This window comes from Patiriisocius sp. 208BN25-11, from assembly GCF_058147145.1.
In genome coordinates this window covers 115344-230686 of sequence record NZ_JBYVJY010000004.1, presented here as the reverse complement: position 1 = coordinate 230686, position 115343 = coordinate 115344, and the positions used below count along the sequence as shown (strand labels likewise).

Below are 115343 nucleotides of genomic sequence, written 5' to 3'. Positions count from 1 at the left end.
GAAGATTTAAAACCCTACTTGTCTGAAAAAGATATGACTTATGCCATGAGTAAAAATAATAAACAAACAGCCTTACTCTATGTACAGTCACATCACCTAAATGAATTAAAAGAAAAAGGAGCTATTTGGGAGTTTTCTTTTCTACAATTAGAAGGTGTTTTAGAAGAATTTTTTACGCTTCAAGGAAAGAGTGAACGTATTAAAAATTTTCCATATCCGAGACATTTTGCAACATTGAATCATTTCTTTATGTGGATGTTTGTTTTATTGTTGCCCCTGGCTTTAGTCCCTCAATTCGCTGAAATTGGATTAGAAATTGAAAAGACTCATTCATTTATTGGATCTATTTTTGTTTGGTTTTCAATCCCATTTTATGTGATTGTTGCTTGGATATTTCATACGATGGAGCGTATTGGAAGAACGGGTGAAAACCCTTTTGAAGGTACTGCCAATGATGTACCTATCTCTACCATAGCAAGAGGTATTGAAATTGATTTAAGACAAAATTTAGGAGAATCCTTAGAAGATATTCCAGAGCAATTCCCAATTAGACATCATACCCAATTTTAAGTAACTATGCCTAAACCACCTTATTATGCTGTGATTTTTACTTCCACACTTTCAGAACATCAAGAGGGCTACCTGGACATGGCCCTTAAAATGGAAGCCCTTGCAAAAAAACAAAAAGGTTTTCTTGGCATAACAAGCGCACGTCAAGAAATTGGTATTACAGTAAGTTATTGGGAGTCTGAGCAAGCAATTTTAGAATGGAAAGCAAATGTAGATCATCAAGGAGCCCAAAAACTAGGGCGCGAACAATGGTATGACAGCTATACTATTGAGATTGCCAAAGTCGAGCGGAGGTATGATTTTGTTTAAAAAAAGTAATTATCATACAATAAAAAGAAGTTAATTCGTTGTAATACAACTAACTAAACTATTATGAAACAGCTATTCTCACTTTTTTTTATCGTTCAATTCTTCATCCCAGCTAGTGGTCAAATTCAAAACAAACAAAATCGAGAACATACTATTAAATCAGTTCCTTTTAATAGCGATAGAAAAGTAAATGTGTTTCTCCCAGAACGGTATTTTCGTGATTCAACCAGTACTTTTATAGTTACATATGTGTTAGATGCTCATGACGAACAGGTTTGGAACATGGCAAAATCTAATGTAGATTATATGGTGAGTCGGTATACTATAATACCTACCATTGTAGTAGGTATTGTTTCTGAAGATAGAGGTAGTGAGTTTAGCCCGAAGAATACAACATTACAGGAACATATAGCACAAGAAGTTTTTCCCCTTATTGAAAAAAACTATAGAGTAAAACCCTTTAACGTAATTATAGGTCATTCTTGGGGTGGTGCATTTGTAGGAAACACTCTTTTTAGTGAAAAAAAGAATATGTTCGATGCTTACATAGGAATAAGCCCATCACTTGATGCCATAGATGGAAGAATTTTTGACAATGCGGTTAAAACCATGCAAGAGAACAGACCTTTAAAAAAGTATTTTTATTTTTCTTCTGGCGACGTAGGTTTTGAAAAAGGATACGTTCAGGAAGTATCCAAAATGGATTCGATATTATTAAAATATCCAAAAGATGATTTTAAATGGAAAAATAGGCGTTTCGAAGGGAAAGACCACTTTTCTGCACTCATTCCTGCAATAAATGATGGCTTAACTTCAATGAGTAGAAATTACTTCACAGATCAGCATACCCTAGAAAGGTTTGCACTAAATAAAAACAAGAGCATCCAAGAGCAAATGGATTTGTTCTATCAAGAACAGCAAGATAAGTTTGGGTTTACATTTAAACCAACAGTAAAGTATTTAAAATTTGTTGCCGATGACTTTAGAGAGAATAAGAATTTAGACGCCGCAATAGAGACGTATTTAATTGGACTTAAACAGGATAAAAACAGTCATGAACTCTTTCTTGGTTTGGCAGATACTTACCATAAAAAAGGTGACCTATTAAAGGCTAAAGAAACCTTTACAACTGCCTTAGAGGTCCTGGAAAAAAACAAAGAAAAAGTAAGTGAGCGATATTACAATAATGTTGTAAAGTGGGCGAATGAGCAACTAGATAGTTATAAAAATTAAAATCTATTTCGTTCCATTAAATTTCAAATAAGGTCACTTTAGATAAAAGATGTATTTTAGTGTGATGCAAAAATTCCTTTTTATCTGGGTTCTTAGTATTTTAATTTCCAGTTGTACTCCTTCTTCAAATACTAATTTATCATTACATGGTACAGATTGGGAGTTTTCTCCAACGTTTGGAGATGCACATAGTTCAGCTTCAGTAGCAGATTGGAAACCCGCAACAGTTCCCGGGGTCGTTCAAACAGATCTATTAAAACTAGGCGAAATTCTAGATCCTTTTAAAGGAACTAATGAAGACAGCATACAATGGGTTTCAGAAAAAAGCTGGATCTATAAAAAGGAGTTTTCTATTTCTTCGGAAATATTAGAAAAAGAGAACCATGTGCTTCGATTTGAAGGATTAGATACCTATACTCAGATTACATTAAACGATTCGATACTTTTAACAACAGACAATGCTTTTAGAAGCTATGAAATAAATGTTTCTGAAATTTTAAAAACCGAAAACACTTTAGAAGTTACATTATTTAGTCCAGACAACAAAGAAGCAGAAGAAGCTTCAAAATTAGGATACAACCTCCCCGAAGCCCCCAGAGTATTTACCCGAAAACCACAGTTTCAATACGGTTGGGATTGGGGCCCAAAAATAAAAACCATGGGTATCTGGCGTGATGTTTTCCTACTGAGTTATAACGCCGTTAGATTAAAAGGAGCCAATTTTCAAACCCATAACATTTCCGAAGGAAAAGCAGTCCTTACAGCACATATTGATCTTGCCACTTCAGACCACGAAAAATGTATGGTAGAAGTGATTAATAATACCACAGGAGAAACCTTCGAAAGGCCTGTTGAAGTTTATGGAGCCAAAGGTACATACGATGTAGACCTGAGCATAAAAAATCCAAAATTGTGGTGGACGCATAATCTTGGAGATCCTTTTTTATATGATATCACTGTCAATGTAAAAATGGGAAATACGGTTGTTGAAACGCTCTCAAAAAAAATAGGACTTCGTACCATAGAACTCATCACCGAAAAAGACAGCGTTGGTGAGCGTTTTGAATTTAAACTAAATGGCAAACCCGTCTACATGAAGGGTGCAAATTACATTCCTCAAAATATTTTTTTAGCTGAGGTACAACCTCAAGACCGCGAAAAATTATTGAACGATGCTGTAGCAGCAAATATGAACATGCTCCGTGTTTGGGGTGGTGGTGTTTATGAAGACGATTTATTTTATGAGCTCTGTGACGAAAAAGGAATCTTAATTTGGCAAGACTTTATGTTTGCCTGCGCCATGTACCCTGGGGATGAACTTTTTCTAAGAAATGTAAAGCGTGAAGCTATTGAAAATGTTAAAAGGCTTAGAGACCATCCAAGTATTGCCTTATGGTGCGGTAACAATGAAAACAGTGAAGGCTGGCATCGTTGGGGTTGGCAAGCAAATAAAACAGAAGCACAAAAAGAAGAAATCTGGAACAACTATCAAGCAGTTTTTAATGACATACTCCCGAAGGTAGTGGATAGTTTACATCCATCTGTTTCGTATTGGGAAAGCTCGCCTAAGTTTGGTCGCGGTGATAAACGCTATCAATTTGAAGGCGATGCACACGATTGGTGGGTATGGCATGATGGCTATCCCTTTGAGCATTTTGAAGAGGAAGTGCCTCGCTTTATGAGTGAATTTGGGTTTCAATCGTTTCCCAGTTATGAAGCGATTCAATATTTTACAGAGCAAGATAAAATTGATTTGAACCACCCTAGTTTTGCATCCCATCAAAAACATTCGCGCGGTTTTGCATTAATTCGAGAATACATGGAACGCGATTTTCCTGTGCCTACAAATGATGCAGATTATGTCTATGTGAGTCAGTTACTACAAGCCCATGGCATCACCAAAGGGATTAGCGCCCACCGAGCTGCAAAGCCTTATAATATGGGGACTTTGTACTGGCAATTCAACGATTGCTGGCCCGTGGTATCCTGGTCAAGTATCGACGGTTTAGGAAACTGGAAAGCACTGCATTATAAAGTAAAAGAAGCATTTGAGAATAGATTGATTATCCCTTTTCAAGAAGACAATACATTAAACATTAAAATAGTGGATGATGGCCCCACACCACTTGCAGCAGAAATATATGTAGTGTTCTATGATTTTAATGGAAATATTATACATGAAACCGAAACCCAACCTGTACAAAGCTTTATAGACAAGAATGACGTTGTGTATGAAGTAGATTTAAAGGCAATCGACTTTGATCCTAAAAGAAGCTATGCAAAGATTGTATTTGGAGAGGAACATGCCATCCACTACTTTGTAAAGCCCAAAGCCCTGCAATTGGCTCCCGAAGAGATACAGATGAAAACTAGAAACGTTTCAGAAGGGTTTGAAATTACTCTCAAAGCAAAAACACTGCAAAAAGATGTATTTTTATATACAGACACTTCTGGGCATTTTACAGATAACTTTTTCGATTTGTTACCGGGAGAAGAAAAGAAAGTCATCTTTTTAATAAAAGACAAGGCGCCCAAAACTATACGATATAAAACACTTAATGGAGTGCAATATCGTATCAATGAAATGTTATAAGGTTTTAAGAAATTAAATAAAAATGTTTTCATGCTGAGCCTGTCGAAGCACACTCCCGAAACTTCGATACAGGTTTACACCTATATAAATTACTATGAAAAAAATATTTATACTACTGCTATCTTTTATTGCATTATCCTGTCAAGAACAGGGCACTACATTTATTGCTAATGAGCAAGGCATTATTCCAGCACCTAGTTCGCTAACAGCAGGAGAAGGATATTTTACGATGCCCCGAGATATACTTCTTGTGAAATCGGTTGATACTTTCGAAAACGCTAGGCAACTATTAAGTAGCTATTTAGGATTTTTTGGATTTCATGATGATGTAGCGAATCATACTCCAAAGTCACCAACTTTCATTTTTGAGGAGGATAAAACAATAGCGCCTGAAGGGTATACGTTGGATATTTCCGAAGAAAACATAACAATTAGTGCGAGTTCAGGTGCGGGGGCTTTTTATGCAGTACAAACCTTTAGACAACTACTTCCGTCAAGTATTGAAGATTCCAAAAATCTAATCATTGAGGAGGTCAAAATTCCTGTTATGAAAATCGAAGATGCTCCGGCATTTACTTATCGTGGGATGCATCTGGATGTTTCAAGACATTTTTATCCTGTTGCCTTTATTAAAGAATATATTAGTCATCTGGCTTCACTAAAAATGAATACCTTTCATTGGCATTTAACAGACGATCAAGGTTGGCGAATCGAAATAAAGCAATATCCCGATCTTACCAATAAAGGAGCCTATCGAGAAGAAACTTTAGTTGGGCATTATAACGACACACCGCAGCAATTTGATGGCAAACGGTATGGTGGATTTTACACCCAAGAAGAGGTAAAAGATATTGTGGCCTTTGCAGAAAAACATCACGTAACCGTCATTCCAGAGATAGAATTACCTGGGCATGCTCAAGCTGCTATTCATGCCTACCCAGAATTAGGATGTACAGGAAAACAAGTACCCGTTGCAACAAAGTGGGGCGTATTTGAAAACATCTATTGTCCGAAACCTGAAACCTTTACATTTCTTAAAAATGTATTGGATGAGGTAATGCCTCTATTTCCAAGTGAATATATTCACATTGGTGGGGATGAAGCTCCAAAGACACAATGGAAAGCTTGTCCTCGTTGCCAAAAACTTATCCAAGAAAAAGGACTCAAAGACGAGCATAGTTTGCAAAGTTATTTTATTACTGAAATAGAGAAGCACCTAAATAGCAAGGGTAAAAAGATCATTGGTTGGGATGAAATTTTAGAGGGTGGTTTAGCACCTAATGCCACAGTAATGTCTTGGCGTGGTACCCAAGGAGCAGTTGATGCTGCCAATCAAGGGCATGATGTTATTTTAACACCAACCTCGCATGCTTATTTCGATTATTACCAAGCCACATATGAAGATGAGCCTACCGCCATTGGAGGGTATTTACCCTTAAAAAAAGTATATGGTTTTAACCCAATTCCTAAAAAATTGCAAGGAACTGACGCAGCAAAGCATGTGCTAGGGGCACAGGGCAATGTTTGGACAGAATACATGTCGACCACGTCCCAAGTAGAATACATGCTATTTCCAAGAATTCTTGCTATGAGTGAGGTGGTTTGGTCTGGTCCTACAGAAAATCTAGAAGCAGATTACTCAAATTTTTTATCACGATTAGAACCTTATTTAGAACGCTTAGATGAAAAACAAATAAATTATGCCAATCATTTATTTGATCTTGAAGGAGGCATTACAAAAACAGAAGGAGCACTTTTTTATAATTTGGAAACGCCAACAAAAGGCAAAGAAATAAAATATAGTCTCAATGCTTCGGAAATGTTAGCCTATACTCAACCCATTAAAATTTCTGAAGATAGCGAGCTAGTAGCACACGTTTATAAGGATGGAGAAAAAATTGGTAGGCCTTTCTCAGAAACTATCAAATACCATAAAGGAATAAATGCTACAGTATCTTTAAACGTTGCACCGCATTCGGCGTATAGTGCTGGAGGTAAAGAAGCCCTTATCAATGGTGTTTCGGGAAGCAATACCCGTTTTGGAGATAAAGAATGGTTAGGTTTCTGGGGAGATGATTTAGAGATTACAATCACATTTGATACGCCTACAAAAATAAACAAAGTAAGTACTCGCTTTTACAATGCCAACGGACAGTGGGTTTATGCACCGAAAGAAATCGAAATCGAAGATGAAACTAGAAATAAAACAGCTATTAATGCTACTGGAGAAGCTATTGTGAATGTGGCTATTCCAATAAATAAAACTACAACTGCTATTAAAATAATAATCCCAAGCTACGGAACTATTCCAGACGGCCTGCAAGGTGCTGGTAATAAAGCGTGGACTTTTATTGATGAGATAGTGGTGGAGTAACACCCCCCGTAGCCCCCCTCAAGGGGGGAGTTTTGTATTGCTTCAATCTAAGATTTTAAATGCATTGTCCCCTTGAGGGGACTTTAGGGGTGTTTAAGCAAAATGTTAATTCCCCTTATTCACAATCGTAGAAGAAGCCTGATCCAAGCACATCACCGTTACATCTGCAATGTTTACATGCGGTGGTCTTGTCACCGCAAAATAGATGATATCTGCAATGTCCTCGGGTTGCAAAGGAGTGAAATTTTGATATACTTTGCGAGCACGATCTGTATCACCTTTAAAACGTACTTCGCTAAATTCTGTTTCTACAAGTCCAGGATTAATGGCGCCTACTTTGATGCCTGTTCCGTTGAGGTCTAAACGCATGCCCTGATTGATGGCATCAACAGCATGTTTACTCGCGCAATAGACATTTCCATTGGGGTAGACTTCTTTCCCAGCGGTGGATCCAATATTGATAATATGCCCAGAAGCACGACCCATCATTTGGGGGATAATGGCCTGACTCACATAGAGCAGTCCTTTTACATTAATATCCAGCATGGCATCCCAATCTTCGTCAGATCCATTTTGTATGGGGTCTAAACCATGTGCGTTTCCAGCGTTGTTAATTAAAATATCAATGGTTTCAAATCCTTCAGGAAGAGAAGTAAGTAAGGTTTTAACAGCTTCTTTATCGCGCACATCAAACGTTAGCGTATGTACTTTGGTATGCTGCGAGAGTTGCGTTGCAATTTCATCTAATCGTTCTTGGCGTCTGCCGCACAATACGAGGTTGATATTGTGTTTCGCAAACAGTGTGGCGGTGGCACGTCCAATTCCAGAGGTTGCCCCAGTAATAAGTGCAGTTTTAGTCATATTTTTTAGCAAAGCTGAAATGTTAGTGGGTCACTAAAATTTCAGATATTAATACACAAATGTACGTTCTAAAAAGGAAAAAAAACAGTCATAAAATTTTATTAAGAGACTTGACATGAAACGCTAGATACCTTACATTTATCCCCGCAGGAAAATGAACGGAAATTAGCGTAACTTCGTCACTAAGATTTCGTCCTTAGTATTGTCGTTAACACTTATTAACGTTTCTTTTGTAATACCGCAAAAAATTACTAGTTATTAGAATATAAATTTAGTTTAGAAAAATAGTACTATGGAACAAATAGCGACGCCTACAGATATTGGCGCATTGAATGAGAAAATTGAAAAAGAAAGTGCATTTGTAGACATTCTCACTATGGAAATGAACAAAGTGATCGTAGGCCAAAAACACATGGTAGAGCGATTGCTTATTGGCTTGTTAGGGCAAGGACACATCTTATTAGAAGGGGTGCCAGGATTAGCAAAAACATTAGCCATTAACACGCTTTCTAAAGCAGTGCATGGTAGTTTTAGCCGTGTGCAATTTACACCAGACTTATTACCAGCCGATGTTGTAGGTACTTTGATTTACAACATGAAAGAAAATGATTTTAGCATAAAAAAGGGGCCTATTTTTGCCAACTTTGTATTGGCGGATGAGATTAACAGGGCACCAGCTAAAGTTCAGTCGGCACTCTTAGAAGCCATGCAGGAAAAGCAGGTTACTATTGGTGACACCACCTTTACATTAGACAAGCCATTTTTAGTAATGGCAACTCAAAATCCAATCGAACAAGAAGGAACCTATCCGTTACCAGAAGCTCAGGTGGATCGTTTTATGCTAAAAACGGTGATCAAATACCCAACCTTAGAAGACGAACAATTAATTATTCGCCAAAATCTTTCGGGAGGATTTGAAAAGATTAACCCAGTAGTTACTATTGACCAAATTTTACGAGCGCAATCTGCAGTGCGTGAAGTATACATGGACGAAAAGATTGAGAAATATATTTTAGATATCATTTTTGCTACTCGTACTCCAGAAAATTATAAGCTTGCAGAATTAGCTCCACTTATCAATAACGGAGCATCTCCACGTGGAAGTATCAACCTTGCTATTGCAGCAAAATGCTACGCCTTCATTAAAAGAAGAGGCTATGTAGTGCCAGAAGATGTTCGTGCCGTTGTACACGATGTGTTACGTCACAGAATTGGTATTACCTACGAAGCTGAAGCTGAAAACGTAACCACCGAAGACATCATTAACAAAATTGTAAATGTTATTGAAGTACCTTAATTCAGTACCCAGTATACAGTAGCAGTTTGCAGTATATACTATTGCCTAGTGAACAAGACTACTGTATATTATTGAGCCCACTGAACACTGAATACTGTTACTGCACACTAGATAATGGATACAAAAGAACTCTTAAAAAAAGTACGAAAAATCGAAATCAAAACACGTCGCTTGAGCGATCATGTTTTTGGTGGCGAGTACCATAGTACGTTTAAGGGTCGCGGTATGACCTTTAGTGAAGTGCGTCAATACCAATATGGAGACGATGTGAGAAACATCGACTGGAATGTAACGGCGCGTTATAATGAGCCTTACATAAAAGTATTTGAAGAAGAACGTGAGCTTACTCTAATGCTCATGGCTGACATCAGCGGATCTGAGTTTTTTGGAACCGATGCGCAATTTAAAAATGAAATCATTACAGAGATTGTAGCCACATTGGCGTTTTCTGCTATGCAAAACAATGATAAAGTCGGCATCATTTTGTTTACAGATCAAATAGAACTGTTTGTGCCTCCTAAAAAAGGGAAATCGCATATTCTTAGAATCATTAGAGAATTACTAGAATTTAAACCTTCTAGTAAGAAAACAGATATTAGTCAGGCCTTAAAATACCTTACCAATGTAATGAAAAAGAAAGCCATTGTATTTGTGCTTTCAGATTTTATGGCAGAGGATTATAAAGACACACTTAAAATTGTAGCCGGCAAACATGATGTTACTGGAATACGTGTTTATGATAGAAGAGAAGAATCCATGCCCAATCTAGGAATGGTGCAAATGGAAGACGAAGAAACAGGAGAATCTATGCTCGTACATACAGGCTCAAAAGCAGTGAGAAATCATTATGCTGCCTACCATAAAGAACGCGTTGCCTACTATCAAGATGCCTTTACCAAAAGTGGCGCAGGTGCCATTGCGTGTAGGGTAGATGAAAGCTATGTAAAAAAATTATTAGGATATTTTAAGAGAAGATAAACAAGTCTATAAAACAATACAGAGCTTCAACACCACCCTTTAGGGTCGGGAATGTGTTGAAGGGAAAACAAGATTACAAATTGAAAACAAATAACAACATAGAAATTTTAAAACAACACTCCAAAATATTAGGAGCGCTGTTGCTATTTCTTTGTTTTTCTGCAACAGCACAAGTCACAACACAAGTAGATACGACTTCCATAAAAATTGGAGAAGAGCTGCGTATTCAATTTGAAATTGAAGCCGATACTACAGATTTAGTAGTGTTTCCAGATCAGCAAACCTTTTTGCCATTAGAGGTAATTGAAAGTTATGCAACAGACACAAGTTATACCAATTCTAAAATAAAATATAGAAAGGAATACGGCCTTACACAGTTTGATTCTGGGAGCTATACCATACCGCGTCAAAAAATCATTTTTAATAACAAGTTTTACTTATCAGATTCTATTCAAGTTGAGGTACGTGATGTAGTGGTAGATACCACAAAACAGAAAATGTTTGATATCAAACCAGTGGTGGCTATTGAGAAGCCTCCATTTGAAATATCCCGCATCTTATATTGGCTCCTTCTAGTACTACTTATTGCTGCTGCTATTTGGTATTTCTTGAGACGCAAAAAGAAAAAGGCTGAAGCCCAAAAGCAATTACCACCCTACGAAGAAGCCTTAGAAGCATTGCAGGCATTAGATAAATCTGAGTATTTATTGCAAAACAAATCAAAAGAATACTATTCGTTACTTACCGAAATTGTAAAAAGATATCTAGACCGAGAAGTAGATGATGCCGCACTAGAAAGCACCACAGAAGAATTGATTGAACGACTTCAGGAATTAAAGAAATCTGGAAATTTCGATTTTGAAGTTGGAGACATTAAACAATTAGACGCTATTTTAAAGCGTGCCGATTTGGTAAAGTTTGCCAAAATGCAGCAGGCCTCTGGACAAGCAGAAGCCGATAGAAATGCTGTAGAGCAAATTATCAATCATACCCACGAAGCAATTCCTGAACCTACCGAGGAAGAGCTGTTACAAGACGCCTTGTATCGAGAAGCTTTGCAAAAGAAGAAGTTGAGAAGAAAGATCGTGTTGGTCGGATCTAGTATTGTTTTATTATTAGTACTAGCTGGAGCTGTGTTTTCAAGTCTCTACGGATTTGGAACCTTAAAAGAAACCGTATTTGGAAATTCATTGAAAGATTCTTTAAACGGTCGCTGGTATAAAAGTGAATACGGTGCACCTGGTCTTGTGATAGAAACTCCAGATATTTTAGTGCGACAAGAGGTAGCTATTCAGCCGGATGCTCAAAGTGCTATTGAAAGTGCAAGTGTTTTTCAGTCGGGTGCTATTGGTGACGAAATGTATGTGGGTCTTTCGGTGACCAAATTGAAAGAACAAGCGCCTCAAGCGCAAGGTGTTCCGCCGCAAGAATCTCAAGAAAAACAAAACATTGATTTAGATGCTGCACTTGAATCTGCATTAGCATTGATTGAAGAAGGTGGTGCATTGAACCTCGTTGTAAAGAGAGAGTCTTTCTCTTCAGAAGAAGGACTAAAAGGATTAAAAGCCTTTGGTGATTTCAACCTAAAGCTATCGAACGGGAACATTTCCGAAGATAAAATGGCCTATGAAATGTTGGTCTTTGATCAAGAAAATGCCGTGCAAATGGTAACGATTGTATTTGAAAGAGATGCCGAGTATGCCAACCAAATAAAAGAACGTATTATCAATTCTATAGAAGTGCCTATAAATAAACAAGCACAAAACAAAACTCCAAAAAATGCTAAGTAATTTCGAATTTGTAAATCCACAGTTATTCTGGTTGTTTGCCATACTTCCAGTGGTAGCGCTATGGTATTTTTTGAAACGAAAAAAGCATACAGCCTCGTTAAAAATGTCGAGTGTTAAGGGATTTAAAACATCAAAAAATTGGTTGGCAAAGCTACGCCCATTAGTGTATTTGCTGCGTTTATTAGCCCTAGCAGCTATTATTGTGGCAATGACGCGCCCTAGGACTGTAGATGAGACCACGCGTACCGTAAGTAACAAAGGGATCGATATTGTCATGGCGATAGATGTTTCGGCGAGTATGTTGGCAAGAGATTTAAAGCCTAACAGACTAAAAGCACTTAAAAGCGTAGCAGCAAGATTTATTCGTGATCGAATTTCAGACCGTATTGGTTTGGTAGAGTATGCAGGAGAAAGCTATACCAAAACACCACTAACAAGTGATAAGAGTATTGTATTAGCGTCTCTAAAAAGCATCGAGTATAATACTATTATCGAAGGAGGAACCGCCATTGGTTCTGGATTAGCGACTTCGGTCAATAGATTGAAAGAAAGTAGAGCAAAAAGTAAAGTTATTATACTGCTAACAGATGGTGTAAACAACACTGGGTTTATAGATCCTAAAATTGCAAGTGAATTAGCGCAGGAGTTTGAAATTAAAGTATATACTATCGGTTTAGGAACCAACGGAATGGCACAAAGTCCCATCGGGATTCGACCCGATGGCGGATTTCAATACGGGATGCAACAAGTAGAGATTGATGAAACCCTCTTAAAAGAAATTGCCAAAACAACAGGAGGAAAGTATTTTAGAGCGACAAATAATACCAGACTAGAACAAATTTATACCGAGATTAACGAATTAGAAAAAACAGATATAGAAGAATTTAAATACACCAATTACACAGAGCTTTACAGACCATGGGCACTGCTGGCATTAAGCTTGTTTTTATTCGAATTGTTATTGCGCTATACTGTGTTTAGAAGTTTTATTTAATAAAAAAGATTAGGTGTTGAAGTGTTTATGAGTTTATAAGTTAAAATGTATAAACGCTTTCGCCAAAGACCAAAGACTAAAAAGAAATGTACCAATTAGAACAACCCATATATTTTTACGTGCTATTCGCTATTCCGGTAGTTATTGTGCTGTACATGTTGGTTTTGGTATGGAAGAAGCGCGCTCAGAAAACTTTTGCAAATAAAAAACTCTTAGAAGTGCTAAGTCCGAGCAAATCAAACTTTAAAGGAGTGCTTAAAGTCTTGGTGGTGTGTTTGGCAATTGCTTGTTTAAGTTTTGGTCTTGTAAATCCTAAAATTGGAACCAAATTAGAAACTGTAAAACGTGAAGGAGTCGATGTGGTTTTTGCATTAGATGTTTCAAAAAGTATGCTAGCAGAAGATATTGCGCCCAACCGTTTAGAGAAATCAAAACAGCTGGTTAATCAAATTATCAATACCCTCGCTGGAGATCGAATTGGGATTATTGGCTATGCAGGAAGTGCTTTTCCGCAGGTGCCCATTACCACAGATTTTTCATCGGCTCGTTTGTTTTTGTCTGGGATGAATACGAGTATGGTAAGTTCTCAAGGAACCGCCATGACCGAAGCTATTCAAATGGCAGAGACCTATTACAATGATATCGAGCAAAAGAACAGGGTCTTGTTTATAATAAGTGATGGCGAAGATCATGAAGGAGATTATGCTGCCATTGCCGAGCAAGCCAACGAAAAAGGAATTAAAATTTACACCATTGGTGTGGGGACCGAAAAGGGAGATAGAATTCCTATCAAACGAAATGGAGTGGTACAATCCTACAAAAGAGATCAAAATAATGAGGTAGTTATTACGCGATTAAATAAGACCTCGCTTGTAGAAATTGCCGAAGCCGCCGAAGGAACCTATATCAATGGTTCAAACACAAAAGAAGTGGTGGAGCAGGTGCAAAATATTTTGGGAGGTATGGACAAGAAAGAGTTTGATGCCAAGCAGTTTTCAGATTTCAAAGACCAGTTTCAGTGGTTTTTGGCAGGCGCTTTACTATTATTATTACTCGACGTGTTTTTACTAGAACGCAAAACCAAATGGATCAATAAACTCAACTTGTTTAATCAGAAAAAAACAATGTAGTGAAGCATATTTCAGCACATATAAAGCATATCTTCGGAAATTTTAGAGCGGCACCTTGTGTTCGCTTAATGGCGCTGTTGTTCTTGTTCGTTGCGCCTCTATCGGCGCAAACCGAAGCTTTAGATCAAGTACAAAAAGACGCTAAAGAAGCAGCGGTGTATTTAAGTGATGGAGCACAAGCCATGCAAAAAGAACAATTTGTGGAGGGAGAAGCTTCGTATAGAAAGGCAATTTCAATAGAAGAAAAAAAGGCAACCGGGAACTATAACTTAGGAAACGCCTATTATCAAAGTAACAAAAATGACGAGGCGCTGTCGCGTTTTGCTAAGGCGGCTACTACAGCGACAACAAAACCAGAACGCCATCAAGCATTCCATAACCTTGGAAATTCTTTAATGAATAAAAAAGACTATGCTGGTGCCGTAGAGGCTTATAAAAATGCATTGCGTAACAATCCAACAGACGATGAAAGCCGCTATAATTTAGCCTTGGCAAAAGACTTGTTAGAAAAGAATCCGCCGCAAGGAGGAGGAGATGACGATAATAAAGACCAAGATAAAGACCAGAAGGACGATCAGGATAAGCAAGATCAAAAAGATCAAGAGAACCAAGATAAGAAGGACGGAGACGATAAAGAGGATCAAGAGAATGAAGACAAAGGCGATCAAGAAGACAAAGACAAAAAAGGAGATCAAGAAGATGATAAAGGCAAGCCTGACGAGCCTAAAGACCCTAAAGATGAGCAAGGAAAAGGCGACCAACAGGAGCAACAGCCTACGCCAGGAAAACTATCCCCTCAAGAAGTGAAGAACTTGTTAGAGTCCATGAACAACGAAGAGAAGAAAGTTCAGGATAAAATAAATGCCAAAAAGCAAAAAGGCGCAAAAGTAAAATCTGAAAAGGATTGGTAACATGAAACAATGGAAACACATATTGTTTGTACTGTCGTTTCTAGCATTTGCTTTTACGGCAAGTGCCCAAGTTACTTTTAAAGCCAAAGTGAGTAAGAAAAAATTAGGCACCAATGAGCGTTTGCGTGTTGATTTCACGATGAATGCCGATGGAGATAATTTTAGTCCACCCAGTTTTGAAGGCTTTAGAGTGGTAGGAGGCCCTAATCAATCCATTAGTAATTCTTACATTAACGGTAAGCGTACCTATTCAAAATCCTATTCCTATTTTTTATCGCCTCTTAAGAGAGGAAAGGCTCGAATTGGGCAAGCTTCTATTGTGATAAAAGGGAAAACATATTCTACTACTCCAGTGGATATTCAAGTTACAGCAGCTGTTAAAACACCATCGAACGGGGAAGGAAACAATCCAGAAATTATTGCCGAAGATAATGTGCATTTGGTTGCAGAGATTTCAAAATCGAACCCCTATCTCAACGAGCGCATTACAGTGACGTATAAATTGTATGTTTCTAAAGATGTAAGTATTACCAGTCAGTGGCGAGAATTAGATGCTCCTCGTTATGCCGATTTTTGGAGCAAGAATATCGACAGTCAGAAATTTGATGTATTTGAAGGGAAATACAAAGGAGAAGACTACCGCTATGTTATTTTAAGAACCACGGTACTCTATCCTCAAAAAACAGGGAAATTTGAAATAGAACCACTCACCTTAGATGTACCTATTGACGTACCAGGTACACGACGTAATATTTTTGGAAGAACACTCTCAACTAGAGTCAATAAAACTATTTCGGCGGGTAGAAGAACGATTACTGTAAAACCATTACCACTAGAAGGGAAACCTGATAATTTTACAGGAGCAGTTGGAGAATTTCAATTTAATGTGAAGGCAAATAAGACAACATTAGACGCCAACGAAGCATTAGAGTTAACAACCACAGTATCTGGATCAGGAAACTTAAACACCCTTACATTACCTAGTTTAAAAGTGCCAAATACCTTAGAGGTTTATGAGCCAGAACGCAACGAGCGCTTACGCACCAGAGCTTCAGGAATTAGCGGATATATTTCTGAAAACTATACAGTAGTGCCACAATACAAAGGGACCTATCCTATTCGTCCTATATCGTTTTCTTATTTTAATCCGAAAACAGAAAGCTATGAACAAATAGCGTCTTCAGAAATTGTAATCAATGTTGAGAATGGTCCCGTTACAGAGCCAGAAACAGCTATTGCAGGAACCACTACCGAAGCCGTTAATATTTCCGAAGAAAACTTTAAGTACATTAAATCTAGTGCAGATTTGCAACCCAAAGAGACTGTTTCTTTCTTTAAATCTGATTTGTTTTGGGGTTTGTTGGGGGGACCCTTACTACTGATTCCAATTTTTATATTAGGAGGTAGAAAACGTACTGCAATGCGCGCAGATATTGCTGGAAATAAAGTACGAAAAGCCAATAAAATGGCGCGTAAATACTTGGCCAATGCTAAGAAGAATATGGGTGACAAAGTTGTGTTTTATGAAGCCCTAGAACGTTCGTTGCACAATTATTTAAAAGCGAAATTGTCTATAGAAACTAGTGAGATGAGTAAAGAACGCATTACAAGTTTACTGACCGAAAAAAGTGTTGCATCAGCACCAGTTGCCGATTTTGAAAGCTTATTAAAAAGTTGCGAGTTTGCGAGATACACGCCTGCAAGTTCGGCGACTATGAAGCAAGACTATGAGAAGGCGGTGACCACCATTTCTGCAATTGACAAACAATTACAACACCATTAAAAGATGAAAAAACTGCTTACATTTTGCATGTTGTGTATCGCTACCTTGGGGAGTGCGCAAGATAGTGCGTTGTTTGATCAAGGGAAAGCAAACTACAAGGCAGAACAGTATGTTCAGGCTATCCAGAATTGGAAAAAAATTCTAGACAATGGCAATCATAGTGCTGCATTATATTTCAATCTTGCCAATGCGCATTATAAGTTGAATGAGGTTGGACCTTCCATTTTTTATTACGAAAAAGCCTTACAGCTAGCTCCAAACGATAGTGAAATTAAGACCAATCTAGCCTTTGCAGAGAATGCAAGAATAGATGCTATAGCACCCCTTCCAAAATCTGTTTTTTCTAAATGGTATACCAGTGTAGCCAGCTTATTTCATTATGATGGATGGGCACTGCTATCTGTTATTTTCTCAAGTGCTTTTGTATTGCTTTTTTTAGTGTATTACTTTGTGAGTCAAGAAAACAGAAAACGACTGTTTTTTACCTTGTCTCTTTTGTGTGTTGTATTTTGTTTGGCAGCATTTACAATGGCGTACATGACCTATAGTGATGTTCAAAAAGACCAACCTGCAATTGTTTTTGCTAAAGAAACTGAGATTAAAGCCGAGCCTAAACTAAATAGCAATACTGCATTTACTTTACACGAAGGGACTAAAGTTCAAATTCTTGAAACCGATGGTAATTGGCTTCGAATTAGTATTGCCAATGGGAAGGATGGTTGGATACCAGCATCAGACCTAAAGAAGTTGTGATATTTATACTTCAAATTCCTTAAGTCGCTCTTTAGGATGGTAATTTTTACTATCTTAGTTGATAAGACCCTTAATAAATCTTTTATATGTTTAAAAATATTTTTACTAACCTTCAAGGAAATCTTTTTGGCGGACTCACTGCAGGAATCGTAGCATTACCTTTAGCATTGGCCTTTGGGGTACAATCTGGACTTGGTCCAAGTGCGGGATTATATGGCGCGATTTTGATTGGGTTTTTTGCTTCTCTTTTTGGAGGAACAAATACACAAATATCTGGACCTACCGCTCCAATGACAGCTGTTTCTATGGTAATCATTGCCGGAATTATAGCCGCCAATGATGGGGATGTAGAAAAGGCGCTTCCGTATATATTGTTAGTGTTTTTATTAGCTGGATTATTTCAGGTAGGCCTTGGGGTGCTTGGGTTAGGGAAGTATATAAAATATATTCCTTATCCAGTGGTTTCAGGATTTATGACAGCTATTGGTGTCATCATATTAGTAACGCAGTTACTTCCAATGGTAGGCTATTACACCACAGATGATACAGAATTTATCACCTCCTTTAAACCACAAGCAGAAGAGGTTCTTTTGGATAAAATATTAAAAGAAGAGGCGGGAGAAGGTATTTTGGTCTTAGAAGATTTTAAAGAAACAGTGTCTCGTGCAGAAAAAATTACCCCTGAAGAAATTAATGCAGAGGCTACTATATTGGCTAAATCTGCTGGATCAGGGGTACTAGGAGCTATAAAGAGATTCCCAAGTGCGTTGCAACAAGTTAATTGGTTAGAGTTTATTCTTGCCATGGCTACTATTATTATCATTTTTGGCTTTAAAAAAATAACGACAAAAGTCCCAAGTACTTTAGTAGCATTGTTAGTAGTAAGTTTAACTGCTTATTTTTTAAAACTAGACTATCGCCCCATACAAGAAATACCTTCTGGGTTTCCAATTCCGCATTTTGAAATGTTTACAAACTTTAAGTTTGGGCAAATTTCACCTTATATATTTACGGCTTTAACCTTGGCATTTTTAGGAGCTATTGATTCGCTACTAACCTCTGTAGTAGCCGATAATATGACCAAAACAAAGCACAATCCGAATCAAGAGTTAATTGGACAAGGAATCGGGAATAGTATTGCTTCTGTATTTGGAGGAATCCCTGGAGCAGGAGCGACCATACGTACAGTAGTGAATATCAATAGTGGAGGAACAACCAAACTATCGGGTATGATTGCTGCCATTGTGTTATTAGTAGTTTTATTAGCATTAGGGCCTATTGCCTCTCAAATTCCAGCGGCTGTATTAGCAGGTATTTTAATTACCGTGGGTATTGGAGTTATGGATTATAAAGGCTTAAAAGCAATCCCTAAAATGCCTAGAAGTGAAGTTGTCATCATGCTTGTTGTTTTGGTGTTGTCTGTATTTTGGGACTTGGTGTACGCCGTGGGTATTGGACTTATTTTAGCTTCAATAATTTTCATGAAGAAGATTGGAGATTCTACCGCGAGTCGCTCTAAGATAATGTCACTAGAAGAAGATGAGGAAATACATGGACCCTGGGCAGATGAATTATCATTTCCGAGGAACTTAAAAGAAGAAGTGTTTGTAAAGCGTATCGCTGGACCTTTGTTTTTTGCGAATACAAGTGATTTTCAAGAATTGGCAAAACAAATTCCCGATACTGCATCCCATCTTATTATAAGAATGGGTCGTGTACCTTATATGGATCAATCTGGATTGTATGCTATGGAAGATTTAGTGTTAAGGCTAAAGCAGAATGATATTCAGGTGTTGCTTGTTAAGCTCATGGACCAACCTAGATTGATGATGGAAAACATCGATATTATCCCAGATTTAATACCAGAACTTAAAATCTTCAAAAATTATAAAGAAGCTATGGTCTACATAGAAGCTAATGTTGAAGATGTCTTTTAGAGATATTGAATAGTAAGACTACTTTTTTTTGGTCTATTTTTTATTCTCCCTCTGTCTCAGGATTTTCATCTTGGTCTTGTAGTTTGTCTACTTCATTTAAGATGTTTGGGAGTACTAAAGGTGCAATAGCAGCGATAGGTTCGTACAATAGTGAAGATTCCTTCTTTTCTTCTGGAATAAGCAATCCGCTAATATTGGTAGAAGCATTTACAAACATAAATAGTACACTTACGATAAAGGCAATTTTTAATGCGTTAAAGAGTCCGCCCAATAGTTTATTGATGAGACCTAATGCGGCAAAATCGGCTATTTTTGTGAGTAATTTTCCTGCCATAGTAATCACTATTAGGATAATTAAAAACGTAACAGCAAAGGCAGCTAGGTTGATGGCTTCTTCTGACCAGTCTAGTGCTCCTGTTAAAAAACTTGCCGCAAAATGCGAAAAGTGAATAGCTCCATAAACCCCAGCAATTAATCCAATTAAAGAAGCAAGCGTTGCAAAAAGACCTTTGCGTAATCCTGTATAAAAAGCAAAAATTAATATAATGCCAAGAATGATGTCTATGATGTTCATGAACCGTTTGTTTTGGATTTAAAGATATAAAAACTAGAAGGAAGTCACTATTCTTGTTTTTCAATTCATGAAATGATTCATTTTAGACAATTTAATTGGAATAGAAAAGTCTTCATTTGAGTAGCGATTAAGAGGCATGTTCTAGTACCTTTGTCACATATTAATGAAATAAGAATTTTGTAGTAAAAGGATATATGGCAAGAGACGAACAACTAAAACAACGATGGGAAGCAGTGGTTTCTTTTTTAAGCAATCGCTTTGCTGATGGAGATTCTTTAGATTTAGATGCCGTTATTTATTTGGTGGGTGTTCAAGAATTAGGACAGTTACATCGAAAATTTAAAAAAGACGAAAAGGTGAACTTAATGCACATTGCCATATGCAGATTGTTGGAGCCTTTTGGATATTATGAGTTTGAATATTTTGACGATGCAGGATGGCCTCATTATAAAATCTTAGAGCAATTACCACCACTAAAAGCTGGGGAGCAAAGTGTTTTAATGAAAGAGGCAGTGGTGCAGTATTTCTTAGAAAAAGAAGTGATAGAATAAGCAAAAAGCCTAAAGGATTAATCAAAATATGGAAGGGTATGTGAAGTACTTTCTGTAATTTTGCAACCTTGAAAGTTATACAATGATAGATAAGATTAAAGGACACATTGCGCAAGTAGAAGCTTTTACTGCAGCCACACAGGCAGAAGTAGAAGATTTTAGAATAAAGTACTTAGGGAGTAAAGGACTTTTAAAAGAGTTTTTTGCAGAGTTTAAGAATGTTGCCAATGATCAAAAAAAGGAATTTGGACAGGTAGTAAACACCTTAAAAAATGCTGCTCAAGAAAAGGTAGCCATTCTTAAAGATAGTTTAGATAATGCTCAGGATTCGGCAGGCGCTTATGGTGATTTATCACGTCCTGGAGCACCCATTGTGTTAGGATCTAGACATCCAATATCTATCGTTAAAAATAAGATTACAAGTATTTTCTCTAACATAGGTTTCAATGTAAGTGAAGGTCCAGAAATTGAAGACGACTGGCATAATTTTACGGCATTGAATTTACCAGAATACCACCCTGCAAGAGACATGCAGGATACCTTCTTTGTACAAACCAATCCAGACGTTTTGTTGCGTACGCATACCAGTTCTGTTCAGGTGCGTTATATGGAAGATAACCAACCACCTATTAGAACCATTTCTCCTGGGCGTGTGTATAGAAATGAAGCCATTTCTGCTCGTTCGCACTGTTTCTTCCACCAGGTAGAAGGATTGTATGTTGATAAAGGAGTTAGTTTTGCAGATTTAAAGCAAACACTTCAATTTTTTACTACAGAAATGTTCGGGAAATCTAAAATTAGGTTACGACCATCGTATTTTCCGTTTACCGAGCCAAGTGCAGAGGTAGATGTGTATTGGGGATTAGAAACCGAAACCGATTACAAAATCACCAAAGGAACCGGATGGTTAGAAATTATGGGCTGTGGTATGGTAGATCCTAACGTACTTAAAAACTGTGGTATCGATCCTGAAATTTATAGTGGTTTTGCCTTTGGTATGGGAATCGATAGAATTGCCATGCTACTGCACCAAATTCCTGACATACGTATGTTAAGTGAAAACGATGCTCGTTTCTTAGAACAATTCAAAAGCGCAGACTAAATAGATTCTTTTTGAGAAAAGATATAGATATACCCGAAGTAAAAGATGTCTACGTTGCTGCTGTGTATGAGTTTAACGAAGACTACAATACCCACGATTGGAACATCTATATAATCAATGATGGACAAACACCCATAGAAACTGTTTTAATCATTGCGCAAGGATATACAGACGACAAAATGACGGCTCCAATGCGTAAAACAGTACAAATGATTCCTTCAAAAGGATACGCTAAAGTAGAGTATATTGATGAGAGTATTTTTGGACTAGATAACTTCTTTACCATCACGTATTTTAGGGATAACAAAATGTATGATAAGCGCTTTGAAATTCCTCGAAATTCGATTCTTCAAGACAATACAGTATCCCTTCCAGTAATGCCACATAAAGGTGTTTTGGCTAGATAATGAATGGGTAAAACCTCGATATTTATAAATCAAGACCACTAGATTTCCTTCTATTTCCTTATGCTACAAGAGGTTGTAGGTATTCTTCTCCTTTTTGGTTTCTGAAATGTAAAAGGCATTCACATTATTGCTATTTTTATGAAACTATTGAAAAAGTCTTTTTTTAAATAGCTTCCTTTCCAAGGGTAAGAATAGAAGGTATTTTTAACCAACCTATATATGAGATCATTTAGCGTCTTGCTGGTATTTTTTTGCACTACTTTTGCTTACGGGCAAGAGTATAGCGATGCGTATCTAGCATCTAAATCGTATGATTACTTATCATTACTTTATAGTTTAAAAATAGAGGATACCCTTACTGCAAAAAGAATTGCAAGAGCAACTATTATAAAAGCAAAAGAAGAGAATAAATATACCTATATGGGTATGGGATATGAGCAGATGGCACGTGTTTCAAAAAAAGAGGAAGCATTGCAATTATTAGATAGCTGTGTTCATTATTCCGTCAATAGCGACCATAGAGATTATCCAGCAATTGGGTACTTATATAAGTCGTATTTACAGTTTTATGACGGTATTTATTTGGGGAGTTTACAAAGTGCAATTCTAGGGTATCAATCTGCTAAAAAGAAAAAGAACAAAGAACAACAAGTTGTTGCCTTAAACACCATCTCGGCAATCAATAGACTTTGGGGAAATTATCAAGAAAGTTTAGAGACAGATTTTCTAACATTTAAGCTTATAAAAGATACCCAAACTGTAGAAGGTCTCGAAAGCTATTTCAATACCTTAAAAAACATTGGTGCAAACTATGTACAACTAAAAAAACCAGACGACGCGTTGCACTACTATTCCATAGGAATAGAAAAAGCTATGGCGGTAAATGATAGTATTGCGTATCATGAATTTGTATCAAAAACAGCAGCGCCACTACTCCTTAAAAATAGGTTGCGCTCTGCTAAAGATAGCCTGTTAAAAGGAGATTCTTTTAGAAGGTATTTTGATTCGAGATATCCTAGATATTTCACCATCAATCTTGGGAAGTATCACATTACTACTGGAGATAAATCTAGAGGTGTCAAATTGTTGAAAGAGATAGATGACACCTATATAAAAGACAGTATTATACAGCCAGAACTTCCTGAAGTATATGAGTTACTGCTTACCTACTACAAAGACAATAACAACACCAAAAAACAGCTAGAATATTTATATAAACTAAATGAAATTAGTACCAGTATTGAACAGCGTAAAGACAAAATTAAAGCTGAGACAAATAATGGATACTTTATTCCAAAGTTAGTAGAAGATAAAGATGAAGAGATTAGTAATTTAAAAATAATCAATAAGGATTGGAGTAAAAAAGTATGGTGGGTAATTGGTTTGTTGGCCATCACTATCATTGGATTGTTATACTACAGAGAACGCCAACAAGCCTATAAGAAAAGGTTTGAAAGATTGCGTTCTATGCAACAAATACCTTTAGCTAAATTAAAATCAGAATCTCAAACAACAGATATTTCTAGCGAAATTATTGATGCGGTATTGGAACAACTAGCATCTTTTGAAGCAAAAGAACATTTCAGAAATAAAGAATTAACACTTAACAAAGTAGCAAAGTCTTTTGATACAAATTCTACCTACTTGTCTAAAATTATAAACTTAAAAAAAGACAAGAACTTTTCGCAATACATTAACGAGTTGCGCGTAGATTTTGCTATTAACGAAATAAATAACAACCCAAAATTTAGAAAATACACAATCAAAGCTATTGCTGAAGAAAGCGGTTTTAAGAGTGGCGAATCCTTTTCTAAAGCTTTTTACAAGAAGTTTAAAATCTATCCTAGTTATTATTTAAAGCAGTTAGATAAGTAACCTTAGGTTAGTTTATCAGCTAATTTTTTAAATACCTTTTTAGGCTCTTTGTTTTCGTATAAGATGCTGTAAATAGCATTTATAATGGGTGTTTTAGCTTTTCGATCTCCCTTCATTTGGTTTAAGGCATAGGCACTTTTTGCAGCGTAGTATCCTTCTGCAACCATGCTCATTTCAAGCTGTGCGCTTTTTACAGTATAGCCTTTACCGATCATATTTCCGAACATTCTATTTCTACTAAACACAGAGTAACCAGTTACTAATAAATCTCCTAAATAAGCAGAATCATTAATGTCACGTTTCATTTTGTGTACCTTTTTTACATAACGTTTCATTTCACGAATGGCATTGCTCATGAGTACACTCTGGAAATTATCACCATAGCCCAATCCGTGGGCAATACCAGCAGCGATGGCATAAATATTTTTTAACATGGCTGCATATTCTGTACCCATTACATCATCGCTAGTGGTACATTTTATATACTTACAGCTAAGACGGTCTGCAACTAGTTTCGCTTTTGTGTCATCTGCGCAAGCAATGGTTAAATAAGAAAGGCGTTCTAGTGCAACTTCTTCGGCATGGCAGGGTCCAGAAATAACACCAATATCTGCAAACGCGACATTGAGGTGGGTGTTAAAATGGTCTCCAACGATTAAACTACTTTCTGGAACAATTCCTTTAATTGCAGAAAATATAATTTTACCCTCAAGTGGTAAGGTAAGTTTTTCTAACTCTTGATGTATAAATGCAGAGGGAATCACAAAAATAAGATAGTCTGCGTATGCAACCATTTCATTAATATCATTACTGAGTTTTAATTTTTTTGTTTTAAACTCTACAGCACTTAAATAATTAGGATTGTGTTGCTCTTTTTTTATATGCTCAATGGCATATACACTGCGCATATACCAACCCACTTCATCCAGATTTTCGCAAAGCATTTTTACAATAGCAGTAGCCCAACTACCGCCTCCAAATACTGCAAATTTTGGTGAATCTTTCATTCTTTTGATTTTTAGTCTTCATGTAAATGTACACAATTCTAGGGTAAAGAGCGTGTACCTTTTTAGTTCCATTGCTGCCGAAATGTAAGTGCCCCAAACTATTTTTTGTTATTTAAAATTTCCGAAGCAAACACTTAAGTATTTGATATTTATACGTTTATAATCTTGGCATAGTTTATGAAAATTCAATAACAGAAACTTTAAAACGCAAGATTATGAAAACGATGAAACACCTTTTAGTATATAGCTTTATAGCTTTGTTCTTTGTTTCTTGTTATACAGAAACAGTGATTGTAGAAGATACAAACACAACACCGCCACCACCATCAATTACCTTGTCACAATTGTTAGGTTCTTATGAGTTGTGGTATGTAGATATTAATCAAACATCAGGAAATGGGTATATTCCATTTTTACAAAAAGCGTTTACAGTTTCATTTGTAAATGGCACCTTGCACGCTAATAATAATTTGGTAGGTATTGGAGATCAAGGATACGGATATGGAATCGATGTAGGATACTACAACACAGGAAATTTTGTATTAGATATTACACATGATCTTGACGGATTTAACAGATTTGAAGTGACCCAATTAAGTGCTAACAGAATAGAATTATACAATACCTCACGAAACCTTTCGTATGTTTTAATTGGATACCAAAGAGATACTTTTGATTACAATGCATTGTTTTATGATAACATTCATTACTTTTTACAAGAGTATGTTACTTGGGAGAAGGTATACACAAGCCAAGAAGGAGCGATCAACGAATTTGATAATGAGAATTTTGTAGCCTTTTTACCAGGCGGGGGTGATGGAAACTTCTTAAGCTCTCAAGATGGATCAGGAACAGACGTTAATAACATCTTCTGGGACTACACAGGAATTTATAATGTGGATGATGTTCCGGGAACTCAATACTTGAAATATTTAACACTAGATTATGATTTCCTAGGCAATGAGTATTTTGAATTGAGCGTTATAAACGACAGTACTATTGAAATGTATCATTCAAGTTCTGGAACCACTTATGAATTTATAGGTAGAGGATACATTCAATACAAAACTGCTGGAGAAGGAAAATTAAGAATTTCAAAAAAGGACATTGCAAAGTCAATGAAAAAGATTAGCAAGTTCTAGACAAATAAAAGACTAAGTTTTTGGTTGGTTAGTAACCGCCTTGTATCCATAAATGGTATGCAGGGCGGTTCTTTTTTAAACTAAAAAATGCTATTTATGCAGGGTGCACAAATAGCATTTTTGTATACTGTTTTTATGTACCTTAGTCTAGGTAATAGATGTACCCAAAATTTAACCAATAGATCCAATCATTTGCCTTGTTTTCAGGAACAGGTGTAATTCCATTCTGTTCTAAGGCAGGATTTAAGCCATCTACCCAATCACTGAAATAAAAATTCCATCTACTATCTAACATAAGATCTGCAGAGTCATTTAACTTGTAACGAACACCAGCACTCCAAACAACAGACCAAGTTGAATCGCCTTCTTGTTGGTATGCATTTATGTATTTTTGCGAAGATGCTAAGGGTGAATCTAAATCACCTAAGGTTGAGCTTGATTCAGGATCAAAATTTACATAGTGCATTCCAAGACTAATAAAAGGAGCAAATCTATATGAGTTTGCAGCAAAATCTCTAATGCTTAAAGGAAAGTATTCAATTTGTGATCCAATTTCAATAACACGTGTACTACCACTAACTGCTCTTAATTGATCTGAAGTAAAGCTAGTTTTGTCTGGAGCAACTAAAGGTCCAAAATGTTGTAATTGTGTTTTATGGTAATCTAATTCATTTCTTATTTTAAAGTGGTCATTAAAATAGGTGTCACGAGTGTAACAATTACAATCTGATCGATATGCGAAGTTTAAATAGTGAATAATACCAAACCCAATAGTAGTATTACCTGTATTGGTTTCAGAATCTCCACGAATTCCATAATCAGAATAAAAAGCTATAGGACCAGTAATAAAACCAATCTCATGAGAAAAGCCGGCTTGGGCGCTCATGTCTTGCTTGCAGAAGGCAAGAAAACACAATACCAATAGCAAAAATCTGGTATTCATTAGTAATATAGGTTTAGTTTGAGACGCAACAAATATATGAAAACATCTTTAACAGGGAAATTTAAACCCCATATTTAAGGGATTATATAAATTTAAAACTCAAAATTATGTGATATCACGTATATTTGTGCCTTTAAAACGCAAACTTTGTTTATATCGTATAAATCAAGTGAGTTACGTTATCAATTCCTTGAAAAAAACTATATGTTTTTAACAAGATTTTTCCCCTCGGAAATGTTAGAAAACCACTACTATTTCCGAAGAAAACAAATTTTAAACAACAACTAAAAGTACTTTTAGAGTACAAAACAATTTAAAAACGCATACTATGAAGCAAAGTATCAAAGACTTTATTGCAAGTGTTGAAAAATCAAACCCAAACGAGCCAGAATTTTTACAAGCAGTAACCGAAGTTGCTGAAGCGGTAATTCCATTTATTGAAAGTAATGAAAGATACCAAGGCCATAAATTATTGGAGCGTATGGTTGAACCAGAACGTACCATCATGTTTCGAGTGCCATGGACAGATGACAGTGGAGAAATTCACGTAAACAAAGGATACCGTGTAGAGTATAATTCGGCTATTGGTCCTTATAAGGGTGGATTACGTTTTCACCCATCTGTAAACTTGAGTATTCTTAAGTTTTTAGGATTCGAACAATTGTTTAAAAACAGCTTAACAACACTGCCTATGGGTGGTGGTAAAGGGGGCTCTAACTTTAACCCAAAAGGAAAAAGTGATGCAGAAGTAATGCGTTTTTGTCAAAGTTTTATGACAGAATTATCTCGTCATATTGGTCCAGATACAGATGTGCCTGCAGGAGATATAGGTGTTGGAGGTCGTGAAATAGGATATATGTACGGTCAATACAAAAGACTGCGTAACGAATTTACTGGAGTATTAACCGGTAAAGGAAGAGAGTATGGCGGATCCTTAATTCGTCCAGAAGCGACAGGATACGGAAATGTATATTTCGCAAAAAACATGCTTGAAACAAAAGGCGAAAGCTTTAAAGGGAAAACAGTAGTGATCTCTGGTTCTGGTAATGTGGCGCAATATGCTGCCGAAAAAGCGATGGAGTTCGGAGGTAAGGTGGTAACCTTATCAGATTCTGGAGGATTTATTTATGATGCAGAAGGAATTAATGAAGAGAAGCTAGCCTATGTAATGGAGCTTAAAAATGTGAAGAGAGGACGTATTAGTGAATACGTAGAAAAATATCCGAGTGCATCTTACACAGCAGGAGAAAGACCTTGGGGTGTAACATGTGATATCGCTTTGCCTTGTGCTACTCAAAATGAGTTGAATGAAGAAGAAGCAAAAACATTAGTAGCAAATGGATGTATGTGTGTAAGTGAAGGTGCTAACATGCCAACCACACCAGATGCCATAGAAGTATTTAGCAAAGCAAAAATATTATTTGCCCCTGGAAAGGCATCTAATGCAGGAGGTGTTGCAACGTCGGGTCTTGAAATGTCTCAAAACTCATTACGCTTAAGCTGGTCAAGAGAAGAAGTAGATGAAAAATTATATAACATCATGAATGATATTCATGCAGCTTGTGTGCAATATGGTAAAGATGGCGACGGTTATGTAGACTATGTAAAAGGAGCAAATATTGCTGGATTTGTAAAAGTTGCAGAAGCAATGATGGCACAAGGAGTTGTATAAGACTCTTTATAATCTATTTATATATAAAGGTTGCTCCTATGGGCAACCTTTTTAGCTAACAATAATTATTGTCTCAAAATGTTATAGTACTACCAACTTCATTTCTTATCATTGTTGGTGCAATAGAAATTAGATTTTATGAAGCGTATTTTTTTCGTTTTTACGGTGCTTGTAGCACCTTTTATGGAAGCTCAAAATTTTGATAATTTATGGGAAGATCATTTTTCTTATGTTTCTGTAAAAGACATTTCTCAGGGAGATGATCGTATTTTTGTTGGGTCAGATAATGCCATTTTTATCTATGATCTTTCTACTGAGGAAATTACAACTTTATCTAGTGTTCAGGGGCTTTCGGGCGAATCTATTACAACAATACACTACAGTAGTGAAACAGACCTTTTATTAATAGGGTATGAGGATGGATTAATTGAAGTGGTAACGATCGATGAGGGTAATGAGGTACTTAAAGTAGTAGATATTCGAGACAAACAAAACATTCCTCCCAACAAAAAAAGAATTAATCATTTTTCAGAGTTTGAAGGTAGAATTTATATTTCAGCTGAGTTTGGAGTTTCTGTCTATGATTTAGAAAGACTCGAATTTAGAGAAAGTTATTTTATTGGAGATTCGGGAACGCAAATAAACATTACCCAAACCACCATACTGTTACCTTATATCTATGCGGCTTCCTCAGAAGGCGGTATTCGTCGTGCCATTTTAAATAGTGACAGTATTATAGATTTTCAAGATTGGGAATTGGTAACTGCAGGAAATTATATTGCAGCACAAACACTAGGTGATAGGGTGTTAATTGCTCGATCAGACAATACCGTTTTTAGAATTAATGCTGGAAACACATTACAACAACTTGCCTCTTTTAGTAGCCCCATTAGAGATTTTAAAGTGAATAATGCCTTATTAACTGTTACAACATCAACAAGTATACATGCCTATGAGCAAGGGTTTATTTTAAGGTCTTCTGTTACAAGCTTGCCAGATTTCAGTTATAGTTTACAAACAGGGTATAGCTTTAATGATTTTTTCTACATGGGAACCACTGTGAATGGTCTTTTAAGAGTGCCTTATGGAACAACTCAAGTAACACAAATTTTACCAGACGGACCTTTGTTAAACACTCCTTTTGCGCTTGACACAACAGCGGGTCAGGTATGGGTAAGTTTTGGTGCTGTAGATGTTTTCTTTAATCCCTTCCCCTTAGATAGAAAAGGAATTAGTAATCTATCAGAGGGCAATTGGACTAATATTTCGCATAGAGAGCTAACAGAAACACTAGGAGTGTCGGCTATTAATGATATTGTAAACATACGCATTGACGATCAAAATCCGAATACAGCTTATTTTTCATCTTTTTATAGCGGCTTGCTAAAAGTGGAAGATAAAATCCCTACGATTTTATATGATGAAACAAACTCATCTCTTGAAAACCCAGTTTTTAATGGTAATAATGCAGGAGTTAGATTGTATGGATCTGATTTTGATCGTGAGGGAAACTTGTGGTTTCTTCAAACCCTAACAGATGATGCCCTTAACAGAATTACACCCAATGGACAAATTCAGTCTTTTGATGTCACTAGTGTGTCTGGTGGTAGAACCGAATTAGCATACAGTGAGTTGGCAATTAGTAGAGAAGGTATCGTGTTTTTTGGTGCTGTTCAAACTGGATTAGCAGCATTTAATCCAGCCAACAATCAACTAAAAGCTATTGGAGACGAAGATACTGGAGGTGGACTTCCCTCTACAGATATTAGAGCTTTGGCCTTCGATAACCAAAATAGATTGTGGATTGGTACTCTAAGAGGCTTACGTGTTTTGTTTAACCCTGGCGGATTCTTTAGCGATTCTGGAGATGTTTCTGCAGATGCCATTATTTTTGAGGATGATGAAGGCGTGGGTCAAGAATTATTATTTGAGCAAACAATAACAGATATTGAAGTAGACGGATCTAATAATAAATGGATTGCTACGGCTAGTTCAGGCGTTTTCTATTTAAGTTCAAACGGACAAGAAACAATCCTTAGGTTTACTTCAGAGAATTCTCCTTTACCCTCTAACAACGTGCAAGATATTGCAATCGACCCATTTACTGGAGAAGTATATTTTGCTACTGTGAATGGTTTGGTGTCTTATAAAGGAACCTCAACGGCTCCTCGAGATAACCTAGAAGAGGTGTTTGTGTTTCCAAATCCAGTGAGACCGCAATACGAAGGTAATGTGACTATAGATGGTCTTACCGCAAATGCCAATGTAAAAATTACAGATCTTGAAGGGAATTTAGTATTTCAAGAAACCAGTCAAGGAGGAAGTGTAATTTGGGACACCAAAGCTTTTGGTAGCTACAAAGTTGCTTCAGGAGTGTACTTTGTTTTAATCACTACAGAAGATGCTACCGAAACAAAAATTAAAAAAGTAATGGTTGTTCGCTAATGATTGAAACTACAAAAGCCATTGTTTTTTCTTCCATAAAATATGCTGAAGCTGACCTCATAGTTACTTGTTTTACCCAAAGTAGCGGACTTAAATCATACTTACTTAGGGGGGTTCTTAAATCTAAAAGAGGGAAACTAAAGACCTCTTATTTTCAACCCCTTACGCAATTAGAAATAGTTGCAAATCATAAAAACAAGGGCACCCTTGAGACCATTAAAGAAGCTAAGGTTATCTATCCTTATACCAGTCTGCATACAGATGTTGTAAAATCTTCTTTGGTGTTGTTTCTTTCTGAAATGTTAAAAAACTCCATTCTTGAAGAAGAACCAAACCTAGCATTATTTGAATACCTAGAGGCATCGTTTCAATGGTTAGATCATCACGATAGCATCGCTAATTTTCATACCTTATTTTTATTAAAACTTACAGCATACTTAGGCTTCTATCCAGACACTACAGAAGCACATCTTCCTTATTTTAATGCTGCAGATGGAACTTTTGAAACAGAAGACATTTCTATCTATTGCGAAACTGGAGAGCGTGTCGCTAGTTTAAGGCAGTTCTTCGGCATAAATTTTGATAAGATTTCTTCGTTAAAACTAACAAAAAACCAAAGAATGGACGTGCTTCATTTGGTATTGGAATATTATCAATTACATTTGCACGGCTATAAAAAACCGAGGTCCCTAGAAGTACTTCAACAACTGTTCAATTAATGAAATATTTATTAGTAATTCTTGCTGTTATCATTACCTCAACAACAGCAGTTGCTCAAAAAATACAAGTACTTTCTCAAGAAACACAGACTCCAATTCCTGGAGTCGCATTGTTTAATAAGGATAAGAGTAAAAGTGGAGTTACAGACTTTGATGGTTTTGTAGACATTACTTCTTTTAAGGATAGTGAAGTCATAACATTTCAACATATATCTCATGCTATTTTAGAACTTAAAAAGTTTCAAGCAGTAGCCACTAATAATCAAGTTTTTTTAACAACAGATGCTAGTAGCTTAGATGAGGTAGTCTTATCGGTATCCAAATTTGGACAAAAGAAAAGAGACATTCCACAACAAATTGTCTCGGTCACAAGTGAAGATGTGCTTTTTGGAAATCCCCAAACGGCAGCAGATTTATTACAAAGTAGTGGGCAAGTATATGTTCAAAAAAGTCAGTTAGGTGGTGGGAGCCCTTTAATTAGAGGTTTTTCAACCAATAGATTGCTCATTGCCGTTGACGGAGTTCGTTTTAATACGGCTATTTTTCGCGGCGGAAATGTTCAAAACGTAATTTCTATAGATCCATTTGCCATTGAGCGCACCGAAGTAATCCTTGGTCCAGGTTCTGTAGTGTATGGTAGTGATGCTGTAGGAGGTGTGATGAACTTCTATACCAAAAAACCAAAATTCTCTTTTGAAGAAGGACTTTCTTTTTCAGGAAATGCAACTGCGCGATATGCAACAGCAAATCAAGAAAAGACGGGACACATAGATTTTAATATAGGCGCTAAAGAATGGGCTTTTTTAACCAGTGTTACCTACAGTGATTTTGATGATTTGCGTATGGGAAGCCACGGTCCAGACGATTATCTGCGTGAAGAATATGTAGAAACGATCAACGGGGTAGATACTGTGGTACAAAACGATGACCCTCAAGTACAACGCCCAACAGCCTATAATCAAATAAATGCCATGCAAAAAGTACGCTACATGCCTAGTGAGCGCTGGAATTTTGATTTGGGGCTTTTCTACACCACCACAAGCGATTACCCAAGATACGACAGATTGATTCGTAGACAAGACGGGAATCTTCGGTCTTCAGAATGGTACTACGGACCCCAAGAATGGTTGTCGGGAAACCTGCAAATCACAAACAAAGCTTCTGGGATCTACGATGAAAGTGTATTGTCATTATCCTATCAACGATTCAAAGAAAGTAGGAATGATAGAAGTTTTGGCGACACTATTTTATTTGAACGTGATGAACAAGTAGATGCCTATACAGCTGGATGGGATTTTAGTAAAAAAATGGGCCTAAAAAGTAACCTAACCTATGGTGTAGAGTATGTGTATAATAAAGTAGGCTCTACCGGAGCACAGACCGATATTACGACAGGAGTTTCTCAAAGAGATGTTTCTAGATATCCAGACGGTGCAACCTGGCAATCTATAGCAGCCTATGTAAGTACCCAACTAAAATTGGCAGAAACCCTATCTTTTCAAGGAGGGTTACGTTATAATCATATTCTTGTAGATGCTACTTTTGATCCCACTTTGTATGACCTTCCTTTTAACGAAAAATCAATAAGCACTGGAGCCTTAACAGGAACTGCTGGGCTCACCTGGAACCCAAACAAAATACTAGGATGGCGCTTTAATTTTGGGACCGCTTTTAGAGCACCTAATATTGACGATGTTGGAAAAGTATTTGATAGCGAACCTGGCAGTGTAGTAGTACCTAATCCAGATCTAGAACCAGAATATGCTTATAATGGAGAAATAGGAGCGACACTCAACTTTGGAAATACAATAAAATTAGATCTAGCTACTTTTTACACAGTATTAGAAGATGCCCTCATACGAAGAGATTTTGAATTGGATGGACAAACCGAAATTCTATACCAAGGAGAATTAAGTAATGTACAAGCCATTCAAAACGCAGCTAGCGCAGAGGTATATGGTTTTGAGGCAGGACTTGAAATTAATTTTTCAAAAGCCCTACAACTTACTTCACATTATAATATCACCAAAGGATTCGCAGAAGATGATCAAGGCAATAAAGAGGTGATACGTCATGCAGCACCACAGTTTGGAAATACCCATCTTATTTACAAAAAGGGAAAATTTAAATTTGATGCTTTTGCTATCTATAATGGTCAGTTTGATTACGAGGACTTAGCCCCTAGTCAGCAAAACAATGCCTTCTTGTATGCATCTGACGAAAATGGGAATCCTTTTGCACCAAAGTGGTATACACTTAATTTTGGTGCACAATACAATCTTACAAAAGCATTACAATTTAATGCAACATTAGAGAACATCACAGATCAACGCTATAGACCTTATAGCAGTGGAATCTCTGCAGCTGGGCGAAACTTAATTTTGGCAGCTACCTATACTTTCTAGTATATCGGGTATAAAGAGTTCATGCTTCACGCTTTTTTGGAACAGGTGTAATTTTAAAAAAATAGGGGGAAAACCCCCTATTTTAGCATCAATATGTATGCTACATTTGTATGAACAAACTAATCAAATTAGTTAGTCAAGTGAGGTAAACGTACGTTTACTTAATATTACAGAGGGAGTTTGAGGAGGCTCCCTTTGTTTTTTCTACATATTTTTTTAGATCGCCATGATGCAAGAGTTTATTTATACCACACTCGATGAGATGCTAACGCTCACTTTTAGTAAGCTTGATAGATTATATCAGGTAGAAAAAATGGAATTGCCTAAGAAAGAGATTCCGTCTATTAATATTTCAGAAAGACCCAAAAGGAGAGCTAGTTAAGCTACCACTTATCTTAACGGTGCATACTGTCTAAGATTTCTATGACTTCCGTTTTTTTGCGCACCGACACAGGAACTGTTTCTTTATTTTTCAATAACAAATACCCGCCATCTGTTTTTATAAAGGCACTAATGCATTGCAGATTCACTAAATGACTTTGATGTACTCTCAAAAATTGGTAGGAGGTAAGCATGTCTGCAAAGTACTTTAAGGTCTTGGTTACAAATATTTTTTTCCCATCCTGTAAATAGAAAATGGTATTGTTACTGTCTGCCTCGCAACGCACAATGTCTTCTAAACTCACAATGCTAATCTTATCGAGTGTATGTAAGGATATTTTATTGGGCTTGGCCTCTGGAGCAGCAATGGTTTCTTTTAAAATACTAAGACGTTCTTGGTTTGGGTGTAATTGAGCTTTTGCTCTGTCAATTGCCTTTTTTAAGTCATCATCGTCATAGGGTTTTAGTACATAATCTATGGCTGCAAACTTGAAGGCTCTAATCGCAAACTCATCACTTGCAGTTACAAAGATGATTTTACTTTCTAAGTCTGGAAAAATTTCTAGAATATCAAAGCCAGTACCATCGCCTAGCATAATATCCAGAAACAAAATATCGGGTGTTTTACTACGCAATAATTTTGCTGCTGCAACCACACTAGAAGCTGTTGCAATGACTTCAATGTCTGGATGGTTTTTTTGCAAGGCTCCTTCTAACAAGGTAAGCGCATCTGGCATGTCTTCTATAATAATTGCTGTAAGCATAACTGGATTTTAAAAGTCTAATTCTAACGGAATGGTAAAGGTTACTTCGGTTCCTAAAACTACATTATTTTCTTTCAATTCTAGTAATTGTAAGGTGTCTTTCTTTGCCAAAGACGCAATACGTTCTTTGGTAACATCTAGCGCAACCGATTGATGACTGGTATTAACCTTTTGCTGTTGCGAAGTAAAGATCCCTTGTCCGTTATCTGTAATTGTACAATGCAAGGAAGTTTCCGAAGTTTTAAAAAGCACCTTTAAAACACCTTCCTTTTCACCTTTTAAAATACCATGTCGAATGGCATTTTCTACAAAAGGCTGGATGAGCATCGGCGGAATGACAATCTCTTCTGGGTCTATATCACTTTCTACGGAAATGTCATAGATGAAAGGAGTGGGAGCCATGAGCAGTTCCACAGCAATATAGTTTGTGAGTGTGTTTATTTCTTCTTGTAAGCTAATGGTATCTTGCCTAGAATTGTTTAAAATACCACGTAATAATTTGGCAAAACTATTAATGGTCGTATTCATTTTGTTGGTATTTGTAGTACCCATTGCTTTGATACCATTGAGCACATTGAAGATAAAATGCGGATTCATTTGTAATCGCAATGCCTTTTGTTCTAAGCCTAGTAAATGATTTTGGAGTGCTAATTGTTTCTGGGCTTCGTGGTTTTTCTTTTTAAGGCGTTTGATGTAGCCAAGCACTAGGAGACTACATAAAATTCCAATGAGACCCGCTAAGAGCCATTGAAACCAAGTTCTTTTTAAAAGAGGGGTTTCTATTTCAAACTGAAATGTGATAGGGTCGCTTTCTTGCCATCTATAATTTCTAGATTGCGCCGTAAATTGATGTTTTCCGTAGGGTACTCCTGCTATGTTCTCTCGAGAGCTAGAGGACCACGGACTCCAATTTTGTTGGTCTAATTTGAAGCGATATTCAATATCGTTTGGATGATTGATATCTACGGTTTTAAAACGAAATGAAAGTTGGTTGTTTGCGGCTGCCAATTGCAATACATCGTCTTTCCAAGTTGTTTCTGGTAAAGAATCTATAGGTGTGTATCCAGCAGTAATTTGCTCAAAAGATAGGGTAGGCTTTTTGGCTTCTTTTTCTTGAGTTTGAGTGTTGTTGTATTTTGTTAAGCCATAAATAGCACCAAACCAAAGGTTGTTTTGGGCGTCCATACTTACTGCATTAAGACACGTTTCGATACCTAAAAACCCATCATTTCTTCCGTAGTGAAATACATCTACGATCTCATTGTTATTGTTGAGAATGATCTTATCTACACCACGCTCACTCCCTGTCCATAGATTGCCTTGCAAATCAAATAAAAGCTGAAAACTATTTTGAGAAGTAGTATTTTTGGCGCCTTTAAGTTTTGAGAAAACTGGTGTAGACGAAAGCGGTGCTACCCATATTCCAGCATCTGAAGTACCTAAAAATACCCTTTTGTCTTTAACTAAAATACTATTGATGGCCGTTGCGATAGGTAATGCCTGGCCCAAATGCTGCACGACATTATCTGAAATAGTCCCTATGTGTCCTTTTTGTGTACCATACCAAAGAGTTCCTTGAGGGTCTTTGTAGAGGTCTTTAACACCCAGATCTAACATACCATCTTCGGCATCAAATGTTTTAAGAGCTTCTATTCTGTTTGTATTATCGTTATATTGAAATGTTACTATACCACTGCCGTAAGTGGCCGCCCAAAGAGTGCCGTTGGTGTATACAAGATCTCTAATCCAATTGCTGGGGAGCCCTTTAGACTCATTAATGATATGATACTTGGTTTTGGTGATGGAAATGGTATCGATGCTAATATTATCAATGTTATTTCCAGACACCGCAAAACTATCGACCTTTTTAGATTGGCGGTAGAGGATACCTTTCCCTTCAGAGCCTGCCCAAATACCACCTGTAGAATCGCTAGTGAGGGTTTTTATTTTTACATCTTCAAAACCTTCTATGGGAGCGATATTTTTGATACCTAGACTGTCGATGTATGAGAGTCCTTTTTCGGCAACCGAAAACCAGAGCGCTTCTTTTGCAGCATGTACCGCGTAAATTCTATTGCCTTTTAAGCCTGTGTCTTTGTCGAAATGGGTAAACTGATTTGGAAAATATTTGTACAAGCCACCACCACTCGTGCCCAGCCAAATATTACCCTGTTTGTCCTGTAGGGTTTGCCTAACATGCGACACTGATAAGCCATTACTTCTATTTATTTTTTTCTGAAATGCTAAAGATTCAAGATCCAGCAGGGTGACTCCATCGGTATCTGTAGCGACCCATAATTGTTCATTTTGAATAGTAAGGTTGGTAATGCGAAGCGGTTTAGGAATAACGAGCGTTCTTTTTTTTGTATCTGAAATATCATACACCAAAATGCCATCTACAAACGAAGCCGCAAAGACCCGATTGTCATGTTGGACTAGTGAATTGAATTCTACTGTTTCTAATTGTGCTATCGGACTCCTCTTCGTGAGGGATTTCGTTTTGTACAATCCTTTTTTGCTTGCAATCCAAAAGTGAGTTCCGTCGTGTATTACATCGGTGAGGATATTATTATTAAGGGTTTGCGATAAGGGTGATGTACTAACATTTCCGAAGGCATCTAAGACATACATTCCTTTGTCTGTTGCTAAGAAGACGTGCTCTTTGTGCGAATAAATTGAATTTACTTTGGGAGTTTCAACACTTTTAAAAGCACCTTTTGAATAGATGGAAAGTCCCTTTTTTGTACCAATTAAAACTCGGTCTTTTTGTGTTACAATGCTTTGTATATAATTGGAAGCAAGACTGTCTTTTTCTGTAAAAATGGCAAAATCATCTCCATCAAAGCGAGCCACTCCGCCACCTTGTGTCCCTATCCATAAATAGCCTATCGTGTCTTGGGCAATGGCATATACTTGAGATTGTGGCAATCCATCGGCTAAGGTGTACCCGCGCAACTCATTGTTTTGTGCTTGGGCATAAGTACCAAAGAGAAACCATAAGAAAACGAGTAGGTGTTTCATGAATAACAAATATATAGAAAGTTCTATCTATTACTATTGTACAATAATTGTGCTAGCATCCCATTTGTTCTTATTTAAACGGATGAATATTTTTAAAGTGTTGTGTATATGTTTGTGTTTGAAATTTCTGGAAATAGATACGCGCCGCTATCTTGTGTATTCATGATGGGTTTTAACACCGATAATACCGTTGTTTTTCCTTTAATTTTTAATGTGCTACCGTCGCTACTAGCCAGCCATCTAAATTTTGAGATAGGAATCCCAGTATCTTGAATTGCTTGCATGAGTGAAGGATCTTCTTTGATAAAAGTGATTAGTTGTGCTTTGTCTTCAAAAGCTGGAATGTCTTCTACAGCTTCAAATTCGAAGGTCCAATCTACGGGCACATTAAAACGATAGGAATACGGTGCGCCTAATGCAGTTTCCTCTCTTGTTTTTAAGGCGGTAAACCAATCGATGTTTGCATTGGGATATAATACTTCCATTTCTTGCGATAACATTAACGGTCCCGGAGAATGTGCTGTAGGGTAAAACACATAATAAGGAGTTGCCAAGTAATGCGAAGCATATTTACCACCAAACACATTAAAATGTGGTGAGGCAATAACTTGTGGTGTTGCATTGTTTGAAAATACTTTTTGTAATTCGGTCATTAACATGGTGTTGGTGCCTAGTCCGCAAGAATGAAATACAATTTTTGTCTTGCTAGAAATGGTCTTCGGTACCGCGGGCAATTGGTTTTCTTTGAGTGCATTGGCAAGGGTTTCCTGTGTAATACGCTCTCCCTCTTTTGTGGTTTTTAAAGCCATGCCACGCCAGGCATTACTGTGGTTTACAATATGGATTTCGGCTACTTTATTTTCATACCCTTGTAACCAATCTAGAATTTCTTCTAAGGAGTACAAACCTTCTATTACTTTGAGGTTTTTATTTTTAAAATAGACTGCTGCTTGACGGTAGTAGTCGGATCCTTCTTCATCATAGCCAGCAATAAAAACAAGGGGTGTTTCTTTGGCAAGCACCTCTTCTTGTGGTGTGACTTTTGGGAGTATATGGCGCATGGCAATGGTCATTTCTTTTTGTGCCGAAGCTGCAATTTTTGAATCATTGCAGCTGCTGCAAAGAATGATTAGTATTAAAATAATGCTATAAATTTTCATGGTAGACAGTTTTAAGATTAAAAGTCTTGGTATAGGTTTCCAGAAGTGCCATAGTTGTCATCATTCCAGATAAAACTATCTTCTAATGAAGCTTCTGTAATGTTACTTTTTGATACAGTTACCTCGCTGGTAAGAATCTGATTTTCTTTCCCAAAAGGTTGTGATGGAAATAAGTACACCAAAGCCTTATCGGTATCTCCGCAGTCTTCATTGGTTAACATGGGTAATGCTATAAAAGCTCCTTTTTCGGTTTCTAATACATAATTAGATACTTTATACGTACAGTATTCTACATAGTTTACATCTACTTTTAACACGCGTTGTACTCCTGTAAGATTTGGTGTTTCTAAAGTGCTAACGGTAATGCTATGAATCATGTCGGTGTTGGTAATAGGGAAGAAGGTAATTTCTTCTGCGCTATTTGCTACAGAGAATACCGAAGCAGAAAGTTGTTCTTCATCGTTTTCTCCAAGACTTCCTTGCAAGGCTACATAATAGTTGTTTGATGAAGTGAACTCTTGTGCTATGGTTGTTTGAAGACCTACAAACAGGATAAGGATGCTAATTAAAGTTTTCATAATGCATGGGTTTAAATGTGAATGATAGTTCAAATGTATGCTGAAACTTTAGTGCCATGATAGCTGTTTTAGTATTCGTTGGCAATAGTCTAGTAAGCGTTTTTTAAGGAATGTTTGGAAGCATAGCAAGCTTGTTTTGAATGCTTTTTTTAACCTCAGGGAATTCCCTGAAATTTTTATCTCAGGTTTTTCCTTGAAGATTTTTATCCTGATTATCAGCAACTTGCACATTCAATTAACCTTAAATATTTTAATTATGTGTAGTATCACTGTAACATCAGCTGTATTTGATCAAAGTCAAAATACACTCGCCGTCTCTGGCACGTCAGATTGCCAATCCATTTCATTTAGTATGGTTGAAATGTCTATTGTAGGATTTCAGATCAATGTTGTAAACGGAGCTTGGGACGTTAATTTTAACAGCTCTCAATTTAGTATACCTCCCGGGTTTTCTTGTGGACAAGGGTTTAAATACGATGCGCAATGTATCGATAAACCAAATTGTTCTGTAAGTAATAGTATCCCGGTAACCTGTGCTGTCCCACCGGTTGTATGTCCACAAATAGATATAGAGATACTTGATATTTCGGCTTGCAACTTAGAGGGAAAACGTACAGTAACTTTTAGAGTTACTTCCTCTTTAAATGATGTAACTGCCGTTTTCGATTTTGGAGACAACTCACAGTCTCTATCTATAGACTTTTGGACAAATACATCACCAACATTTACGCATGACTATAGTGGAGGTACTTATACTGCAACACTGGAGGTTTTAACACCAAGAGACTGTCCAGATAAGACCATAGATATAGTAGTTCCTGTTTGTCCACCCATAGACACACCTCCACCAAATTGCCCCAATGATATTGAATGGGAACTTGAGGATGCCAATGGAAACAGGTTTAAAGTAGTAGATACAATTGAAGGAATATATGAGCAAATAAATAATAATCCCAATGGTGATACCATAGATTGTTTGGAGCCTGGAAGATATATCTTAAGTCTGACGGAGCCTAATGGAAATAACTTGGATATTTACTGGAGACATAATGATGTGACGGTTCAAGCTACTACATTTCAAATTGTTATTGCATCTGGTGAAGAAGAGGAAATTGCAGTTACTGTAACTATAGATGGTTGTTTTCCTTTATCTGAAACTTTAATACTCAAAGCCTGTGGATGTATAGAAACAGAGTGGTCAGATTGGAGTGAGTGTGTAAACTGCGAACAATCTAGAGAACGTATTGGAGCAGATTGCTTACCCGAAATAGAAACTAGATCTTGTGCTGGACAAAGCACACCAACCCCTTGGACGAATTGGGCTCCTGGAGGATTTTGTAGCTTGGTGAGATCGATGCGAGATCGTAATTGTGTCACCATTGTAGATACTAGAACTAACTGGTGCTGCATTTGGCTTATCGTAAACCTATTGCTTATTGTAGCTACCATTATCGCCTTTGTGATTGCGGGATGTGTGTATCAGTGGACAGAACCTATTGCAACAACAACAGCGATAGTCATAGGTGTTATTACTATTATATCCTGGATTTTATGGAGTATTATATGCATATTCCTTCAAAGAAGAAACCCAGTCATTACGTGCAGAAGTTTGCTCATAGTCATTGAAATTTTAGAGTGGGCAGAAACACTAGCAGCTATTATAACACTTGCACTTGCAGCTTTTGGGCAATTACCATGTGCTTTTGCTATTGGGATAAATTGGGCTTTACTAGCCGCAATTAAAAAATACCTTAGAATTATAGCTCAAGTAATAGGCTGTCTTCCAAGTCCTTTTTTTAGAAATAGAATTAATTAAAAAACAATTTTTAGTTCACTTTTTATAAACTCAGGGAATTCCCTGAGTTTATAATTTCAGAGAATTCACCGATGCAATACTCCCATAAAATAAAGATCTTGTTTTATAAAAAGCAAGTGTCATTTTAGCTAATAAGTACCATAAATATCGTGTTGATATTTTATAATATGTATCTTTAATACTCTATAAATCAGTTTATTTTGAAAAAAATAGTTCTTATTACGTTTCTTTTGTTTGTTGTGTTTAATGGTTTTTCACAAGATACTATTCGCATTCAAAAAATGCTCGACAAGGCCTATGAATTTGAAGCTAAAGATCCAGAAAAGGCATTAGCACTTTATAAAAAAATAGTTGCAATTAGTGAAACGGAACAATATCCTTTGGGTGCCTTTAAAGCCACTATGTATAGTGGGATTGTTAAAAGTGATATGGCGCAATATGATTCTGCTTTGTACTATTATAGAAAAGCGATTCCTTTAAGCGATCAAGCAAAAAGCATTCGAAGTAAGGCATTGACCTACACCAATATTGGAAATGTGTATCAGTTCAAAGGACTTTTGGATAGTGTTCCTGAATATTACCTAAAAGCAATACAGAATTTTGAATTGCTTAATGATAGCCTAAGTGCTTCTAATGCATATAGAAATCTTTCTACATTATTTTCAACCCTAGAGCAACTAGATAAGCAAATAGCATATATAGAAAAGGCCATAGAAACTGTTCCTAAAAAAGAAATAGCATTATTAGGGATGCATTATGGAGATTTGGGGTTAGCCTATGTCTCTAAAGAAGAAAACGCAAAGGCTTTTCAGTATTTTAATAAAGCAGACAGCATTTCTAACACGGGTGAATATCCTAGGTTAGGTTTCTTTAGCAACAGAAATTTAGGAGAATATTATTTTCATACTGAAGACTATCAAAAAGCTATTGGCTTTTATGAAAAAGCAATAGCTGCAGGAGAAAACATTCAAGATGCATTCTTCAAAAATGAGATGCTCATTAATCTCGGTTTGGCATATTTTGAATTAGAGGAGCATACAAAAGCAACTTCATACCTTAAGCAAGCATTGGCCTTTGGAAAAGAAATAAAAGCTGTCGAAATTGAAAAAAGGGCCTCTTTAGGTTTGTCTAAAGTATTTCAAGATCAAGGGGATTTTAAAAATGCATATCAATATTATAAAATGCATACAAGCTTAAAAGATTCTTTAGTAAGTGCTACTAAAATAGCAGTTATAAATGAGCTCGAAACGAAATATCAAACTGAGAAGAAAGATAAAACTATTTTAGAAAAAGAATTAACGCTAGAAAAGTCTCAAACAAGAAGTAGTCTCATGAAGATTTTAATAGGATCCCTTTTGGTGGGTTCATTGTTACTATGGTTTTCTTTTCGACAACGACAAAAACGCATTCAACAACAATTAATTCGGGTTCAAAAAGAACAAGAAGTACGAACCTTAGAATCTATTATTGCTGGAGAAGAAAAAGAGCGCTTACGAATTGCCCAAGAATTGCATGATGGGGTGAATGGAGATTTATCTGCCATAAAATACAAGCTATCTTCTTTGCTTAAAATGAATAATGAAGTGATTAATGAAGCTGTAACCATGATTGATAATTCTTGTCAACAAGTGCGAGCTATTTCTCATAATCTAGTACCCCAATCACTAAAAGATTTTAATCTTTTTGAAGCAGTTGAGAGTTATTGTGAGAATATGAATACTGCTCACAAACCGCAAGTTACCTTTCATGAAATGGGAGCCACAATCATCCTTCCTAAAAAAGTAGAAGTTCATATTTTTAGAATTATTCAAGAATTAGTAACCAATGCTATAAAACATGCAAATGCAAGCACTATTGATGTACAAATTAGCAACCATAATGACACCTTATTAATTACAGTTGAAGATGATGGAAAAGGCTTTGATACACAACAAGAAAAAGGAGCAGGCATTGGTTTGCAAAACATACAATCTCGAGTAGCCTATTTGGATGCTACGTTTGATAGTGTTTCTAATAAAAATGGAACTTCCAATACAATTGAAATAGATTTAAAACAGCTCAATGACAACTAACATAGCCATTACAGACGATCATCCATTAATCCTCAACGGGATTGAATCTTTATTAGAACAAACCTCAGAAATGAATGTTGTTGCAAAATACAGTAGTGCCAAAGAAACGCTAGATGGATTTAAAAAAAGTCAACCAGATGTGTTGTTGTTAGATATTAATTTACCCGACATTAATGGTATTGACTTATGTAAAATGTTGTTAAAACAATATCCCGAAGTAAAAATAATTGCGCTTAGTAACTTTGATGACACGTCATTTGTCAAGCGAATTTTAAACAATGGTGCCTTGGGGTATTTGCTCAAGAATACAGATTCAGATGAACTTAAAGAAGCGATTACAACGGTGCTGTCTGGCGAACAATATTTGCAAAAAGATATCCAGAAAAAATTATTGAATCGTGCTATCGGGCAACAAAAACAAAATACCTTAATCACAAAACTTACGCAACGAGAGCAAGAGGTATTGCAGTGCCTTTTTGAAGAGTTAACCACCCAAGAAACCGCAGATAAGTTGTTTATTAGCCCCAAAACAGTAGAGACACATCGTATGAATTTAATGAGCAAATTAGGAGCTAAAAATAGTATTGGCATTGTGAAAGCAGCTATTGAAAGAGATCTTATAAATAGGTGATATAAATAAGAGGGTGTCTATAAAAAAAATTTGTCTGGTTGAGCGGAGTCGAAACCTATGTTTACCATAAGTACGTTGTAGTTCTCGACTGCGCTCGAACAGACATTTAAGCTTCTATTTAGTATTGGTCATATATAGATTACCCACAAGCACATTCCATACTGCTATCTGTAGCATAGATGGTAAATTGTTTTTCTAAGGGTGCTTTTAAGGTGCTTATTTTTTTGAGTTCTTCTAGGAGTGTAGGGCTGTTTTTCCAAAAGCCATCTGTAAGTACCTCTATTGCTATCAATTTCCCATTGGTTCCAAATTTGAAACGTAAGGCGCCAAATTCTTTTACCAGCGTTTCCGAAATTGTTTTATAGTAGGTTTCAAACCAAGTGTTGAGTTGTAACATTTCAGCTTCATTAAAAGCTACGGCAACTTTTGTTTCTTTGGTAGGCTTCTTTTTTATGACACTTTTACCTTTAATTTCGGCTGCTGCTCCCACGGCAGTATTGTTAACATTTTGTGGCATTGGTAGAGGCTGCTTGATGGTTTTCATACTGCCATCTTTGTTTACGACTTGTTGGTCTACCGCAACAAACGAAGTGTATTTGGTAGCTAGGTTATAAGCAAGCCCTAGTTGGGTAACTTCGGCTTTTACATCTGCTCCAAAGCTCGTGTTGTAATCGTCTAGCTGTGCAATTTTTTTACGTGCCCATAGGTAACGTAGTGCTTTGTTGTCGTTGCTTAGCATACCTTCGGAAACGTTAAAGGTTTGTTTTATTTTCTTTTTGCCCTGATATCCTTTAATGATAATAGACCCAGTAGGCTCGCCTCTAAACTTTCCGAAGATCACCACAGGACGCGCAGCAAATACATCTGGGATGGTTTTAGGTTCGACATCGTATACATCAAAACCCTTCGTTTTAAAGCTCACCTGAGTAAGTAAAGGCGTTGCGATGTACTCTTTAAATTCTTGAGCCATGGTCGAAGCAGTTTCTTTTGTTGTAGCAATAAAAGACTGGGTGTTGGCCACTTTTGCCATGCCTTCGATGAGGTATCTGTTTACACTGCTGCCAATACCAAAGGTAAATACATTGGCCTGGTCGAGGTTGTTCTCAATCATTTGAAAGGCTTCTTTTTCTACAGAGACATAGCCGTCTGTAATCACCACCATAGAGCGCGCACTTCCAGTATCTGCTCGGGGTAATTTGTATGCAGTCTCCAAAGCACTTAATAAACGAGTACCGCCTCCACCTTGACCATTGCTTAAAAAGAGAATGGCTTGTTCTATGTTTTCTTCGGTTGCTTGCACTGGAAGGGCACTAAAAACAGTCGAGCTTGACGCAAATAATTGTACGTTAAAAGTGTCGTCATAATGCAATCCACATAAGAGGTTGCGCATTAAATCTTTGCTTACTTCTAGTGGGTAGCCGTTCATAGATCCCGATACATCTACAATAAATAAGTACTCACGTGCTGTGATTTGCTTTGACGTTACTTTGGCTGGTGGTTCCATCATGTAGGCGAAGAACTTTTCATCGTTGTGCTCGTATAATAGTAGACCACTGTTAATAGCATTACCACGCAAGCTGTAGTTTAAAATAAAGTCTCTATTGGCAGGATTTTTATTGCTTTTTGATAAGAAAATAGTGGCGGTTTGTTGTTTTGGGTAGGTCACATTTATTTTGTGACTTTGGCTGTTAATATGCTGTATGGTCATTCCTGCATTGAGGGTCACTTGCAAGTCGAAATTAAACGTATCTGCAATACCTTTTTTGGTGTAGTGTTGGTTGAAGGTTGTTTCGCCACTGGTGTTTTCTCCTGTAAATCTCGGACCTACAACACCGGGTGCTACAAATTGATATTCGCCATTGGTGGGCGTAAGCATTTCTGTGTAGTATACATCTATAGCCACACGATCTCCTGGCATAATATTTCCCACTTTCATTTGAAATACATTGGGTCTAGCTTGATCTAATTTAGCAGCGCGTTTACCACTAGCGACAGCTTCTTGATATACTTTTTCTGCCTGTTGTTTTTCGAAGATTTTAGCATTTATGACATGATCCCCAATGGTCATTTTCATGTCGTGTACAGCAGCTTCAAGTGCCATAGGAAACACATATTTTGCTTCGATAGGGCTGCTGCCTTCATTTTGATAGACTTGGGTAAGGCGCACATGGGCAATGGTACCCGTAATGTTCACGGTTGCTTTACTCTCTTGTAATGGAATAAGCGCATCTTTTTGTTGAATGCTTAGGTACGGACTTTCGGTTTTGTGTGTTTTTGTTTCTGAAATTTCCTGTCCGAAAGAAATGGCAGAAAATACAAATGCGAAGATAAAAAGTAGCTGTCTCATGTGTTTGCTGTTAAGGTTATTATTGAATTTTAAATCGATCCCGAAGCTTCGGGAGAAATCGAAATCGAATTTGAATCTGAAGATGTTGCTGAAAAGCACTTCAGTTTATATTTATTTCTCAAAAGTATTTGCAAAGACTGAGGTAATTTGGAGTGTTTTAGTATTCGTAGCTCCTTTTGTAGTATTCGTTTTGGAGCATAAAAAAAGCCCAGCTATTGTTAGGAAATAGCTGGGTTATTTTTTAGAAATGTCTTTCATATCGCTATGAATGGGAGGGAAAATTACGCTAACCCTTTTGTCGACATGTGTATCGGTTTGTTGACACAAAGATACACCATTCTATGAGTTAAGCAAGTAAAATATTAAAAATATATGCTTATTTGAATAATATTTGTACATTTATGCATTATTAGTTTGAATGAATAAACGAACAAAAGAGTTTATTGTTGCCATACAGAATAAAGTACCTGTGTATGGCAATACCAACCTCCATGCTTTTGTAAAAGGCATGAAGGCGATAGAACCTGAGTTTAAAATGCGTGCGACGATAAAGAAGGACTTGGACAAGCGTAGTTTCTCCTTCTTTGTAAATGGTGATGGATTGGTGTATGAGATTTATAGGTATGAGAATCCTAGGTATCAAAATAAAAAGGTTGTCTAATTAAAGACAGCCTTTTTATTTTGATATTTGGGATTTCCTAAATAGGAGTGATGCTTGTTTTTTTGGAATAGTATAACAACGAAGCATTTGAAGTTAATCTTTATTGGTTAGTATATTTTTTAGGTCACTAATATTTTTCCAATCTAAATAATCCATAATGAAGCCTTACCCCAAAAATGCCTGTTTCAGTAAAAAAGGATTCATCGGCAATTTTAATGGTACTATTTGGTTTTGTTTGGCAAATAAAAAAATTGCCTGCATCTAAACATTCTATCTCTCTTCTTAAATACAATTCAGTCCAACCAAATTGGTCATATTCATTTTCATCATTTTCTTTGTCAAAAAGGAATCTTCTTGCTATTATTTCATCTTGATAGGTATTGTTTTTTGAAGTTATTGTCCACCGACTTACATCAGATTCAAACCTAAGCGCTACATCATCTTTGTTTATATCATTTGCTCTTTTTATTGTTATAGAATCAATAGGGTCATGTAGCGAAGATTTTAAAATGAAATTACCAGACCAAGTATTTGTATGTTGAGAACATACTTTTTTAGGTACCCCAAACAAAAAGAGTATTAAAAATATGGTATTAAATAGGTTGATTTTCATTTCTGTATAGTAGTCAACATATTAATTTTAAACAATAATTCTTTTTAGCGCCGTATATATACTTTGCTCTGCGGCATCAAAAGAGCCATCGGCTAGTAGGAGTGTTTTTATTGCTTCAATTAAGTGTTCTTTTTCTTCTGAAGTATAGCCAAGACGTTGTAAAGCATCTTGTATTTTGGTGATGCTTTGGTGGTCGTTGTCTTTGGCAAATTCGCGATGTAATTGCGCAGAATTTTCTGCATCTATTTTACTGCTTATGATCTCACGCTCTTCGTAACTTTCATGGAAGTTAGCATTGGCAACATAAATAAAAATGTAGCCTTCTAGGGTGTCTTTAGTCCAATGTTCTGAGGTATTCATACAGCTGTTTTTTGTGTACTTAAAGGTAGTGAAATTTTTAATTGAAATTAATCCCAAACAAATTTCCAATCACCATTTTCTTGTCTTTTCCATACGGTATGAAAAATACCGCTGTTTTCTTTTTTAGTTCCGGTGCTATCTATGGAAGTAAAAATATAATCACCATAAGTATATGCTAAATCACCAGCGCTGCTCACCTCTACAAAAGTGGGTTTCCAGGTAAGTGTTTCATTAGGTCTAACATCATTTTTGTACCATGCTCGAATAGCTGATTTGCCCGCTACTATTTTATTTTTTCGTTTAATAACACCCTCCTCTGCAGCATAAAAATGAAAGGCTGCTACAAGGCCTTTTTCAAGTGCCATGTCATTAAAATCTTGTTCCACCTGTAAAATTTCAGCAGTCCATTTTTCTTTGTTTTTTAGTGCTGTCGACGGTATTACAACTCGTGCAAATTAAAAATAGTAAAAAGGATAATGTACGATAAATCTTCATGTGTTATGTATAAAAAAGTGAGGTAAATTAACCTGCTAAAAACCAAATTAAATGTGCTGGTATTTGAATTCACATAAATATAATTAGAAAAATATGAAATCCATTACATTTTGTAAACTATTGATTTTTAGATACATATTAATTTTCAAACGTTTACAAATAATTGCAAACGAAAGCAAGTAGTTAGCTACCGACTTGCATTTGGAATGCCTTTTATGTTTGCAGTGTCGAAACAAATTGACAACGGTAACCAGACCGATTCTGGGATAAGATCTCTGGGTCAAGCCCGAGATAAACTTAACTGTTTAATATTTAAAACTAGAAATTATGAACGCACTTAGAAACAAAGTACAGTTGATTGGAAGATTAGGTCAAGAACCTGAAATTGTAACCTTTAATGATGGTAACAAAATGGCAAAATTTAGCATGGCTACAGACGATAGCTATAAAGACAAAAGCGGACAAAAAGTAGAGCGTGCGTATTGGCACAACGTGGTTGTTAAAGGAGGCCTTGTTAGCATTGTAGAAAGCTATGTTAAAAAAGGACAAGAGATTGCCATAGAAGGAAAACTCACCAACCGTATGTGGGAAACAGACGGAGGAGAAAAACGATACATCACCGAAGTGGTATGTAATGAGTTATTACTGTTGAGTAAGTAAGACTCCTTAGTGTTTATATAAAAGAGGCTACCTAATAAAGGTAGCCTCTTTTTTGTAGAAATAGCAAGACTCGAACTCGCATCTTTGGTATTAATGAGAGTACTCTCTATGCTACTTTTTTAATACACTTCGTTACCAAAGACATCTATGTAGAATTTTTGCAATGTTAAATGCATCATCTAGACCTCTGTGGTGTGTTCCTTCTAATGGAATTCCTAATTCTTTTAGAGCTCCTTTCATTCCAAACTTTTTTCGACTCATTCTTTTTTTAGAAAAAAGAGTTTTTACATTGATATGATCTTGAGATAATGGATAGTCTATCTCTCTGAGACTGCACTGACGTTTCATCATGTTAAGATCATATTGTCCATAACTTGCCCAGGTATGGTGATTTCCTTGATATTCGGTTCTAAGCATTTCACATGCTTCTGCAAATGAGACACCTTCTTTATCTAAAAGTTCTTGTGTAATTGTGGTAAGCTCAGTGCAAAAAGGACTTATTGTAGAGCGATTTGGCTTGACAAGTATTCCTTTGTTTTTAGTAATATTACCCGTTTCAATATCAAGCATACAAATACCTATTTCTATAATTTCATTTACTTGACCTTTTGGGATAGGACCATCCCAACAAGTAGCCTCAAGATCTATTACGAGTATGTTGTTTGTTGTTTTCATGTTATTATTTTTTTGAAGATGCTTTCTTCTTTTTTGGTGTTTTTAATTTCATTTTCTTTTTAATACGTTTCACTTCTTTTTCTAAAAAGTACGTATGGCTATCATTATAGGTTTCTATTTGTGCCTTTTGTAGCATTTTTAATGCTGTTGCATAGTATTGCTTTACCTCTAAAGAATATGCAGTAAGCCAATATAATTGAGCATTATCAATACCTTCAATGGTAAATGCATAGGCTATTAGTTTTTGTGCTCTAGCAATATTGTCATTCCAAATTAGATATTTTCCATATAGGTAGTAAACTTCTACATAGGTATTGTCTAATGCAATTACTTTATCAAAACACTCAAATGCTTCTGTAAACATAGAAAGATGCTGGGCATAAATATCACCTAATAAGCACAATGCAGCACAATGTTTTTCGTCGTATGATAATGCGTAATTTAGGGTCTCGCATACTTCTTCCCATTCACTATACCGACCTGCGGCTTTGGCTCGCAAGTAATACGTATCTGCTAATGTTAATCCCATGATTGTTTTTTTATCTTGTTTTTACTTTCTTTTCTGTTGGCTTTAAAAGGTTTTTTGATTTTTTCTTTTTTAAAATCGGTTCCTTTAAAAACCCGTATTGGATTTCCGCGTTGTAGCTCCAAATGATTTTTCCATTGTCCTATAACTGTATGTTGTAATTGTTTTAGGTTGTAGTCGGCTACTTTTTCTTGTAGTCTTTGCAATGCAATTTTCTTGTTTTGATGCTGCGATCTACTGTCCATTACCTGTACTTGCAGACCCGTTTTTTTGTGGGTAGCACGAATGGCCGAACTTACCTTGTTTACATGCTGTCCGCCAGGCCCTGAACTTCTAGTCGCTTGAAATGTTATATCGCGCTCCTGCAGTTCAATAGTCGTTGCATCCTTGATCTCAAAACAACCTATAAACCAGTTTTTTCGTTTATGATGTTTTCTAAATGTTGAGGTTCCAATCCATTGTATGGTGCCTAACCAGTTTTCTAAAAAAGGAGCTAGTTTTTTACCTTTTAACTGAATGGTAACAGATTGCACCGTGCCATTTTGGATGCCAGCTTCTTGCTCTAGTATGGTATAATCTATCTTGTGTTGTGCTATTTCTTTTAAGAAATATTTCAACACTTTGGCAGCAACCCAACAGCATTCTGCTGGGCCTCTACCTGCGGTTATTTGTATTGTATTTGTGTCCATTGTCATGGTTTTTTGATAGTAATGGATGACCAACGGGATCTTTATGTTGTGCTACCAATTGCAATGCAGCTTGTACTGCCCAACATTTGTCACTAGAGTGAATATTTGAGTAATAGCTTAAGAGTTTTTTTGGCGCTACAAGCGTCCAACCGTTTACACAAATAGTTTCATTGTTTCTAGATTCAAAAAAATCGATGGTAATTCGCACTTGTTTTCCTGTAACCAACCAGTCTGTTTTTTCATATCTTCTGAAATTTTCTTGACTAGGCATATGATCATATCGAGTCCACACCTTTTTAAAATCATTTGCCAATAAAATGGTCATGACCTGTGCTACGTTTTTAGGGTGCACAAAAATGTCGATGTCTTTATGATCGTGCGCATGTTTATATTCGATGTGATTTTGAGTTGACATAAAGTGCCAAGCCCAACCTCCAGAAATGGTAATCCATTGCTTTAATTTTTCTAAAATTTCTAGGCCCATTTCTATTCGATGTTCGGGCCATAGTTCTCCGTATCTTTTTGTATTGTGATGTGCTCCCATTTGTCTAATTTTTTAACGAAACTGCGTTAGGGATGGAGGCGGCATCCTTTTTTAGGTCAACAACCTTTCGACTGCGCTCAAGGTGACCTAAAAAAGATATAGCCGAGAGCCCGACTCCCGTTTCTGCTTTTGCAGACACGGGAGAAACGCCCTAATACTACCTATCCATTCTAACAATCTTTGGTGTAAATGTGCCAATGACCTCCACCAATTCTCGTTGATTATTCATTACTTTTTTGATGTCCTTATAGGCCATTGGCGCTTCATCTATACCGCCGCCAATAAGGCTTACATCGTTCTTTTTTAATTCTTGTTTAATACTACTTTGTGTAAATTTCTCTTTACACTTTCTTCGAGAATAAAGACGTCCTGCACCATGAGATGCAGATTGTAAACTTTCTTTATTACCCAATCCTCTCACGATAAATCCAGGCGCTGTCATCGATCCAGGAATAATGCCCAATGTTCCTTTTGCAGCGGGGGTAGCTCCTTTACGATGTACAATACACTCTTGATTGTTTACTAGCTCTTTCCAGGCAAAATTGTGATGATTCTCGATTTTTGCAACAGGTTTTGAACCCAGTAATTTGGCAATCCTAGAATGAATATTATCATGACAGGCTTTTGCATAATCACCCGCAAGATTCATGGCCAACCAATATTCTTGTCCGTCGTGCGTGTTCATGTCTAGCCAGGCTAGATGTTGCACATTTTTAGGCAAGGGACATTGTTTCGTGGCTAAATAGGTATAGTGTTTTGCAATATTGGCTCCCAAACCGCGAGAACCGCTATGCGACAATACGCCTATGTATTCGCCTATATTTAAATCCCATTCATTCTTCTCATCGGTAATAGATACCATTCCAAATTCTACAAAATGATTGCCGCCACCCGAAGTTCCGAGCTGTTTAAAAGCTTTTACTTTGAGTCTTTTTAAGAGCGGAATATCTTTAAACTCGCTACGTTCAAAAATTTCGTGATCGTGCTTTTTGTCATGTGTCTCATACATTCCAAATTTGGTATGTTCTTTTAGAATATTCTCTAATTGATGCTGTTTTCCTTTTAGGTATGATGCCTTCATTGGGTAGATGGTTAAGCACATTCTACATCCAATATCAACACCCACTCCGTAAGGAATCACTGCATTTTCTGTGGCTAACACACCGCCAATTGGCAATCCGTAGCCTGCATGTGCATCTGGTAGTAACGCTCCAGCCACTGCGATGGGCAATTTTAAAGCATCGTACAATTGATACTTTGCTTGATCATCAATTTCATTTTCTCCATAGATAGAAAAAGGGGCTCGGGTGTTTCTCAACTGGTGAAATTTTACTTCCACAGGTTGTACAAGACCTTCTGCAACTTTTCCCCAAATGGCATTTCCTTGAAATTTTTCTGGATGCAGCAATACTTCTTTCGCTTCTTCTAAAATGCGTTCTTTCTTTTCTCTTTTACGGTATCGATTAATTTGCCCTAAGGCTATATTGATACAGTTATTCTTTGGGAAGCCTAATTTTATTAAGTCTTTCCCTTTTAGTTTATTTCCCATGATATGTTTTCGTTTATGATATCCTCAATAGCCACTCTTTTTAATTTTTTAAGCTGTCTTTTGGCATTGAGTGTTCTCTTTTCTTCTTTTGAAATGTTATAGTAATCCCTCCAGTTATAAATTCTTTGGTGAATTTGGTAATAACCGTTTTTTAAAAGCTGTTGTTCTAATAGATCAGATTCACTTTCTAGCGCTGGATCAATTCTTTTTGAATGTGTGATATACGCTCTCGTAAACTTGATTTTAAAAGCAGCTTTTGGAACCCTGATATAAAACCTCAGTTTTTGTTTCTTGTTTACTTTATAGTAAAAGGGAGTACAATGTGCTTGTGCTTTTGGACTTAGTTTATTGAATGTCTTTTTACCTATGGTTGGAACATTGCGATAGATCAAACTTCTTGAGGTTTGAAGCAGCCATTTTTGATGCGCTTCTTCTTTTGTTCTTCCCCAATGTTTTTGTGCTAAAACTTCATATAGCTCAAGAAGGGTTTCTTTGCTTTTATACCGTTCTATCTTTTTGCTTATTACGATTTCTTTAAACCAACCATGTCTTATGGGACGTTCTAATTTTACGTAGCCTAAGGCATGCATTTCTTTCCAAACATCGTGTTGTCTTTTATAAATACGACGTACTTCTCGCTCCCTTTTACCTTTGATATGTTCTGGTTTCAATGGACATATTTTAGATGTAAAAGGTTTTCTTCGGAAATATTAGAGGAAGCCTACCCAGGCATGACCGTTTAAAATAGGTCCCATAAAAAAGTCCGAAACGTTTGGGCTTAGGACTTTTCTAGATATCATAAAAGATATTATGTATTGTAGAAAATGTCTCGAAGCGTATGCACACTAGAACCTAGTTCTCTGTACATTTTGTTAGTTACTTTGAATGATAACATGATACTTCGTTTTAAAAATTGTGTGTGCTTTATTGCGATGCAAAGATGACATGTATTTTTCAATTACACAACAAAAAATTCAATTTATTTTATTGATAATCAAGTAGTTATGTTGTTTTTGGAGTGTAGTATTCCTGTCCGTTTTACACAGATAGCAGTGTTTTGGTGTAACTGCTTGATTGGATGGTATGTAGCGATCTGCTTACAAGTATTCAAAATGGGTCGAAAAATTTCATAAAAAAAGGCGTCCAAATCAATGGACGCCTTAGTGAATATATCTTTTTTAAATCTTTTACCTATTTCATACAGAGAAGAAATAGCTTTTCAGCATCCTTTTTATATGTGAGTATTAGATTTTGCATAAATGTATTTTTATTTTGTTTCTTAAAATTGAATGTCTATGACATTGGTAATATTTCTATTACTTTACCATATACATTTTTTGTCCATCCGTTAATTCTACCGTGATTATTACCAATTAACAATCCGCGTCTATCGTTTTTTCCTTTTACCAGATGCGTAAAGCTGTTTCCACGAACTTTACAATAAACGATATCTCCTTTTTTACAATCTTCCCAAGTTATAGGTTGTAACCTAACAGGTTGTTTAGACTTTAAAAGCGGCAGCATAGAATTACCAGGTTCTTTTGAAATAATGGTCTCTCCATTACTTAGTTTTTGAATTTTCCAATTCATCATATTATATTTTATAAGTTATATACCTCATTATTGAAGTACATATCCCATAAAATTTCAAAAGAACATTTTCAATGAACTGCTGCAAATATGCAATAAAACATAAATACATTCCAAAATTTTTTCCAAAAAGGAATGTTGATTTTTTCTTCTTCTTGTAACCAGCAATAATATATCATCAAAATATCAAACTTCTAACAATAGCAAAGCAACCTTAAAATAATATCATTATTTTTACACGATACTCCCCACATGTTATTGGTACTTGATTAATGTTATGCTTCACACCCTCTTAAAAACCCATTTTGGGTACGATACCTTTAGACCCAACCAACAAGAAATCATTGAACATGTACTTTCAGGAAACCACACGTTAGCAATTATGCCCACTGGTGGTGGAAAAAGTTTATGTTACCAAGTTCCTGCATTGGCTAAAGAAGGAATGACACTTGTTATTTCTCCATTAATTGCCTTAATGAAAGATCAGGTGGATGCTTTGTTAGGGAACGGTATTGAAGCCGCTTACTATAATAGTTCTCAGCCAGAAGAAATTAAAGAAGAGATTCTAGAAAAAGTAATTACCAGACAATTAAAACTTTTATATGTAGCTCCAGAGAGTTTGTGGTCTATCACCAACTACCTTTCTAAAATCACCATCAATGTAATTGCTGTAGATGAGGCGCATTGTATTTCTTCTTGGGGGCACGATTTTAGACCCGCTTACACCCAATTAAAGCGCTTGCAATTAGAATTTCCAGGGGCACCTGTCATGGCACTTACGGCTACGGCAGATAAGGCAACACAAGAAGACATTGTACAGCAGTTAGGAGTACCAAAAGCCAAAAAATTTATATCGAGTTTCGATAGGCCTAATATATATTTAGACGTAAGACCAGGACAGCAACGCCTGCAGCAAATCCTTAAATTTTTAGGATCTCGAGGCTTGCAAAGTGGTATTATCTATTGCCTAAGTAGAAAAAGCACCCAAACACTAGCCGATAAATTAAAAGCTAAAGGCTATGATGCAGAAGCCTACCATGCAGGATTGGATGCAGAAGAACGCAACCGAATTCAAGAAGATTTTGTAAACGACCGCACCCCTATTATTGTGGCTACCATTGCTTTTGGAATGGGTATCGATAAAAGTAATGTGCGTTGGGTGATCCATTATAATATGCCCAAAAATATTGAAGGCTATTACCAAGAAATTGGCCGTGGAGGACGTGATGGTTTAAAAGCGCACGCATTATTGTTTTATAGTTTTGCCGATGTAATGCAGCTTCGAAAGTTTGCAGAGGGCACAGAAACTGCCCAAGTGCAACTGGCTAAATTAGAACGCATGCAACAATTTGCAGAAGCTTTAAGTTGCAGACGTAAAGCGTTGCTTAATTATTTTGGAGAACATAGTAGTGAAGATTGTGGCAACTGTGACATTTGTAAAAATCCACCCACGTATTTTGACGGGACCCTCATTGCCCAAAAAATTTGCTCAGCCATTGTGCGACTTCAAGAACGAGAAGCACTTGGGATGGTTATCGATGTTTTGCGTGGAGCCAACAACCAGCAAGTCTATGAAAAAGGCTACCAACACATTAAAACTTTTGGTGCTGCTAAGGATATTTCTTGGCGCGATTTGCAACAATACATAATCCAATTACTTAACCAAGGCATCCTAGAAATTTGGTTTCATGAAGGAGGAAGGTTATTGCTCACACCCACTGCAAAACAGCTATTATTCGAAGGCAAAAAAATTAAGTTAGCGACATTAACCCAAGAGGACACCAAAGAGAAAGTCGCCAAAGAGCGTGTAGCTAAAAAAGCAACGAATTTATTTGAAAAATTAAAGACCCTACGAAGCGTTTTTGCCAAAGACCTGGGGGTTCCTGCTTATGTCATTTTTAGTGATGCAAGTTTGCAAGATATGGAAGAAAAGAAACCCACCACTATGGAAGGGTTCTCTAAGATTAGTGGTGTAGGAAAAGCGAAACTAGAAAAATATGCCGAGGCTTTTATTAAAGTAATTGCCAAACACGAAGATGCAAAACAAACCAAAGTAGCCACCCATGAAAAGAGCTACAAATTATTTTCAGAAGGGTTGTCTGTGCAACAAATAGCATACAAAAGAGGCATTACAGAAAACACAGTGCTCACTCATTTTATGAAAATGCACGAATTGGGTACAGCTATAGATTTTAATGACTTTATAAATGCTTCGGAAATTTTAGAAATCCAAGAAGCAAAAAAAGCATTAAACAATCCGGACGGTCTCAAAGTGTACTTCGATTATTTTGAAGAAAAAATGCCTTATCATAAAATTAAGTTAGGCTTATATTTAACTAAAAAATAAATCACAAAAAAACCACTAAGTTTCCTTAGTGGTTTTAACCTTTTTCATAACAACGCAAACATAAATCTCAATTTGCTTTTAGCATTTTTCAATTAGACAATTGAAGTGGGGCAAAAAACGTTGTAAAGTTTTATATTTACAATGTAAAACTACAACTCATATTTGTCTCACAATAGCTTTATGAGAAAATTATGAGCTTGTTTATTTTGCTTAAAACACATTTAATACATGGCCTTGCCTTGATTTTGCTATTGTTATGAAAAAAAATATTTTTTTTCTTTTCTTTTCTTTTTTCGTTCTTTTTTGTCTTCAAAATAGTGCTGCGCAAGAAGATGAGCTTACTATTGAAGACATAAAATTACAACTTGAGAACAAAGATCTCTCTCAAGAAAACCGAATTGATAATCTTCTCATCCTTGGGCGTTATTATATTGGAAGGTCTACAGATAGTGCTAATTTTCACCTTACTAATGCACTTAATTTAAGTAAGGTTAAAAATGATAGTTTTAATATTATTAGAGCTTATAATCGATTTTCTGAACAAGAAAAATACCTAGAGGATGATATTAGAACCATCCAATATGCAGACAGTGCTTTGCTATATGCTAACACAAAAAACCAAAAGCATTATGCAGGAATAAGTTATAGTTACAGAAACAAAGGACTTGCCTATAATTACCTTGAACGATATGATTTGTCTTTAGAAAACCTTTTAAGGGCTAATAGTTTTTTATTAAAAGAAGAGCAGGATGAAGAAATAAAAACATATTTAGCAGAGAACTATACAGATCTTGCAGGGATTTATTCTTCTATAGAAAACAATGAAACAGCACTTGAGTGTGTTAAAAAAACCCTCGCTATTGCTAAACCAATAAATGCATATTGGGAAATTGGTGATGCTTACGAGTTTATGGTTGGTCATCACTATGAAGAAGAAGAATATTCTCTTGCTGAAAAATATATTGATAGCGCCAAAACAGTGTATTCTAAAGCAGAAAACATGGAGGGTATTCATGCGCTTGAAAAATACAGAGCGGAAGTGTACTTAAAACAAAATAAACCAGATCCTGCTATTGAAATCTATACAAAGGAACTGCAAAGAGATAAAAAGGACAGTGTTGCTTATATACTTACCGACGATTATACTTTTTTAAGTAGAGCCTACACTCAAAAAGGTGAACTAGCACTAGCTTCAAAATTTTTGGACACTGCAAGAATACAAGCAGCTATTTCAGAAAACCCTTCGCATCTTTTTATCATTGCAAGTCAGCAAGCAAAAATATATAAGGAGAAAAACCAAATAGGGTTAGGGATTTTAGCACTAAAAACAATACTTGATAGAGATGATTTACAGTCACTTAAAGAGTCACAAAAAGATTTGTATAAAGAGTTGTGTGAATTACACGAACTTAACAATGATTCAAAAAATGCCTTACTATGTTTAAAGCGTCACGATAATATTAAAGATAGCTTACGCTCTGTATTGCAAAAGAATAAGTTTAATGTCATCCAATCTGAGTTTAATTACAATGAGTTGTCTTCAAAATTAGAAGCAAGAAATGCGCAACTGCAAGTTTCTAAAGCTGAAGAAAAGCGCGCCAAAGACCGAACCTATTTCACTATTGGATTGCTTGGGCTTTTTGGACTTTTCTTTGCATTCTCATTTTACAGACAGAAAAAATTAAACACCATAAAAAGGGAAAGCCTTATTGCAAAACAAGAAGTGTTAGCTGTAAAGCAAGAGGCTTTAGATAACCAAGTAAAGTTTAAAAACAAACAGATCACAGATTTTGCTATTCATATTTCAGAAAAAAATGAACTATTAGAAAACATCAAGAAAAAATTAAAAGGGGTGAAGGTGATTAACGATGCGCACAAGGGCATTGTACAAGACACCATTCATTTTATTAATAGTGATATTGATCAAAATAAAGAGAAGATACAATTGTACCAGCAGGTCAATGAAACAAATGATTCTTTTCGAGCTAAATTAGATCAGATGTATACCAATCTAAATGAAAAAGAAAAGAAGGTTGCTACGATGTTGCGTTTGGGTCAAACCTCAAAACAAATTGCTTTACAATTGGGTATCAGTGCCGCTTCTGTAGATAATTATCGCTACAACTTACGAAAGAAAATGGAGATTCCTAAAGGAGAATCTTTAAAAAACTTCATCAAAAATATTTAAAAAAAAGGCGCTATCCATCTAAGGTAGCGCCTTTTTAAAACTAACTAAAACTTATTTTACAATCAATGTGTTGTCTGTGGTTGTGTTATTCAAAGGGCAGAAATACACATATTCTCCTGTTGCTAATGGTGTAGGTTTCGACATTTCTTTTGTTCCTCTCTCCACTACTTTTGTGACGTAAGCCGTTTTAATGTGGTTTTCTGGATTAGAAACATCTTGTCCTTTTTTCACTAACACAAAACCAACCTGGTCTGCAGCATCATTGTTTGTAATTTCAAACACATAGGTGCCTGGAGACACAGAAATGCTCTTTTGCGTAAACTCTCCCGTAGTTTGTTCTAATGAGATTACTTTATTTGCTTTTTGTGCTTGTGTAATACCTGTGAAGGCTACTAATAAAATTAGGGTTGTAATTACTTTTTTCATGGGTTCTTTTTTTAATGATTATTACTTCTATTATTTTAAATTTTCTGCATCACAATAATAATCGTGAAGACTTTTGTTTTGACAATGTGCCTTGGGTTGTATGGTTTGCATGATGCTGTTTTTGCTACTTCTAAAAATCTCAATAAGATTAAATATGGAAGTATGTTTTGTATGTTTCATAAGACAAATATTTTAGTTGTTATTGATAGTACAAAGATGCGTCGAAATAAGACCTAGAATAATATCAAATCTTCCCTAGGTATTGTCAATAATTCCCTAATGTAATTTTAATGAGAAATAATCATGCGCAATGATTAAAAAGTGTCACTGTTTTGAGGCACTTCAATATTTCCTTAGCTTATGCTTTTTGGAGTTGTAGGTTGTTTTTGTAAGCTAGCGGAGAAATTCCTGTTTGTTTTTTAAACATGCGGCTTAAGTGCGAAGGATCATCAAAGCCAATGTCGAAGGCAATTTGTTTTGCTGACTTGTCGGTATAGGTAAGTTGTCTTTTCGCCTCTAGTATAATGCGATCGTGTATAATTTGTAGCGGGCTCTTTTTATACTTGACAAAATTATTGGCAAGTGTTTTAGGAGATTTGAAGAGTTTATCCGCATAAAAAGAAACGTTATGCGCTTCTTTAAAATGTTCTTCTACTAATATATTAAAAGACCTTAGTAAGTCTACAGCACCTTGTGTGGGTTTTTCACCATTAGAAGTTAGCTTAAAAAGTCTTGTAGTTTTAATGATGAAACGAGCTAATAGCATGCGCAACATTTCTGCTTGAATGGTATCTTTTGTTTCAATTTCTTCTAGGAAAATGGCATGTAAAGAGGCAAACTTTTCCTGCTCTTGGGCATCTAAAGTAATGATCGGGTTTGTAGTATTTCCGAAGAACAACAAACCATTACAGCTCACTTCTTTATCATGATCTTTAATGCAATAAAATTCTCTGTTAAATTGATACACAATGGCATCTGTAGGGTTTTCCACTTCTAGCCTTTGAATAGGCGTTAACGCAATAATTTGATGCTGTAAAAGTGATACAGGAACACCATCTATTTTTACATTAGTAGTTCCAGAAGTTGTCCAAATAAACGTATATAGCCCTAATGGCTCACTATTATCATTGGTGTCAAAAACTGTTAAGTCATTGATTTTCAAGGTAGCATTCGTGCTAAACTCTGTAAACTTTTTTCGCATAGCGAAGTAGTCTCTTTTAGTATTGAAACATTACAAAAAGCGTATTATTTCTTAAAAAAAATCTCTTGGGCAGCTTTGTAGGTGTTTGTATGAGCTTTTAGAATATGCGCAATGTCTGGAGAATAGCCGCCGCCCATACTCACTTGCACAGGGATGTTGGTTTTTTTACAAATATCAAAAACAAAGCGATCACGTTCTTTGCAGCCTTCAATAGTGCATCCTAGCCTCCCTAATTTATCACTGGCTAAAATGTCTACGCCACTTAAATAAAAGATAAAATCAGGTTGTACCTTTTGCAATAATTTGGGTAGCGTACGGTATAAAGTTTCAAGATATTCATCATCCTCAGTGCCATCATCTAGGCCAATGTCTAAGTCACTTCTTTCTTTTTTGAAAGGGTAATTCTTAGCACCATGCATCGAGAAGGTAAACACCCGAGCATCGTTTTCAAAAATTTTGGCAGTCCCATTACCTTGGTGTACATCTAGATCAATAATTAGAATGTTATTGGCAAGATTACGTGTTAGCAAATCTACAGCAGCCACAGCTTGATCATTCAACAAACAAAAAGCTTCCCCATGACCCGTATAGGCATGATGGGTGCCTCCAGCGATGTTCATAGCAATGCCATTTTCTAGCGCATATTCGCAGCCTTTTATGGTGCCATCAATAATATAATGACCGCGATCTACTAAGTCTCTTCGTAATGGAAACCCAATTTTGCGCACCTCTTTTTTATCAAGGCTTAGCGCTTGTAATCGTTGGTAATAATCTTTGCTGTGTACTCGTAGTATTTTTTCTTCGGAAACTTTAGTGGGTTCAAAAAAGTTTCCTTCATCACAAATACCTTGCTCTAGGAGCATTTTTGGGAGTAATTCGTATTTCACCATCGGGAAACGATGTCCTTCTGGTAAAGCGTATTTATAAATAGGATGATTGGCTATTTTAAGCATAGTATTTCCTTCGCATGTAGGAATTTTTTTATTTATTCTTTCGAATGCAACTTTAACTGTATTCTTTTTCTTTTCACGTCTACATCCAGCACTTTTACTAAAATTTGTTGCTGTAAGTGTACATGCGCATTCACATCTTTCACAAAGGTATCGGACAGATTAGACACATGTATCAATCCACTTTCTTTAATACCTATATCCACAAAACATCCAAAGGCTGTGATGTTGTTTACAATCCCTGGTAATAATTGCCCGGTCTTTACATCTTCTATAGTACGTATATTTTGATTAAAGGTAAATACCTTGGCTTGCTCTCGAATGTCCAGCCCAGGCTTTTCTAGCTCGGTTACAATGTCTTCTAGTGTGGGTAGACCAACCTCTTGCGTGCAATAGTGTTCAAGTGGAATATTTTTTAAGATACTCTTATTTCCTATAATTTCTGAAATGTTCACGCTCGCATCTTTTGCCATTTGTAGTACCAAAGCATAACGCTCTGGGTGCACCGAAGAATCGTCTAAGGGGTTCTTGCCATTTTTAATGCGTAAAAATCCTGCACCTTGCTCAAAGGCTTTTCCGCCCAATCGAGGCACTTTTTTAATGGCAGTTCTCGAAACAAATGGACCATTTTCCTCTCGATACGCAACAATGTTTTCGGCTAATTTTGGACCAATACCCGAGACATAACTCAATAAGGGAACACTGGCGGTATTAATATTTACACCCACCGCATTTACACAGCTTGCCACCACTTGATCTAACGATTTTTTTAATTGTCCTTGATCTACATCGTGCTGGTACTGCCCAACCCCAATAGATTTGGCATCAATCTTCACCAATTCTGCTAGCGGATCTGCCAAACGTCTCCCAATAGATACCGATCCACGAACAGTGACATCATAGTTTGGAAACTCCTCTCTCGCAATTTTGGAAGCCGAATAAATACTAGCTCCAGCTTCACTCACCACAAAGACTTGGATATCATTTTTAAACTGGATTTTTTTAATGAGGGCTTCAGTTTCTCTGGAGGCGGTTCCATTACCAATGGCAATGGCTTCTATGTTATATTGCTGTGTTAAAGTACTTATTTTTTTAATAGCTCCAGTGGTATCACTTTTAGGCGGGTGCGGAAAAATAGTTTCATTATGCAACAAGCCCCCTTGTGCATCTAGGCAGACCACTTTACACCCCGTTCTAAATCCGGGGTCTATAGCCAAAATTCTTTTCTCTCCTAGGGGAGCGCCTAATAATAATTGCTTTAAGTTTTTTGCAAAAATGTCAATGGCTGTTGCATCTGCTTTTTTCTTGGCAAGACTTAGTATTTCATTTGATAGTGCAGGAAATAGCAACCTCTTGAAAGCATCTGTTATGGCAAGTTCTATTTGGTCTGCACAGGCACCTTGAGAACGAATGATTTTGTTGTCGATTCTTTCTAAGGTTCTTTCGATATCGATATCGATTTTTACACGAATAAACCCTTCTTTTTCTGCTCTTAAAATTGCGAGCAATCGATGCGAAGGACAACGCTGTAGCGACTCATTCCAATCAAAATAATCACGAAATTTTTGCGCTTTTTCATCGGTAGCTTTCGCTTTTACTACTTTGGTGCTAAGAATAGCATGGCGTTCTAACTGTTGGCGTAGCATCCCTCGAATGTCTGTGCGCTCGTTAATCCAAGCAGCAATAATATACCTGGCGCCTTCTAAAGCTGCTTCAATACTAGGCACTTCTTTGTTTATATACCTATGTGCAACACCCTCAAGATCACGGGTGTTTTGACTCATGATTATTTTCGCCAAAGGTTCTAGTCCGTTTTTTCGGGCAGTCTCAGCCTTAGTTTTGCGCTTTTTCTTGAACGGGAGGTACAGATCTTCGAGATTGGTAAGATTTTGTGTTGCTGAAATTTTAGTAGCCAAAGCTGCTGTAAGTTCCCCTTGTTCTTCAATGGCTTTTTTAACAGCGGCTTTTCTTTTTTCAAGGGCTTCAAATTGTTCTTTGAAAGTGACAATTTGTTCTAATTGCACTTCGTCAAGATTGCCAGTACGTTCTTTACGATACCTTGCAATAAAGGGGATAGTGCAATCTTCTGCCAGTAAAGCTAGGGTGTTTTTTATACTTTCTTCTGGAATACGGGTTTGTTGTAGTATGTATTGGAGCATAAAGAAAAAGCCTCTTGATTTTACTAAGAGGCTTGTATTGAATGTTATTAATTTATTGTCTCCCCATTAGTAACACCTTGTTGGTCTGGATTTACAAAAACCAGTTTCCCATCAGGCATTTCGGTCATTAAAATCATGCCTTCACTTTCTACGCCACGCAATGCTCTTGGCGCTAGGTTTACCAGCACGGTTACTTGTTTTCCTATAATGTCTTCTGGTTTGAAACTTTCAGCAATACCAGAAACAATAGTGCGAACATCAATACCTGTGTCTACTTTTAATACGAGTAGCTTTTTTGCTTTCGGCATTTTTTCTGCTTCAATAATGGTCCCAACACGCATGTCTAGCTTGGTGAAATCATCAAAAGTACAGGTGTCTTTTTGAGGTGTCACCTCTTTGCTAGCAATCTCATTGGCGAGTTTGCTAGCGGCTAATTTGTCTAATTGTGCTTGTATTTGTTTGTCTTCTACTTTACTAAAAAGCAATTGAGACTTTTCAATAGTGTGTCCAGCTTCTATTAAAAAACGTCTCACAGGAACATAACGCCATTCGGTATCATTTCCAGCTAGATTCAATAAATTTTTAAGTGTTGCTGACGTGTGCGGTAAAAAAGGTTCGCTTAAAATAGCCAATGCAGATGCAATTTGTAAAGCCACAAACATCACAGTTTTGGTGCGTTCTTCATCTGTTTTAATGGTCTTCCAAGGTTCTTCGTCTGCTAAGTATTTGTTACCTAAACGCGCTACATTCATCAGCTCTTGTTGTGCTTCTCTAAAACGATAACGTTCTATAGAACTTTCAATCACTGCTGGGTAGGCTCGTAATTCGGTTAGGGTTTTTTCATCTATTTCAGAAAGTTCGCCCGGAGTAGGAACCACCCCGTCATAGTATTTGTGTGTTAGGACCGTTACTCGGTTTATAAAATTTCCGAAGATAGCCACCAATTCATTATTATTTCTAGCTTGAAAATCTGCCCAAGTAAAATCGTTGTCTTTGGTTTCTGGTGCATTGGCAGTGAGTACATAGCGCAATACATCTTGCTGACCCGGGAAATCTTCTAGGTATTCATGCAACCAAACCGCCCAATTTTTTGAGGTAGAAATTTTGTTGCCTTCTAGATTTAAAAACTCGTTGGCAGGTACGTTGTTTGGCAAGACATAACTACCATCTGCTTTAAGCATACTCGGGAAAATGATACAGTGAAATACAATATTATCTTTTCCTATAAAATGTAATAATTTCGTGTCTTCATCTTTCCAATAAGGTTCCCAATCTTTTCCTTCTTGTGCTGCCCATTCTTTGGTTGCAGAGATGTACCCAATAGGTGCATCGAACCAAACGTACAATACTTTTCCTTCTGCATCGGGGGCAGGGACGGGAATTCCCCAATCGAGATCACGGGTAACGGCACGCGGACGTAATCCATCATCGATCCATGATTTGCATTGGCCATATACATTAGCTTTCCAGTCTTTTTTATGGCTGTCGAGAATCCAATCTTTTAAAAAGGGTTCGTATTGATCTAGGGGTAAAAACCAGTGTTTAGTAGCTTTTACCGTAGGTGTAGCGCCAGTAATGGCACTTTTTGGATTGATAAGGTCTGTTGCATTATGAGACGTACCGCAGTTTTCACATTGGTCGCCATAGCTTTCTTCGTTCCCACACTTTGGACAGGTTCCTATCACAAAACGATCGGCTAGAAACTGGTTGGCTTCTGCATCGTACAATTGTTCGGTCACCTCTTCTATAAACTTCCCTTCTTTATATAATTTTTCAAAAAAGGCACTTGCTGTATCGTGATGTACTTTGGCAGAAGTACGAGAATAATTATCGAATGAGATTCCAAAATCTTGAAACGATTGCTTGATAATACCATGGTATTTATCAACTACTTGCTGTGGTGTAATGCCTTCTTTTTTTGCCTTGATGGTAATAGGCACACCGTGCTCATCACTACCACACACAAAAGCAACATCTTTACCTTGTAAGCGTTGAAAACGTGCATAAATATCGGCGGGTACGTAGACGCCTGCTAAATGTCCAATATGCACAGGGCCATTGGTATAAGGTAATGCAGCGGTAATGGTATATCTTTTTGGATCTTGGCTCATGTTGATTGCCTCGTTTTAAGCGAGGTGTTTTTTGCAATTAGTAAAGCTGCAAAAATAGTGATTTTATCTGGTAGAAGATAGACCGCTTGCTCCTTCGCTAAAAAGCTTTGGCGCACAAGTCGCTGTTAGATCGTTCGCTTTGCTCACTGATGGATGATAGACCATTCGCTACGCTCATTGAAAGAAGATTGACTAATGTCTAAAGACCAAAGACTAATGACTAACTAGGATTTTTCCTGAACGAGCACGTCATTTTCCCAGGTGCCTTCTTTGATGACTATGCCTTTGGCGTCGAAGATTTTTCCTTTGCCATTTTTGCGATTTTCTTTCCAGGTACCGCTCCATTTGTTTTTGTTTTGTAGGGTAAGGGTGCCTTTGCCGTGACGCATGTGTTTTTTTAGCTTTCCTTCGTATTTCATTCCGTTTGGCCAAGTATATGTGCCTTTGCCGTGCAGGGTATTTCCTCTGAGATCTCCAGAATAGCTGCTGCCATCAAACCAGGTAATGTTTCCTTTGTTGAGGGTATGGTTAATCACTTCTACATCAAAAGATGCGTTGTCTGTGACAAACTTGTACCAGCCATCTGTTAGTTGTGATAGATCTGTGTTTTCGATAGGATTAAATTGTTGTGCTGAGATACTGGTGATACCGATGATAAATAAAAGGAGGAATGACTTCATAATAGTATTTTTATGAAGGATTGGTCTCTATTTTTTGGAAAGGCTTACAAGTTAGACCGCTTACTCCTTCGCTGAAGCTTCGGCGCACAAGTCGTTGGTGGTTTGTTTACTACTCTTTCTTAGTGTTGGTTGACAATAGACTAACGTCTAAAGACCAACAACCAAAGATTACTTAATTAGAATACTCTTGCTATAAAATTCTCCTCCGGTGTTGATTCTGTAGATGTATTGTCCGTAGGCCAAACGTGTATTGGCTTTCGCTTTTACATCAACAATATGGTTGCCAGGATATAAAATTTCATTTGCTAGCGTGGCTACTTCTTGTCCTAAAATATTATAGAGTTTTAGATCTACATGGGCGCCGTTTTTCATGTTAATTTCAATAAACGTACGGTTGTTTCTATAGGTAGGAATATGTGTGAAATTACTAACATTTCCGAAGTCTTGACCGCCTAAACCTTCACAATTAAATCCAAGGTTTAGTGTTTCGAAAGTTTCGTTCAATAAAATAGTACTCACCACACTAGGGTCTAAGCAAAACCAATCTGTTAAAACGGTAGCATATACATCCCTAAAATCTGTTGAAGGGACTAGGTTGCTATTGTTATCCCAAGCACTTTGATCTATGTTTGGATGTGTTCCTACAAAGCCACTTCCGTTGAGTCCAGCACCAAACAACATGGTGGGTGAGGCAGCTCCGTGATCTGTTCCGTTAGAACCGTTTTCGAACGGACGGCGTCCAAATTCTGAAATGGTCATCCCTAGTACTTTGTCGTCATATCCAGCTGTAGCTAAATCATCGTAAAAGTTCTTGATGGAGGTTGCCAGATCTTCTAATAATTCTTGGTGTCGTATTGCTTGATTTGCATGGGTGTCAAAACTTTCTAGAGACACCATATACACTTTGGTGCCTAAACCACCTTTAATCATTCTTGCTATAATAGCTAGTTGATCAGAAAGTGGATCGTCTGTGTAAGGAGCCTCATTGGTGGATGCCATATAGGCGTCATTAATTACGCCAGCATAGGTAAATGTTGTGTTTGTGGTAGCACGCATAAACAATAACTTATCTCCATATACACAATCTGGAATATTTACAACGTCATGTAAAGATCCATTTTCTGCAACATTTTCAAGTTGATCTGGATTGGCTACAGAAAATGCATAATTATTATCGGTACCTTCAAAAATAAGGTTTCCGATACTACCAATTTGAATTGCAGGCGGAACCTCTGGTGGATTGATTAAGTAATCTGGATATAAATCTTCAAAATAACGTCCCCACCAACCTGTAGGTTCAAAATTGATAGCATCTGTAGAAGCCCAAATTTCACTGGATCTAAAATGCGATAAGTTTTGTTCTGGATATCCAACACCGTGAATTACTTTCATGTTACCATCTCCCCAAACAGATTCTAAGGCTCCCATATAGTTAGGAATTCCAAAATCTGAATTTAGCATTAATAAATCATTTTCTTGGTGACGAATGGTAGGCCTTAGGTTGGCATATGTATCGTAATCGTATACGGGTACAATGGTATTAAGGCCATCGTTACCTCCTTTGAGACGGATTATGACTAAAATATTATCGTTTTCAGATTGTGCTAAGGCTACAGATAAAGGAGAGGGTGCTGTTGCACTTACATTGGTGCCTCCAAGTACCATGCTTCCTGCGCCTGCTAGACCTAATGCTTGAATAAAAGAACGACGGTTCCAGGTAGCGTGTTCTTGTTCATGCGCTTTTTTATTGTCATTTGTTCCTGGGGTATGGTGGGTATGATCGGTACACATAGCAGTATTATTTAAGTTGAAATTCTGGCATTCTCATCATATGGACGAGTAATAGGTATACTTGATAAGGAGCAGATTCCCAATCAAGATTCCAAAGGCCATCATCGTAATAATTTTGAGGCACTTCCCATTTTAAAATGGTGGTTGCAACATCGTAATCATTTTCGGTAAATAGTTCCTTAGATACAAAGAAATCAACTACTGCTCTTGTGATTACAAAAGGATCGTTACTGTCACTTGATAATTCTCTAGCCAATTCGACAAAAGAAGCCTGGAGTTCTTCACCGTACAAGTAGTTGTGTAAAAACTCCATCATTTGCCATCTTCCTGTAAGGGTAGATGAGTTGATCCAAGTTTCATCTCGTTGCCAACCCGAAACATCTGGTGGATCGTATAATTCTTGTCCTACGAGACCTGCATAGTAATTAACAGCACCCATCATGGTGTCGTCATAATAGAAATTAGTTTCGTTGAGATAGGTAAAAATGATGTCAAACGGACTCTTAATCACCACTCCTAAGGCACGCTCATCAAAAAAGTGCTCACTTTTAAAGAGTTGTTTTAGCATAGGCACCATTTCAAAATTGGAGTCTATGAGTGTTTGAGCTAATGGGTTTATAATTTCTTGCTGTGTAATTGCATCGTATTCGTTGCTTACAAAAAAGCGATACAGTTTGGTGCAGATAAATTGCGCTATTTCTGTTTCTCTAAGTTCAAACAAGGTGTCTATAAGCTCGTCATAGGTGAAAAAGTCTTCAGAGCCGAAGACACTTTTAGGATTTTCATCCCAAGTACTTTCATCAAAATAGATAGGAGCACCAGGTTCGTCCCAATGGTTATATCCTGTTAATGCTCTAGAAGCTTCTAAGATATCTTGTTGTGTGTAATTGTTATCTTCTCCAAGAGTAAACAATTCAAATAATTCTCTAGCGTAGTTTTCATTAGGATTAAAGTTGGTGTTTTCAAAGCCGTTGAGGTATACTAACATAGTAGAATTTATACCTACAGCTCTAACGAATTCTTTAAAATTTCCGAGGCAAAAAGACTGCATCAAGGTGTAGTATTGATACATATAGGGTGCATAGAAATACGTTTCTAGCTCTGTTACAAAATGATTCATCCAAAACATGGTGAGTCTTCCACGGAGGCTCGTTGATATTGTATCATTTGAGGTTTGTGTAAGCCAGTTTTGAATAAAGGTTTGATTGTCTTCATCAAAGTTTTCGAAATCACTTAAAGAAAAGTTTCCCCATGGAGGCGCTGGTGTTGTGGGTAATACAGCAGCACTATCTACAATCGAGTCGATTAGTTCTTCTGGACTCATCGCTAAGGCTGCATCTACAGTAGCTAAATTTGCACCATATCCTAAACGCCTATAGACATGTTTTATCTTTTGAGAAGTCCAAGGATTTGTTCCAGATGGCACATAGGGTGCAATCGATGCGGTATTACAGGGAGGGTTGGTAGTAATTGCCATAAAAATATATTTTAATGGTTGATTTGGGCAAATCATGTGTACTTTTAACGTACGTGTGTCTATTTGACCTAAAGATAACTCAAAAGTTTAATATTTAGTGTGTTAAAATTGAATAAAGTGCCTCATAAACAGCCACAAAGCCTCAAAAAAGAGGATACTATAGCTATTGTTTCTACAGCTCGAAAACTAACCAAAAGTGATTTAGAGCCTGCTATTTTGTTTGCACAAGAGATGGGTTTGCAAGTATATTTTGGGGCTACCATCGGTGCCGAACAAGATCAATATGCAGGAGATGATGCATTGCGTACTCAAGATTTTCAGGAGGTACTAGACAATCCAGACATTAAAGCTATTTGGTGTGCGCGGGGTGGGTACGGAACGGTTCGTATGGTAGATGCCTTAGATTTCACTCAGTTTATTGAACATCCAAAATGGATTATCGGCTATAGTGATGTTACCGTATTGCACAGCCATATCAACACCCTTGGAATTGCTTCTATACATGGGCAAATGTGTTTGGAGATCGAAAAAAGAACCCAAGCGTCTCGTGATACGTTGCGGGATGCACTCTTTGGAAATGTTAGCGGCATTTCTTATGAGTTAGAAACCCCATCTTTGTCAAGAGCTGGAAAAGCAACGGGCACGCTTTTAGGGGGAAATTTATCTGTGCTTTATAGCATTTTGAATAGCCCTTCAGAAGTGAATTGGGAAGGTAACATTTTAGTCATAGAAGATCTAGATGAAATGTTATATCACATAGACAGGATGCTCCAAAATCTAAAACGTAGTGGAAGATTAGCAAAACTCGCTGGACTCATTGTAGGAGGTATGAGTGTGATGCGTGATAATACCATTCCTTTTGGAAAAACAGCAATAGAAATAATTTTTGAGGCTGTAGCCGAGTATGCCTTTCCTGTTTGTTTTCATTTTCCCATGGGACATATCGAAGACAATAGGGCCTTGGTATTGGGAACCGAAGTGGAACTAGAAGTACAAAAAGACAAAGTGAGTGTAAGGTATTTGTAATTGTCTAAAACGCGTTTTCACAATAAAATCACACTTTTTTGACATATAATATCAGTATCTTACCTGTTTTATCCTATACATTTACCCTTGTAAATCATAAATTATACGAACATGAAAATTAGTTTTTTAATTGTAAGCGCGGTGTGTATATCATTAACGATTTTGTCTTGTTCACATAGTACAAAAAGCAATGAAACCCTTGCGTTGGAATCTTCTGTGTCTGATGCATTAGCGATTCATGATGTTGAAGAAACGATAGAAGTTAAAAAGGATGTTATCGATTTTATCTACGATATAGGTCCGAGATTTGCTCCAGTTAAAAGAGAGGTGATCAAAAATGCTACAACAATTGACACCTTTTTTGATGATTACAAACTTCAAGAAATGGAAAAGTTAACCTCCGTACGTATCACGATTATAGAAAATGATGAAGAGACGGAAGCTAGTGAAGTAGGTTATATGGCTACATTTACAGAAGGGCAACTTGCTTTGTTAAAGGCCACTAGTTATGATACTAGTTTTATGATTAAAGCAGAATACTTAAAAAAAAATAGTGGAGCAGGAGGGCTAGAACATGATTATGATTCACCCTATCTCACTATTGTTCCCGAAAAGCAGACGCGTTATTTTTTAGGAAAGGAAGTCTTGAAAAATTATCTAACATTAGAAAGTCAAGAAGTTATAAAAGATATTGTGCCAGAAAAATTGAAACCTGCTAAACTCTATTTTACAGTAAACCAAAAAGGGGCCATTGAAAACGTGCGCCTAGATCGCTCTTCGGGATATCCCGAAGTAGATGAAAAAATGATTGAGATACTTAAAAATGTTCCCGGTTCTTGGGAACCAGCAGAGAATGTCGATGGTAAAAAAGTTGCTCAAGAATTGGTGGTTTCTTTTGGTTTGATGGGTTGCTAATGCTCTAAGTGTATTGCATAAAAATAAATCTAGTATATTTATATTCAAAACTCCCTCTCAAGTTCTAGCATCTGTATACACACTATGGCAGAGCATAACGACTTAGGAGCTTTGGGGGAAGCACTTGCCACCCAATTTTTACTGGATAAGAACTACACTATTTTAGAGCGAAATTGGACCTTCAAAAAGGCCGAAATAGATATCATTGCTCAAAAGGATGATCAAATTATCATCGTCGAGGTAAAAACCAGGAATAGTGATTTCTTTGGTGATCCTCAATCTTTTGTCACCCCCGCCAAAATTAAATTACTAGTAAAGGCTGCTAATGAATATCTTGTTTCTAATAGCATCGAACTTGAAACATGCTTTGATATTGTTGCCGTTTTAAAAAACAAAACCACCCAACGTATCGAACATTTCAAAAACGCATTTTATCATTTCTAAGCTTCTAATTCTTGCTGTTTTTGCTCTATGAGTTTCATGGCTTTATATAGCAATATTATTTCAAGTATAAGGGTAGGAATTAATAGTACAAAACCTCCAAAAGCAAAAATGACCGTCGTAAATAAAGCATAGGTTACAATTTCAAAAATACCTGTTACCATAGCTACATTCCCTAGGGCATTGGTCAAACGTATTACAGCAATACCCAATAAGATTCCTACCACACCAAATGCAATAGATTGCCCTATTAAGATGGCTTCATAGCTTCTAGATATATCAAAGACAAGTGAAGCAAAATCATAAATATAGAAGCTGCAATTAATGGCAATAAAAATAAAGGCGACAATTTTTAAAAAATAATTGTTTAAAATAGACCCCATGAGCACGAAACCTCTCATAAAAAACAAGAAGGATGCTAGGCTCACTAATTTTACCAATACATAAACGGGTGTTGCCAGTAGCATTTCATTTTCATACAAACGCGCAAAATCTGAAGGAAACTCTATAAACCCAATTACAAAAAACACAATACCAGCAATCCATGCATATTTAAATTGTTTTGTTAAAAACGAAGCCTGTTTAGAATCATCAATTTTTAATAACAATAATTCTTTAAATTTTGTTTCTACAGGAGAGGTATGTAATTTTTCTAAGGGGTAATCTAAGACTTCAAGAATGGTTTTTACTGTAAAGATTCTTGGAGTAACTTCTCCTGCCTCTATACGCTGTATGGTACGAACACTAATATTGCATTGTTCTACCAATTCTTCTTGAGTATATCCTTTTTGTTTTCTTAGTTCAAGAATTTTTTGTCCTAGTTCTGGCTGTTTCATGGTGCTCTGATTTTAATTACAAGGCAATACTACAATGGGATGTTTCAAAAACCAATAAATTACAACTATTTTTACCCGTCATTTACCCGACAGATTAGTGTTTATAGTACTTCACAAAAAAAGTCCTTGAAATATTTCAAAGACTTTTTTTGTTTTTTTTTAGGCTATACGGTATTACTTTTCTTCAACGTCTTCTTTTGTTGTTGTATTTTCTAGTAAAGAAAACAGTGCTTCAAGGGTTTCTGGCTTTGCTGTAATCTTTTTGTCTGCATCAAGTACAAAATAGGTAGGGGTTGCAGTGACATCATATTTGTTTCCAATTTCGTTGTCCCATTTCCCTAGACCACAAACGTTAATAAATTCGGTAAACTGAGATGCCTTAGGGGTCCATTCTGCTTCAAAATCTTCTAGTCCCACAGCAATTACTTTTACAGCACCTTCCTCCATCGTTGTAATTTTTTCATGTAGTACAGGCACTTCTTTTAAACAATGCGAACACAGGCTACTCCAAAATACAATAACATAAGTTTGGGCTGAGTCAAGTGCATGTAATGAATTTGTAATTTCGTCATCTCCATCATATTCTGGCCAGGTAAAGTTGGGCGCTTTAGCACCTAAAGAGATGTTCTTGTATGTGTTTAGCTGACTAACTAGAGCAGTATCTTGTAGGGTAGTTGCAATGGGGATTAAATGTTTTTCTGCAAGATAATTGGCAACCTCCACTTGTTCATTAGCTACCATAAAGGTATAAATACTATACAGTAAGTGTTTTTGATACAGACTTTCGGTAGTACTTATGGCAGCAGCTACATCGTCTATATTATATTTCCTAGAAGCCGTTTTATTATCCATGTCCGAATAATTAAAAATGTACTTAATACACTGCTCTAGCGGGATGCCCGAATTTTGAAGTGTGGTGTTGGTAAAATCTATATTTCCTAGATAAGCTTTTTTGGCCTGTACTTCGTATTGATTTACGGTCTTGATTTTTTTAGCAAAATAGGGTTGTGTGGCTGCTATTAAAGATGCAACCAATAACCCGTTTGCTTCTTTTACGATCTCGTTATGCCATTCTTGATGTGTATCTAGAGCTTTTGATAGTTTTTTTACATTGGGTTCTTCTTCACTTAAAATATCTACTAATTCTTTTTCAAACTGAAATGTTTTTCCTCGATATGCTGTCCAAATAATGTTGTCTTTAGAATTGCTGAACGTAACACTCTTATCTTTTGCGAAATTAAATTCGATGTCTTGGTCACCGCTGTAAATAAAATCGAAAAAATGTTGGTCTTGAGGTAAATTATAAACCAAGCGATACATTCCTGGCGTCAAATCTTCTTTTAAAGAAAGCTCATAACTTCCATCACTGGCTACATTCGAATCTGCTACATAAAATACATTGTCTGGGGCAATTCTGTATAAGATTCCAAATTGGTATCCGTTTTCAGCAGCAAAGTTTCCTTTTAGGGTATGTTGCGCAAAAACTGCGATTGGAAAGCATAGTAAAAAAAGTAGTTTTTTAAACATCACATTATTTTTTATAAAGATACAATTTACAAAGCAACTCCTATGCCGAAAATCGTTGTAAGACCTCTAACGCTCTAGAAACAGAGGATACCTTTTCGATAGTAAGCAATAATCGTAGCCCATTGCGGGTTTGCTTCTCTTTCATTTTCACCAATTTTGAATGGTTTTGCACAAATTGCAAGACTTTAGAAAAAGCTTCGGTCTGGTAAAAATCACTTTGCTGATCGCTAATAAAATAACCAATAAAACGTCCTTGTTTCATCACAACTCTCTCTAGTCCCATGTGTATGGCAATCCATTTTATTCTTACGCTGTCAAGCAAGCCTTGTACTTCTTCAGGAAGTTCTCCAAAGCGGTCTTCTAATGCTTTCTGAAATGTTAACAGCCCAGCCTGATCTTTCAATTCATTTAACTTCGTGTAGAGGTTTAATCTTTCCGTGATATTATTCACATAATCATCTGGGAATAATAACTCAAAATCTGTGTCAATGATGACTTCTTTTACAAAGGTTCTATTTTTGAAATCCTTGTCGGCATCTGTGTACAGATCTTTAAACTCTTTCTCTTTTAGTTCTTCGATGGCTTCTGCTAAAATTTTCTGATAGGTTTCAAAACCAATTTCATTGATAAAGCCACTTTGTTCGCCACCAAGCAAATCTCCAGCACCACGAATTTCAAGATCTTTCATGGCAATGTTAATACCACTTCCCAAATCACTAAATTGTTCTAGGGCTGTGATACGTTTTCTAGCGTCGTCTGTCATCGCAGAATAGGGAGGTGTTATAAAATAACAGAAAGCTTTTTTGTTACTTCTACCTACACGCCCTCGCATTTGGTGTAAGTCGCTTAAGCCAAAATTGTTGGCATTGTTTATAAATATAGTATTGGCGTTACTTACGTCTAAACCACTCTCTATAATAGTGGTTGCCACCAAAACATCAAATTCATTGTTCATGAACCCAAGCATGAGTGCTTCGAGTTTTTTACCATCCATTTGCCCGTGTCCAATTCCAATTTTAGCATCGGGCACCAAGCGTTGTATCATGCCCGCAACCTCCTTAATATTTTCGATGCGGTTATGGACAAAGAAAGTTTGTCCACCCCTAGATATTTCATATCTAATGGCATCACGAATGATTTCCTCTCCAAAACGAATCACATTAGTTTCTACTGGATAGCGGTTGGGTGGTGGTGTGGTAATGACACTTAGATCCCTGGCAGCCATTAAACTAAACTGTAATGTTCTTGGAATTGGTGTAGCTGTTAGTGTTAATGTATCTACATTTTCTTTAATGGTTTTGAGTTTGTCTTTTACAGCAACTCCAAATTTTTGTTCTTCATCTATAATGAGTAAACCAAGGTCTTTAAATTCAATCGCTTTGCTTACCAATTGGTGTGTGCCAATCACAATATCTAAGCGTCCATTTTTTAAATTTTCAAGCACGTTCTTTCGCTCTTTGGCAGTTCTAAAACGGTTGAGGTAATCTACTTTCACGGGCATGTTGGCCAAACGTTCGCTGAAGGTTTTGAAATGCTGAAATGCAAGAATCGTGGTGGGGACTAAAATAGCCACTTGTTTGCCATTGTCAACTGCTTTAAAAGCGGCACGAACAGCTACTTCTGTTTTCCCAAACCCAACATCACCACAGACCAAGCGATCCATGGGGCGTTCGCTTTCCATGTCTGCTTTTACATCTGCTGTGGCAGTAGACTGGTCTGGTGTGTCCTCAAACATAAAGCTAGATTCTAGCTCATGCTGCAGATAACTATCTGGATCATATTGAAACCCTTTTTGCAATCTCCTTTTAGCGTAAAGTTCTATTAAGTTGAAAGCAATATGTTTGACTCTAGCCTTGGTTTTCTGCTTTAGTTTTTTCCAAGCGGCACTTCCTAATTTATAGATTTTAGGTGTGGTGCCATCCTTGCCATTAAATTTGCTTATTTTATGCAAGGAATGGATACTTAAATATAAAATATCTCGCTCGCCATACACTAATTTAATAGCTTCTTGCTGCTTGCCTTCTACTTCAATTTTCTGAAGTCCACCAAACTTTCCAATTCCGTGATCTATATGTGTTACATAATCTCCAACTTCAAGGTTGGTAAGTTCCTTAAGTGTAATGGCTTGCTTTTTTGCGTAGCCATTCTTGAGATTAAACTTATGATAGCGTTCAAAAATTTGATGATCTGTGTAACAAATATGTTTGTTTTCATGATCAATAAATCCTTGGTATAAAGGGAATACAATGGTTTCAAATTGTTCTACATGACCTTGCGCATCTTCAAAAATATCTTGAAAGCGTTTGGCTTGTTGGTCGCTACTGCAAAAAATATAATTGGTGTAGCCTTCTTCGGTATTCTTGTTTAGATTTTCGATTAATAAATCGAATTGCTTATTAAAAGAAGGCTGTGGTTTGGTATAAAAAGAAACAAAAGGGGTAATAGATCCCGAAAGCTTTCGGGATGAATTTGAAAAGGTGATTCTTTGATAGCCCTCCAGTTGTTCTTTTAACAAGAGAGAGGTGCAAAACAACTCTTCTGGCTTGTTAATTCTAACTTCTCCTGTTGCTTTTGTAAAGGCCTCGGTAGCTTTCATGAAAAGTTTATCAATAGCTCCGCTAAGTACTTCTTGGTTTTTGAGACAGATTACCGTTTTGTTCGAAATGTATTTTAGAAAACTTTCTCGGTTTTCTTCCATCATTTTGTTTTCTACGTTGGGGATGATGGCAATTTTTTTTAGCTGCTCAAAGGATAGTTGTGTTTCAACATCGAAGGTTCTAATGCTGTCTATTTCATCGCCAAAAAATTCGATTCTGTAGGGTTCATCATTGCTAAATGAAAAGACATCTAGAATTCCACCACGCACCGAAAATTCTCCAGGTTCTGTCACAAAATCGGCACGTTTAAAAGCGTATTCAAACAGTACTTCATTTACAAAATCGATGGATATTTCTTCTCCAACTGAAATTTTAAGGGTATTTTTTTCTAGCTCTTTTTTGGTCACTACTTTCTCAAACAAGGCTTCGGGATAGGTGACAATTAAGGCAGGTTTTCTGCGGGAGTTAATACGGTTTAAGACTTCGCTTCGCAACAAAACATTAGCGTTGTCTGTTTCTTCAATTTGATAAGGTCTACGGTAACTTCCGGGATAGAACAAGACATTGTCATCGCCCAGTAGGTTTTCTAGATCGTTGAGGTGATAAGCGGCTTCTTCTTTATCGTTTAGTATTAATAAAAAAGGAAGTTCTGTGGCTTTGAAAATTTCAGCAATACTAATACTTACTGCACTACCAACCAATCCAGACACAACGTAGTTATCCCTGCTTTCTTGTGTAAGCTGGGTAGTTAAACGTGCTAATGCAGAAGACTCCTTAAAGAGGGAGCGAACAAGGGTTTTACTCATGATTCATCCCGAAAAACGGATGTTTTTAAATGTATGCAAAAGTAACTCAAACCAAGTAGGTCACAAAGTGGTTTGTTGTTTTTTAGGTGTAAGGAGAAATCCTTTTAATAAACTACTCAATAACAATATTCCTGCAGCACAGTAGGCTGCTATTTTAATGCTCTCATAACTTCCAGAGTTGGCTACGCCAATGGCAATAAGCGCCCAAACCCCTACTAGGGCAAATTCTGGGATGTTGCGTCTCCAAGTTACTAATAGGTTGACCGCGGTTGCGATGCCTATTATAAAGAGGGTCCATGTTTCTGGAGCCAATCCCAAACCATTCCATTGTATTTTGGTGAGAAATAGCGTCACGTTTGCTACACAAGCTACCGTAAGCCAGCCGCTGTAAATGATAAAAGGAAGCCATAAAAAAAGATACGTAGTTGTAGATGCTTTACCTATTTTTATAGCATTGTTTTTTATGATTTGGAGTAAGCAAAATAATATAAAGAATATCACAAAAGTAGAAGCCAAGATATAGTCACTTACAAATAAGTAACACCAAAGGCTGTTGGCTACACAACTAGCTATAAACCAAATTCCTGTTTTTTCTACAAAAGAATCATTGAGGGTCTTGTTGAAAAAAGATTTAGATTGAAAAACAACAAAGCCCAATAGCAACAAATAAATAAGGCCCCAAATAGAAAAAGCATAGCTGGCAGGAGTAAATAGGGTTTGGTATTTGGCACTCATCGTTGCCTGAGTAGTATTGTTAAACAGTCCTGCACTCGAAGCATAATTCATATAAAGCGTAGCTATAAAAAATAGCACATTGAGAAGCTGCAATAATTTTTTCGACATAAGATGGTGTGTTAATGTGGCGGTGAAAATACAGTATGCACTTGATAGTGCTAGTTAAAATTATAGTAAAATTATGAAGTGACAGGGGACTTTTTTATATGCAGCATTTAAAAAAATATGTACCTTCAAGCTTTAAAATTTCCGAAGATGAAAAACCACTATCACATTCCGTCAAATGAAGCATATAAAGAAGCATATCAGGATGCATTAAGAGATCCTGAAACGTTTTGGGACACCATTGCCCGTGAAAATTTTGACTGGATACAGCCTTGGCATTCTGTGGTTGAACATGACCTCTCGGCACCAAAAGTGAGTTGGTTTCAAGGAGCACAATTAAACATCACGGTGAATTGTATTGATAGACATTTGAAAACTCGTGGTACTAAAACAGCCTTGCTTTTTGAACCAAACAACCCAGATAGCCCAGCCGAACATATTAGCTATCAAGAGTTGCATGATCGTGTGTGTAAAATGGCAAATGTTTTAAAAGATAAAGGCATTAAAAAAGGAGATCGTGTGTGTTTGTATTTGCCTATGATACCCGAGTTAGCGATTTCAGTTTTGGCTTGTGCTAGAATTGGCGCGGTACATTCTGTAGTGTTTGCGGGCTTTTCGGCAACAGCTTTAGCCACTAGAATAAACGATTGCGATTGCAAAATGGTGATTACAAGTGATGGTTCTTTTCGAGGAGGTAAAACCATCGATTTAAAATCTATTGTAGACGCGGCATTACTAGAATGTAATGGTGTAGCAACGGTTTTGGTGGTACAACGTATAGCTTCGGAAATTACCTTGACCGAAAACCGTGATTATTGGTTGGAACCTTTATTAGAGCGAGCTTCTAGTGTTTGCGAACCCGAAATTATGGATGCAGAAGATCCGCTATTTATTTTATACACTTCTGGATCTACCGGAAAACCTAAAGGTATGGTGCACACTACTGCGGGGTATATGGTGTACAGTGCCTACTCTTTTAAAAATGTATTTCAATACCAAGAAGACGATGTGTATTGGTGTACTGCAGATATTGGATGGATTACAGGACACAGTTATATTGTCTACGGGCCCTTAGCAAATGGAGCTACTTCTGTCATGTTTGAAGGAGTACCAACTTATCCAGATGCGGGACGTTTTTGGGAAATTGTTGCCAAACATAAGATCAATCAGTTTTATACCGCGCCTACCGCTATTAGAGCTTTGGCAAAAGAATCGTTAGCCTTAGTAGAGAAACATGACTTGTCTTCTTTAAAAGTATTAGGAACGGTTGGAGAACCTATTAATGAAGAGGCTTGGCATTGGTACGACGACCATATTGGAAAAAACAAATCGCCTATCGTAGATACTTGGTGGCAAACCGAAACTGGCGGAATCATGGTCACTTCTTTACCTGGCATTACTGAGCAAATCCCTACCTATGCAACAAAACCTTTGCCAGGCATCCGACCTGTGTTGATGGACGATGAAGGCCATGAAATTAAATCTAAAGAAGCACAAGGGAAATTGTGCATTGCATTTCCTTGGCCTTCTATGGCGCGCACTATTTATGGAAACCATCAACGCTATAAAGAAACCTACTTCTCGGCTTTTGCAGGTAAATATTTTACAGGAGATGGTGCCTTGCGAGATGCAAAAGGAAATTATAGAATTACCGGAAGAGTTGATGATGTTATTATTGTCTCCGGACATAATTTAGGAACGGCACCTATAGAAGATGCTATAAACCAGCATCCACAAGTTGCAGAAAGTGCTGTGGTTGGTTTTCCACACGATATTAAAGGTACTGCCCTGTATGGGTATATGACCTTAAAAAACGCAGAAGGGAAAGATCAAGATAGCCTGCGTCAAGAAGTCAATGCTATGATTGCTAAAGAGATTGGTCCTATAGCCAAACTGGATAAAATTCAATTTACAACAGGCTTGCCCAAAACAAGAAGCGGAAAAATAATGCGCAGAATTTTACGTAAAATCGCAGAAAAAGAAACAGGGAATCTAGGAGATATTTCAACGCTTCTAAATCCTGAAGTTGTGCAAGACATTATAGATAATGCGCTGTAAAATGTATTGTTTTCTAAAACAATAGTGACCCACTAAAGTTTCCGAATTAAATAAAAAAGAATTGCTCACTTATTTCGAATTTTAGAAGGACTTATTTTATATTTGCGGTTTAAAATTTATACTATGTCATTTACAGATTTATTTGAGAGCGGAGAGCACAAACGTAACCTAGGGCATTTTGCTAGTATTGCTAGTATTGCTTGCGTCGACGGAACATTAGGAGAAGAAGAAGAAAAGATGTTGCGCCGTTTTGCTCGTAAATTAAATATTGATGTAGTGGAGTATGAAGAAGTATTAAAAAACCCTTCAAAATACCCAATAAATCCACCCAATGATGCAGACAGACGTTTGGAGCGTATGCACGATTTATTTGAAATGATTTTTGCAGATCATGAAATTGATGCAGAAGAACGTGCTTTAATTGAAAAGTACGCAATTGGGTTAGGGTATACAGAAGAGCTTGCTACAAAACTTATCAAGCGTTCTATTGAAATCTACCAAGGAGGTCTTGATATGGAAGATTACCGTTACCTATTAAATAAAAAATAATAGATTAAATCACTTTTTTTAGTGCTTTAAATAATTCTTTTTTGGTGTAAGGTTTCTTCAAGAATAAATTTGCACCGTCTGCTAGCATTTGTTCTTGCTCATCAATCATTGCTTTTCCACTTGCAACTATAATCGGTGTTTCCTCTGAGTTGTTTTTTACAAAATCAAACAAAGACGCTATGCTGTTATTAGGCAATTTTACTTTGGTTATGATCGTTGCATAGCTTTTTTTGGAGAGTCGTTCTTTTGCTTGCTCAATACTAGACACTATTTCTATTTGATAGCCTTCTTCATTATTCAAAAATTGTTTCATGAATAACATTTGGCTTATCTGGTCATCTTCTATAATGAGGATTCTTTTACTCATAACAATCCCAGAACCTTTTGGGATTGTTTTTTTCTCTTTGTAGGTGTTTCTGGTTTCAAGAGGCAGTGTTACTGTAAATACAGATCCTTTTCCTTCAATACTAGTAACAGATACCGAACCATTTAATGCTTCACTAAGGTCTTTTACAATTTTTAAGCCTAGACCTTCACCAATAGGTTTAATGGCATCAAGCTGCAGCTGTTTGTAAGATTCAAAAATTTTAGAAAGTTCTTCTTTAGCAATGCCAACACCAGTATCAGAAATTTTGAATGCAATAGTAGCAGTTTTGTCTTTTTCAGAGTTCAATGAAACGTTTAATAGAATAGTTCCTTCCTCTGTATTGTTATATGCATTGTTTAGAAGGTTGTACAAAATTTGATTGATTCTTGTGGGGTCTCCATAATATTTTATGGGGACTTCTTTCTCTATAGTATAATCAACTTTAAGAGAGCTGTTTCGCTTTTTAATTTGGAAATGCTTTATGATATTCACCACAATATTGGTGAGGTTAAACGGGATGTGTTTGAGTACAATATTTCCAGTTTCAATTTTTGAAATGTCTAACAAATCATCCATCAATACTTTGATGTGCATTCCTGTTTTGTTAATGACATTGACAGTTTCTTTTTGCTGAAATGTTAAGTTTGTTTCTGCAAGGATGTCTGTAAAACCAATAAGGTTGTTTAATGGGCTTCTAATCTCATGATTGAGATGCGATAAAAATTGATTTTTAAACTCTTCTTTTGCAAATAGTAGTTCTCTTTCAAAAGACAATTTATTTTTTGCGATTGAAGATTCGTTCTTTTCTTGAACCAGAGGTTGAGAATCTTTGTAGTGTTCAGAGAAATCTATAAATACTAGATAGAGATTTCCACCTTTTTTCAAGATGTCTATGTCAATTATTTTTCTTTTGCCATCTATTTCAATATTAACACAAGGAAATTGGATAGGTTCTTGTAGATTTTGTAGAATTTCTACAAGCGTATAAAAAAAAGGGTGCAATTCGGTAAGCTTTTGTTTAGGCTTAAGCGTAAAAATTGTGTTGTCTGAAGCGACTATTTCGGTACTATTAGTTACTTCAATAACCTGAATTTTTTTATCTAATGCTTCTTTTTTTATCGTCTCAATACTCATGCCTTCAAGATATTTTTGGTGAGTTTTAAAAACGACTCTTCTACATGTTCTCCAGTTTTAGCACTGGTGAAAAGACAATTTTCAAATTTTTCATTTTTAAAGTATTCTTCAGAAACCGTGTCTTCAAATAAATCTTTCTTATTCCCTAAAACAACAACCGGAATGTTTGGATGATGTTGTTTGAGAAAGTTCATTTCATCGGTGAGATTTTCATAGGTTTCAGGTCTAGAAACATCAAAAACATACACAAAACCTTGAGCACCTATGAGGTATGATTTTCTTGCTTTCTCTATTGAAGTGTTTCCTTCAATGTCCCAGATGACAAGCGTAATGGTTTGACCACCAACGGCTATGTCTTTCTTTTTAACATGTACACCAACAGTCACTAAGTAGTCTTCACTAAATTGCTCGTCTACGAAACGGCGGATTAAACTAGTTTTTCCTACGCCAAAATGACCTAGAAGCACCACCTTTTTAGGGTATGACATTTGATAATTAAATTAGAGTTGCTACTACAAATATATAGGCAAAATACTTAGATTTTCTGAGATTAAACTTTGTTTTTTGTTTTATATCGAAAACACCAGTAAATACTTCAATTATATCTTTGCGTATTATAATTTTTTTTGATTTTGAGACTTCAATAGATGTGTTTCATTCTTTAATTGTGCTTCCTTTTGTTTTTTATGATAACTATTCGTGTAGTTAAAGAACATTATTGCAATGAAATCTGTTCCTGAATTCATACTTACATCGCAATAAAATTTCTTGTTATTGTAGTCTATATACAATCCAGGGTACGCTAATGTTTTTGTGCTATTTTCTAGGAGTTGTGGTATTGCATTTAAAAATATAGGATGAAAATCTGAAATAGGATCACCTATTTTTAGAGTAAATAAAGTATTATCTGTAGAAGTAATAAGGCCTTTTGTATCTACGTGTACATAATGAAGAACATTTTTAAATACAATATTGTTAGTCCCCATGGTGCTATGATTAATTAAAAAAGTAAGCTGTTTCTTACAAAGAACGATAAAAATTTAAAAAAGGACTTCTTTTTGTTGTTTCGTAGAGCTAATTTTTAGCGTGTTTTGGCGAAAACCCAAGTTTATTCTTCAAAATCAAAGTCAAGTTCTTCACGAATTTGTATGGCTCTTAGATGAAAGCTACCTATGTTATGTTCTATTTTTTCAAGAATTTCTCGTTGATCTAGCGTAAGTTCACTCTCTTTTAGCTCTTCAACTTTACCAACAACATACGCTAAGCTATGGATAAGCTTGTCATCAATTCTATCTTTCATAAAATCTAAGTATACTTTTTTCTCCTCTAGATGTTTTTTAGATAAATCAAAGGCTTGTTCCTGAAGCATTGCAGTTTTCTTTTCTTGAGCAGCTTCATGTAAGTTTTCATAATGCTGCGAGTAATCAAAAAATAAGATGGCAAGCTCGCCTCTTTCTTTTTTTATAGTAATATCACAAATGGCCTCCGTGTTATTGATGATAAGTTTAACACATGGAAATGCTAGATTTTTTTGAGTACTGTCTGTGGTATTAAAGACTTCTTCTAGGCTTTCAAAAAAAGGATGTAAGGCGTATAAATTTTGCCCATTTTGAATATCAAACAAAGTGTTACTGCTAGAGGTGATGTCGCCACTAAGAGATGCATGTACTTCTTGAATCTTTGTTGAAAAATACGATTTTTTTTCTGTGCTCATTTCGATATTTTTTGTGCTAGATCAGTAAATAATTGAGACACTCCATCACCTGTTTTAGCGCTTACAAAGCTATGGATGAGTTCTGGATATTTTCTTTGAATAGCCTTTAATTTGCTATCTTCTAACTCATCTTTTTTATTTCCAACCACCAATAAATCTACGGCAGGATAGTGTTCAGAGATGTATAGTATTTCTTCAGTAAGTATTGCGAACGTAACAGGTCGTGTAGCATCAAACACGTAAATAAAGCCTTTAGAACCAACAAGATACGATTTTCTTGTTTTGGAAATTTTAGAAAATCCTTCCAAATCCCAGATAATCATAGACATGACCTTGCCAGAAGAAAGCGTTATGTTTTTTTTTGAAATTTCTACCCCCAAAGTAGATTTGTAATCATCTCCAAAAGTATCATGCATAAAACGTCGTACCAGCGAGGTTTTACCAACGCCAAATTGTCCAAGTAAGACTATTTTTTTTGACTTTTCCATTTTTTGAAAAATGATTTTAAAATGCTATCAACCTCCTCACGGGATAGAGAATCTATCCTTGAAGATAAGCTTTTTGAAGCTTTTAAAAGACTGTTTTCCAATTTATTTTCGAAGGAATTGGTGTATGTGCCCGAGATAACAACGGCAATATAATACGAATGAAAATTTTGAATATGAATACTATATGTTTCATAATCAATAGATTCTAGGTTCTGAGTTTCACCTTGAAAAGCGTCTTCCACAAAACTTTTAATAGCAGTAAGCATTCCAGAAACCATGTCTTTATCTACCATAGAATTTGGGTTGTAGCTCCCTAATAGAATTCCAGATCCTTTTTGGATGGCAAATATTTCATTAATAACGGGTCTATCAAGCTCACTTAGTAACACCTCACTTTCAGAATTTCCACTAAATTTTGCACGAATCTTTCGTCGTATTGTTTCAAAAGACAAGGCGTTGTTTACTTTACCATTTACTTCTTCAGAGAAGCGTTTGAGTTCGGCTGCAATGTATTTTTTAATCATTTGCCCCATGATAGGATACAGGGCTTCAACAACAGCATCTTTGGAGTTGGCAATTTCTTCTTTTAGAGTTTTTGTAATAACAGGACCAAGACGTGTAGGAATGTCCTCGACAAAGGCTTTTAATTTTTCTTCAATAATAGGATCAACTTTTTCAGAAAGCTTTTCCTGTGTCTCGATGGTTTCTGTTATGGTTTCAACACGCTGGGTTATGGCATCGGCAATTGTCCTGTCGTCTACCAACAAGATGTCTCTAAGAAGCTGTAATTTTTCATCTTCTTTTACCATACGTATTGTTTCATATTAAAGCTTAGCGCTTTTGTAAGGAGCTTAAGAGCTTATTTTTTCACCTAAAGTGATTAATAATTTACCCATTTGTTTGCGGTCTAATTTCTTTTCATTGAGATCATCTATTTTATCTGTCAATGAATCTTCAAGATCGGTAATTCGAATATTAACGTCGGTACTTAAAGAATCTATCGCTTGCATGAGTTCACCTCTTACTTCATCGATATAATTTTCTAATGCCGCTTTTTGTTCGTCAAGCTCTTTTTTTAAGGTCTCGAACTCACTATTGTATTGCTGAATATTTTCACCAAATATGAGGTTTTTGATCGCTTCAATTTTTGAAGAAGAATCTTCAGCTTGTGCTACTTCGGGTTTCGTTTTTTTACTCATAATAGGTTACATTATATGGTAATTTATAAAAAATAAATGAATTATGTTTCTTTTTAAGAGGGTTGCATAAAACTCTCAGCTTTAGAAACCATGTTTTTACTTCCGCAGAAAAAAGGTACACGTTGGTGTAACTCAGTGGGTTTTATATCTAAAATTCTAGAAAATCCATCGCTTGCTTTTCCTCCTGCTTGTTCTGCTAAATATGCCATAGGATTACACTCATATAGTAATCGTAATTTCCCATCAGGATCTTTGGAAGTGTTTGGATACATATAAATACCTCCTTTAATCATATTTCTGTGAAAGTCAGATACCAAAGAGCCAATATACCTCGAGGTATACGGTCTGTCTCCTTCTTCTTTTTGGCAATATTTTATATAATCTTTTACCCCTTGTGGAAAATGTACATAGTTTCCTTCATTAACAGAGTAGATGTTTCCATCTTTTGGAAACTGCATGTTTGGATGTGACAAGTAATAGGTCCCAATAGCTGGGTTTAGGGTAAAGCCATTCACGCCATGTCCCGTAGAATATACAATCATGGTCGAGGTTCCATATACAATATATCCAGCTGCGACTTGCTTGTTTCCAGGCTGCAAGAAATCTTCTATAGTGACTGGAGTTCCTTCTGGTGTCACCCTTCTGTAAATTGAAAAAATAGTTCCCACAGAAACATTTACATCAATATTAGACGATCCATCTAAGGGATCCATCAAGACAATATATTTATTGTCGTTTTTTTCGTTTCTACCTACAATCGTGATAAAATCATCTTCTTCTTCACTCGCAATACCACAAACAATTTCTCTGTTGGTCAATGTTTTAATAAAAACATCATTGGCATACACATCTAACTTTTGTTGGTCTTCACCTTGAATATTGGTATCTCCTGCAGCGCCTAAAATATCTACCAAGCCCGCTTTATTTACTTCGTGGTTTACAACTTTGGCGGCAAGACGGATAGAATTAATAAGTCTAGAAAGCTCTCCCGAAGAATATTTAAACTCGGTTTGATTTTCTATGATGAATTCTCCTAGTGTTTTATTTTTAGTAGACATGGTGGGCTGTTCAATGAATTTAACGCAAATATCGCTTTTTTTAAGAAATTGAACCGATATTTGTGTACCAAAACTAGAAATCATGTCTGTGAGTATTCGAAAAGCGACCCCAGAAGATATGCCTCAAGTGCTTGAGCTTATTAAGGAACTTGCTGTCTTCGAGAAAGAGCCTAATGCGGTGCGCATTTCTCCGGAAATATTAGTAGCCGAAGGTTTTGGAGCACAACCTTTATTTACCTGCTTTGTCGCTGTAGTAGAAAATGACATTGTTGGAATGGCACTTTGCTATTTTAGATTTTCAACATGGAATGGGCGAACGGTCCATCTAGAAGATTTAATTGTACGAGAAACACAGCGAGGCACAGGTATTGGTATGAAATTGTACACCCGTGTGATGGAATTTGCTGCATCACATAAGGTAAAAAGGGTAGAATGGGTGGTATTAGATTGGAATACTCCTGCGATACAGTTTTATAAAAAAACCGGTGCCAAAATGCTAAAAGATTGGTACTTGGTTCAGTTTGATGAAGAAGGGTTGTCTCATTTTCTAACACAGCATTCAAACCACTAAAATTTCCGCTTTGCGAAACCTATGATACACGTATTTAAATTTGGAGGAGCTTCGGTAAAAGATGCCGAAGGAGTAAAAAATGTTGCTTCGGTACTACAAAAAACGGGTCATAAAGACTTGGTAATTGTAGTTTCTGCCATGGATAAAATGACCAATACCTTAGAACATGTAGTAGCTACCTATTTTAATAGTCCGCAAAAATTAAAAGAGACCATCTTAGATATTAAGGTATTTCACACCACTATTGCAAATAATCTTTTTGAAAACACATCAGCACCAATTTTTAAAAAGATCGATACGCTTATTGCACAACTCACCTCTTTTTTAACGACCAATAAATCTACCAACCATGCCTTTGTCTACGATCAAGTAGTGTGTTTTGGAGAATTACTTTCTACCAGCATTATCGCTGCCTATTTGGAACAAGTAGGAATTCAAAATACCTGGTTAGATATTAGAACCTGCATTGCAACAGACACAAAATACAGGGATGCTACGGTAGATTGGGAAATCACTCAAGCACAAATAGCAAGACAGATTACCCCTTCTGGAATGACCATCACCCAAGGATTTCTAGGAGCCGAAGACAGTAATAATTTCACTACAACATTGGGCAGAGAAGGAAGTGATTACACAGCTGCGATTCTAGCCTATTGTTTAAATGCAGCAAGTGTTACCATTTGGAAAGATGTTCCTGGTGTTTTGAATGCAGATCCGCGTTATTTTGAAAAAACCACCTTATTGCATCATATATCGTACAGAGAAGCCATAGAATTAGCTTTTTATGGTGCTTCGGTAATTCACCCAAAAACCTTGCAACCGCTGCAGCGCAAAGAAATACCTTTGTATGTAAAGCCTTTTTACGACCCACTCGCAGCTGGAACCTGTGTTGGGAAAGGGGTTACCTTAGATCCGCAAACCTCCTGTTTTATTTTGAAAAGAGATCAGGTGCTGCTGTCTTTGTCCTCGTTAGACTTTAGTTTTATTGTAGAAAAGAACATAAGCGATATTTTTACTTTGCTGGACACCTATAAAATGAAGGTGGCTTTAATCCAGAATTCGGCCATTAGTTTTTCTGTAGTCATCGACAATAAATACAAGAATTTGGAACTGTTATTAACTGCATTACGCTCCACATTTAGAGTAAGTTGGAACGAAAATGTGACTTTGTACACCATTCGTCATGCCGTTTCAAAAGAGGTGAAGAATTTGGTGCAAGATCGAGAAGTTTTACTCAAACAAGAAAGTAGAGAAACGGTACAATTGGTAATTAAAGAATAGTTGCACAGCTTTTTGATTATATTTGTGGTTAACCTTAACCAAAATCAATCTCACATTTAATGGGTATTGTATCCGTCAAAGAATTTTCAAAAGCACTTAAAGTTGACAAACTTGGCTTTATTGGTAATGGCATTAGTATGCTCATTATGCGAATTTTGAAAATTTCAACACTCAATAAAAAATACAACAAGAAAAAACATCTTGATGGTAAGGCATTCATTGATTATTTACTAGACGATTTCAAGGTCACTTTTGAGATCCCTGAAGAAGATCTTAGGCGAATTCCAAAAAACGGACCTTTTATTACGATCTCAAATCATCCTCTAGGTGGTATTGATGGGGTATTACTATTAAAAATACTTTTACAGCATCGACCAGATTTTAAAGTGATAGCAAATTTTCTATTGCATAGAGTTGTTCCTTTAAAGCCTTATATCATGCCAGTGAATCCTTTTGAGAATCATAAGGATGCAAAATCAAGTCTTCAAGGAATTAAAGAGGCTTTGTTACATCTTCAAGACGATAAGCCTTTGGGGCTTTTTCCTGCAGGAGAAGTCTCAACCTCAAAGGATGAAAACAATAATATTGTCGACAAAGAATGGGAAATAGGGGCCATTAAGATTATTAAAAAGGCAAAAGTTCCAGTAGTGCCAATTTATTTTCATGCACGAAATAGTAGCCTTTTTTATAGGTTGGCAGACATGAGCGATACACTTCGTACGGCAAAATTGCCAAGCGAATTACTTACCCAAGGAGAGCGTCTAATTAAAATTAGAATTGGAAATCCAATTTCGGTAAAAGATCAAGAAGAATATGTCGACACAGGAGAGTTCTCTGCCTTTTTACGAAAGAAAACATATATGCTTTCCAATCCTTTTGAGAAAAAGAAGTTGCGAGATAGCATTCCAAAAACTTTGAAGATTCCAAAAGCTCCTAAGAAAATTGCGGGTGAAATTTCTAAAGAAACCATCATTCAAGAAGTAGATGCGCTTCGAAATGAGAATAAGCGTTTGTTAGAAAGTAAAAACTATGAGGTTTTCTTAGCCCCGGCGTCTTTTATGCCTAATATCTTACAAGAGATAGGGCGTTTACGAGAAATCACCTTCCGTGAAATTGGTGAAGGAACCAACAAAGCCATCGATTTAGATTCGTTTGATAGTTATTACCACCATATGTTTTTATGGGATAATAAAACGCAACAAATTGCGGGAGCCTATAGAATGGGACTTGGAACTAAGATTTTTGCTAAATACGGAATCAATGGTTTTTATTTGCAAGATCTATTTAGATTCGAACCAGAATTGTATGATATGATGAGTACCTCGATAGAAATGGGGCGTGCTTTTATCATTAAAGAATACCAATTAAAACCTATGCCTCTGTTTTTACTTTGGAAAGGAATTGTGCATACCACACTAAGACATCCCGAACATAAATATTTAATTGGTGGGGTGAGTATTAGTAATAAATTTAGTGAGTTTTCTAAAGGGCTTATGATCGAATTCATGAAATCGAACTACTACGATCCATGGATTGCCCAGTACATTAATCCTAAAAAAGAGTACAAAGTAAAATTAAAAGATGCCGACAAAGATTTTGTATTCGACGAAAGTGCAGCCGATTTAAATAAGTTCGATAAAATTATCGATGAGGTGGAACCAGGAAGTCTGCGTATGCCTGTTTTACTCAAAAAGTACATCAAGCAAAATGCAAAAGTAGTCGCATTTAATGTAGATCCACTCTTTAATAATGCCATAGATGGTTTGATGTATATCAAAATAGCCGACTTGCCAGAAAGTACCGTAAAACCTGTAATGGAGGAATTTCAAGCCGAGTTAGAGAAAAAATATGCTAACGGAAATTTTAAAGAAGAAGAGTAAGTTAGGAACCTAAAAAAAGTGCCATGCGTTTAGCTACAACTATTAATGAAGTTATAGAAATTCTAAACGAAATTATTGCGGCTGAAATTCAAGAAAACAGCGCCATGGCTTTCTTCCCAGTACTGTATAAAAAAGTAACCAAACGGATTAGAGATGGTATTCTCAATGGCGATTTTGAAGACAACCCAAGAATGGAGCTTCTCGATGTACTTTTTGCCAATAGATATCTCGAAGCCTACTACAGCTATAAGCAAGGAAACATAATTACCCAAAGCTGGCAACGTACCTTTGATGCTACTGCAGACAATTCTTTGCTTATTTTGCAACACATCTTACTTGGGATTAATGCGCATATCAATCTTGATCTAGGAATTGTAGCTTCGCAAACGGTTGGGGAGGGAAATCCACTAGCACCTTTTAAAAATGATTATGATGCCATTAATGAAATTCTAAGTACCATGGTAAATACTATGCAAGCTAGTATTAACAAAGTATCTCCCTTACTTATTTTGCTAGAATGGATAGGAAAAGGAAAAGAAGATAAAATAGCAGCGTTTAGTATTAGTTTGGCGCGTGATGGATCGTGGTTGTTTGCACATCAATACCATGAAGCAAGCGATACTCAACAACAAATTAGGCAACGAGATGATATTATAGCTGTCCTTGCCCAAGAGCTCAGCAATGTAAAAAGCAAGCTACTTCGTTTTGTAATTAAAGTGATTCGTTTTTTTGAAACTAGAAATGTTCAAAAAGTAGTTGCTAGCCTCGAAAATGCTTAAAAATAGTCAGCTACAAAATCACTACAGTAGTTTTTTATTTCATCTCTAGCTTTTGCAAAAGCAGCTTCAGTCTCTGCAGGTGTGCCTACAAACTTTGAAGGGTCATAAAAGTTATGATGTAAACGCTTCGCATTTGGTGCCGCAATAAACGGACAGTTTTCATAGGCGTGATCACAAACTGTGATGATGTAATGCCAATCAACACCTTCATATTCATCTACATGATTTGAGGTATGCGTAGTAATATCGATACCTTCTTTAGCCATGGTAGCTGCAGCCCCAGGGTTGATGCCATGGGTTTCTATGCCCGCACTATAAATGCTGGCTTTGTTTTCAAGTAGTTGCTGCAAATAACCATGCGCCATTTGACTTCTACAACTGTTTCCTGTACAAAGTACGAGTATGTTTTTCATATTTATGCCCGCGCATGCGGGTATCTCAAAGTAGTTTGCACTACCAAATTAATAATATTTTTTTAGCAACATCCACTTCCAGGAGCACAACTGTTAGCTGAGGCTTCTGCGGCTATAGGTTCTGGTACGCCACAAATATCTTCTGCTTTACAAGCTGTTTTCTGTGTGGCTAGGTTGAGCATTACATTACTGCCATGCACTTCTACTCCAGTTACAAACAATTGGGCTGTGTGAAACATACTGTTGCTATATTCAAAACGGACTTCACTGTTTTCTGTGTAGGGTCTCATTTTTCCAACTTTGTTTAAGATGCCTAGTGCTTTGTAACAAGACATAAACTCGGTTTTTCCAATTTCCGAAGGACTCTCCCAAAGCTGTATAATAGTCTCTTTCCAGGCATCGGTTTGGGCTCCGCAATCTACAGAGTCTACCGTAATGTGTTTTACTTCGGTAATATGGTAATTGGCTCCTACCAATTGCCCCGGAGCATATTGAAAGAGGAGCGATTTATCTTGGTGCTCTTTAAGTGTGGTAAATAATTCTTGTGTTGTCATAGCTTTTTAATTAACAGCATTTCGCTTCAGTGGTTTCAAAAAATTCTTGGAATAGGTCTTTTAACTTGCCTAGTTTGTCTACGTTAATTCTGTAATACTGGCTTTTTCCTTCAAACTTGCTTTTAAGCAATCCAGCTTTTTTTATAACCTGTAAATGTTGCGAAGTGGTAGGTTGTGATAGCTTAATGGTTTCTGAAATATCCTTGCACAAACATCCGTCGCAATCTCCAATATAGTTTAAAATAGAAATTCGTGCGGGATGTGATAGTACTTTGGCTAAGTCTGCCAATTGATTTACACTTGTGGTGTGTAAGTGCCTTTTTGAAACGCCCATATCAATTTATTTTAGTTGTATAATGCAATATTACGATGATAATTTGAGATATAAAAAAAATACATTGCTTTTTAGTTGTTCATGCTCCTTAAATCTTATTCGAAAGCACTGTCTATAGGCTCCCAAAGCTCAATTTTGTTGCCGTCATTGTCCATAATATAGCCAAACTTGCCATAGTCAAATTCTTGAATGTCGCCTATGATGGTGACGCCTTCTTCTTTGAGAAGTTCTAAAAGTCCTACTAAGTTTTCTACTCTATAATTAAACATGAAGTCTTTTTTGGAAGGCTCATAATAATCTGTGTCTTCCGAAAAAGGGCTCCATTGAGTAGAACATTTGTTTCCGTTTTCGTCTTTCCACCAAAAGGTACAGCCCCATTCATCCGTATTAAATCCTAGGTGTTTTTTGTACCATTCTTTGGTTGCTTTTGGGTTTGTTGTTTTAAAGAACAAACCACCAATGCCTGTAACTCTTTTCATATGCATCCCTCGCGCAGGCGGGGGTCTCATTTATAACTCCAAAACTATTTAGAAATTCACTAAATACATTGGAGTCTTTAATTAACATTCATTTATTTCTTAAAAGTACTTAAAATTTTATCCACAATTACCTGAGCTAATTTCTCCTTACTCTCTATCGTCCAACCAGCAATATGCGGACTTAAGATAACATTATCCATCCCCAATAGCTCTTTAAATTCTTGGGGCATGGTGTCGTTAAATAGGGTTTCAAAAGATAACTTTTCATACTCTAGCACATCTAAGCCAGCGCCTAAAATTTTTCCGCTATGAAGACCCGCTACCAAATCTTTGGTCACTACACTTTTCCCTCTTGCGGTATTAATCAACCAAAAGGGTTTTTGGAAACTATCAATAAATCCAGCATCCACCATTTTGTTTGTTTGTGGTGTCCAAGGCGTATGTAAACTCACTACATCTGCCATTTCTTGAAGTGTTTTTAAGGATACTTGGGTAGCATTTTTGTTCCCCACACTTTCTTTAATGTCATAACAAAAGACCGTACAATTAAATCCTTTTAATTTTTTTGCAAAGGAGCGCCCCATGTTGCCATAACCAATAAGACCAATAGTTTTACCTTCTATTTCTATGCCTCTGTTAAATTCTCTATTCCATTGTCCAGCTTTGACTTCTCGGTCGGCTCTGTTGAGGTTGTTAAACAAGGATAATAGCATTCCTAATGCATGTTCCCCCACCGCATTTTTATTGCCCTCTGGTGCAGAGATAAGATGAATGTTTTTTCTTGTAGCATACGGGATGTCAATGCTTTCTAGTCCGGCACCCACGCGTGCTATAAATTTTAGGTTTGTAGCAGCATCCAGAAACTGTTTGTCTATGTTAAATCTACTGCGTATGACAATCCCATCATAATTTGCAATCACCTCCTCTATGGCTTCTTTAGGAGATGTATAGTCCTCTGCGTTTTCAAAACCAGCCTTAGCGAGCTGTTTTAATAGTAGTGGATGATTTTGATCTAAATGAAGTACTTTCATGGCCATAGTTCTGAAATATTGGTGAATTTATAAAGAAAGTATGTGCTTTTGAAATGAAATTGCTAGAGATAATTGTTTAATAACATTACTGTCACCCTGAGCTTGTCGAAGGGTAGTATTATTTCTTTTAAAAACAATCTGTTTAAAATAGGTTTCGACTGCGCTCAACCAGACATAGCCACTTAAATTTTTGGGTATTCGGTTTGTGTTTTTTCGTGCTGTATATCTCCAGTATGTTTGGTGTTTAATTTTTCAAAGAGTAATAGGTGCACCTCTTCATCTCCCTGACTTTTCGGGCAATGTTCAACACCTTTAGGAACCACGATGATTTCACCTTCTTTTACAATTTCTACCTTGTCTCTAAAGTGCATTTCGAGTACCCCTTTTTGAACATAAAATAGTTCGTCTTCATCATCGTGTTTATGCCATACAAATTCGCCTTGAATTTTAGCCAAAATGACTTGCATATCATCTACTGTAGCAATTTGATGGGGATGCCATTGTTTGCTGAATTTGCTAAACTTTTCTTTAATATTAATAGGGTGCATGTGGGTATTGTTTTATTAAAAACAAGGTACTCATTTTATATTTAATCTTCTAAAGTTGATTTGTTATGACTCTTATTTGAAAATTATTTTTAATGTGTTCTTTTCTTTTTTGCATTGCCCAAAAAAGAAATCGACAAAGGAGATTCATGAATACTTAAGCAATAAAAAAGCATGAGCTAAAAAAAAAAGTCTAGCCTTAACCTAAGAAGTCACCCAAAACGTTCAAAAAAGCTAAACAAAATGAACTCGCCTTATAAACAATTGGGTTTAATGATATAGTTTTATAAATAGGCTCAAACAGCCTTTTGTTTTTAACGCTTTTTCAAACTATGGGTCCCGACTTCTTAGCTTAGGGCGGTATAAAAGGATTGAGATGAATAGGAATACACTATTCAAAAGATATTATAATAATTTTCTAAAATTTCCGCCCGCGTGTCGCAGAAGCTTTAGCGGAGGCACAAGAGAAAAAACCTAAAACTCAAGCATGAGTTTTGCGATAAAGAAGAACAGAAAAATCCCAAAAATATCATTACTGGTGGTAATAAACGGACCCGTTGCAATGGCGGGATCAATGCCTTTTTTGTCTAAGATAATAGGGACAAAGGTACCTACAAGTGCAGCAACAATAATAACGAGTAGCATTGAGACTGCAATAGTAATGGCTACCTTTTGATCCATGCCCGAGAGTACGCCAAAGACGATTACTAACAAGCCAAGAACAACACCATTAATGAGTGCGAGTCCTACTTCTTTTAGAAGCCTTTTAAATAAACTTCCTTTTACATTGTCGTTTGCCAAACCTTGTACAATGATGGCGCTTGATTGTACTCCCACATTTCCAGCCATAGCGGCAATAAGCGGTGTGAAGAAAAAGAGCTCTACATGACTAGCAATAGCCTCGTCAAAACCTTTCATAATGTACACACTTCCTAATCCACCTAGAAGTCCTAAAACCAGCCAAGGTAAGCGTGCTTTGGTGAGTTCTAAAATGCTGTCATCTGCCTCTACATCTTGTGAGATACCTGCCGCCATTTGGTAATCTTTTTCGGCCTCATCTTTAATGAAATCTACAATATCATCAATGGTAATTCTTCCAACCAAAACACCTTGCTCATCGATTACAGGAATGGCTTCCAGATCGTATTTTTGCATGATACGCGCTACTTCTTCATTTTCGGTGTGCACGGTAACGTAGTCTACTTTTGGAATAAAAACGTCACTTATTTTTGTTTTGGCCTCGGCGGTAAGTAAGTCTTTTAATGAAAGTCTTCCTGTAAGTTTTCCTTCTTTGTTGGTTACATAAATAGAATGTACACGGGTTACATTTTCTGCTTGGCGTCGCATTTCACGTACACAACCTGCTACTGTCCAAGTTTCTTTTACCTGTACCAATTCTTTTGCCATAAGGGCACCCGCGGTGTCATCGTCGTAGTTAAGGAGCTCTACAATATCTGCAGCATGCTCTTCATCTTCAATTTTATCGATGACCTCTTTTTGAATTTCTTCATCAAGTGTTGCCACAATATCTGCGGCATCATCGGTATCTAGTTCTTCTAATTCGGCTGCAATTTCTTTTGGCGATAAACGGTCTAGAATTTTTTCACGAATATCTTCGTCCAGTTCCATAATGGCGTCTGACGTGATTTCGCTTTCTAATTGTTTAATGAGGTAGGTGGCCTCGTCACTTTTAAGTTCTTCTAAAAGTTCTGCAATGTCGGCAAAGTGATATTCTTGTAGGAGCTCGCGCAACGCATTGCCATCTTTTTTGGCAATGAGTTTTTGTATGCTTTGTATGAAATCACTCGTGAGTTGAAATTGCATCTTGTTCCAGTTTTTGTGTTAGCGCAATAAATTGTGCTACAGATAGCTGTTCTGGTCGTTGGCCAAAGATAGCATCTTCTTTTATTTTATCTGAAATATTAAAAGATTTTAAACTGTTACGTAGTGTTTTACGTCGTTGCTGAAATGCTGTTTTTACCACTTTATAGAGCATGGCTTCACTACATTCAAGCTGTATGGATGCTTTACGAGTAAGTCTTAAGACACCGCTGTCTACTTTTGGAGGCGGATTAAACACCGTAGGCGGTACGGTAAATAAATACTCGGCATCGTAAAAAGCTTGCGCTAGCACTGAGAGAATACCATAAGTTTTGTTTCCTTCTTTGGCACAAATACGCTGTGCTACTTCCTTTTGAAACATCCCTGTAAATTCTGGAACCTGCTCTTTTATTTCTAACATTTTAAACACAATTTGTGTCGAGATGTTATAGGGGAAATTTCCTGTGATGGCAAATTGTTCGGTGCCAAAATAATCTTGAAGGTCTTCTTTTAAGAAATCGGCTTCTAAAATTTGAAGGGTATCCTGCGGATAGTTTTCCAGTAAATATTGAACCGAGTCTCTGTCCAAATCCATAGCAACAAGATTACACTCTTTTTCTAACAAATATTTGGTCATAACACCCGTTCCTGGTCCAATTTCCAAAACGTTTGTATAGCCTTTATATGTTAGGGTTTCGGCAATGTCTTTGGCAATGGTTTCATCTGTCAAGAAATGCTGTCCTAGATGTTTTTTAGCGCGTACCGAATCATTTTGAGGGTTAAAATCTCGTTTCGGTGTGGCGCTATGCTTCTTGTATTTCTTTTTTTTAGACATGCTTTTTTGATTCTAACACTAGTTATTGCTCGCAAATTACTTCAAGCTCTGTTCTAAAAGCTACAAATTTTCCTTCAAAAGGTTTGCTTTGTGCTCTTAGGGTTTCTGCATCTTCTGCATAGTATTTTTCTAAGGTTTCTTTACTGTCTGTAGTGTATTGCACAGAGTAAGTAGTGCCTCCCATTTCTTCTTCTACCATCACTTTGGTCATAAGCGCTTTGCTAAATTTTCTAGTATCCAACATCGCAGGAATGTGCTCTGTTTTCATCCAATGTACCCAGGTGTCATGGATGCTGTTTTCTATGTTTATAGTGACATTGTATATGTACATAATGAAGCTTCTTTTATTCTAAATTGTGCTTTGCAAAAGTACGACAATGATTTTAGTTGATGAGATACTATTTGTTGAGATGAAATATTACGCAAAGATCATCTTAAATGAAAGAGGAGTTGCTTCCGAATGTTATTTTGAGGTATCCTTTAAATTTACTCAATTTCATCACCGCGTAGCATGCGGTATTTTTTTCTCGCTTCAACAAAGTAGATACTGTCGGCAAAATTAAAAATGATTTGCTCATAGTAGTCTTTGGCTTTTTGAGGATTTTCTAATTCGTTCTCGTACAAGTTGGCTAGTTTGTAATAGGCATCGTCTGCTAAAATCTCATCATTGTAGAGTTCAATAAGTTTAAGGTAATTTGCTTCGGCTTTGATGAATTGCCCTGTTTTTTCATACAATTCTCCTTGTTTTAACAATGCTTCATCTTCAATTTTCTCACCCTTGTGGTTGGTTAAAATTTCAAATAGTGCAGCAATAGCTTCTGTATCTTTATTTTGAAGGGCTAATAAATCGGCATGCGCAAATTTCTTTAATGCGGTTTGTAGCGAATCTTCTAAGGTATTGTCATGAATCATGAGCGCCATTTGTAGGGCATCATTGGCAATAAGCTGTGTGGCAGATTTCCGTAAGACATCTACCTGTGCTTTTGCCCACACAAAGTCACCTTTAAAATAACTGGTACGCGCCACTTTAAAACGTGCTTCTTGTGCTAAGACATCACTCTTTACTTTTTGTTGTATTTGCGAATAGTAGATCAGTGCTCTGTTAAATTTTTCATCAAACACTAAGATATCTGCTAATTCCATTTTTACACGAGATTCTTGGTAGGCGTTTAATTTTTTGTCTGCAAGTTCTTTTAAATTATTCGTTGCTTTTGCAATATCATTGGCCTGAAATGCTAAAAAGTGGTTGTAATCTATTTGCAGCAAATAGGTTTCTTTGCCACGTCCGTATTCCTCTAATAAGCTTTCAAACTGAGCTATAATGTCTGGATACTCTTTTTCGGTAGCAGTTGCCAATCGAATTTTCATAAGGTATTGGTGCCCTTGTAATTTGGCACCTGGCGTATCTGACTTTTCAATGACGAAATTGATAATCTCTTCGGCACTTTCGTAATCTTCTTCTGCAATAGCAATGAGGGCAAGATCTGAAATACCTCCCAAATCACCGTCGTTCATTCTTTTGTAAATGGCTTTTTCTTGTCTAAAGGCTTTATCGAATTCTTTTTGCTGAATAAATAACCAGCTCAACAATTCGTTGTACAATACATCGGGACCTTCTTGCAGTTTTGTGAGTAGGATTTTTCTAAGAATTACGTTTGCTTCATTGTTAGGATCTTCGGTAACATACAAACTAAAATTTCGTTGTGCGGTGCTTTTATAGCGTTGCTGAAATTTTACAGCATTGATATACTTTAAAAACATTTTTTCTAGCTTCCCTTGTTCCCCATAAATGCGCGCTAATTGTAAATTGTAGTTTACATCTGGATTGAGCTCCATGCCTTTTTCATAGGCAATAACCGCTTCGTCTAAGAGGCTGTATCCTTCAAATCTTTTGGCAATGACTGAAGCATAATTGGGTTTTTCATCAATAAATGCGAGTGCTTCTTGATAATAGCTAGTAGCAATTGAGTCTTTTTGTTGTAAGGCGTAGTTGTGCCCTAAATCGACCATGTATTGCTTTTGCGGATTGCGTTTGCTTAGTTTTTTATCAAGGATAGCTTGTGCGGCATCAAAGTTTTCCAGCTGTTGGTTGGCTTCGATAAGTTTGATCATGTAATCGTTCTTATAAGGAGATTCCTTATAGAGTTTTTCGTAGATAGAAATTGCTTTCTCATACTCACCACGATCAAAATAATTGCGTGCTAAAATTTCGCTTTGCGAAAACACAGAAGTGCTTAATAAAACAAATAAGAAAACAAATACATATCGCATACCGTAAAGATAGTGTTTTTAGCTAGGAGATTAAAAACAAAAACCATTCCTAATTGATTTTAAGAATGGTTTTTAATTTGGATATATGTTGACTAGCTAATCATATCAAATCCACAATACGGAACTAACACGTCTGGTATTTTAATTCCTTCTGGGGTTTGGTAATTTTCAAGAATTCCAGCAAGTACTCTAGGTAAGGCTAACGAGCTTCCGTTTAAGGTATGGGCTAGCTTGTTTTTACCGTCATTGTCTTTAAAACGTAATTTTAATCTGTTGGCTTGAAATGCTTCAAAGTTAGATACAGAGCTTATCTCCAACCATCGGTCTTGGGCTGTTGAAAATACTTCAAAATCGTAGGTGAGTGCTGCTGTAAACCCAAGATCGCCACCGCACAAACGTAAAATCCTAAAAGGCAATTGTAGTTCTCTTAAAATTTCAGTTACATGATCCACCATGCCATCTAATGCTTTGTAACTATTATCTGGGTGCTCAATACGTACAATTTCTACTTTGTCGAATTGATGTAATCTATTCAAACCTCGAACATGTGCACCATAACTTCCTGCTTCTCTTCTAAAGCAGGGTGTATACCCTGTACAAGTAATAGGTAGATCTGCAGCCTGTACTAAGTCTCCTCTAAACATATTGGTTACGGGCACCTCTGCAGTTGGAATTAAATACAAATCGTCTACACCCACATGATACATTTGTCCTTCTTTGTCTGGTAATTGTCCTGTACCAAAACCAGAGGCTTCATTTACCAAATGCGGCACTTGGTATTCTGTATATCCTGCGGCTGTATTTTTGTCTAAGAAATAGGCAATAAGCGCTCTTTGCAAGCGTGCACCTTTTCCTTTAAATACCGGAAATCCTGCTCCTGTAATTTTAACGCCTAATTCGAAATCGATAAGGTCGTATTTTTTGGCTAGCTCCCAGTGCGGTAGAGCTCCTTCTGCTAATACTGGAATATCACCTTCTCTAAAGGTTTCTTCATTGTCGTTTTCATCCTGTCCAGCGGGAACTAAAGCATTTGGAATGTTAGGAATGGTATATAAAAGGTTTTGAAGTGTTTCTGAAATATTCTTCAACTGTTCATCTAACGTTTTAGATGCTTCTTTGAGTGTTGTTGTTTTTTCTTTCAGCACATTCGCTTCGGCAGCTTTTCCAGATTTAAAAAGCATCCCTATCTCTTTAGAAAGGGAATTTGATTCTGCCAATACTTCGTCTAGTTTTGTTTGTGTAGCACGACGATTTTCATCGGCTTCTAGTACTTGATTCAATACAGAAGTTGCATCGATGCCTCTTTTTTCGAGTGCTTTGATGTAGGCTTCTTTATGATCGCGAATGGCGTGAACTTGTAACATATTTCCTTAAATTTTTTGAAGCGGTAAAGTTATGGAAATTGTGAGAAAGGAGGATTTGAAAATGAACTAATTTGAAGATTTGAAAATCAACTCATTTTCAAATTGATGAATTTTCAAATTAATTGTCAGAAACGGTTTAGTAAAAAGCCCATAATCACAAGAATAAAAATAACAAGCAACACTACAGATTGCATGTTTCGCGCTTTGTCTTTTTTGGAGTTTTTATTAATCATGACAGTCTATTTAAAAGTCTTAAAGATAGCTATTATTTTTTGTCTGGTGCCTTGTGATAGTTCTCTGGAGAAGGTAGCAACCAGTCGTGATGTTTAAAATGATTCCATTCTTGAGATGCTAAGTCTATGGTGTTGTCTATAAGGCGATACATGACTCCTCCATTTACACGAACGCGGGTGTCTGCATATACGGCAACATCATTTCCTTTTTCAGCTTCTATTTTTTTAATACGCTGCGCCAATTGCCAAATAAAATCGGGTTTCGAATTTACTTTGCTTTGTTGTTTTCTGCTAAGTAATGCTTTGTAATCATAGCGCTCACGCTTTTGGGTTTCTTTGTTTACTGTGTAGAGTGTGGTGGTGCCTCCTTTGGTACGTAACATCATACGCCAACTTAGACGATGGCCTTCTTCGGTCCACAGCACGTCGTCTTGAATAAACCAATGTCTTAGCGGTAGCGCTATTTGAATAATAAAATAGATGCTACACACTATAAGTAATCCTTTTTTATAGGACGGCACTTTTACTTCTCCCAAGCTATAATGTTCTTTTTTAGGAAGGAATCGGCGTTGTAAAATTTCTGAAGAGAAAAAGAAAAAGGCAAATGCCATTGACATAAACGGAAAGATCCCAATTTGAAACACCACTGCATTAAAGAGATGGAAAAATATAGAGACGCAAAAGGCAACAAATCGAGTGCGTTTCCAGAGCAGTAGTGGGACAATGAGCAGGTCAAAGAAGATGCCTACATAAGCAATGCAATAATGTACCCAGGGTAGTTGTAAAAAGTCGCCAATGAGCCAATAGTCTTTTTTGCCAGACATGAATAGGCTTGTAGTGGTGCCATCAAGCCAGTCTGGGTATATTTTTGCTACAGAGGCATAGGTGTAGACAATCCATACTTGTAAGATCACAAACAAGGCTACCCAACGAGGCATGGATCTGGATACTTTTTCGGGTTGTTGTTTGGCGTCTAATGAAAACCATTTGTTGGCGGGTAAAAACACCATGCCCCAACACAAGAGCATCATGAGGTAATAGTGATTGTTGTAGCTGGTTTTTTGCATTAAATAGACGCAGGTCCACATAAGGGCATAACAAAACATGCTGAGTCTGTATTTGTAGCCCAGCATCACTCCAATACCAAAAACACCCATGATGGCAAAGTAGATATACATGCCATAACCGGGCAATGGTTGTAAAAATTCAAAACCAATAAAGTTAAAGGTAAAGTCGGGTTCAACGAGAGTTCTACGAACCCAACCCGTTGCAATGGCCCCAAAGGCTTCAGCTGCTATAAGGAACCCAAACACTGCTCGAAAAAGAACGAGACCACTATTGTCTATATGTTTGAATAAAAATTTATGCAAGGTTCTTTATGTAGTTTCGTGCAAAAGCTTCGTCTTGTTGAATGGCTTCCTTTAAGGCGTCTATGTCTTTAAACGTAGCTTCGTCACGAATGTGTGTTAAAAATTGTAAGGTCAGGGTATTTCCGTAGAGATCTTTATCAATATCTAAGAAAAAAGTCTCAATGGTTTTTTTGGTTCCGCCTACGGTAGGGTTGGTGCCAATGCTTGTAATTCCGTAGGTTGCTGTGTCGTCTATATTGGCTTGTACCACATACACTCCATTACTCGGAATAAGTTTATAATCTTCTACAACAGCAAGGTTTGCAGTAGGATAATTAATGGTTCTGCCAAGGGCTTTGCCTTTTACAACGGTGCCTTCTATGCTAAAATGATAGCCTAAATACTTGTTGGCGGTGGTAATGTCTCCTGCGTCTAGTGCTTTTCTAATTTTGGTAGAACTTACCGAAACTTCATCGAGTTGTTGCGCGCTTATTTCTTCCACTTCAAATCCGTATTCTTTTCCATATTTTTTTAGGTCTTCGATGTTTGCATTTCTATTGCGTCCAAATCGGTGATCGTAACCAATAATGATCTTTTTGGCTTTGAGTTGGTGTACTAAAATATCACGGACATACTCAAGAGCAGTAAGCCTAGAAAACTCATAGGTAAAGGGTTCTACTACAAAATAGTCTAGACCAATATGTTCTAGTGCTTTCTTTTTTTCGGCAAGGGTATTAATGAGTTTGATGTCGCTATTTTTTTGCAGCACCATTCTAGGATGCGGAAAAAAAGTGAGTAGCACAGATGCCAGTCCTTCTTCTTTTGCGGTTGTAACAAGACGTTCTACAATAGCGCGATGCCCAACATGAACTCCATCAAAGGTACCAATAGTAATAACGCTTTGCGTAGCGCTTTTGAAATTGGAAGCGGTTGTATATTCTTCCATTTTATTGACCGTTAAAGCTGTTCATGGTGTTATTAATGCCTGCCAAACCAAAAGATTCTATAGCCGCAATGCTTTTAGGAATGCGTTCTATAAGATGCGATTCTTCGTCTGCAGTCCATTCTCCTAGCACATAATCTACTTGGCGTCCTTTAGAAAAGGTGTCGCTAATACCAAATCTAAATCTTGGATACTTTCCTGTATTGAGCACTTCTTGAATGTGTTTAAGCCCGTTATGGCCGCCGCTACTTCCTTTTCCTTTGATTCTAAACGTTCCAAAATCTAGGTTGAGGTCGTCTGTCACTACCAGTAGATTTTCTATGGGAATATTTTCTTTTTCCATCCAGTATTTAACAGCTTTCCCACTAAGGTTCATGTAGGTGCTTGGTTTTAGTAAGATAAAGGTTCTTCCCTTTTTTTTATGGGTAGTGATATCTCCTAATTTTACCGTTTCCCAAGTAAGATCTGCTTCTTTTGCGAGGGCATCTAAAATTTTAAAGCCAATATTATGGCGTGTATTTTGGTATTTCGGACCAATATTTCCTAAACCGGCGATTAAAAATTTTTTCATAGGTGTTGCTTCGTTTGTTGAAGCTACTTTTGGTGTATTTTCTTCTGAAATGTTAGCGGCTACTATGGGTTCCTTTTGTTCTGGTATTGTTTTATGTTGTAAGGAGGTGTCGAGCCCCAAAAGTTTCCGAAGAAAAGAAAGCATAGTATACAGTTTGTTTCGTAAAAATAAAAAAAGCATCCCGAATTAACGGAATGCTTTTTATATAATTAACGTTGTTGCGTTTATTCTGCTGGAGCTGCATCAGCTGCTGGAGCTGCTTCTGCACCTTCTGCACCTTCTTCTTCATCTTCATCGTCTGTATCATCAACTGCAGTTCTAGAAGTTCTAACTTGACAGATTACTGTGTTGTCTGTATGTAAGATAGCGTATTTCTCGTCTTGTACAGCAGTAACATACATTTTAGCACCAATCTTCATCTCAGTAATATCTGCTTCGATAAAGTCTGGTAAGTTTGCAGGTACAGCTTTTACACGTAATTTACGTGTAACAATACGAAGTACACCACCATTACGAACACCTCTTGAATTTCCTGTAATACGTACAGGGATTTCCATCATTACTTCTTTGTCATCAAATATTTGATAGAAGTCAATGTGTAAGATTCTGTCTGTTACTGGGTGAAACTGAATGTCTTGTAAAATTGCATTTACTTTAACACCGTCTAGTTCAATCACAACTGTATGTACGTCTGGCGTGTATACAAGTTTGTTGAAGGCAAGCTCTGGTGCTTGAAAGTGAATTGGCTCGTCTCCTCCGTATACTACGCAAGGAACCATTCCAGCATTACGTAAGGCTTTTGTCGCTTTTTTGCCCACGCTTTCTCTTTTTGATCCGTTGATTGTAATTGATTTCATTTGTTTTTTTTAAATGATTTTTAAGTCAAATGGAATTCGCCGTCGTATATGTTTTAAATAGAAAACAAGTAGTTAAGGCTCATTTCATTTTGAAATTTTAAATTATAATATGTTGTTTTCCCGAATTTTCGGGCTGCAAAGATAAGTTTTTTCTTTTTGTAAAAAAAGTCTTTGGTAGTTAGTCTTTAGTCGTTGGATGTTGGATTTTAATATAAATTCAGAAACTACTCCCTTCTCAGTGGGAGAAGGGCTGGGGATGAGGGTTTTATTTTAATACTTGAAGAATTAAGAAAGTCTATGGAAATAGAAATCACCAACTATTTTGCGGTAACATCCATCCCCTCCCGAAGCTTCGGGACTTCCTTCAAAGGAAGGGGGCATTTTTTGATTTTTTTAAAGAAATTACTCCCAGCGAAGCGTCCTACCAACGATTACATTAAAAACTTCTCGGCAATTGATTTATTTCCGTGCACGCTTAGCATGACATCTGCAAATAGGTTGGCGCAAGTGAGTACACGAAGTTTTGGGCTTTCTTGACGCAACGGAATAGAATCGGTTACGATGAGTTCTTCAAGTTTAGAGTTTTCAAGTCGTTCATAGGCACTACCAGATAAGATAGGGTGCGTACAAATAGCACGAACGCTTAACGCGCCTCGCTCCATCATGAGGTCTGCTGCTTTGGTTAGGGTTCCTGCGGTATCTACCATATCATCTACAAGTACTACGTTTTTACCTTTCACGTCTCCAATAAGTTCCATGTGGCTTATCACGTTTGCTTTTTCACGTTGTTTGTAACAAATTACTACATCGCTGCTAAGTGCTTTTGAGTAAGCATAGGCTCTTTTACTACCTCCCATATCTGGCGAAGCAATAGTTAGATTGTCTAGATTTAAACTTTTTAAATAAGGTAAGAAAATGGTAGAAGCAAAAAGGTGATCCACCGGTTTTTCGAAAAACCCTTGAATTTGATCTGCATGCAAATCCATGGTGATAATTCGTGTAGCTCCAGCTGTCTCAAGCATTTTTGCAATCATTTTTGCAGCGATAGGCACACGTGGTTTGTCTTTTCTGTCTTGTCTTGCCCATCCAAAATAAGGCATCACAGCAGTAATATGTCTTGCACTTGCGCGCTTTGCTGCATCACACATGAGTAATAATTCCATTAAATGGTCGCTACTTGGATGTGTAGATCCAATTAAGAACACGCGGCATCCACGTACAGACTCTTCAAAACTAGGTTGAAACTCACCGTCGCTATAGGTCGAGGTAATGATATTTCCTAGCGGAATACCGTAGGCTTTTGCAATATCTATGGCAAGGGTTTGACTTTGTTTACAAGCAAAAATTTTGGGAGTTGGTTTTGAAGACATGGTGGTTTTTTTACGTTGTAGCAAATGTATATGAAAACGATTAAAGAGCTAAAAAAAAGTTGTTTGTAGTTATTAAGAATTTTTGTGAGATATGCACAAAAAAAGCCTCTATTGAAAATAGAGGCTTTACGTACTCAAGGCGGGAATCGAACCCGCACGCCGTGAAGCATTGGATTTTGAATCCAACGTGTCTACCAATTCCACCACTTGAGCATTTCTGTGTCTACCATTCCGATAACTATCGGAACCGCCACTTGAGCAAAACGGACTGCAAAAATAAAAGAAATTTTAGAATAAATGCATCAGCTAGTTAAAATATAATAGGAGAGGTTCATAAATTGTGAATTTTCAAAATGCCTACTCCCTTATCAGTGGGAGAAGGGCTGGGGATGAGGGTTTGTTTTCTTAAATACTTGCATTATTCCATGGCTTTATACCTTTTGTAGGCACTTGCCAATTTAGTGTCGTATTTGTTCTCTTTGTATCCAGAACCGTTATAGCCTTTTGCGAAGCTAGCCCAATTTTTAGATTGTAAATGTCTTATTAAATTGTTGGCTTTGCAGAACAAGCCAAAGGCTTTCAAGTGCTTGCTTTCATGCGTATATAAGTCGGATACAAAATTATCAACTGTGGGATATCCTAATAGTGAATAATGAGAGCCCATGATTTGAAAAGTTCCATACGATGCAGAAGCATAAGCGGCATCATGCACAGCATCTTCATCACTCAAACCAGCTGCTTTTTCTAGACGATCGTATTCTTGTTTTCCGCCTTCGTAAAAATTTTTGGTCCAAGTCTTATACAACACATTTTTTGAGCGTTCGCTTACAAGGGTTTGTGGGTCAATCCCTCTTGCTTTAAGTTCTCGCCAAAACACGTGTCCTTCAAATAAAATACGCGGTCTTCCATCTAGCAAGAAACCTTTGCCGTTGCTTTCTACTTCATTAACAGCTTTTACTGCGGCAAGTTCAATATTGTATTGTGAAGCAAATTCTTTGAGGTCGTCTTCAGACAGGAGTTTGTCGTTAAACTGAGTTAGTTTTTGCTGTGCTTTTAATAGTTTAGACCAGGTTTTTGGCCCTACAAGACCATCTACAACTAAATTATTTTTAGCCTGAAAGTCTTGCACGGCATAATGTGTGTCTGTTCCAAAATAATTAGATACATATACCTCGTAGCCAAGGCTTACTAAAAGTTCTTCTAGTACATACACCCCAGAATTTCTTGAACGTAGTTTTAATGTTTGCATAGTAGTAATTTAAAGATGAAATAGCAATACAATATTGGGGTGTTTTAGAAACTACTAAAGATATTTAATCTCCTTCTTATTTCCTAAAACTTTACTTTTTTTTATAAATAATGTATCTTACGGTATGAGTAGCTTCTGATAGTTTTGTCCATTTTTTTGTCCATGTTATTTAATGCTATTATTTTTTTTGTAGATGTGTTGTAAGTATAGTTTTGTGATACCATAAGAATCTTAAATAAACCCATGAAAAATCTCCTCTTCTTTTTACTAGTATTCATTTCTTTGCTTTGTCAAGCACAACAAACCGTTGATGATTTTAAAATTCAGCTTTCCAAGGCAACAACACCAGAAGCGAAATTAACAGCCCTTGATAGTTTATTAACCAAAACAAAGAATAAAGACAATACATCTCATGCCTCATATGCAGATCAATATATAACTATTGCACTTCAAGAAAAGTTATTTGATCAGGCTATTGAAAAGACCCTAAAAATAGCTTATGTAAACACTGTATTACTCCAAAACCCTTCTAAAACCCTATCTCTAGTCGATCAAATAATGCCCTATAAGGATAGCGTTTCTGACACGTATTTAAAAGGAGGAATTCACTTAAAACGTGCTGGTGCTTTTTTAAATAAAAACCAAATAAATAAAGCAATAAAAGATTACACAATGGCCATTTCATTGTATGGTTCTAAGGATTCTATTTATATGGCCGACGCCTTATTTTTTAGAGGGCAGGGGTATTTCGAAAAAGGAAACCACTTAAAAGCAATAGAAGACTTTACCTTGGCAAATACCTATTATGAAAACTTGGGCGACTTATCTTATGCAAATCATACGGCGGGTGCTGTTATAAGTGTATATGGCATCAATGGGTTTGATGAAAAAACGATTGCTGCCAGGAAAATTTTAATTGAAAAAGTTAAAAAAGAAAATCGACCAGGATTATTTTCATTGTATTATAACCAAGCCATTAACTATAAAAACATTGGAGATACAAAACAACAAGAAAAGATGTTGCTAGCAGCAGAAAAACATCTTGATAATTATGATTCGTTAGAAGCAGATTTTAATTTATTACATGCTACTTTAGCCGAGTTTTACATAGAAAATAATAACATAGAAGCAGGTAAAAAACACTTAGATTTAGCAGCAACGAAACTAGACCCATCATTAGATATTACAATTAAAAATTCGCAATATTACTTAAGTTTAGCACACTATTTATTTGCAACAGGAAAAATAGATGTCGCTTTACAAAAAGTAAATAAATTGCTAGTAATAGCAAAAGAGGGGAAACGCGGGCAACTATTAGAGGAAACCTTAAGTTTGCAAACAAACATTTATGAAGCAAAAGGAAATATAAGAAAGGCATTAAAAAACACAAAAGAATTGCATGCTTTTAGAGATTCTATTTTTAGTGTAAAAAAAGCAAACGCACTTACCTATTATCAAAGTCTTTTTGAAAACGAGCAACAACAAAAAGAAATATCCCAGCAAGAAGCCAAAATTGAGCTACTTCATAAAGATAATTTAATTGCTAAAAGCAAAAACAGATTTCTTTGGGCAGTTATTATAGGAAGCTTTTTGCTGGCATTAGTAAGTGTACTCTTTATAAGAAGACGCGCTAAACAAAAACGAGATGTATTGCAAATGAAATTAAATGCCAATAAAGAACAATTAAATTCCTTTACCAAAGAGCTTGTTACAAAAAGTGATGCTATTGAATTATTAACTTCTGAAATATCTAAGTTGCAGCAAGAGTTTGGTAGCAACGAAAAAATAGACAAGCTCCAAGAATTAGTTTCATTGAAGATTTTAACCTCAGATCACTGGACTGACTTTAAAGACAAATTTGCTTTGGTGTATCCTAATTTTTTACTGTCAGCTAGACAGGCACATAGTGATATCACAAATTCTGAGGAACGTCTCATAGCACTAGAAAAACTAAACTTAAAAACCAAAGAAATAGCAAATATATTGGGTATTTCTCCAGAAAGTGTCGTGAAGTTACGCTACCGTTTACGCAAGAAACTTGGCATCTCCAAAGAAACACCTATCCTAGAATTTATAGAGCTTCAGAACTAATATTTTGCGTTGTCCATTGCTTTGTCCACCCATAATTAATTGGAATTAGAAATAGATAGGCGTTCTTTGAGTAATGCATATGATCACAAAGAATAGCATTGTAGGATTTATTATTTTTTTGTGAGCGTTACTATAAATATGTGGGGATGTATTTATGGAAAAGGCAGTATATGTTTATATGCTGCCTTATTTTTTTAGAATTGTAATATATACTACTATGGAGGTTATAGAACATCAAAAAAGTAAAAAGCTTAAAAAAGGAATTGTCTTTAGTGTCGTTCTTTTGGGAGTTATGGTAATGGTCTTAAACATTATTTGCTTTTCGTTGCATTTGTAAAAACAAAAGTAGGTTATGAAATTTTTTCTATCCTACCTCCGGCACTTTCATACCAGTTGTCTCTTTCTGTAGCTCCTTTGAGAAAACGCTGTAATACATTTTGCACTCGCCCATTGTTTAAGAAAAAGGCATGCCAGTCTGCCCCAGTTCCTCTAGAATCTGCCCAGGCTTCGATACTACGTTTTCCAATACGTAAGGTAAGTACACTGTCTTTAAAGGCGCTAGCACTGGTGTGTGGTACAGTTCCATCTCCTTCTTCATCTTCTTTGAAATGTTCGTAATCGAAGAAATTTTTAAAATGATCTTGTCGGTCTTTCACCCAAATTTGGTTTTTTGTCTTGGTATTTCCGCCGCAGACCACAATGCATTTCTTTCTGAAAGTAGCATCGCATTGCGATAAGTCAAATATAAAATGGTTTTGATCTCTCACGGCGCGAACTTTATCCAGCCTATATGCCATTAAGTTGTGTTTTTGTAGCGTGTCGGGCCTGTCGGCATTGTGTACTTGTTGCCAATAGGTAGCAAAGTCATAGGGGTCATACCCCGCTTTGGTTGCAGCATTTTCAAACACATAGGCGTCTTTAAATACAGGTAATAACTCATAGACAGCTGGAAAGGTTCTAGCAATTTTTCTGAAATCGTCACTACTATTAAACAATCTAGATTTTCCGATAACTAAGTTGAAACTTGCTTCAATACTTCCTAAAAAGGGAGGTACTGTAAATATGGCTTTGTTTACTACTTTTTCACGTTCTTGCTCTGTAAGTTGTTTGAAATAAGACTGCAATACAAGTCCGCCCATACTATGGGTAATAAAATTAAAAGAACCTACATTGAGCTTGTTGGTGAGTTTCTCAACAAATAACTTAAGGGCTTTCCCAGTATCTATATTCGATTTTCGCCAATCGTAGCCAAAAATAAAGACCCGATAGCCTTTCGATTTTAGGTAGTTAATAATTTCAGAATAGGCCATGTTTTCTACATCGGCGCGTTCTATTATGGTTTCTACACCAATGTCATTCACACCGTCTTTTTGAAGCCGTAGTTTGTGGATGTTGGTAAAAAATTTCTTCACACCAGACCAGGTGGTGCTAAAGTCTTCGAGGTTTACATTGTACAGTTTAGTTCCTTGAATACCAGGAATTAAGATAATAGGTAGCTTTCTGTCTGCCATAATATGTGAGATTTAAGGTTCGGCTTTGCAGTAAATTCAGGGAGAATGTGCTACTAAAGATACAATAAATAACAAAATAGGCCTGTGAGGATTTTCTGATGACCTAACGGAAATTTCTTAGCGTTAAAAATTTCAGAAAAAAACCAACTATTTTTGTTATCCTGTAACGAAAGCCTACTTTTAACCACTTACTAGAAGACTACATGAAACAAGACAAGCAAAAAACCTATGATATTGCCTATTTACGCATGGCAAGAGAGTGGAGTAAACTCTCTTATTGCAAACGAAAACAAGTAGGAGCGCTTATTGTAAAAGACAAGATGATTATTAGTGATGGCTACAACGGTACCCCCACGGGCTTTGAAAATGTGTGCGAAGATACCGAAGGAGATACCAAATGGTATGTATTACATGCCGAGGCCAATGCTATTTTAAAAGTTGCTGGAAGCACGCAGTCGTGTCTAGGTGCTACCTTGTATATTACCATGTCTCCTTGTAAGGATTGTAGCAAATTAATACATCAATCTGGAATTAAACGCTTGGTATACCATCAAGGATATAAAGACGATAGCGGATTAAAATTTTTAGAAAAAGCAGGCGTTACCATTACACACATACCAACACTAGAAGCATAACCTATGAGTATCAAGAAAAAATACATTCCGTTACTAACAGGAGTTGCCATTGCGGCAGGTATTTTTTTGGGTTCAAAATTGAACTTTAACGATACGTCTGACAAAATTTTTGCTTCTAACTCCAAAAAAGACAAACTCAACAGATTGATAGACTACATAGATTATGAATATGTAGACCAAGTAAACACCGATAGCATTGTAGATGTTACTGTTAATGGGATTCTCGAGAATTTAGATCCGCATTCGGTATACATTCCAGTTGATCAATACGAAGACAGTGCCAATGATATGCGCGGAAATTTTACAGGCATTGGTATTAGTTTTTATGTACACCAAGATAGCATTGCCGTGATACGCACCATTAAAGATGGCCCAGCAGAAAAAGCTGGCATCTTAGCTGGAGATCGAATTTTATATGCAGATGACAAACAATTATTTGGAGAGAATGTCGATAGAGATACGATTTCGGCCTACTTAAAAGGAGAACGTAATAGCGTTGTAAAACTACAAGTAAAACGAAAGGGAGCAGCTTCGTTGTTGGATATTTCAGTAAAGAGAAAAAAAGTACCCCTGGTGAGTGTCGATGCTGCATATAAATTGGATGATGATTTAGGCTATATTAAACTCAACCGTTTTGCAGAACCTACTTTTAAAGAATTTAAAGAAGCATTGGGGACCCTAAAAGATGCTGGAGCTAACAAATTAGTACTCGATTTAAGAGACAATCCAGGAGGCTATATTTCTACTGCCGAAGACATTGTAGACGAATTTTTAGAAGACGATAAACTTATCTTAATCACCAAGAATAAAAATGGGGAAGAAGACGAGTCCTTTGCCACATCTAAAGGCGATTTTGAAGATGGGACATTGTATGTTTTAATCAACGAAAATTCCGCTTCAGCTAGTGAAATTGTTGCGGGTGCTTTGCAAGACAACGACAAAGGAACCATTATTGGAAGGCGTTCTTTTGGAAAAGGTTTGGTGCAGCGCGAGATGGCACTAGGCGACGGAAGTGCTGTGCGATTAACCATTGCACGATATTATACTCCAACAGGTCGTTCTATTCAAAAACCATATGGTGATGGTAACGAAGCTTATTATGACGATTACGAGTCTCGCTATATTAATGGCGAGCTACAAAGTAGTGATAGCATTGTGGTAAATGACTCCTTACGTTTTGTGACACCTAAAGGAAAAGTAGTTTATGGCGGTGGCGGTATTATTCCAGATGTGTTTGTGCCCAAAGACACAAGCTCACAGAGTGAGACTATAGAATATATTGCCAAAAATGGCTTTATGAGTTATTTTGCTTTCGAATATTTAGACAAACATCGCGCGGATTATAAGGCTATGACACAAGCTCAATTTGTGTATGGTTACACAGTTTCTGATGCTATTGTTTCTGAGTTTTTAGAGTACGCAAAAATTGCTAATGCAAACACATTTGCACGCTATAAAGACAATTTAAAAATAGTGATTAAAGCAAATTTGGCACAGCAATTATATGGCAATCAAGCTTCAGAGATGATTTACAACCAGCAAGACCCAATGATTCAAAAAGTATTGGAGCTAGAGGGGAAGCTACCTTTGGTTGAAGTAAAAGACTAATTTTTAATTATTTTTCGTATCCATTGATTGTCATTGGCTTCGACGACGGCAAGATAAATCCCACTAGGAGCTTCAGAAATATCGATATTTTTAGAAGTACTTTCTTTAATAAGATCCCCTAAAACATTGTAGATAGTTACACGTTCAATTTCAATATGTTGCGCAGTGATGACAAAGGTACCTTGTGTTGGATTAGGATAAATTGTAATATCTTCTTTTTTTAAGGTCTCAGTACCTAGAATAGGTTGATTTTGATATTGCACAACGTTTCCCGCAGCATCTGTGATGGTTAACACCGTAAGTTCATTTGGAGGAACATCCACAAAAGTAAGTGTATACGTAAATGTGTTACTTATAGCATCTCCCATTAAAACTTCAAAATACAATCCTGCGAAT

General features: G+C 36.6%; 101 protein-coding genes and 1 tRNA gene (2 of these 102 cut by a window edge). 42 read left to right on the top strand and 60 right to left on the bottom strand.

Annotated features, from left to right (window positions below):
- From ACY2RS_RS07575 to ACY2RS_RS07555, 5 genes are all read left to right on the top strand, one after another.
- Positions 1-570, top strand: the 3' portion of a protein-coding gene (locus ACY2RS_RS07575; RefSeq protein WP_490098026.1) for a bestrophin family protein. It extends 486 nt beyond the left edge of the window; 570 of the gene's 1056 nt are visible here — the last part of the coding sequence; its start codon lies off the left edge, out of view; the stop codon is at positions 568-570.
- Between the two features lie 6 nt (positions 571-576).
- On the top strand, positions 577-879 hold the full coding sequence (locus ACY2RS_RS07570; protein WP_490098025.1) for an antibiotic biosynthesis monooxygenase family protein: 303 nt from the start codon (positions 577-579) through the stop codon (positions 877-879).
- Between the two features lie 63 nt (positions 880-942).
- Positions 943-2112 carry an alpha/beta hydrolase-fold protein gene (locus ACY2RS_RS07565; RefSeq protein ID WP_490098024.1) on the top strand — a complete coding sequence of 390 codons (1170 nt, stop codon included), beginning with the start codon at positions 943-945 and terminating at the stop codon, positions 2110-2112.
- A gap of 64 nt (positions 2113-2176) precedes the next feature.
- Positions 2177-4705 (top strand): beta-mannosidase, encoded by a 2529-nt coding sequence (locus ACY2RS_RS07560; RefSeq protein WP_490098023.1) that lies wholly within the window; start codon positions 2177-2179, stop codon positions 4703-4705.
- Positions 4706-4799: 94 nt separating this feature from the next.
- Positions 4800-7079 (top strand): beta-N-acetylhexosaminidase, encoded by a 2280-nt coding sequence (locus tag ACY2RS_RS07555; protein WP_490098022.1) that lies wholly within the window; start codon positions 4800-4802, stop codon positions 7077-7079.
- 105 nt (positions 7080-7184) lie between these two features.
- Here ACY2RS_RS07555 and ACY2RS_RS07550 read toward each other — a convergent pair whose 3' ends face one another.
- Positions 7185-7940 (bottom strand): SDR family NAD(P)-dependent oxidoreductase, encoded by a 756-nt coding sequence (locus ACY2RS_RS07550; protein WP_490098021.1) that lies wholly within the window; start codon positions 7938-7940, stop codon positions 7185-7187.
- Positions 7941-8232: 292 nt separating this feature from the next.
- On the opposite strand from ACY2RS_RS07550, the gene ACY2RS_RS07545 reads away from it, so the two are divergent.
- From ACY2RS_RS07545 to ACY2RS_RS07505, 9 genes are all read left to right on the top strand, one after another.
- Complete coding sequence (locus tag ACY2RS_RS07545; RefSeq protein ID WP_490098020.1) at positions 8233-9237, top strand: AAA family ATPase; 1005 nt, start codon at positions 8233-8235, stop codon at positions 9235-9237.
- Positions 9238-9351: 114 nt separating this feature from the next.
- Positions 9352-10215, top strand: coding sequence for a DUF58 domain-containing protein (locus ACY2RS_RS07540; protein ID WP_490098019.1), 864 nt, complete (start codon positions 9352-9354; stop codon positions 10213-10215).
- Positions 10216-10295: 80 nt separating this feature from the next.
- Positions 10296-12005, top strand: coding sequence for a BatD family protein (locus ACY2RS_RS07535; protein WP_490098018.1), 1710 nt, complete (start codon positions 10296-10298; stop codon positions 12003-12005).
- Positions 11995-12999 carry a vWA domain-containing protein gene (locus tag ACY2RS_RS07530; protein WP_490098017.1) on the top strand — a complete coding sequence of 335 codons (1005 nt, stop codon included), beginning with the start codon at positions 11995-11997 and terminating at the stop codon, positions 12997-12999. Before ACY2RS_RS07535 ends, ACY2RS_RS07530 begins: the two co-directional genes overlap by 11 nt.
- A gap of 86 nt (positions 13000-13085) precedes the next feature.
- Entirely contained in the window at positions 13086-14129 is a 1044-nt protein-coding gene (locus ACY2RS_RS07525; RefSeq protein ID WP_490098016.1) for a vWA domain-containing protein, read from the top strand.
- Positions 14129-15040 (top strand): tetratricopeptide repeat protein, encoded by a 912-nt coding sequence (locus ACY2RS_RS07520; protein ID WP_490098015.1) that lies wholly within the window; start codon positions 14129-14131, stop codon positions 15038-15040. The genes ACY2RS_RS07525 and ACY2RS_RS07520 overlap by 1 nt, the downstream gene beginning before the upstream one ends.
- Before the next feature lies 1 nt (position 15041).
- The gene (locus ACY2RS_RS07515; RefSeq protein WP_490098014.1) at positions 15042-16823 is read left to right on the top strand and encodes a BatD family protein; all 1782 of its coding nucleotides are present in this window, start codon (positions 15042-15044) and stop codon (positions 16821-16823) included.
- Positions 16824-16826: 3 nt separating this feature from the next.
- Complete coding sequence (locus tag ACY2RS_RS07510) at positions 16827-17576, top strand: SH3 domain-containing protein (RefSeq protein ID WP_490098013.1); 750 nt, start codon at positions 16827-16829, stop codon at positions 17574-17576.
- Positions 17577-17662: 86 nt separating this feature from the next.
- Positions 17663-19513: a SulP family inorganic anion transporter gene (locus ACY2RS_RS07505; protein WP_490098012.1), complete on the top strand. Its 1851-nt coding sequence runs from the start codon at positions 17663-17665 to the stop codon at positions 19511-19513.
- 40 nt (positions 19514-19553) lie between these two features.
- Here ACY2RS_RS07505 and ACY2RS_RS07500 read toward each other — a convergent pair whose 3' ends face one another.
- Positions 19554-20087 (bottom strand): CvpA family protein, encoded by a 534-nt coding sequence (locus tag ACY2RS_RS07500; RefSeq protein WP_490098011.1) that lies wholly within the window; start codon positions 20085-20087, stop codon positions 19554-19556.
- A 194-nt stretch (positions 20088-20281) separates the two neighbouring features.
- Between ACY2RS_RS07500 and ACY2RS_RS07495 the strand changes: the two genes are divergently transcribed.
- From ACY2RS_RS07495 to ACY2RS_RS07480, 4 genes are all read left to right on the top strand, one after another.
- Complete coding sequence (locus ACY2RS_RS07495) at positions 20282-20638, top strand: hypothetical protein (protein WP_490098010.1); 357 nt, start codon at positions 20282-20284, stop codon at positions 20636-20638.
- Between the two features lie 82 nt (positions 20639-20720).
- Positions 20721-21740 carry a phenylalanine--tRNA ligase subunit alpha gene (pheS, locus tag ACY2RS_RS07490; protein WP_490098009.1) on the top strand — a complete coding sequence of 340 codons (1020 nt, stop codon included), beginning with the start codon at positions 20721-20723 and terminating at the stop codon, positions 21738-21740.
- 11 nt (positions 21741-21751) lie between these two features.
- Positions 21752-22147: a hypothetical protein gene (locus ACY2RS_RS07485; RefSeq protein ID WP_490098008.1), complete on the top strand. Its 396-nt coding sequence runs from the start codon at positions 21752-21754 to the stop codon at positions 22145-22147.
- Positions 22148-22366: 219 nt separating this feature from the next.
- Positions 22367-24022 carry a helix-turn-helix domain-containing protein gene (locus tag ACY2RS_RS07480; RefSeq protein WP_490098007.1) on the top strand — a complete coding sequence of 552 codons (1656 nt, stop codon included), beginning with the start codon at positions 22367-22369 and terminating at the stop codon, positions 24020-24022.
- Positions 24023-24024: 2 nt separating this feature from the next.
- Here ACY2RS_RS07480 and ACY2RS_RS07475 read toward each other — a convergent pair whose 3' ends face one another.
- Positions 24025-25029, bottom strand: a complete 1005-nt coding sequence (locus ACY2RS_RS07475) for an NAD(P)H-dependent glycerol-3-phosphate dehydrogenase (protein WP_490098006.1) — start codon at positions 25027-25029, stop codon at positions 24025-24027.
- 215 nt (positions 25030-25244) lie between these two features.
- Here ACY2RS_RS07475 and ACY2RS_RS07470 point away from each other — a divergent pair, with 215 nt between their 5' ends.
- Complete coding sequence (locus ACY2RS_RS07470) at positions 25245-26171, top strand: nicotinic acid mononucleotide adenyltransferase (protein WP_490098005.1); 927 nt, start codon at positions 25245-25247, stop codon at positions 26169-26171.
- A 142-nt stretch (positions 26172-26313) separates the two neighbouring features.
- On the opposite strand, the gene ACY2RS_RS07465 is transcribed toward ACY2RS_RS07470, so the two are convergent.
- Entirely contained in the window at positions 26314-27114 is an 801-nt protein-coding gene (locus ACY2RS_RS07465) for a THC0290_0291 family protein (protein ID WP_490098004.1), read from the bottom strand.
- A 328-nt stretch (positions 27115-27442) separates the two neighbouring features.
- Here ACY2RS_RS07465 and gdhA point away from each other — a divergent pair, with 328 nt between their 5' ends.
- The 4 genes from gdhA to ACY2RS_RS07445 all read left to right on the top strand — a co-directional run bounded on the left by gdhA (position 27443) and on the right by ACY2RS_RS07445 (position 34355).
- Positions 27443-28786, top strand: a complete 1344-nt coding sequence (gene gdhA, locus ACY2RS_RS07460; protein WP_490098003.1) for an NADP-specific glutamate dehydrogenase — start codon at positions 27443-27445, stop codon at positions 28784-28786.
- 138 nt (positions 28787-28924) lie between these two features.
- Positions 28925-31231, top strand: coding sequence for a type IX secretion system anionic LPS delivery protein PorZ (gene porZ / locus ACY2RS_RS07455; RefSeq protein WP_490098002.1), 2307 nt, complete (start codon positions 28925-28927; stop codon positions 31229-31231).
- Positions 31231-31950 carry a DNA repair protein RecO gene (gene recO / locus ACY2RS_RS07450; RefSeq protein ID WP_490098001.1) on the top strand — a complete coding sequence of 240 codons (720 nt, stop codon included), beginning with the start codon at positions 31231-31233 and terminating at the stop codon, positions 31948-31950. The genes porZ and recO overlap by 1 nt, the downstream gene beginning before the upstream one ends.
- Complete coding sequence (locus ACY2RS_RS07445; protein WP_490098000.1) at positions 31950-34355, top strand: TonB-dependent receptor; 2406 nt, start codon at positions 31950-31952, stop codon at positions 34353-34355. The genes recO and ACY2RS_RS07445 overlap by 1 nt, the downstream gene beginning before the upstream one ends.
- Positions 34356-34750: 395 nt before the next feature.
- Here ACY2RS_RS07445 and ACY2RS_RS07440 read toward each other — a convergent pair whose 3' ends face one another.
- From ACY2RS_RS07440 to ACY2RS_RS07425, 4 genes are all read right to left on the bottom strand, one after another.
- Positions 34751-35500, bottom strand: a complete 750-nt coding sequence (locus ACY2RS_RS07440; protein WP_490097999.1) for a LytR/AlgR family response regulator transcription factor — start codon at positions 35498-35500, stop codon at positions 34751-34753.
- A 9-nt stretch (positions 35501-35509) separates the two neighbouring features.
- Complete coding sequence (locus ACY2RS_RS07435) at positions 35510-38521, bottom strand: sensor histidine kinase (RefSeq protein WP_490097998.1); 3012 nt, start codon at positions 38519-38521, stop codon at positions 35510-35512.
- A gap of 92 nt (positions 38522-38613) precedes the next feature.
- Positions 38614-39681: a hypothetical protein gene (locus tag ACY2RS_RS07430; RefSeq protein WP_490097997.1), complete on the bottom strand. Its 1068-nt coding sequence runs from the start codon at positions 39679-39681 to the stop codon at positions 38614-38616.
- A 17-nt stretch (positions 39682-39698) separates the two neighbouring features.
- Positions 39699-40259: a hypothetical protein gene (locus tag ACY2RS_RS07425; protein WP_490097996.1), complete on the bottom strand. Its 561-nt coding sequence runs from the start codon at positions 40257-40259 to the stop codon at positions 39699-39701.
- A 256-nt stretch (positions 40260-40515) separates the two neighbouring features.
- Between ACY2RS_RS07425 and ACY2RS_RS07420 the strand changes: the two genes are divergently transcribed.
- The 3 genes from ACY2RS_RS07420 to ACY2RS_RS07410 all read left to right on the top strand — a co-directional run bounded on the left by ACY2RS_RS07420 (position 40516) and on the right by ACY2RS_RS07410 (position 44778).
- Positions 40516-42075, top strand: coding sequence for a hypothetical protein (locus ACY2RS_RS07420; protein ID WP_490097995.1), 1560 nt, complete (start codon positions 40516-40518; stop codon positions 42073-42075).
- Positions 42076-42275: 200 nt separating this feature from the next.
- Entirely contained in the window at positions 42276-44147 is a 1872-nt protein-coding gene (locus tag ACY2RS_RS07415) for a tetratricopeptide repeat-containing sensor histidine kinase (protein WP_490097994.1), read from the top strand.
- Entirely contained in the window at positions 44137-44778 is a 642-nt protein-coding gene (locus ACY2RS_RS07410; RefSeq protein ID WP_490097993.1) for a response regulator, read from the top strand. The genes ACY2RS_RS07415 and ACY2RS_RS07410 overlap by 11 nt, the downstream gene beginning before the upstream one ends.
- A gap of 139 nt (positions 44779-44917) precedes the next feature.
- Here ACY2RS_RS07410 and ACY2RS_RS07405 read toward each other — a convergent pair whose 3' ends face one another.
- On the bottom strand, positions 44918-47125 hold the full coding sequence (locus ACY2RS_RS07405; RefSeq protein WP_490097992.1) for a VIT and vWA domain-containing protein: 2208 nt from the start codon (positions 47123-47125) through the stop codon (positions 44918-44920).
- Between the two features lie 418 nt (positions 47126-47543).
- Between ACY2RS_RS07405 and ACY2RS_RS07400 the strand changes: the two genes are divergently transcribed.
- Positions 47544-47786, top strand: coding sequence for a hypothetical protein (locus ACY2RS_RS07400; RefSeq protein WP_490097991.1), 243 nt, complete (start codon positions 47544-47546; stop codon positions 47784-47786).
- Positions 47787-47913: 127 nt separating this feature from the next.
- On the opposite strand, the gene ACY2RS_RS07395 is transcribed toward ACY2RS_RS07400, so the two are convergent.
- Genes ACY2RS_RS07395 through ACY2RS_RS07385 form a run of 3 tightly spaced genes read right to left on the bottom strand, consistent with a single transcriptional unit; the run spans position 47914 to position 49145 of the window.
- The gene (locus tag ACY2RS_RS07395; protein ID WP_490097990.1) at positions 47914-48399 is read right to left on the bottom strand and encodes a phosphate ABC transporter permease; all 486 of its coding nucleotides are present in this window, start codon (positions 48397-48399) and stop codon (positions 47914-47916) included.
- A gap of 27 nt (positions 48400-48426) precedes the next feature.
- Complete coding sequence (locus tag ACY2RS_RS07390) at positions 48427-48759, bottom strand: hypothetical protein (protein WP_490097989.1); 333 nt, start codon at positions 48757-48759, stop codon at positions 48427-48429.
- A 47-nt stretch (positions 48760-48806) separates the two neighbouring features.
- Positions 48807-49145, bottom strand: coding sequence for a YybH family protein (locus tag ACY2RS_RS07385; RefSeq protein WP_490097988.1), 339 nt, complete (start codon positions 49143-49145; stop codon positions 48807-48809).
- Between the two features lie 436 nt (positions 49146-49581).
- Here ACY2RS_RS07385 and ACY2RS_RS07380 point away from each other — a divergent pair, with 436 nt between their 5' ends.
- The gene (locus ACY2RS_RS07380) at positions 49582-49914 is read left to right on the top strand and encodes a single-stranded DNA-binding protein (RefSeq protein WP_490097987.1); all 333 of its coding nucleotides are present in this window, start codon (positions 49582-49584) and stop codon (positions 49912-49914) included.
- Positions 49915-50046: 132 nt separating this feature from the next.
- On the opposite strand, the gene ACY2RS_RS07375 is transcribed toward ACY2RS_RS07380, so the two are convergent.
- The 7 genes from ACY2RS_RS07375 to ACY2RS_RS07345 form a co-directional block, all read right to left on the bottom strand.
- Positions 50047-50589, bottom strand: coding sequence for a 3'-5' exonuclease (locus ACY2RS_RS07375; RefSeq protein ID WP_490097986.1), 543 nt, complete (start codon positions 50587-50589; stop codon positions 50047-50049).
- Positions 50590-50593: 4 nt separating this feature from the next.
- Positions 50594-51118: a tetratricopeptide repeat protein gene (locus tag ACY2RS_RS07370; RefSeq protein ID WP_490097985.1), complete on the bottom strand. Its 525-nt coding sequence runs from the start codon at positions 51116-51118 to the stop codon at positions 50594-50596.
- Positions 51109-51804, bottom strand: a complete 696-nt coding sequence (prfH, locus tag ACY2RS_RS07365) for a peptide chain release factor H (protein WP_490097984.1) — start codon at positions 51802-51804, stop codon at positions 51109-51111. The genes ACY2RS_RS07370 and prfH overlap by 10 nt, the downstream gene beginning before the upstream one ends.
- Positions 51770-52348 carry a hypothetical protein gene (locus tag ACY2RS_RS07360; RefSeq protein ID WP_490097983.1) on the bottom strand — a complete coding sequence of 193 codons (579 nt, stop codon included), beginning with the start codon at positions 52346-52348 and terminating at the stop codon, positions 51770-51772. Before ACY2RS_RS07360 ends, prfH begins: the two co-directional genes overlap by 35 nt.
- Positions 52349-52505: 157 nt before the next feature.
- On the bottom strand, positions 52506-53897 hold the full coding sequence (locus ACY2RS_RS07355; RefSeq protein ID WP_490097982.1) for an RtcB family protein: 1392 nt from the start codon (positions 53895-53897) through the stop codon (positions 52506-52508).
- Entirely contained in the window at positions 53882-54568 is a 687-nt protein-coding gene (locus tag ACY2RS_RS07350) for a hypothetical protein (RefSeq protein ID WP_490097981.1), read from the bottom strand. Before ACY2RS_RS07350 ends, ACY2RS_RS07355 begins: the two co-directional genes overlap by 16 nt.
- Positions 54569-55190: 622 nt before the next feature.
- On the bottom strand, positions 55191-55490 hold the full coding sequence (locus ACY2RS_RS07345) for a S24 family peptidase (protein ID WP_490097980.1): 300 nt from the start codon (positions 55488-55490) through the stop codon (positions 55191-55193).
- 274 nt (positions 55491-55764) lie between these two features.
- Here ACY2RS_RS07345 and recQ point away from each other — a divergent pair, with 274 nt between their 5' ends.
- Positions 55765-57834 (top strand): DNA helicase RecQ, encoded by a 2070-nt coding sequence (gene recQ, locus ACY2RS_RS07340; protein ID WP_490097979.1) that lies wholly within the window; start codon positions 55765-55767, stop codon positions 57832-57834.
- Between the two features lie 256 nt (positions 57835-58090).
- Complete coding sequence (locus tag ACY2RS_RS07335) at positions 58091-60022, top strand: tetratricopeptide repeat protein (RefSeq protein WP_490097978.1); 1932 nt, start codon at positions 58091-58093, stop codon at positions 60020-60022.
- Between the two features lie 51 nt (positions 60023-60073).
- Here the strand turns inward: ACY2RS_RS07335 and ACY2RS_RS07330 are convergent, their stop codons facing one another.
- The 9 genes from ACY2RS_RS07330 to ACY2RS_RS07290 form a co-directional block, all read right to left on the bottom strand.
- The gene (locus tag ACY2RS_RS07330; protein ID WP_490097977.1) at positions 60074-60448 is read right to left on the bottom strand and encodes a cupredoxin domain-containing protein; all 375 of its coding nucleotides are present in this window, start codon (positions 60446-60448) and stop codon (positions 60074-60076) included.
- A 30-nt stretch (positions 60449-60478) separates the two neighbouring features.
- Entirely contained in the window at positions 60479-60628 is a 150-nt protein-coding gene (locus tag ACY2RS_RS07325) for a hypothetical protein (protein WP_490097976.1), read from the bottom strand.
- Positions 60629-60806: 178 nt separating this feature from the next.
- Positions 60807-61649, bottom strand: a complete 843-nt coding sequence (locus tag ACY2RS_RS07320) for a helix-turn-helix domain-containing protein (RefSeq protein ID WP_490097975.1) — start codon at positions 61647-61649, stop codon at positions 60807-60809.
- Between the two features lie 44 nt (positions 61650-61693).
- Positions 61694-62602, bottom strand: a complete 909-nt coding sequence (locus ACY2RS_RS07315; RefSeq protein ID WP_490097974.1) for a histone deacetylase family protein — start codon at positions 62600-62602, stop codon at positions 61694-61696.
- A gap of 32 nt (positions 62603-62634) precedes the next feature.
- On the bottom strand, positions 62635-64758 hold the full coding sequence (locus ACY2RS_RS07310) for a Tex family protein (protein ID WP_490097973.1): 2124 nt from the start codon (positions 64756-64758) through the stop codon (positions 62635-62637).
- Positions 64759-64805: 47 nt separating this feature from the next.
- Entirely contained in the window at positions 64806-66869 is a 2064-nt protein-coding gene (gene metG / locus ACY2RS_RS07305) for a methionine--tRNA ligase (protein WP_490097972.1), read from the bottom strand.
- Between the two features lie 224 nt (positions 66870-67093).
- A complete protein-coding gene (locus ACY2RS_RS07300; protein WP_490097971.1) occupies positions 67094-67549 on the bottom strand; it encodes a hypothetical protein in 456 nt (151 codons plus the stop codon).
- A gap of 168 nt (positions 67550-67717) precedes the next feature.
- Positions 67718-69340, bottom strand: coding sequence for a DUF1501 domain-containing protein (locus ACY2RS_RS07295; protein WP_490097970.1), 1623 nt, complete (start codon positions 69338-69340; stop codon positions 67718-67720).
- Between the two features lie 7 nt (positions 69341-69347).
- Positions 69348-70817 (bottom strand): DUF1800 domain-containing protein, encoded by a 1470-nt coding sequence (locus tag ACY2RS_RS07290; RefSeq protein ID WP_490097969.1) that lies wholly within the window; start codon positions 70815-70817, stop codon positions 69348-69350.
- Positions 70818-70934: 117 nt separating this feature from the next.
- On the opposite strand from ACY2RS_RS07290, the gene ACY2RS_RS07285 reads away from it, so the two are divergent.
- From ACY2RS_RS07285 to ACY2RS_RS07275, 3 genes are all read left to right on the top strand, one after another.
- The gene (locus ACY2RS_RS07285) at positions 70935-71843 is read left to right on the top strand and encodes a S66 peptidase family protein (RefSeq protein WP_490097968.1); all 909 of its coding nucleotides are present in this window, start codon (positions 70935-70937) and stop codon (positions 71841-71843) included.
- 111 nt (positions 71844-71954) lie between these two features.
- Complete coding sequence (locus ACY2RS_RS07280) at positions 71955-72758, top strand: energy transducer TonB (protein ID WP_490097967.1); 804 nt, start codon at positions 71955-71957, stop codon at positions 72756-72758.
- Positions 72759-72842: 84 nt separating this feature from the next.
- Positions 72843-73202 (top strand): YraN family protein, encoded by a 360-nt coding sequence (locus tag ACY2RS_RS07275; RefSeq protein WP_490097966.1) that lies wholly within the window; start codon positions 72843-72845, stop codon positions 73200-73202.
- On the opposite strand, the gene ACY2RS_RS07270 is transcribed toward ACY2RS_RS07275, so the two are convergent.
- The 4 genes from ACY2RS_RS07270 to ACY2RS_RS07255 form a co-directional block, all read right to left on the bottom strand.
- Complete coding sequence (locus tag ACY2RS_RS07270) at positions 73199-74035, bottom strand: helix-turn-helix domain-containing protein (RefSeq protein ID WP_490097965.1); 837 nt, start codon at positions 74033-74035, stop codon at positions 73199-73201. The genes ACY2RS_RS07275 and ACY2RS_RS07270 overlap by 4 nt on opposite strands.
- Positions 74036-74209: 174 nt before the next feature.
- Complete coding sequence (locus ACY2RS_RS07265) at positions 74210-75562, bottom strand: TlpA family protein disulfide reductase (RefSeq protein ID WP_490097964.1); 1353 nt, start codon at positions 75560-75562, stop codon at positions 74210-74212.
- A gap of 40 nt (positions 75563-75602) precedes the next feature.
- Complete coding sequence (gene mfd / locus ACY2RS_RS07260) at positions 75603-78965, bottom strand: transcription-repair coupling factor (RefSeq protein WP_490097963.1); 3363 nt, start codon at positions 78963-78965, stop codon at positions 75603-75605.
- 60 nt (positions 78966-79025) lie between these two features.
- Positions 79026-79808, bottom strand: coding sequence for a TspO-related membrane protein (locus ACY2RS_RS07255; RefSeq protein ID WP_490097962.1), 783 nt, complete (start codon positions 79806-79808; stop codon positions 79026-79028).
- Positions 79809-79955: 147 nt separating this feature from the next.
- On the opposite strand from ACY2RS_RS07255, the gene acs reads away from it, so the two are divergent.
- Both acs and ACY2RS_RS07245 read left to right on the top strand, forming a co-directional pair.
- Positions 79956-81863 (top strand): acetate--CoA ligase, encoded by a 1908-nt coding sequence (gene acs, locus ACY2RS_RS07250; protein WP_490097961.1) that lies wholly within the window; start codon positions 79956-79958, stop codon positions 81861-81863.
- Between the two features lie 123 nt (positions 81864-81986).
- A complete protein-coding gene (locus ACY2RS_RS07245) occupies positions 81987-82412 on the top strand; it encodes a tellurite resistance TerB family protein (RefSeq protein WP_490097960.1) in 426 nt (141 codons plus the stop codon).
- Between the two features lie 4 nt (positions 82413-82416).
- On the opposite strand, the gene ACY2RS_RS07240 is transcribed toward ACY2RS_RS07245, so the two are convergent.
- The 8 genes from ACY2RS_RS07240 to fbp all read right to left on the bottom strand — a co-directional run bounded on the left by ACY2RS_RS07240 (position 82417) and on the right by fbp (position 88372).
- Positions 82417-83913 carry an ATP-binding response regulator gene (locus tag ACY2RS_RS07240; RefSeq protein ID WP_490097959.1) on the bottom strand — a complete coding sequence of 499 codons (1497 nt, stop codon included), beginning with the start codon at positions 83911-83913 and terminating at the stop codon, positions 82417-82419.
- The gene (locus tag ACY2RS_RS07235; protein ID WP_490097958.1) at positions 83910-84401 is read right to left on the bottom strand and encodes a Rab family GTPase; all 492 of its coding nucleotides are present in this window, start codon (positions 84399-84401) and stop codon (positions 83910-83912) included. The genes ACY2RS_RS07240 and ACY2RS_RS07235 overlap by 4 nt, the downstream gene beginning before the upstream one ends.
- 126 nt (positions 84402-84527) lie before the next feature.
- Entirely contained in the window at positions 84528-84899 is a 372-nt protein-coding gene (locus tag ACY2RS_RS07230; protein ID WP_490097957.1) for a hypothetical protein, read from the bottom strand.
- Positions 84900-85021: 122 nt separating this feature from the next.
- Positions 85022-85627, bottom strand: coding sequence for a hypothetical protein (locus ACY2RS_RS07225; RefSeq protein WP_490097956.1), 606 nt, complete (start codon positions 85625-85627; stop codon positions 85022-85024).
- Entirely contained in the window at positions 85624-86115 is a 492-nt protein-coding gene (locus ACY2RS_RS07220; RefSeq protein WP_490097955.1) for a Rab family GTPase, read from the bottom strand. The genes ACY2RS_RS07225 and ACY2RS_RS07220 overlap by 4 nt, the downstream gene beginning before the upstream one ends.
- Positions 86094-86924, bottom strand: a complete 831-nt coding sequence (locus tag ACY2RS_RS07215; RefSeq protein WP_490097954.1) for a cell envelope biogenesis protein OmpA — start codon at positions 86922-86924, stop codon at positions 86094-86096. Before ACY2RS_RS07215 ends, ACY2RS_RS07220 begins: the two co-directional genes overlap by 22 nt.
- A gap of 42 nt (positions 86925-86966) precedes the next feature.
- Entirely contained in the window at positions 86967-87314 is a 348-nt protein-coding gene (locus tag ACY2RS_RS07210; protein ID WP_490097953.1) for a fructose 1,6-bisphosphatase, read from the bottom strand.
- A gap of 53 nt (positions 87315-87367) precedes the next feature.
- On the bottom strand, positions 87368-88372 hold the full coding sequence (gene fbp, locus ACY2RS_RS07205; RefSeq protein WP_490097952.1) for a class 1 fructose-bisphosphatase: 1005 nt from the start codon (positions 88370-88372) through the stop codon (positions 87368-87370).
- 82 nt (positions 88373-88454) lie between these two features.
- Here fbp and ACY2RS_RS07200 point away from each other — a divergent pair, with 82 nt between their 5' ends.
- From ACY2RS_RS07200 to ACY2RS_RS07185, 4 genes are read left to right on the top strand one after another with little or no spacing between them, the layout of a single operon-like run.
- Positions 88455-88943, top strand: coding sequence for a GNAT family N-acetyltransferase (locus tag ACY2RS_RS07200; protein ID WP_490097951.1), 489 nt, complete (start codon positions 88455-88457; stop codon positions 88941-88943).
- A 24-nt stretch (positions 88944-88967) separates the two neighbouring features.
- Positions 88968-90224, top strand: a complete 1257-nt coding sequence (locus tag ACY2RS_RS07195; RefSeq protein WP_490098074.1) for an aspartate kinase — start codon at positions 88968-88970, stop codon at positions 90222-90224.
- Positions 90225-90283: 59 nt separating this feature from the next.
- Entirely contained in the window at positions 90284-92104 is a 1821-nt protein-coding gene (locus tag ACY2RS_RS07190; RefSeq protein WP_490097950.1) for a GNAT family N-acyltransferase, read from the top strand.
- Positions 92105-92127: 23 nt separating this feature from the next.
- Entirely contained in the window at positions 92128-92883 is a 756-nt protein-coding gene (locus ACY2RS_RS07185; protein WP_490097949.1) for a DUF5995 family protein, read from the top strand.
- On the opposite strand, the gene ACY2RS_RS07180 is transcribed toward ACY2RS_RS07185, so the two are convergent.
- From ACY2RS_RS07180 to ACY2RS_RS07095, 18 genes are all read right to left on the bottom strand, one after another.
- Positions 92880-93296: an arsenate reductase ArsC gene (locus ACY2RS_RS07180; protein WP_490097948.1), complete on the bottom strand. Its 417-nt coding sequence runs from the start codon at positions 93294-93296 to the stop codon at positions 92880-92882. The two genes, ACY2RS_RS07185 and ACY2RS_RS07180, sit on opposite strands and share 4 nt — an antisense overlap.
- 62 nt (positions 93297-93358) lie before the next feature.
- Positions 93359-93850, bottom strand: a complete 492-nt coding sequence (locus ACY2RS_RS07175) for a DUF6428 family protein (RefSeq protein ID WP_490097947.1) — start codon at positions 93848-93850, stop codon at positions 93359-93361.
- Positions 93851-93860: 10 nt separating this feature from the next.
- The gene (locus tag ACY2RS_RS07170) at positions 93861-94184 is read right to left on the bottom strand and encodes an ArsR/SmtB family transcription factor (RefSeq protein ID WP_490097946.1); all 324 of its coding nucleotides are present in this window, start codon (positions 94182-94184) and stop codon (positions 93861-93863) included.
- A gap of 95 nt (positions 94185-94279) precedes the next feature.
- Positions 94280-94663 carry a VOC family protein gene (locus ACY2RS_RS07165; protein WP_490097945.1) on the bottom strand — a complete coding sequence of 128 codons (384 nt, stop codon included), beginning with the start codon at positions 94661-94663 and terminating at the stop codon, positions 94280-94282.
- Positions 94664-94755: 92 nt separating this feature from the next.
- On the bottom strand, positions 94756-95694 hold the full coding sequence (locus tag ACY2RS_RS07160) for a 2-hydroxyacid dehydrogenase (protein ID WP_490097944.1): 939 nt from the start codon (positions 95692-95694) through the stop codon (positions 94756-94758).
- A gap of 182 nt (positions 95695-95876) precedes the next feature.
- Positions 95877-96242, bottom strand: coding sequence for a cupin domain-containing protein (locus ACY2RS_RS07155; protein ID WP_490097943.1), 366 nt, complete (start codon positions 96240-96242; stop codon positions 95877-95879).
- A 471-nt stretch (positions 96243-96713) separates the two neighbouring features.
- A complete protein-coding gene (gene mgtE, locus ACY2RS_RS07150; protein ID WP_490097942.1) occupies positions 96714-98063 on the bottom strand; it encodes a magnesium transporter in 1350 nt (449 codons plus the stop codon).
- A complete protein-coding gene (rsmA, locus tag ACY2RS_RS07145; protein WP_490097941.1) occupies positions 98041-98895 on the bottom strand; it encodes a 16S rRNA (adenine(1518)-N(6)/adenine(1519)-N(6))-dimethyltransferase RsmA in 855 nt (284 codons plus the stop codon). The genes mgtE and rsmA overlap by 23 nt, the downstream gene beginning before the upstream one ends.
- 22 nt (positions 98896-98917) lie before the next feature.
- Positions 98918-99226 carry a DUF4286 family protein gene (locus ACY2RS_RS07140; RefSeq protein ID WP_490097940.1) on the bottom strand — a complete coding sequence of 103 codons (309 nt, stop codon included), beginning with the start codon at positions 99224-99226 and terminating at the stop codon, positions 98918-98920.
- A 155-nt stretch (positions 99227-99381) separates the two neighbouring features.
- Positions 99382-101166 (bottom strand): tetratricopeptide repeat protein, encoded by a 1785-nt coding sequence (locus ACY2RS_RS07135; RefSeq protein WP_490097939.1) that lies wholly within the window; start codon positions 101164-101166, stop codon positions 99382-99384.
- 92 nt (positions 101167-101258) lie between these two features.
- Positions 101259-102530 (bottom strand): serine--tRNA ligase, encoded by a 1272-nt coding sequence (serS, locus tag ACY2RS_RS07130; RefSeq protein ID WP_490097938.1) that lies wholly within the window; start codon positions 102528-102530, stop codon positions 101259-101261.
- 265 nt (positions 102531-102795) lie between these two features.
- Positions 102796-104133, bottom strand: a complete 1338-nt coding sequence (locus ACY2RS_RS07125; RefSeq protein ID WP_490097937.1) for an HTTM domain-containing protein — start codon at positions 104131-104133, stop codon at positions 102796-102798.
- Positions 104126-105058, bottom strand: coding sequence for a bifunctional riboflavin kinase/FAD synthetase (locus ACY2RS_RS07120; protein ID WP_490097936.1), 933 nt, complete (start codon positions 105056-105058; stop codon positions 104126-104128). The genes ACY2RS_RS07125 and ACY2RS_RS07120 overlap by 8 nt, the downstream gene beginning before the upstream one ends.
- Position 105059: 1 nt before the next feature.
- Entirely contained in the window at positions 105060-105626 is a 567-nt protein-coding gene (pth, locus tag ACY2RS_RS07115) for an aminoacyl-tRNA hydrolase (RefSeq protein ID WP_490098073.1), read from the bottom strand.
- Between the two features lie 224 nt (positions 105627-105850).
- On the bottom strand, positions 105851-106483 hold the full coding sequence (locus ACY2RS_RS07110) for a 50S ribosomal protein L25/general stress protein Ctc (RefSeq protein WP_490097935.1): 633 nt from the start codon (positions 106481-106483) through the stop codon (positions 105851-105853).
- Between the two features lie 431 nt (positions 106484-106914).
- Positions 106915-107853 (bottom strand): ribose-phosphate pyrophosphokinase, encoded by a 939-nt coding sequence (locus ACY2RS_RS07105; RefSeq protein ID WP_490097934.1) that lies wholly within the window; start codon positions 107851-107853, stop codon positions 106915-106917.
- Between the two features lie 131 nt (positions 107854-107984).
- Positions 107985-108066, bottom strand: a tRNA-Leu gene (locus ACY2RS_RS07100).
- Positions 108067-108271: 205 nt separating this feature from the next.
- Positions 108272-109102: an N-acetylmuramidase domain-containing protein gene (locus ACY2RS_RS07095; RefSeq protein ID WP_490097933.1), complete on the bottom strand. Its 831-nt coding sequence runs from the start codon at positions 109100-109102 to the stop codon at positions 108272-108274.
- Positions 109103-109345: 243 nt separating this feature from the next.
- On the opposite strand from ACY2RS_RS07095, the gene ACY2RS_RS07090 reads away from it, so the two are divergent.
- On the top strand, positions 109346-111193 hold the full coding sequence (locus ACY2RS_RS07090; RefSeq protein ID WP_490097932.1) for a helix-turn-helix transcriptional regulator: 1848 nt from the start codon (positions 109346-109348) through the stop codon (positions 111191-111193).
- A gap of 350 nt (positions 111194-111543) precedes the next feature.
- Here ACY2RS_RS07090 and ACY2RS_RS07085 read toward each other — a convergent pair whose 3' ends face one another.
- Positions 111544-112704: an alpha/beta hydrolase gene (locus ACY2RS_RS07085; RefSeq protein ID WP_490097931.1), complete on the bottom strand. Its 1161-nt coding sequence runs from the start codon at positions 112702-112704 to the stop codon at positions 111544-111546.
- 203 nt (positions 112705-112907) lie between these two features.
- Here ACY2RS_RS07085 and ACY2RS_RS07080 point away from each other — a divergent pair, with 203 nt between their 5' ends.
- The gene (locus tag ACY2RS_RS07080; protein ID WP_490097930.1) at positions 112908-113339 is read left to right on the top strand and encodes a deoxycytidylate deaminase; all 432 of its coding nucleotides are present in this window, start codon (positions 112908-112910) and stop codon (positions 113337-113339) included.
- Between the two features lie 3 nt (positions 113340-113342).
- Positions 113343-114947, top strand: coding sequence for a S41 family peptidase (locus ACY2RS_RS07075; RefSeq protein ID WP_490097929.1), 1605 nt, complete (start codon positions 113343-113345; stop codon positions 114945-114947).
- Here ACY2RS_RS07075 and ACY2RS_RS07070 read toward each other — a convergent pair.
- Positions 114944-115343: the 3' portion of a T9SS type A sorting domain-containing protein gene (locus ACY2RS_RS07070; protein WP_490097928.1), read on the bottom strand. 311 nt of this gene lie beyond the right edge of the window; 400 of the gene's 711 nt are visible here — the last part of the coding sequence; its start codon lies beyond the right edge, outside the window; its stop codon occupies positions 114944-114946. The two genes, ACY2RS_RS07075 and ACY2RS_RS07070, sit on opposite strands and share 4 nt — an antisense overlap.

Coding starts and splice junctions, on each gene's coding strand:
- fbp (WP_490097952.1), bottom strand. CDS start 88,372: ATGTCTACTAAAAATAAAACACTAGGAGAATTCATCATAGAAAATCAA.
- ACY2RS_RS07555 (WP_490098022.1), top strand. CDS start 4,800: ATGAAAAAAATATTTATACTACTGCTATCTTTTATTGCATTATCCTGT.
- ACY2RS_RS07235 (WP_490097958.1), bottom strand. CDS start 84,401: ATGTCATACCCTAAAAAGGTGGTGCTTCTAGGTCATTTTGGCGTAGGA.
- ACY2RS_RS07530 (WP_490098017.1), top strand. CDS start 11,995: ATGCTAAGTAATTTCGAATTTGTAAATCCACAGTTATTCTGGTTGTTT.
- ACY2RS_RS07440 (WP_490097999.1), bottom strand. CDS start 35,500: ATGCTTACAGCAATTATTATAGAAGACATGCCAGATGCGCTTACCTTG.
- ACY2RS_RS07345 (WP_490097980.1), bottom strand. CDS start 55,490: ATGATGAATTGGAAAATTCAAAAACTAAGTAATGGAGAGACCATTATT.
- ACY2RS_RS07190 (WP_490097950.1), top strand. CDS start 90,284: ATGGGTATTGTATCCGTCAAAGAATTTTCAAAAGCACTTAAAGTTGAC.
- ACY2RS_RS07410 (WP_490097993.1), top strand. CDS start 44,137: ATGACAACTAACATAGCCATTACAGACGATCATCCATTAATCCTCAAC.
- rsmA (WP_490097941.1), bottom strand. CDS start 98,895: ATGTCTAAAAAAAAGAAATACAAGAAGCATAGCGCCACACCGAAACGA.
- ACY2RS_RS07505 (WP_490098012.1), top strand. CDS start 17,663: ATGTTTAAAAATATTTTTACTAACCTTCAAGGAAATCTTTTTGGCGGA.
- ACY2RS_RS07355 (WP_490097982.1), bottom strand. CDS start 53,897: ATGGGAAATAAACTAAAAGGGAAAGACTTAATAAAATTAGGCTTCCCA.
- ACY2RS_RS07160 (WP_490097944.1), bottom strand. CDS start 95,694: ATGAAAGTACTTCATTTAGATCAAAATCATCCACTACTATTAAAACAG.
- ACY2RS_RS07230 (WP_490097957.1), bottom strand. CDS start 84,899: ATGGGGACTAACAATATTGTATTTAAAAATGTTCTTCATTATGTACAC.
- ACY2RS_RS07475 (WP_490098006.1), bottom strand. CDS start 25,029: ATGAAAGATTCACCAAAATTTGCAGTATTTGGAGGCGGTAGTTGGGCT.
- porZ (WP_490098002.1), top strand. CDS start 28,925: ATGAAGCGTATTTTTTTCGTTTTTACGGTGCTTGTAGCACCTTTTATG.
- ACY2RS_RS07465 (WP_490098004.1), bottom strand. CDS start 27,114: ATGAATACCAGATTTTTGCTATTGGTATTGTGTTTTCTTGCCTTCTGC.
- ACY2RS_RS07120 (WP_490097936.1), bottom strand. CDS start 105,058: ATGGAAGAATATACAACCGCTTCCAATTTCAAAAGCGCTACGCAAAGC.
- ACY2RS_RS07495 (WP_490098010.1), top strand. CDS start 20,282: ATGGCAAGAGACGAACAACTAAAACAACGATGGGAAGCAGTGGTTTCT.
- ACY2RS_RS07315 (WP_490097974.1), bottom strand. CDS start 62,602: ATGCTTAAAATAGCCAATCATCCTATTTATAAATACGCTTTACCAGAA.
- ACY2RS_RS07255 (WP_490097962.1), bottom strand. CDS start 79,808: ATGTCGAAAAAATTATTGCAGCTTCTCAATGTGCTATTTTTTATAGCT.
- ACY2RS_RS07320 (WP_490097975.1), bottom strand. CDS start 61,649: ATGCGAAAAAAGTTTACAGAGTTTAGCACGAATGCTACCTTGAAAATC.
- ACY2RS_RS07105 (WP_490097934.1), bottom strand. CDS start 107,853: ATGTCTTCAAAACCAACTCCCAAAATTTTTGCTTGTAAACAAAGTCAA.
- ACY2RS_RS07220 (WP_490097955.1), bottom strand. CDS start 86,115: ATGGAAAAGTCAAAAAAAATAGTCTTACTTGGACAATTTGGCGTTGGT.
- ACY2RS_RS07550 (WP_490098021.1), bottom strand. CDS start 7,940: ATGACTAAAACTGCACTTATTACTGGGGCAACCTCTGGAATTGGACGT.
- ACY2RS_RS07095 (WP_490097933.1), bottom strand. CDS start 109,102: ATGCAAACATTAAAACTACGTTCAAGAAATTCTGGGGTGTATGTACTA.
- ACY2RS_RS07360 (WP_490097983.1), bottom strand. CDS start 52,348: ATGGGAGCACATCACAATACAAAAAGATACGGAGAACTATGGCCCGAA.
- ACY2RS_RS07445 (WP_490098000.1), top strand. CDS start 31,950: ATGAAATATTTATTAGTAATTCTTGCTGTTATCATTACCTCAACAACA.
- ACY2RS_RS07210 (WP_490097953.1), bottom strand. CDS start 87,314: ATGAGTAAAAAAACGAAACCCGAAGTAGCACAAGCTGAAGATTCTTCT.
- ACY2RS_RS07335 (WP_490097978.1), top strand. CDS start 58,091: ATGAAAAAAAATATTTTTTTTCTTTTCTTTTCTTTTTTCGTTCTTTTT.
- ACY2RS_RS07265 (WP_490097964.1), bottom strand. CDS start 75,562: ATGTTTAAAAAACTACTTTTTTTACTATGCTTTCCAATCGCAGTTTTT.
- ACY2RS_RS07270 (WP_490097965.1), bottom strand. CDS start 74,035: ATGAAACAGCCAGAACTAGGACAAAAAATTCTTGAACTAAGAAAACAA.
- metG (WP_490097972.1), bottom strand. CDS start 66,869: ATGAGCCAAGATCCAAAAAGATATACCATTACCGCTGCATTACCTTAT.
- ACY2RS_RS07325 (WP_490097976.1), bottom strand. CDS start 60,628: ATGAAACATACAAAACATACTTCCATATTTAATCTTATTGAGATTTTT.
- ACY2RS_RS07570 (WP_490098025.1), top strand. CDS start 577: ATGCCTAAACCACCTTATTATGCTGTGATTTTTACTTCCACACTTTCA.
- ACY2RS_RS07480 (WP_490098007.1), top strand. CDS start 22,367: ATGAGATCATTTAGCGTCTTGCTGGTATTTTTTTGCACTACTTTTGCT.
- ACY2RS_RS07435 (WP_490097998.1), bottom strand. CDS start 38,521: ATGAAACACCTACTCGTTTTCTTATGGTTTCTCTTTGGTACTTATGCC.
- ACY2RS_RS07330 (WP_490097977.1), bottom strand. CDS start 60,448: ATGAAAAAAGTAATTACAACCCTAATTTTATTAGTAGCCTTCACAGGT.
- acs (WP_490097961.1), top strand. CDS start 79,956: ATGAAAAACCACTATCACATTCCGTCAAATGAAGCATATAAAGAAGCA.
- ACY2RS_RS07430 (WP_490097997.1), bottom strand. CDS start 39,681: ATGAAAATTTATAGCATTATTTTAATACTAATCATTCTTTGCAGCAGC.
- ACY2RS_RS07165 (WP_490097945.1), bottom strand. CDS start 94,663: ATGAAAAGAGTTACAGGCATTGGTGGTTTGTTCTTTAAAACAACAAAC.
- ACY2RS_RS07155 (WP_490097943.1), bottom strand. CDS start 96,242: ATGCACCCTATTAATATTAAAGAAAAGTTTAGCAAATTCAGCAAACAA.
- ACY2RS_RS07525 (WP_490098016.1), top strand. CDS start 13,086: ATGTACCAATTAGAACAACCCATATATTTTTACGTGCTATTCGCTATT.
- ACY2RS_RS07275 (WP_490097966.1), top strand. CDS start 72,843: ATGGCAGAGCATAACGACTTAGGAGCTTTGGGGGAAGCACTTGCCACC.
- ACY2RS_RS07295 (WP_490097970.1), bottom strand. CDS start 69,340: ATGTGTACCGATCATACCCACCATACCCCAGGAACAAATGACAATAAA.
- pheS (WP_490098009.1), top strand. CDS start 20,721: ATGATAGATAAGATTAAAGGACACATTGCGCAAGTAGAAGCTTTTACT.
- ACY2RS_RS07110 (WP_490097935.1), bottom strand. CDS start 106,483: ATGAAATCAATTACAATCAACGGATCAAAAAGAGAAAGCGTGGGCAAA.
- ACY2RS_RS07545 (WP_490098020.1), top strand. CDS start 8,233: ATGGAACAAATAGCGACGCCTACAGATATTGGCGCATTGAATGAGAAA.
- ACY2RS_RS07370 (WP_490097985.1), bottom strand. CDS start 51,118: ATGGGATTAACATTAGCAGATACGTATTACTTGCGAGCCAAAGCCGCA.
- ACY2RS_RS07390 (WP_490097989.1), bottom strand. CDS start 48,759: ATGAATACCTCAGAACATTGGACTAAAGACACCCTAGAAGGCTACATT.
- ACY2RS_RS07225 (WP_490097956.1), bottom strand. CDS start 85,627: ATGAGCACAGAAAAAAAATCGTATTTTTCAACAAAGATTCAAGAAGTA.
- recQ (WP_490097979.1), top strand. CDS start 55,765: ATGCTTCACACCCTCTTAAAAACCCATTTTGGGTACGATACCTTTAGA.
- ACY2RS_RS07560 (WP_490098023.1), top strand. CDS start 2,177: ATGCAAAAATTCCTTTTTATCTGGGTTCTTAGTATTTTAATTTCCAGT.
- ACY2RS_RS07500 (WP_490098011.1), bottom strand. CDS start 20,087: ATGAACATCATAGACATCATTCTTGGCATTATATTAATTTTTGCTTTT.
- ACY2RS_RS07075 (WP_490097929.1), top strand. CDS start 113,343: ATGAGTATCAAGAAAAAATACATTCCGTTACTAACAGGAGTTGCCATT.
- gdhA (WP_490098003.1), top strand. CDS start 27,443: ATGAAGCAAAGTATCAAAGACTTTATTGCAAGTGTTGAAAAATCAAAC.
- ACY2RS_RS07185 (WP_490097949.1), top strand. CDS start 92,128: ATGCGTTTAGCTACAACTATTAATGAAGTTATAGAAATTCTAAACGAA.
- ACY2RS_RS07280 (WP_490097967.1), top strand. CDS start 71,955: ATGAAAATTAGTTTTTTAATTGTAAGCGCGGTGTGTATATCATTAACG.
- ACY2RS_RS07400 (WP_490097991.1), top strand. CDS start 47,544: ATGAATAAACGAACAAAAGAGTTTATTGTTGCCATACAGAATAAAGTA.
- ACY2RS_RS07540 (WP_490098019.1), top strand. CDS start 9,352: ATGGATACAAAAGAACTCTTAAAAAAAGTACGAAAAATCGAAATCAAA.
- ACY2RS_RS07080 (WP_490097930.1), top strand. CDS start 112,908: ATGAAACAAGACAAGCAAAAAACCTATGATATTGCCTATTTACGCATG.
- ACY2RS_RS07565 (WP_490098024.1), top strand. CDS start 943: ATGAAACAGCTATTCTCACTTTTTTTTATCGTTCAATTCTTCATCCCA.
- ACY2RS_RS07515 (WP_490098014.1), top strand. CDS start 15,042: ATGAAACAATGGAAACACATATTGTTTGTACTGTCGTTTCTAGCATTT.
- ACY2RS_RS07085 (WP_490097931.1), bottom strand. CDS start 112,704: ATGGCAGACAGAAAGCTACCTATTATCTTAATTCCTGGTATTCAAGGA.
- ACY2RS_RS07170 (WP_490097946.1), bottom strand. CDS start 94,184: ATGGGCGTTTCAAAAAGGCACTTACACACCACAAGTGTAAATCAATTG.
- prfH (WP_490097984.1), bottom strand. CDS start 51,804: ATGGACACAAATACAATACAAATAACCGCAGGTAGAGGCCCAGCAGAA.
- ACY2RS_RS07405 (WP_490097992.1), bottom strand. CDS start 47,125: ATGAGACAGCTACTTTTTATCTTCGCATTTGTATTTTCTGCCATTTCT.
- serS (WP_490097938.1), bottom strand. CDS start 102,530: ATGTTACAAGTTCACGCCATTCGCGATCATAAAGAAGCCTACATCAAA.
- mfd (WP_490097963.1), bottom strand. CDS start 78,965: ATGAGTAAAACCCTTGTTCGCTCCCTCTTTAAGGAGTCTTCTGCATTA.
- ACY2RS_RS07215 (WP_490097954.1), bottom strand. CDS start 86,924: ATGGTAAAAGAAGATGAAAAATTACAGCTTCTTAGAGACATCTTGTTG.
- ACY2RS_RS07395 (WP_490097990.1), bottom strand. CDS start 48,399: ATGAAAATCAACCTATTTAATACCATATTTTTAATACTCTTTTTGTTT.
- ACY2RS_RS07175 (WP_490097947.1), bottom strand. CDS start 93,850: ATGACAACACAAGAATTATTTACCACACTTAAAGAGCACCAAGATAAA.
- ACY2RS_RS07090 (WP_490097932.1), top strand. CDS start 109,346: ATGAAAAATCTCCTCTTCTTTTTACTAGTATTCATTTCTTTGCTTTGT.
- ACY2RS_RS07290 (WP_490097969.1), bottom strand. CDS start 70,817: ATGGCAATTACTACCAACCCTCCCTGTAATACCGCATCGATTGCACCC.
- ACY2RS_RS07510 (WP_490098013.1), top strand. CDS start 16,827: ATGAAAAAACTGCTTACATTTTGCATGTTGTGTATCGCTACCTTGGGG.
- ACY2RS_RS07425 (WP_490097996.1), bottom strand. CDS start 40,259: ATGAAAACTTTAATTAGCATCCTTATCCTGTTTGTAGGTCTTCAAACA.
- recO (WP_490098001.1), top strand. CDS start 31,231: ATGATTGAAACTACAAAAGCCATTGTTTTTTCTTCCATAAAATATGCT.
- ACY2RS_RS07420 (WP_490097995.1), top strand. CDS start 40,516: ATGTGTAGTATCACTGTAACATCAGCTGTATTTGATCAAAGTCAAAAT.
- ACY2RS_RS07310 (WP_490097973.1), bottom strand. CDS start 64,758: ATGCTCCAATACATACTACAACAAACCCGTATTCCAGAAGAAAGTATA.
- ACY2RS_RS07380 (WP_490097987.1), top strand. CDS start 49,582: ATGAACGCACTTAGAAACAAAGTACAGTTGATTGGAAGATTAGGTCAA.
- ACY2RS_RS07470 (WP_490098005.1), top strand. CDS start 25,245: ATGAAAACGATGAAACACCTTTTAGTATATAGCTTTATAGCTTTGTTC.
- ACY2RS_RS07245 (WP_490097960.1), top strand. CDS start 81,987: ATGTCATTTACAGATTTATTTGAGAGCGGAGAGCACAAACGTAACCTA.
- ACY2RS_RS07240 (WP_490097959.1), bottom strand. CDS start 83,913: ATGAGTATTGAGACGATAAAAAAAGAAGCATTAGATAAAAAAATTCAG.
- ACY2RS_RS07375 (WP_490097986.1), bottom strand. CDS start 50,589: ATGAAAACAACAAACAACATACTCGTAATAGATCTTGAGGCTACTTGT.
- ACY2RS_RS07135 (WP_490097939.1), bottom strand. CDS start 101,166: ATGCGATATGTATTTGTTTTCTTATTTGTTTTATTAAGCACTTCTGTG.
- ACY2RS_RS07200 (WP_490097951.1), top strand. CDS start 88,455: ATGTCTGTGAGTATTCGAAAAGCGACCCCAGAAGATATGCCTCAAGTG.
- ACY2RS_RS07140 (WP_490097940.1), bottom strand. CDS start 99,226: ATGTACATATACAATGTCACTATAAACATAGAAAACAGCATCCATGAC.
- pth (WP_490098073.1), bottom strand. CDS start 105,626: ATGAAAAAATTTTTAATCGCCGGTTTAGGAAATATTGGTCCGAAATAC.
- mgtE (WP_490097942.1), bottom strand. CDS start 98,063: ATGCAATTTCAACTCACGAGTGATTTCATACAAAGCATACAAAAACTC.
- ACY2RS_RS07300 (WP_490097971.1), bottom strand. CDS start 67,549: ATGAAGTCATTCCTCCTTTTATTTATCATCGGTATCACCAGTATCTCA.
- ACY2RS_RS07180 (WP_490097948.1), bottom strand. CDS start 93,296: ATGAAAAACATACTCGTACTTTGTACAGGAAACAGTTGTAGAAGTCAA.